We start from the raw sequence: 88,364 nt of genomic DNA, 5'->3' as shown, positions 1-88,364 counted from the left end.
ACCGGTTATCCGGTGCACACACACGAGAGCGGAACGATCGGTCGGAATAGGACCGGTCGTTCACAGCGTCCTCGCTGTGTTGTTGCCTACCCGCCGCATGGGCCGGTAGGGCTTTCAAAGGAACCTCGCCATCCGAAGATGGACGGGGTATCAACTAATCTGGCGTTGATTTTTGGCACGCTGTTGAGTTCTCAAGGAACGGACGCTTCCTTCGTACTCACCCTCTCGGGCTTTCCTCCGGGCTTTTCCCTTCGGTCTTTCGTGTTTCCAGCTTAGCAGATCCGTTTTCCGTTTCCGCCACCCGCTGGAGCGGGCTGCCGGTCCGTTCTTCGCTTTCGCGTTTCCCTTTCCGGCGGTTCCGACTCTATCAGATCCTTTCGGGCCTGATTCCCAGTCAGCGGGGTTTGTCTTCCCGGCTGTTGGGCCGTTCCGACGCTCAAACTCTAGCGGATTTCCCGAGCGACTCATAATCGAGTCTTTCGAAATGAATTTCGGCATGCCGAAATTCGTCCCGGTCGGGAGGTCGTGCTGGTTTGAGATGCCGCATCAGCGGCGGGAGTGGCTGTCGCAGAACCGTTCCGGCCCCGTGACAACTCGGAGAACACTACGGATACGGCCAGGGCGTGTCAACCCCGCCCCGCCAGGCCCCGGACGGCTTCCTCAGTCGAGGTCGGTCAGTCGGCCGCCCGCGTCCGGCTGGGTGTGCTCCACCCGCCTGAGCAGGCGGATCAGCATCTCGCCCAGGAGGCCGCGCTCCTCGCTCGACAGGTCCTGGAGGAGCTCCTCCTCGAAGTCCGTCGCCATGCGCATCGCCTCGAGCCACTTCGAACGGCCCTCGTCCGTGAGCTCCACGATCACCCGTACGCGGTTGTTCTCATCGCGGTCGCGCGTGACCAGGCCCTCGCCCGCCATGCGGTCGATGCGGTGGGTCATCGCGGCCGGCGTGAGGCCGAGGCGCTTGGCCAGCTCTCCGGGGCCCAGGCGGTACGGGGCGCCGGCGAGGACGAGGGTCTTGAGGACCTCCCACTCGGCGTTGCTGATGCCGAGGTCGGCGACCTGGCGGCCGTACGCGACGTTCATCCGGCGGTTCAGCCGGCCCAGGGCGGAGACGACCTTCTCGACCTGGGGGTCGAGGTCGCGGTACTCGCGCTGGTAGGCGGCGATCTGCTCGTCGAGGCTCGGCTCCTGCAGGGGCTGCGGGCCGGACTGCTCGGGGGTGTCGGACATGCGGGGAGTATCCCACGGTCGACGTTGGCGTTGAAGTCCTTCGATGTGTACAGTTAAGCATCGAACTTTAGGATTGAAGTCTTCAGGGTTCAGGCGTATAGAGCTGAACCCGCGACCGAAGTGGGTGAGTGTGACCAAGGCGATGGGTGCAGCGATGCGCCGAATCCAGGCGGGCAGCGCGCTGAGCGCGTTCGGACTCGGCTTCACCGTTCCGTACCTCTATGTGTATGTCGCTCAGGTGCGGGATCTGGGCGCGACCACGGCGGGCATCGTGCTCGCCGTCTTCGCCATGGCCGCACTTGTCGTTCTTCCCTTCAGCGGGCGCGCCATCGACCGGCGCGGCCCCGTCCCCGTTCTGCTGGTCGCGGCCGTGCTGGCCTCCCTCGGTTCCCTGGGCATGGGGCTGTCGGGGAGCGTGGCCGCGGTGGTGGGGTCGGCGGCGCTGCTGGGTGCCGGTACGGCCGTGATGCAGCCCGCGCTGGCGACGATGATCGTCTGGTGTTCGGACCCGGCCGGCCGGACCCGGTCCTTCGCCACGCAGTTCTTCCTGCAGAACCTGGGACTCGGCGTCGGTGGTCTGATCGGCGGCCAGCTCGTCGACGAGAGCCGGCCCGGCAGCTTCCTTCTTCTCTTCTCGATCGAAGCGGCGATGTTCCTCGTCCTGGCGGGGATCGTGCTGACCGTGCGGATGCCGGGCTCCCCCGCCCTCCAGGCCGACCGGCCCTCCGCCTCCAAGGGCGGCGGTGTGCAGGCGCTGCTGGGGCACAAGGCCATGGTGCAGCTGTGCGTCCTGGGCTTCGTGCTGTTCTTCGCCTGCTACGGGCAGTTCGAGTCGGGTCTCGCGGCGTACGGGACCGAGGCGGCCGGGATCGAGCCGTCGACGCTGGGGATGGCGCTCGCCGCCAACACGGCGGTCATCGTCGTCGCCCAGTTCGTGGTGCTGAGGTTCGTCGAGCGCCGCAGGCGGACGCGGGTGATCGCGGCCGTCGGTCTGATCTGGGCCGTGGCATGGGTCATCGCCGGGTACGCCGGCCTCGGGCACGGCAGCCAGACCATGGCGACCGCCGCGTTCATCTCCACGTACGCCCTCTTCGGGCTCGGCGAGGCGATGCTGTCGCCGACCGTGGCGCCGCTGGTGGCCGACCTGGCGCCGGAGTCGATGGTCGGGCAGTACAACTCGGCGTTCGCTCTGGTCAAGCAGCTGGCGCTGGCGGTCGGTCCGGCCGTGGGCGGGCCGATGGGGGCCGCGCTGCACGGGCCTTACATCGTGACCTTCGTGCTCTTCTCGCTCGGGATCACGTTCCTGGCGGTCCGTCTCGGCAAGCAGCTCACTCCGGTGCAGAACCAGCCGTCGCTCGCGGCGAAGACGTCACGGATCGTCGCGCGGCACCGGCCGGAGAAGGAGACCGCCGCCGCCTAGGACACCCCCTGCCGGACTGTCTCAGTCCGGCAGGGCGAACTCGCACCAGACCGCCTTGCCACCCCCTGGCGTGCGGCGGCTTCCCCAGGACGAGGCGATCGTCGCGATGATCGAGATTCCGCGGCCCGCCTCGTCCTCCGATTCCGCTCTGCGGCGGCGCGGCAGATGGTCGTCGCCGTCGGTGACCTCGATGATCAGCCGGCGGTCGGTGCGGCGGAGCCTGAGGCGCATGGGCGGGGTGCCGTGCTTGAGGGAGTTCGCGACCAGCTCGCTGGTGGCGAGCACGCCGAGATCGCGTAGTTCGACCGGGAAGCGCCAGCTGGCGAGAACGCCCGACGCGAAGGCACGCGCGCGTGGCGCCGCCTCCACACCGCCGAGGAGCTCCAGGGCGGCGTTGTGGAACAGCTCCGCGTCGGCTCCCTTGCGGGCGGGATGCTGGACGACCAGCACCGCCACGTCGTCGTCGTGGTCGGCGGTGACGCCGAGCGAGCGCAGCAGCCGGTCGCAGACCACCTGCGGGGTGCCGGTGGCGCCGGACAGGGCGCGCTCCAGGGCGGCGACGCCCTCGTCGATGTCCTCGCGGCGGCGTTCGACCAGCCCGTCGGTGTAGAGGACGGCGGTCGAGCCCGGGGGCAGGGCGATCGTGCCGGAGGTGTGCAGCCAGCCTCCGGTGCCGAGCGGGGGCCCCGTGGGGTCCTCGGCGCGGCGGACCGAACCGTCCTCGTCCCTGACGAGGATCGGGAGGTGGCCTGCGGAGGCGTAGACGAGCCGGCCCTCGTTGGGGTCGTGGACGGCGTAGGCGCAGGTGGCGATCTGGCTGGCGTCGATCTCGGCGGCGAGACCGTCGAGGAGCTGGAGCACTTCGTGCGGGGGCAGGTCGAGGCGGGCGTAGGCGCGTACAGCCGTGCGGAGCTGGCCCATGACGGCGGCGGCGCGCACCCCGCGTCCCATCACGTCGCCGATGACGAGGGCCGTCCGGCCGGCGCCGAGGGTGATGACGTCGTACCAGTCGCCGCCGACGGCCGCGTCGGTGCCGCCGGGCTGGTACGTGGCGGCGATCCGCAGGTCGTCGGGCTGCTCCAGCTCCTGCGGGAGCAGCGAGCGCTGGAGGGTGACGGCGGTTTCGCGGTGCCGGCGCTCGCTGGCGCGCAGCCGCTCGGCGGCCTCGGCGTGGTCGGTGACGTCGGCCGCGTGCACGAGGACGCCGCCACCGTCGGAGCCCGAGGACTCCACGGGAAGGCAGGTGACCGTGTACGAGCCGCCGTCCTTGGTCTTGCGGGACTTGACCGTACGGGGCTTGCCGCTGCGCAGGACCTGGTCCATCAGCGGCAGCAGGCCCAGTTCGTGCGCCTCGGGGCAGGCGTCGGCGACGGTGGCCCCGGCGGGACGGGGGCCGAAGGCGGCGGCGTAGGCGTCGTTGACGTACGCGATGCGGTGCTCGGGGCCGTGCGCGAGCGCGACCAGGCCGGGGAGCCGTCCGATGACCTCCCGTACGGAGAAGTCCTCCAGGGCGGGGACGTCGGCGGTCTCGTCGGCGAGGTGCTCCAGCTGCGGCCCGTACTCACCGCGGGCCGCGGGCACGGAGCCTTCGGTCCCCCGCGCGGCCATGCGGCGCTGCGTGCCGGGGAGCCGGGCGCTCCAACGGGTGAAGTTCACGGATCTGTATGCCTCGTGGTGTCGTCGGCCGTGCTGAGTCACTCTGTGCAGATGTGAGCCCACCTATGGTCACACGTCCAGTGTGACCGAGCGCACTGACATCGGTGTCAGCCGGGCTCGGGGCCTTCCTTGGGGGGCGGGGGTGCGGCGGCGAGTTCGAACTCGGCGCGGGGGTGTTCCAGCGAGCCGAGCGAGACGATCTCGCGTTTGAACAGGCCGGAGAGGGTCCACTCGGCCAGGACGCGGGCCTTGCGGTTGAAGGTGGGGACGCGGCTGAGGTGGTAGGCCCGGTGCATGAACCAGGCCGGGTATCCCTTGAGTTTGCGGCCGTAGACGTGGGCGACGCCCTTGTGGAGGCCGAGGGAGGCGACGGAGCCCGCGTACTTGTGGGCGTACTCCTTGAGCGGCTGTCCGCGCAGGGAGGCGGCGATGTTCTCGGCGAGGACCTTGGTCTGACGCACCGCGTGCTGGGCGTTGGGGGCGCATTCCCGGCCGGGCTCGTCCGCGGTGATGTCGGGGACGGCGGCGGCGTCGCCGGCCGCCCAGGCGTGCTCGGCGCCGTCGACGGTCAGTTTCGCCGTGCACTTGAGCCGGCCGCGTTCGTTGAGGGGCAGGTCGGTGGCGGCGAGGACGGGTGCGGGTTTGACGCCGGCCGTCCACACGACGGTACGGGTGGGGATCCGGCTGCCGTCGCTGAGGACGGCCACACGGTCCTCGCAGGACTCCAGCCGGGTGTCCAGACGTACGTCGATGTTGCGGGCGCGCAGCTCGCGGATCGCGTACTTCCCCATCTCCTCGCCGACTTCGGGCAGGATCCGGTGGGTCGCCTCGACGAGGACCCATTTCAGGTCCCCGGGCTTGATGTTGTGGTAGTACCGCGCGGTGTAGCGGGCCATGTCCTCCAGCTCGGCGAGGGCCTCCACGCCCGCGTAGCCGCCGCCGACGAAGACGAAGGTGAGGGCGGCGTCGCGCAGGCCGGGGTCGCGGGTGGAGGAGGCGATGTCCATCTGCTCGATGACGTGGTTGCGCAGCCCGATGGCCTCCTCGACGGTCTTGAAGCCGATGGCGTAGTCGGCGAGGCCGGGGACGGGCAGGGTGCGGGAGATCGAACCGGGCGCGATGACGAGTTCGTCGTACGTGAGCTGGATGTTGCCGGTGCCCTCCTCCTCGGTGGCGAGGGTCGAGAGCGTCGCCGTCCGCTTGGCGTGGTCGACGGCGTGGACCTCGCCGATGACGATCCGGCATCTGTCGAGGACGCGGCGCAGCGGGACGACCACGTGGCGGGGGGAGATGGAGCCGGCCGCCGCCTCGGGGAGGAACGGCTGGTACGTCATGTACGGGTCGGGTGTGACCACGACGATCTCGACGGCACCGCTTCTGAGCTCGGTCTTGAGCTGCCGCTGCAGGCGCAGCGCGGTGTACATCCCGACGTAGCCACCGCCGACAACGAGAATGCGCGCAGGTTCGGTCACTGTCCCATGACGCAACGCCGTCCGGGGTTTGTCCACAGGCCCGGCAAATTGTGTGACCGCGGAAGTGCGGGAGCGCGGGGTGGCGCACAGGGTGGGTACAACGGAAAGCGCCCAGGTCAGGGTGGGCGCGGGGGGTGAGGAGCGGGGTCGGAATCGGGAGAGTTCCGGTCCTTGCTCCGATCGGGGGGCGCACCGTGCGGAACTCCCCCTTCTGAATTGACCCCGACTCAACTATGTTCGTATGTCGTCGGGGCATCGGGCCGCCGCGCGTAGACCAGAGCGCGGAAGCGTCCGGAGTCCCGTGTCAGGGCGGGGAGTCTCCGGGGGGAGACATCATGAGCGGGGGAACGCTTATGCACATGCAGGATTCGTACGGCCACGCCGTCGTCACGGCGACGGACGGCCAGACCGACGGGCGTACGAGCACGTCGACGGGATCGTCGTTGATCGGCCGGGCCGCTCCGCTGCGCGTGGACGCGCAGCGCAATCTGGAACACGTCCTGCGCGCGGCGCGCGAGGTGTTCGGCGAGCTCGGCTACGGAGCGCCGATGGAGGACGTGGCGCGTCGCGCCCGGGTCGGGGTGGGCACGGTCTACCGCCGCTTCCCGAGCAAGGACGTGCTGGTGCGCCGCATAGCCGAGGAGGAGACCGCCCGGCTGACCGAGCAGGCGCGGACGGCGCTGGGGCAGGAGGACGAGCCGTGGTCTGCGCTCTCCCGGTTCCTGCGGACGTCGGTGGCCTCGGGAGCGGGGCGGCTGCTGCCTCCGCAGGTGCTGCGGGTGGGCGTGGACGAGGGGGCGGTCGTCGACGCGCTGCCGTCGGCGTCGGGCGACCAGTCGTCGGACGGCGAGGCGCGGGTGCCGCACCAGCGGGGCTTCGTGGAGCGGGCGGCGGCCCGGGTGGTCGCGCCGCGCGCGGTGCCGGTGGCCGAGCAGGACGACCCCGGTGCGGCGGAGCTCCTGGAGGTCGTCGGGCTCCTGGTGGACCGGGCGCGGAAGGCCGGTGAGCTGCGGGCGGACGTGACCGTGGCGGACGTCCTTCTCGTCATAGCCACGGCGGCGCCCGCTCTGCCGGACGCGGCGCAGCAGGCGGCGGCCTCGACGCGGCTCCTGGACATCCTGTTGGAGGGCCTGCGGTCGCGGTAGGAAGTGTCTCGGCGGGTCAGGGCCGGACAGGCCCTGGGCCGTCCGGGGCGACCCTGCGGTGACGGCCGCTCACGCCCGCCTGTTCGACGTTCCCGGAACTGTCGAGCACGGCACGAACGCGTGAGCGGTTACGCCCGGATACAGGAAGTCGCCCCGGACGAGTGGTAAGTGGACGCGACGGTTCGGGGCGCCTCCGCTCTGTGTCACGCTTGCCCGGTGTTCGGGTCTGAGCGTGCGTACGGGGGCTTCCGCGATGAGCGGTGACGGACGGGACGAGCCGCTGGATGAAGGCGGCGCCACGGATACCGGCGACGCCCCGGGGAGCGGAGGCCCACCCTCCTGGCAGGTGCCGAGCCAGGGCGGCCCGGGAGGCTCGTGGAGTACGTCCACGGGCGCGGCGGGTGTCACGGGCGCGGCGGGTCCCACGCCCGTGGGCGCCGAGCCGGGTGTGCCGCAGCAGCGCGAGGGCGGTGCCCTCGGGGCCGAGGCGGACACGGACGACACGGCAGACGCGGACGACGGCGTACTGCCGCCGCCGGTCGAACTCCCCCCGTCCGACGCCGAGCTGATCCAGCTGATGCGGGACGGCGAGGACAGCGCGTACGAAGAGCTGTTCCGCCGGCACTCCGAGGCCGTACGGCGCTACGCCAGGACGTGCTGCCGCGACGCGCACACCGCCGACGACCTGACGGCGGAGGTGTTCGCCCGCACGCTCCAGGCGGTACGGCGCGGGGCCGGGCCGGAGCAGGCCGTACGCGCCTATCTGCTGACCACCGTCCGCCGGGTGGCCGCGAGCTGGTCGAAGACGCGGAAGCGGGAGCATCTGGTCGAGGACTTCGCCGTGTTCGCCGCGCAGGCCGCACGCGGCTCCGAGTTCTCTGACCAGGACACGCTGGACCTCGGCGCCGATGTCCGGGCCATGCACGAGGCCGAGCGGTCCCTGGCCATGCAGGCGTTCCGTTCGCTGCCCGAGCGCTGGCAGGCCGTGCTGTGGCACACCACCGTCGAGGAGGAGTCGCCGAGCGAGGTCGCGCCGCTGTTCGGGCTGACCGCCAACGCCACCGCCGTCCTCGCCAGCCGGGCCCGCGAGGGTCTGAAGCAGGCCTACCTCCAGGCCCACGTCAGCCAGTCCCTCACCTCCGGCGGGGACTGCGCCCGCTACGCCGACCGGCTCGGCGCCTATGCGCGCGGCGGGCTGCGGATGCGGGCCCAGCGGGGGCTGCGCCAGCACCTGGAGGAGTGCGTCAAGTGCCGGCTCGCGGCCGGCGAGCTGGAGCACGTCAACGCCGGCATCCCGGCGCTGCTTCCGATCGCCGTCATCGGCTGGTTCGCCGCCGGGTACTCGCTCAAGGCCGCGGGCGTGGTGGCCGGCGGTGTGGCCGGGGCCGCCGGGGCCGGGGCGGCAGCCGCCGCCACCGGAGCCGGTTCGACGGGCACGGCCGGGGCGTCGTCCGCCGCCGTCGCCGAGGGGCTCGGCGCGCCCGCGAAGGCCGGGCTCGCGGCCGCGGTGGCCGCCGCGGCGGCCGCCGGTCTGGTGTGGGCGCTGTCCGGCGACCCACAGCCGGTCGCGAAGCCCGAACCGTCCCCGCCGGCCGTCGCCCCCGTCGTACCGTCGGAGCCGACCGCTCCGCCGAAGCCGAGGCCCACGCCGCCGCCCGTGCCCACGGCCGAGCCGGCCCCGCCTCCGAAGCCGACGCCGAGCCGGACGGTGAAGCCCCGCCCCAAGCCGACTCCGAAGCCGACGCCCGCACCGAAGCCCAGCCCGTCGAGGACCGCGCCCAAGCCGCCCGCGCCCCCGTCCCTCTATCGGGTGAGCCGGCTCGACTACGGCATCGCCGGCGACGGCACCAAGCCCGAGGTACGGCTCGAGGAGAGCAGCCCGATGTGGCAGCGCGACGGCCTGTCGATGGGCGGCAAGCGGTACGCGCACGGGGTGACGGTGCAGGCGCCGTCCTCGCTCACCATCGACCTCAACCGGCGGTGCACCAGTTACGACGCGCTCGTGGGCATCGACGACATGAGTGCCCCCCTCGGGGTCGGCGGCGTCCGCTTCTCCGTCTACGGGGACGGCGAACGGCTGTGGCGGTCCCCCGTGGTCGAGCCGGGCGATCCGCCGGTGCCGGTGCACGTCGGCATCGCCGGACGCGAGACGCTCCGCCTGGTGGTCGAGCCGCACACACCGTTCGGCCGGGTCGCGGTCGCGGACTGGGCACAGTCCCAGATCACCTGCGCGTGAGGCCCAACCGCCGCGCCGGTCAGATGGACGGCGGGTGGGCGGCGAGCGCGGCGGGACACCCCGTCACATAGCTGTGCGAGGAGGGAGCGACCCCGTCACGTACGCGTGCGAGGAGGGGACACCCCCGTCACGTACGCGTGCGCGGACAGGCCGACCCCGTCACGTACGCGTGCGCCTGCGTCATGACGGCCTCGACGTCGAGCGGGGCGCCGGAGGCGTACGCCTCGGCGTAACCGTCTTCGCCCAGGGCCTCGCGCGCGCGAGTGGTGAGCGCCTCCGTCTCCCTCGCCTCCGGGGCGGAGCGGACCAGCGCGCCGCGCCAGGTGTCGACCGCCGCCAGGGTCCGGACGGCGAGGGTCAGCGCGCCGCAGCGGGAGAGCGTGATCGCCACGCCCTCCGCCAGGGCGGCGATGACGAAGTCGGCGCACTGCGCCTCCCGTGCCGACCGCAGCGCCGCCACCGCGCCCGCGACGGCTTCGGTGCCGCCGCCCTCGTCCGCCCGGATCCGGGCGTCGAGACCGCTCAGTACCGCCGCGAAATGGGGTGGCGGGGCGCCCGTCGTCACCACTCGGCGCGCCTCGTCGAGCTGGGCGCGGGCGGCCTGGACATCGCCTCGGTGCAGGGCGATCAAGGCGCGCATGGACCCGATGTACGTCCGGGCGTCGTTGACGTGGGAGCGCTCCGCCTCACGGGACGCCTCGTCCAGGCCCTTCTCGGCGGCATCCATGTCGCCCGCGCGGAACGCGATTTCGGCGAGGCGCGCGATCAGGAAGGGCGCCTCGGCGTGTGCGCCGACCTCACGGGCGAGCTGCAGCGCCTCCTCGTACGCCTCGCCGGCCTCCGCGTGCCGGCCGCGCAGCATGTTCGCCTCCGCCGCGGCGCTCGCGACCTGTGCCCGCATCCAGCGGTCGCCGACCCGGCGGGAGAGGGCACGCAGCTCGACCAGGTCCTCGTCGATGCCGGTCATGCCGCCGGGCATGTCGACGACCATGTGCGTACGGAACATCAGGCTGACACCGATCTCCCACTCGCCGCCATGGCGACGGCAGTGGGCGACGGAGGCGTCCAGCATCGCGCGGACGACGTCCGGTTTCTCGGTGAGATAGGCCGTGAACGGCCACAGCAGACCGGGGAATCGGGCCGACTCGGGGCCGGGGTGTTCGGCGAAGGCCGCGCGTACCCGCCGGACCAGAGCGGCGAGTTCGGGGTCGTCGCGGAATTCGCCGACCGTATGGCTCTCCACGGCGAGGAAGAAGTGCAGCATGTGCAGCCGCATGCGGGGCCAGTGGCGCGGGTCGGCGGGATCATCCGGGTCGGTGCCGAGCCGGAGCGCGCGTTCGACCCAGGCCAGCCCCTCGGGGCGGTAGTTGCGCAGCCACCAGAACCAGCCCATGGCGAGGACCAGCCGGTGGGCGGACGGCTCGTCCGCGGCGGTGAGGACCGTGCGGTGGAGGGCGGCGCGGATGTTGTCGAGGTCGGTCTCGATCCGCCGGATCCAGGGGAGCTGCTCGCCGGAGCGCAGCCGGGGTTCGGCCTCCTCGACGAGGACGGTGTAGTGGGCGGTGTGGGCGGTCTCGGCGGCGGCGAGCAGGTCCGGGGTCTCGGCGGCGCGCTCGCTCGCGTACTCGTGGATGGTCTCCAGGAGGCGGTAGCGCATCTCGCCGTCGTCGGTGGGGGCGGCGACGACCAGGGACTTGTCGACCAGTGCGCCGAGGGTGTCGGCCGCGTGGGCGGCTGTGAGGGACTCGGCGGCGGGGAGGTCCCAGCCGCCGGCGAAGACGGACACCTGGCGGAGCAGCGTGCGCTCGTCGGGTTCGAGGAGGTCCCAGGACCAGTCGACGACGGCGCGGAGGGTCTGCTGGCGGGGCAGGACGGTGCGGCTGCCGGAGGTGAGGAGGGCGAATCGGTCGTCGAGCCGGTCGGCGATCTGGCGCGGGGTGAGAAGCCGCAGGCGGGCGGCGGCCAGTTCGATGGCGAGGGGGAGGCCGTCGAGGCGGCGGCAGATCTCGTCGACGGCGTCGAGGTCGGCGTCGGGCCGGAAGTCCGGACGTACGGCGCGGGCGCGTTCGGCGAAGAGGAGGTGGGCCGGGTGCGGTGGCAGGGGTTCGACGGGCCGGACGGTCTCGCCGGGAACGCCGAGGGGCTCGCGGCTGGTGGCGAGGACGCGCAGGCCGGGGCAGTGGGTGAGCAGGGTCTCGGCGAGTGCGGCGGCCGCGTCGACGACGTGCTCGCAGTTGTCGAGGACGAGGAGGAGGGGGCGGCGGGCGAGGTGTTCGACGAGACGGGCGGTGGGGTCGTCCTGGAGGGGCTGGCCGTCGCGCGTGATCAGGTTGATCTCGCGGAGGCCGAGGGCGGAGAGGACCGCACCGGGTACGGCGTCGGGGTCGTCGAGCGGGGCGAGTTCCGCGAGCCAGGCGCCGGGGCCGTCGGTGCGGGTGGTCGCGAGGGCGGCCTCTTCCGCCAGGCGGGTCTTGCCGGAGCCGCCTGGGCCGGTGAGGGTGACGAGCCGGGAGCGGGCGAGGTCGGCGCGGATGGCGGCGAGTTCGGGTTCGCGGCCGACGAAGGAGGTGAGGCGGGGCCGGATGTTGCCGGACTCCCGTGGCTCGGGCGGCGCCTGGAGCAGTTCCCTGTGGAGGGCGAGCAGTTCGGGACCCGGGTCGGCGCCGAGACCGTCGGCGAGGGCGCGGCGGGCGTCCTCGAAGGCGGCGAGGGCGTCGGCCTGCCGGCCCTCGGCGCGCAGGGCGCGGACGAGTTGGGCGCGGAAGCCCTCGTCGTACGGGTGGGCGGTGGTGAGTGCGGACAGCTCCGGTACGAGTCCGTCCACGGCACCGCGCCTGAGGTCGGCCTCCACGCGCCGGCGCAGGGCGGCGAGCCGCTGGGCCTCGGGGCGCACGCGCGCGTGCTCGGGAAGATCGGTGAGGGCGGGGCCGCGGAAGAGGGCGAGGGCGCCGCGCAGAAGGGTGGCGGCGGCTTCGGGATCGCCGGCGTCGAGGCGAGCGGCGGCCTCCTGAGCCCGCCGTTCGAAGACGTACAGGTCGATGTCGTCGGGGTCGGCGACGAGCCGGTAGCCGAGGCCGGGCGCCGACGCGACGGCGTCGCGCCCGATCACGCGGCGGAGGCGCCCGACGAGGGCCTGGAGGGCGGCGGGGGCGTCGTGCGGGGGCTCGTCGTCGTAGACGTCGTCGACGAGTTCGGTGACGGAGGCGGCCCGTCCGGCGCGCAGAGCGAGCGCGGCGAGGAGCGCGCGCAGCCGGGCGCCGCCGAGGGGGAGGGGGGTGCCGTGGGGGTCGAGGGCCTGGGTGGAACCGAGGATGAGGTACCGCACAGGATCATTGTCCCTGGCGGGGGCGGTGAGCACCCGTGGGTTTCCCGGCCCTGCCGGGCCGCGCGCGGAGCGGGGGAGGCTTTCGCTCGTTCGGATGGCGCCTCACGTCAGGAGGGAGCGGCGCACCGGGATCAGGGGCCCAGGGACCGCGCGCTGCCGTGGGGCCGCCGTGCCCGTCCAGCAGGTGCCGCGGCGGGACAGGAGGCGGCGGAGCCAGAGTTCGGTGGAGACGAGGTCGGCGAGGCCGTCCAGCGGGACCGGTTCGCCGTCGGCGGCCGCGCGCAGGGCCTTGCGGACCACGCGTGCCTCGATCAGGCCCGCGTCCGCCAGGAGCGGAGCGTCGAAGAGGGCCAGCAGGTCCGGGAGCGCCGCGCGCAGGCCCGTACGGGTGGCGGCGGCCGGGACCGCCGGGTTCGGGGCGCCCCAGCCTGGCGGCAGGTCGTGGATGCCCGCGCCGGCCAGGACCGTGCGCAGGACGGTGGCCCGTGCGCCCGGCTGGACCCGCAGCGACTCGGGGAGGTCGCGGCAGGCCCGTACCACCTGGTTGTCGAGGAAGGGGGCGTGGAGCCGCTGGCTGCGGATCTCGGCGGCCTGCTCCAGGACCCGGTGGTCGGCCGCGGCCCGCGCGAGCGCCGCACGCGCGCGTGCCTCCCCCGGCCGCTGCACCGACGTCGGCAGCGTCGCCGCCCGGTTCAGGCGAACCGATACTTCAGCGAGCGCCTCGCCCGTCAGCCAGCGCGCCGCCGGCCCGGGCCGCGACCAGGTCAGGGCGGACAGGGACGCCTCCAGCGGGCCGAACGCGCCCGCCGCCGTCCGGTTCGCCTCCAGGAGCCCCGTCGCCGCCGCCTCGATGCCGGTGCGGTACGGGGTGCGGGCCAGCCGGCGCGCGGCGCGGTAGACCGTCAGCGGTACGAGGAGCGAGCCCGCCGGCGTGCCCGTCGCCTTCGCGAGCGCCGCCACCGGCCGCACCAGCGATCGGCGCCGCCGGTCCATCAACAGGTCGGCCAGCCGCGCCGGATGGGCGTCCAGGACCTGCCGGGCGCCCAGGCCCGTGAAGTGGTCCGCGCTGCCGCCCGCGAGGCGCCGCCGGTGCCGGCCGGCGACGACGAGGGACGGGCCTGGCTCGTCCGTCAGGGGACCGTCCAGCTCCGCGTACGGCAGTGCCTCCTCGCCCGCCGCGACGACCACGTGGTGCAGCCGCGGGTTCGCCGCGATCACCCGGGCCCGCTCCAGCTCCTCCTCGCGGTGGGCACCTGCCCGGGTCGCCAGGTCGTTGAAGGTGACGGCGAGCAACCGCTCCCCCGCGCCCGTGCCGTGGCCCAGGATCGTCCCGGGCACGCCCGGGAGACCGGCCGCCAGCAGGGCGAGCGTCCCGGAAGCGCTGCCTCCGGACAGATCCGCGCCGATCCCCGGCGCCGGTCCGCCGCCCCGGGCGGCCCGCCGCTCCGCGGGCCCCATGCCGGGGACGGGCCCGGGGTCCGGCAGCGGCGTCTCCGGCGCGTGCCGGGGCGCGGTGAGCCGGGCCCGTACGGCGTCGACCAGCGCGTCCCGTACCCCTTCCACCGCCCGCCGTGGCTCGACCTGCGGCGCCGCGACGGCGAGCGAGGCCACCGGTTCGTACCCGGTGATCTCGCGCGACCCCTCGCGCAGGATCAGCGCGTGCCCGGGGGGCACCCGCTTCACGCCCTCGTACGGCGTGGAGTCGCGCAGCGCCTCCGGGGTCTCGGGGCAGGCGAGCAGCGCGGCGAGATGGCCGATGTCGAGCTGGGCCTCGATGAGGTCGGCCAGCGGCAGCGCGGCGGTCGCGTACGCGGTGCCGTTGGCCCACGGCGTGTGGAACACGGGCCGGGCTCCCGCCAGATCGCCGGTGACGGTGACACGGCGGCCGACCTGGACGACGACGGTGTAGCTGCCCGCCCACGCCGTGAGGTGGCGCAGGGCGCCACCTCGCGCGGCGAAGAGCCCGCTCCTCAGTTCCTCGTCGCTCGCGGCGCAACACCCCAGGACGGCGAGGCGGCTGTGCGTGTCGACGCCGACGACGCGGATCTCGTCGGGACGCCAGTCACCGACCGCCCACAGCGGATCCGGGTCACCCCACAGGAGTTGTGCGCCCACGGGGTGCACCGTGCGCCCCTCGGACGCGCTGCCCCCCACCGCTCCCGCCGTACCGAAGCTCGCGGCGACACTGCTCCAGCCCACCAGCCATCGCATCGGCGCCTCCACGTCGGTTCAGTGGAGGAACATGCTGCCACGACAAGGGCGCACAGGACGGGCTCAGGAGCAGGGCGCGCGAAAGGCGAATGCGCCCCTGGCATTGGCCAGTTGCGCACCGTCGCCATTCGGCCATTCTGGACGGCGCCTCGAGCCGTCGGCAGTCCGGGAGGCGCACTACGCCTCCCGGAGCCGTCCGCCGCCCGCGGGGAGGGGGCGACGGTATCCCCCAGCCCACCGGTCCACAGCCGGGTGGGCCGACCCACGCAGCACTCATGGAAGCGCTCCCGCTCCGGACGGGCGAGAGCGCACGGGCGGGCGCACGGCCACACCACCGGAGCACGCTCCCCGGCGCCGCCCCCGGCAGCGCCGGCGCCGACCGCTCTCCGCAGCCCGCCCCTCCTCCGTCGATTCACACAACAATCCCGCCATAGGGAACACCGCCCCTTAACGGTAGGGATGCGGCGAACTACGCTGTGTTTACGAATGCCGCACGCCTATGCCCGGCGTCGTGGCGGCCGTCTGGGTGGTCGAGGGGTGGCGTCATGTCCAGGGAGCAACGCGGGCCGAACGAAAAGCTCGGCACGGTTCTCGCCCTCGCGGGAATCAGCAACGCCGGCCTCGCCCGGCGCGTCAACGACCTCGGGGCGCAGCGGGGGCTGACGCTTCGTTACGACAAGACGTCGGTGGCGCGGTGGGTGTCGAAGGGCATGGTGCCGCAGGGCGCCGCCCCGCATCTGATCGCGGCGGCGATCGGCCAGAAGCTCGGCCGGCCGGTACCGCTGCACGAGATCGGCCTCGCGGACGCCGACCCGGCGCCCGAGGTGGGCCTCGCCTTCCCCCGCGACGTGGGAGAGGCGGTCCGCTCGGCCACCGAGCTGTACCGGCTGGATCTCGCCGGTCGACGGGCCGGCGGTGGCGGGATCTGGCAGTCGCTGGCCGGATCCTTCGCGGTCAGCGCGTACGCGACCCCCGCCTCCCGGTGGCTGATAACACCCGCCGACTCCTCCGTGGAGCGGCTGCCGCACCGTCCCGGCGCGGGCGGCCCCGACGAGACGGTCGACGGGCCGGAGACCGGCCTCCACGCGCGCGTGGGCCACAGCGACGTCGCCAAGCTCCGCGAGGCCGCCGAGGACGCGCGCCGCTGGGACTCCAAGTACGGGGGCGGCGACTGGCGTTCCTCCATGGTCCCGGAGTGCTTACGCGTCGACGCCGCACCGCTGCTGCTCGGCTCGTACTCCGACGAGGTCGGCCGGGCCCTGTTCGGCGCCACGGCGGAGCTGACCCGGCTGGCCGGCTGGATGGCCTTCGACACCGGTCAGCAGGAGGCCGCCCAGCGCTACTACATCCAGGCGCTGCGCCTCGCGCGCGCCGCCGCCGACGTGCCGCTCGGCGGCTACGTCCTCGCCTCCATGTCGCTGCAGGCCACCTACCGGGGCTTCGCCGACGAGGGCGTGGACCTCGCCCAGGCCGCCCTGGAACGCAACCGCGGGCTCGCCACCGCCCGCACCATGTCCTTCTTCCGGCTCGTCGAGGCGCGGGCGCACGCGAAGGCGAACGACGGCGCGGCGGCCGCGGCCGCGCTCAAGGCGGCCGAGGGCTGGCTGGAGCGCTCGCGGGAGGGCGACGCCGACCCGTCCTGGCTGGGCTTCTACTCGTACGACCGGTTCTGCGCCGACGCCGCCGAGTGCTACCGGGACCTGAAGGCGCCGCGCCAGGTGCGCCGCTTCACCGAGCAGGCGCTGTCCCGGCCGACGGAGGAGTACGTCCGCTCGCACGGGCTGCGGCTCGTCGTGTCGGCGGTGGCCGAGCTGGAGTCGGGCAACCTGGACGCGGCCTGCGCGGCGGGCACGCGCGCGGTGGAGGTGGCGGGCCGGATCTCGTCCGCCCGGACCACCGAGTACGTACGCGATCTGCTGCACCGGCTCGAACCGTACGGGGACGAGCCCCGGGTCATGGAGCTGCGGGAGCGGGCCCGGCCGCTCCTGATGGCTCCCGCGTGAGTCCCTGAGGCTCCGGCGTGGGACCGCGTGAGTCCCTGGGACTCCGGCGTGGGTCCGTGTGAGTCCCTGGGACTCCAGCGTGGGTCCGTGTGAGTCCCTGAGGCTCCGGCGTGGGACCGCGTGAGTCCCTGAGCTCCGGCGTGGGACCGCGTGAGTCCCTGAGCTCCGGCGTGGGACCGCGTGAGTCCCTGAGCTCCGGCGTGGGACCGCGTGGGCCGGCGTGACGCGTGTCCCACCGGGTTTAGCGGCTGTGTCAGTGGGCCAGTGCACTATCGGGGTGGGAGGTGGTGCGGGTGTCCGTGCGGGACGTGGACTGCGACGTGCTCGTGGTCGGCGGCGGGATCGTCGGTCTGTCGACGGCGTACGCCCTGACCCGTGCCGCGCCCGGCACCCGGGTCACCGTCCTGGAGAAGGAGCACGGCCCGGCCCGCCACCAGACGGGACGCAACAGCGGGGTGATCCACAGCGGGATCTACTACCGCCCGGGGTCCCTGAAGGCACGGTTCGCGGTCGCGGGCGCGGCCGAGATGGTCAAGTTCTGCGCGGAGTACGGCCTTCCGTACGAGGTCACGGGCAAGCTCATCGTCGCCACCGGGCGCGAGGAGCTGCCGCGGCTGCACGCGCTCGTGCAGCGCGGCCGGGAGAACGGCATTCCGGTGCGGGAGCTCGGGCCGGCGCAGATCACCGAGTACGAGCCGAGAGTGCGGGGGCTCGCGGCGATCCACGTCGGCACGACGGGGATCTGCGACTACGGCGCGGTGGCGGCGCAGCTCGCCGAGGCGTCCGGGGCGCGGATCCTGTACGGCGCGAAGGTCACGGCGGTCGACCGGCGGCCGTGGGGCGTGGCCGTCCGCACGGCGGCCGGCGCCGTGGTGCGGGGGCGGGTCCTGGTGAACTGCGCGGGGCTGCACTGCGACCGGGTGGCCCGGCTCGCCGGCGACGACCCGGGCATGCGGATCGTCCCCTTCCGTGGCGAGTACTACGAACTGGCGAACGCGTCGCTGGTCCGCGGCCTGGTCTATCCGGTTCCGGACCCGGCGTTCCCGTTCCTCGGGGTGCACCTGACGCGGGGTATCGACGGTGGCGTGCATGTCGGGCCGAACGCGGTGCCCGCCCTGGCCCGGGAGGGATACGGCTGGTCGGTCGTCCGGCCGGGGGACCTCGCGGGGACGCTGGCGTGGCCGGGATCATGGGCGATCGCGCGAGAGCACTGGCGGTACGGAGCGGGTGAGCTGCGGCGTTCGCTGTCGAAGCGGGCCTTCACGGAGGCGGTGCGCAGACTGCTGCCGGTCGTGGAGGAGCGTGATCTGCGGCGCGCCGCGGCGGGCGTGCGCGCACAGGCGGTCCTGCGGGACGGCACCTTGGTCGACGACTTCCTGATCCAAGAGGCCTCGCGGACGGTGCACGTCCTGAACGCCCCCTCGCCGGCCGCGACGGCGTCCCTCCCGATCGGCCGCGAGGTGGCGGCGAGGGCCTTGGCGATGTTGTAGCCGCCCCCGGTTGCGGCGATCGTTTCGCAGGGCTGCGGGCTTCCCAGCCCTGCGGAACGATCGCCACACGGGGGGACGAGGCCCCGACCCCGTAGAATTGCCGCATTGTGTCTGAGTCTCGTGAAACCCTTCCGCAGTCCCTCGCCGAGCCCGTCGTCGCGCGGCGGGGCAGTCGGATGTTCGCCGCCGGTGAGGGGCCCCTGCCCGATCCCGCCGGGTCGCACCACGAGCGGCGTATCCGCAGCTTCCAGCCCCGGCGCAGCCGCGTCACCGCGGGGCAGGCCGAGGCGATGCTCAAGCGCTGGCCCGACTGGGGTCTGGACATCGACGGCAAGCGGGTCCTGGACCTGAAGGAGATGTTCGGCGGCCTCCCCGTCGTCCTGGAGATCGGCTTCGGGATGGGCGAGGCCACCGCGCAGATGGCCGCCGCCGACCCCGGCACCGGCATCCTCGCCGTGGACGTCCACACCCCCGGACAGGGCAACCTCCTCGGTCTCGCCGACCGCAACGGGCTCGAGAACGTCCGGGTCGCCAACGGCGACGCGATCATCCTGCTGCGCGAGATGCTCGCCCCCGACGCCCTCGACGGCTGCCGCGTCTACTTCCCGGACCCCTGGCCCAAGAAGCGCCACCACAAGCGGCGCCTCATCCAGCCGGAGTTCCTCTCTCTCCTCGCGACGCGGATGAAGCCCGGCGCCGTCCTGCACTGCGCGACGGACTGGGAGGAGTACGCCGAGCAGATGCTGGAGGTGCTCTCCGCGCATCCCGACTTCGCGAACACGCAGCCCGACGGCGGCTACGCCCCCCGCCCCGCGTTCCGCCCCCTCACCCGCTTCGAGGGACAGGGTCTGGACAAGGGACACGTCGTGCACGACCTGCTTTTCCACAGGATGTAGAACTCCCGCGCACGCTGTCGGTGGGGCTGGTTAGGGTCGCATACGTGTCGAACCCCGTACCCGCCCCCGTACCCGCCCGGGACACCGAGGAGCCGGCCTTCCCCGCCGTCCCCGGCCGTGCCCAGTGGCGCTACCGGCCCCGGCGCGCCTTCTGGCGCAGCAAGGTGGTCCGGGCCGTCGCCGTGATCACGGTGCTCGCGCTCTGCGCCCTGGTGATCCTGGCGCTGGTGCGGGATCAGACAGGCACCGAGGGGTTCCTGGTCGGCCTCGGCCTGGCCGTCCTGCCCGTGCCGCTCCTCATGGCCGTGTTCCGCTGGCTCGACCGCGTGGAGCCCGGCCCCTGGAAGATCCTTCTCTTCGCCTTCGCCTGGGGCGCCTTCGCCGCCGCGCTCGTCGCGATCCTCGCCAACTCCTTCGCGGTCCGCTGGATCGCCACCGCGACCGCCGACCCGGCGTCCGCGGACACCCTCGGCGCCACCGCCGTCGCGCCCGTGGTCGAGGAGAGCGCGAAGGCAGCCGCCATCCTGCTGATCTTCCTCTTCCGCAGACGGGACTTCACCGGCCTCCTCGACGGAGTCGTCGTCGCGGGCTTCACCGCCACCGGCTTCGCCTTCACGGAGAACATCCTCTATCTCGGCAACGCCTTCGGCGAGGACCAGGAGTTCGGCAGCTCGGGCCTCGGCTCCGTGACCGCCGGAACGTTCTTCGTACGGATCGTGATGTCGCCGTTCGCGCATCCGCTCTTCACCGTGCTCACCGGACTCGGCTTCGGCTTCGCCGCCCTCGCCGCCCGCCGCCGGCGCGTCCGCCGGATCCTGCTGCCGCTGACCGGTCTGGTCCTCGCCATGGGCATGCACGCCCTGTGGAACGGCTCGGCCGTCTTCGGACCATGGGGCTTCTTCGCGGTGTACGGCATGTTCATGGTGCCGGTCTTCGGGCTGCTGACCTGGCTGGCGATATGGAGCCGGCAGAAGGAGCTGCGCACCATATCCGGGCAGCTCCCGGCGTACGCGGCGGCCGGCTGGCTGTCCCCCGCCGAACCCCTCGCGCTCTCCTCGATGCGGGCCCGCTCGGTGGCCCGCGACTTCGCCGCCCGAACGTACGGCAAGCCGGCGGCGCAGGCCGTCGGGGAGTACGAGGCGTTCGCGACGACCCTCGCCTTTCTGCGCCACCGGGCCGAGCGGGGAACGGCGGAGGAGGACTTCACCGCCCGCGAGCAGGAGCTGCTGCACCACCTCTGGCAGCGCAAGGCGGTCGCCTCTCCCGCGCTGACGTACGCGGCGCGGGCCACCGGCCGGGTGTGGGCGCCGCCGCAGTACCTCGACTACGGCGGCTACAACCCGTACCGGAGCTGACCGGGCCCCGACCCACGTCGGAACCGGCTCAGAGCGCGGAGCCCTCGACCAGCGGGTTCAGACCGCGGAGGCCTCGGTCAACAGGCTCAGACCGCGGAGGCCTCGGTGAGCAAGGTCAGCTCGGCTTCGGTGAGCGTGAGGTCGGCGACCGCGACCAGGGCCGGGAGCTGCTCGACCGTACGGGCCGAGGCGATCGGTGCCGCGACGGTCGGCCGGGAGGCCAGCCAGGCGAGCGCGACGGTGGCGGGCTCGGCGCCGTGGGCGTCCGCGACCGTGTCGAGCGCGGAGAGCACCGCCCTGCCCCGCTCGGTGTCCAGGTGCGCGCCGGCCCTTTGGGCGCGGGCGCTGTCGACGGTCGTTCCGGGGCGGTACTTGCCGGTCAGGAAGCCGGAGGCCAGGGCGAAGTACGGCACGGACGCGAGACCGGCGCGCTCGGCGGTCTCCAGGAGCTCACCCTCGTACGTCTCGCGCGAGACGAGGTTGTAGTGCGGCTGGAGGGCGACGTAGCGGGCGAGCCCCTCGGCCTCGGCGAAGTCGAGGGAGGCGCGCAGCCGCTCAGGGGAGATGTTGGAGGCGGCGACGGCCCGCACCTTGCCGTCCTTCACCAGCTGGTCGAGTGCGGTGACGATCTCCTCGACGGGGACGGACTCGTCGTCGAAGTGGGTGTAGTAGAGGTCGATGTAGTCGGTGCCGAGGCGGCGGAGCGACTCCTCGGCGGCGGCCTTGACGGTGGCGGCGGAGAGGCCCTTGTACCGGGGGTGGGCCCCGACCTTGGTGGCGATCACGACGTCGGCGCGGTTGCCGCGCGCGGCGAGCCACTTGCCGATGATGGTCTCGGACTCGCCCCCCTCGTTGCCTTCGGCCCAGGCCGAGTAGGAGTCGGCGGTGTCGACGAAGTTGCCGCCCGCGGCGGTGTAGGCGTCGAGGACGGCGAAGGACCGCGTCTCGTCGGCGGTCCAGCCGAAGACGTTGCCTCCGAGCGCGAGCGGGAAGACGTGCAGGTCCGAGGAGCCCAGTCGGCGAAGAGAAGTCATAGGCTCCACAACCACCCCCGCCACGCGGGCTATTCCGGCACGCCTCGCCGCTGCGGCCTCCCCTCGGTTCGCGCCGCCCGCTGTTCCCTCGGTTCGCGCCGCCCGTCGTCCCCTCGGTTCGCGCCGCCCGCTCGCGCCCTTTCCGCGATGGGTCAGAGGTTCAGGCCCTTGCCGCGCAGCCAGGCCGACGGGTCCACGCCGGAGCCGCCCGGGGTGTGGACCTCCAGGTGGAGGTGGGGGCCGGTGACGTTGCCGGTCGCGCCCACGCGGCCGATGGTCTCGCCGGTGCCCACGGACTGACCCGCCCCGACCGTCATGGACGACAGGTGGCAGTACCAGACCTCCGTACCGTCCTCCAGCTCCAGGACGATCCGGTAGCCGTACGAGCCCGACCAGCCCGCGGACTTGATGGTGCCGCCGTGGACGGCCTTGACCGGGGTGCCCGTGGGGGCCGCGAGGTCGAGGCCGGTGTGGTAGCCGGAGGACCACATCGAGCCGGACTCACCGAACGTGGAGGTGATGGTGTACGAGGAGGTGGGCAGGGCGTAACTGGCGGCGAGCTTGGCCAGGCGCTCCGCCTCAGCCTTGGCCGCGGCCTCCTCCTCGGCCTTCTTCTTCGCCTCGGCGGCCGCCTTCTCCGCGGCGGTCGCCTTGGCGGCGGCCTCCTCGGCGGCCTTCTCGGCCGCCGCCTTCTCCACCGCGGCCTTCTCGGCGGCGTCGGCGGACGCCTGCTGCTGCTCGGCCTGCTGGAGGATGCGGGCGCGCAGCGCCTCGCCGGCGTCGGCGGTGGTCGCGGTGGCCGATCCGGCCGAGGCGTCCGTGTCGCCGGTGCCCTCGGCCTCCAGGGTGAGGGAGGCGGTGAGCGGCAGGGGGTTGTTCGTACCGGAGCCCGAGCCGTCCCCGCCACCGTTCCCGTCGGTCCCGCCGTTCCCGTCGGAGATCAGTTCGCCGACGCCGGGCAGCTCCGAGGCGTCCGGGAGGCCGAGGTCGGGAAGCGATATCGAGACGGCCGGCTTCTCCTGCGCGGTGGCCAGGCCGCCCGCGCCGACGGCGGCGATGACACCGACGCCCAGGACGGTGGAGGAGCGGGCGAAGTTGGAGCGCTGCTTGACGACGCGATGACGGCCGCCGGCGCCGGAGCGCGCCTGCTGGCGAAGGGAGTCCTCGGTGGGATTCCACTCCTCCCACGCGCCTGTGCCGGGGTCCGCCCCGGGGGCACCCGAGGCACCGAACGCGTCGAAGGGAGCTTCGGGGGCAGGGGTGTTGGACGCCACGGAGGCGTGCTCCTTTCCTTCCTTCTCGCCTACCGGGTTAGCTGACGGGTTCGGAGCAGGAAGGTCTCCTACGGGCGTTGTCGCACGAGTGCGAAGGTGCCCGATTCACCCCAATTGGTGGTTCCCCGGTTCCTTTTCAGGATTCGGCGCGTGCGCACGGTGCCGTCTCTTGCGACGGCTGGGACGACCGCGCTGCGTTATCGAACGTTAATAGACACGGGGTCCCGTTTCCAAGCCGTTCCGGTTGATCATTCGCGAGATTGCGGCAGAATGGCCCGACTTGACCCCCCTTCAGCAAACACCCGGCGAACAACGTGATTCTGACGGTGTGTCAATTGTTATCGGAGTGGTACCCGTCGACTACGGATGGTCACGGCACCACGGGCATCGTCCGCCGCCGCTCCGGCTGCCCCTGCGTCGGGCGGCTCACCGCCAGCAGCGCCATGTCGTCCGTCGTCCCGCCCCCGGTGTACCGGCGCACATCGTCGACGAGCGCGTCCAGGAGCGCCTCCGGCCCCGGGAAGATCCGCCCGGCGAGCCGCTCGGCGGGATCGTAGAAGGCTCCCGCGGCGTCGCGCGCCTCGGAGAGACCGTCCGTGTAGAGGAGCAGCGTGGCGCCCGGCGGGTACGGCGCCTCGTCGGCCCGGTCCGGCCACGCGGCCAGCTCGCCCAGACCGAGCGGCAGCGCCGGCTCGCTCGGCGCCAGCAGGGACAGCTCCCCGTCCGCGTACAGCAGCAGCGGCTCCGGGTGCCCGCGGTTCACCACCCGTACGAGACCGCTGCCGCGCGGGATCTCGGCCAGTACGGCGGTGGTGAACCCCTCGGCGGCGTCCAGACCGGTCTTTCGGGTGCCCTCACGGGCCAGCGCCCGCTCCAGACGCTGCGCCACGCCCTCCAGCGTCGACTCCTGCTCGGCCGCCTCGCGAAAGGCGCCGATGACGACGGCGACGGCCTCGACCGCGTCGAGCCCCTTGCCCCGTACGTCGCCGACCACGAGCCGTACCCCGTAGGGCGTGTCCTGGACCGCGAACAGATCGCCGCCGATGAACGCGTCCGCCTGCGCGGCCTCGTAACGGGCGGCGATCTGCAGCCCGCCGATCCGCTCGGCGGGCGTCGGCAACACCGCCTTCTGCGCCGTCTCCGCGATCACCCGGGCCGACGCCAGCCGCTCGCCGCTGCGCCGCACGACCCGGTTGATCAGCAGGGCGAGGGCGGAGACCGTGATGACGGTGAGGGTCTCGGTGAGTGCCGGGACGTCGGTGAGGGTGTCGTTGTAGATGTGCAGTCCGACGCTGGCGACGACGGCGGCGATCCCGGTGAGCAGGGTCGTCAGCATCGAGAAGAACGGGGCCGCGATGAGCGGTGCGGCCGAGAACATCGGGGCGGCGGTGTAGGCGGGCGGGGTGGACAGGTCGAAGACGACCCCTCCGGCGATGATCAGCGGGGGCAGGGCGCGGATGAACCGCCGCGCACGCTCACCGCGCGGGCGCGGCCCGGGGGAGGACCCGTTCCCCGCCGCTTGCTGCCCCACCTGTGCTCTCCTGCCCGGTCCGTACACGGCGACGGACGGTACCGCGCCCTTCCCAGCGTGGCGGTAGCCGCGCCGCGCGGCGACCCCCGCTCCGCCGACCGGGGTACCGGCACGGACACAGGGGCACGGGCCGCGCCCGAGACCCGGGACACGCGCCACGGAGGCACACGGGACCCAAGACACGTGGCCCCGAGGCCCGGGCACGCGCCCCCGGGGGCGCGGGTGGACCGGAGGTCAGAGCGTCCCCGCGAGCCGCCCGCCCCGGGCCAGCACCCCCACCGCCGCCGCGCAGACGAGACCCACCCCGCAGAGGACCAGCCACGGCGTGACCGACCGGCCCGTCAGGTCGAGCAGCGCGCCGGTCCCCAGGTTTCCGAGGGTGATGCCGACCCCGCAGACGGTGTTGTAGAGGCCGTAGTGCGTCGCCACCCACCGCCCGCCCGAAAGGGCGACGACCGTGTCCATCTCGTACGGGTAGAGGACCGCGTTCGCGAGCGCCAGGACCGCCGCGCACAGCAGCAGGCCCGCCACCCCGCGTGCCGCCACCGGCAGCAGGAAGGCCGCGCCCATCAGCCCCAGACCGAGGATGAGGCACCGCTCGCGCGTCAGCCGGCGCTTGCACCAGGCCGTGATCCGCAGCTGGCCCGCCAGGGCGACGAGCGCCGAGACGACGAACAGCGCGGTGGTCACCACCGTGCTGTCCGCGGCCAGCGGCAGCGCGAGGTAGACCTGGAAGGACAGGACGTACGAGCCGGTCATCGCGAGCGAGAAGAGCCAGAAGGTCCGGTTCGCGAGCACCGTACGGAACTGGCCGCCCTCCCCGGCCGGTTCGGCCGCCTCCTCCCGTACGCGTACCGGCAGATGGCGCAGCTGGACCACCGTCAGCGCGGCGAACAGCACCGCCGCCACCACGCACGTCAGCCGGAAGGAGACGCCCGTCAGCGCCACCCCCACCAGCGGCCCGAGCAGGATCCCCGCCTGGTAGTACGTGTTGAACAGGGCGAACGCCTCGACGCGCCGCTCCCCCGCCTCCGCCGCCAGATACGCCCGTACGGCCGGGTTGAACAACGCTCCCGCCAGGCCCGTCGCCACGGAGGCGGCGATCAGCACGGGCAGCGACTGGGCGAAGGCGAGCGCCCCGAAGCCGGCCGTCCGCAGCGCGCAGCCCGCGACGATCAGCGGCTTGAAACCCAACCGGTCGGCGAGAGCGCCGCCGATCAGGAACATGCCCTGCTGGGAGAGGTTGCGGACGCCGAGGACGAGACCGACCGACCAGGCCGCCATGCCGAGCCCGTCCGCGAGATGCGCGGCGAGGTACGGCATCAGCATGTAGAAGCCGAGGTTGATGGTGAGCTGGTTGAGGAAGAGCAGCCGCACGGCGGGCTCGAAGGTGCGGCTCTGCTTCCAGATCCCGCCCTTGGCGGCGGCGGTGGCCGTGGTGGGTGTCGTACTCATCGGACCCGCCCCGAGTGCGTCGGCCGCTCCAGCACCCGGCGGGTCCAGCCGGTGACGGGCGCGTCGCTCTCGTACGGCGCCGGCTCCTCCCGTACCGGGGCGTCGAGCAGTCCGTGGGCGGCGCAGAACTCGTCGCTGAACACCGAGTCGAAGTACCGCTGCGGCCCGTCCGGGAAGACGGCCGCGATCCGGGTGCCGCGCGGCCGCGTCCGGGCCAGCCACCCCGCCACGAGCGCCACGGCGCCCACGCTCCAGCCACCCGTGGCGAACTGACGGGCCGCGAGCCGGCGGGCCGCCCGGACCGCGTCCGCGGGGCCCACCCAGTGGACCTCGTCGAAGGCTTCGTGGTCGACGTTGCCCGGGTGGATGGAGGACCCGAGCCCACGCATCAGCCGCTCGCCCGCCGGAAGGCCGAAGACGGTGGAGTGGACGGAGTCCACGCCGACCAGTTCGAGGGCGGGGCTGCTGGTGGCGCGCAGCGCGCGGGAGATGCCGGCCGAGTGCCCGCCCGTACCCACCGCGCAGACGAGGACGTCGATCCGGTCGAGCTGCTGGGAGAGCTCGGCGGCGAGCCCGGCGTACGCCTCCGGGTTGTCGGGATTGCCGTACTGGTCGGGCCACCAGGCTCCGTCGAGAGTGGTCAGGAGCTCGGCGACGCGGTCCATCCGGGCCTGCTGCCAGCCGCCGTGCGCACTCGGCTCGGAGACGACATGGACTTGGGCGCCGTGCGCGACGAGCATCCGCTCGACGATCGGTTCGAGGCCGGGGTCGGTGACGACATGGACCGGGTGGCCGTGCAGCACGCCCGCGAGGGCGAGGCCGAGACCGAGGGTGCCGGAGGTGGACTCGACGATCGGCGCGCCGGGCCGCAACTCGCCCCGGCGGCGGGCCTGCTCGACCATGTGGAGGGCGGCGCGGTCCTTGATGCCGCCGAAGTTGAAGCCTTCGAGCTTGGCCCAGTAGCCGTCGTCCATCCACAGCACGGGGGTGTTGCCGACGGTCTGATCGGCGACGGACGGTGCGACGCCGGACATCGTCCTGCCGGACAGGGCGGTGCGAGAAGGGGCGTTGTCGGACAGGGCCGTGCCGGAAGGGGCGGTGCGGGAAGGGGCGGTGCGGGACAGGGAGGCGCCGGGCAGGCCGTCGCCGGGCAGCAGTTTGCTCATGATGGGGTACGTCCTTGACGTGGTACGCGGAGGAAACCTGGTCACGCGAGGGCGAGACCCGGCTCAGTTCCGGTCCACTCCGAGGGCGAGCAGCAGCCTTCCCGGCTCGGGGCCGGGCCCCGCCCTGCCCCGGACACAGCGCGCGTGCGGATCGGCGGGGAAGACCTCGTCGTACGAGAGGCGTACGGCTCCTCCGGCGTCCGGCGCCGCGAGCTGCGAGGCGGCGGTCTGCGCCGGCAGATGGACGTCGAAGGACCACGCCTCACCGTTCCCCTCGCAGCCGTGCGGCAGGGCGGGGGCGGGGGCGGAGACGACGGTGCCGGTCCGGTCGGCGAGGGGCAGCATGTGCCCGTGCGTCCCATGACAGACGCCGGCGATCAGTGCGACGAGGGCGAGCAGCAGCAGGACGGCGGGCGCCCGCCGTCCTGCTGCTGCTCGTACATCCGTCGCATCTCGATCACACATGGTGCGCGCGACACTACGGCGCGTGCTTGCGCCTGGGCAAAAGGACGGGCGCGGTTTTGGCCACCGTTTACTCCAGGAGCTTCCGTTACAGGTTGCGCTCGGCGTAGACCTTCATCGCGTCCCGGACGAGGATCGCCGTGCCCTCGCCGTGCTTGTCGTAATTGGCGGTGAAGCGCGGGTCGTCGACGTAGAGCCGGCCGAGGCCGATCACATACTCCTTCGACGGTGTCGTGGTGGTCGACAGCCACTCGACGTGGCGCCGCGTGATCGCCTGGACCTCGTCGCTGTCGGCGGCCAGACCGTCCCGCGCCGCCTGCCCGAAATCACGGGCGATGCCGGCCTGGCGGTCCATGAACGCCCGCTTCTCCTCGGCGCCGAGCGAGCGCCACCAGCGGTCGCCCTTCTCGTACGCCTCCCGGCCCCAGCGCTCGGTGACCTCCGCCTCGTACCGCGTGTGGTCGAACCCGTCGAACACTTCCTCAGCCATGAGCTCTTCTCCCTTCTCGGTCTTGTGGAGAGTGGTCCGTACCGACTCGATCTGCCGGCCGATGCGCTCCCGCTCCTGCTCCAGCAGGGCGAGATGTGTCCGCAGGGCGGCGGACGTGTCCCGCTGACCTTCGAGGACCTCGGCGATGGCGGACAGCGAGAGCCCCAGCTCGCGCAGCAGCAGGATGCGCTGCAGCCGCACGAGTGCCGCCTGGTCGTAGTACCGGTAACCGTTGGCGCCGATCCGGCTGGGCTCCAGCAGTCCGCGCTCGCCGTAGTGCCTGAGCGTGCGGCTGGTGGTGCCGGCCTTCCTGGCGATCTCTTGGATCGACCACTCCATGCCGAGAACGCTAAATCTTGACGTCGCGTCAAGGTCAAGCGGCGGAAAAGGCCGCGCCGGAACGCGACGGAAACGCGCCGGGACACGACGAAGGCCCGGATCCAGTGAATGGATCCGGGCCTTCGTTGCTACTGAGTAGCGGGGACAGGATTTGAACCTGCGACCTCTGGGTTATGAGCCCAGCGAGCTACCGAGCTGCTCCACCCCGCGTCGGTGAATATGACCTTACGGCATGGGCGGCCGATTCGGAAATCCGTTTCCTCAGCAGCCGCAGTCCTCCGCGTCGACGGGGGCCGTCAACGGGTCAGCGTCCTTCTTCCCGGCGCCCTCCCACGTCTCGTACGCGAAGCCCTCACGCACCCAGTACTCGAAGCCGCCGAGCATCTCCTTGACCTGGAAGCCGAGCTGCGCGAGGGCGAGCGCGGCGCGCGCGGCACCGTTGCAGCCGGGGCCCCAGCAGTACGTGACCACCGGCACGGACTTGTCGAGCAGCTGCTCGGCCTGCTCGGGGATGAGGGCGGTCGGCAGGTGGATGGCGCCGGGGATGTGGCCCTGGTCCCAGGAGGCGGTGGAGCGCGAGTCGAGGACCACGAAACCGGGGTCCCCGCCGGCCACGAGGGCGGCGGCGACGTCGGAGACGTCGGCGTGGAAGGCGAGCCCGGCGGCGAAATACGCGGCCGCGGCGGCGGGCGTGGCCGGCGGGGTGCGGAGTACCGAATTGACCTGCGTCGTTGTCGTCATGCGTGAAAATCTACGGTCGAAGATCGACTCGCTGAAGGGGAAATTCCCGGTACCGAAGCGGATCGGCGGGGGAAAACGGGGCGTTCGCCGGGGCGCGGCGGGGATCTTTCAGATCGGGCGACTCAGCGCACCGGGCGCGTCCGGCACGTCACTTTTCCGGGGGCGTCTTCCGTCCGGCAGGTGACGGAAGATGCATGACGACGAGGGAGAGGGACCGATGGGCGAGAAGGACCTCCTGGCCGAGCGTTTCGAGGCCGACCGGGCGCACCTGCGGGCGGTCGCGTACCGGATGCTGGGGTCGCTGAGCGAGGCCGAGGACGCCGTCCAGGAGACGTGGTTCAAGCTCTGCCGCTCCGACGTGTCGGGGGTGGAGAACCTCAGCGGATGGCTGACCACGGTCGTCGGCCGCGTCTGCCTCGACATGCTGCGTTCGCGCGCCGCGCGCCGCGAGGACCCGCTGGAGTACTACGTACCCGACCCGGTGGTGAGCGCGGCCGGGGAGAACGCCGGACCCGAACAGGAGGCGCTGCGCGCCGACTCGGTGGGGCTGGCCCTTCTGGTGGTCCTGGAGACGCTGGCACCGGCCGAGCGGCTGGCGTTCGTCCTGCACGACATGTTCGCGGTGTCCTTCGACGAGATCGCCCCGGTCGTGGGCCGTACCCCGGCCGCCGCCCGGCAGCTCGCCAGCCGGGCCCGCCGCCGCGTGCGAGGGGCGGGCCCGGCGCCGGAACCGGACGTGACGCGCCAGCGCAAGGCCGTCGACGCGTTCCTCGCGGCCTCCCGGGGCGGCGACTTCGAGGGCCTGCTCGCGGTCCTCGACCCGGACGTGGTCCTGCGCGCCGACGGCGGCACCCTGCGCGCGGCGGCCTCGAAATTCGTACGGGGCGCCGAGGCGGTCATCGGCCAGGCCCTCACCTTCGCCCGCTTCCGCCACACCGCACGGCCGGTCCTGGTCAATGGCGCGGCCGGCGTCGTCTCGATCGCGGAGGGTCACGCGATGGCGCTCATGGCCTTCACGATCGTCGACGACCGGATCGTCGAGATCGACATCCTGGCGGACCCAGAGCGGCTGGAACGGCTCGGCATCGGGCAGTGAGTCACCCGGACTTCTCCAGGAAGGCGAGCACCCGCTCGAGGAGCAGCCCGGCCGCCCTCTCGTCGTACGAGGGCAGGCTGCTGTCGGCGAACAGATGCCGTTCTCCCGGGTAGAGGAACAGCTCCGCGCCCTCGGTACCCGCCACGAGGGCGCGGGCGGCGTCGAGGTCTCCCTCGCCGGCGAAGAACCCGTCCGCGTCCATCCCATGGACCTGTACGGGAACATCGCCCGGCCAGGCCGTACCGAACTCCCCTGCGGGCACGCACGCGCTGAACAACAGGGCTCCGGCCGCACCGGGCCGCGTCTGCGCGAGCTTCTGGGCGGGCAGCACCCCGAGCGAGAACCCGGCGTACACCAGCCCCCCAGGCAGCCCCTCGGCGGCCCGTACGCCGCGCTCGACGATCGCCCCGAAGCCGACCTCCTGGGCGTACCCGCCGCCGGCCTCGAGACTGTCGAACGTCCGCCCCTCGTACAGATCGGGCACATGCACCACATGCCCACCCCGCCGCACCTCGTCGGCGAAGCCGCGCACGCCGTCCGTCAGCCCCTGCGCGTGGTGGAACAACAACACCTCGGCCATCGCCATCCCTCCTCCGGCCCGGCCACGACGGCGCGGACCCACTGCGATCCTCGCGCGGACCACTGACAACGGGGCGCCCGGGAACGAGTTCGGCCCCAGGCCAGAGAGTCTCTGACCTGGGGCCGATCGGTAGGCCGTGTGGGACTCGAACCCACAACCAACGGATTAAAAGTCCGCTGCTCTGCCAATTGAGCTAACGGCCCTCCGCACAAGGGCACCCCCGCAGCATAGCCGGATCAGGCCCCGCAGCCGATCGGGTATCGGCAGTGGCGGGTCATGGCGCAACGGAGGTGCGACCAGAACCCGGGGGTCAGCCGGTGCAGTAGCCCGCGATGTCCGCGATCAAGGGCCGGAAACGCCCGCCATTTTCTGACACGTTCAAACGGCGAAGGCCCGCACCACACCGGTGAGGTGCGATGCGGGCCTTCGGCCTCGGCTCAATCAGCCGTTGCGCTTCCAGCGCGGCTTGTCGTCACGGCGCCCGAAGGAGCCGGTGTTCGTGCCGGTGTTCGTGCCGGTGCCGCGGTGGTCGCCGCCACGGTGGTCGTCACGACGGCCGTACGGGCGGTCGCCGCCCGAGCGGAAGCCGCCGGCGGGGCGGTCGTCGCGACGGTCGCGGTTGAACGGACGGTCGCTGCCGCGGTGGCCGCCCGAGGGGCGGTCGTCACGACGGTCGAAGGAGCGGCCGCCGCGGTCGTCACGGTTGAAGCCACCACCGGACGGACGGTCGTCGCGGCGGAAGCCGCCGGACGGACGGTCGTTGTCCCGACGGAAACCACCCGACGGACGGTCGTTGTCCCGACGGTCGTCGCGGCGGAAGCCACCGGACGGACGGTCGTTGTCGCGGCGGAAGCCGCCACGCTCGCCGCCGCGGTCGTCACGGTTGAAGCCGCCCGACGGACGGTCGTCGCGGCGGAAGCCACCGGACGGACGGTCGTTGTCCCGACGGAAACCACCCGACGGACGGTCGTTGTCCCGACGGAAGCCACCACGGTCGTTGTCCCGACGGTCGTCGCGGCGGAAACCACCGGACGGACGGTCGTTGTCGCGGCGGAAGCCTCCACGGTCGCCGCCGCGGTCGCCACCACGGTCACGGCGCTCGTAGTTGCCCCGCTCGTCGCGGAACGCCGGGCGCTCCTCACGGCGCTCCTCGCGGCGCTCCTCGGCCACCTGAGCGGCCGTCACCGCAGCGACCTCGGCCTCGGCGGCCTCGGTCACCTCGGCGACCGCGGCCTCCGGGTCCTCACCCCGCTCGCGCGCGGAACGGGCGACCAGACGGTCGGCCTCCTCGCGGAGCTCGGCGGCCCGGCGCGTCAGGCGCTCCAGCTGCTTGGTGAGCTCGGCGACCTCACGCTCGGCCTGCTTGGCCGCGTTGTTCGCCGAGTCGGCCTGGACCTCGGTGAGCGAACGCGCACCGGTGATCTCGGCGACCTCCGGGTCGAACGCGCCGACGCCCTGCACGATGTGGCGCGTGGCGTCGACGCCCGCGTCCTCCATCAGGCGGAAGATCTGGCGGCGCTGGTGCGGCAGCGACAGGGAGACCACGACACCGGACTTGCCGGCCCGCGCGGTACGGCCCGAGCGGTGCAGGTAGTCCTTGTGGTCACCGGCCGGGTCCACGTTCAGGACCAGGTCGATGCCGTCGACGTGGATGCCACGGGCGGCGACGTCGGTCGCGACGAGCGCGTTGACGTAGCCCTTCTTGAAGTCCTCGAGGACCCGGGTACGGGCGCCCTGCGTCATGCCGCCGTGCAGCGCGTCCGCCTTCACGCCGGAGTCGATGAGCTGCTCGGCGATGCGGTCGGCACCCAGCTGGGTGCGGACGAAGATGATCGTGCGGCCCTTGCGGGCGGCGATCGCGGCCGTGACCGGCGCCTTGTCCTTCGGCTTCACGACGAGGACGTGGTGCGTCATGGTCGAGACGTTGCCCTGGGCGCTGTCGACCTCGTGGCTGACCGGGTTCTTCAGGTAGCGCTTGACCAGCGTGCCGATCTCGTTCTCCATGGTGGCGGAGAAGAGCATGCGCTGGCCGCCCTCGGGGATCTGGTCGAACAGCTCGGTGACCTCGGGCAGGAAGCCCAGGTCCGACATCTGGTCGGCCTCGTCGAGGACCGCGACCTGGACGTTCTCCAGGGAGCAGGCGCCACGGTTGATGATGTCGCGCAGACGGCCCGGGGTGGCGACGAGGATGTCGACGCCACGCTCGAGGGCGTAGATCTGGTTGCCCATCGACGTACCGCCGCAGACGACCTTGATCTTCAGGCCGAGCACGTCACCGTACGGCTGGAGGGCGTCCGCGACCTGCATCGCGAGCTCGCGGGTCGGGGTGAGGATGACCGCGCGGGGCTTCTTCTTCTCGGTGTGGCCGCCGGCCAGCTGCGCCAGCGTCGGCAGACCGAAGGAGAGGGTCTTGCCGGAGCCGGTACGGCCGCGGCCGAGGATGTCCTTGCCGGCCAGGGCGTCCGGGATGGTCGCGGCCTGGATCGGGAAGGGGCTGGTCACACCGTTCTGCGCGAGCTTGCGCACGACGCCCTCGGGCAGGCCCAGGTCGGCGAAGGTGATCGTCGGCTCGGAGGACTCGGCCGCCTCGGCGGTCTCCTCGACAGCGGCCTCGTCGACGGCGGCCTCTACGGCCTCGACGATCTCGTCGTTCTCGGGCAGGACGGCGTGGTCAGGACTGAAAATGGACATGCGAAATGCGAAACCTTCCGGAGTCTCGGCACGCGCCCGTCAACTCCGTGAATTCGCAAATCGACCGCCTCAATGCGGTCAGCCACGGCTAGGGAGAGTACGCGCCACACGGCGCTCTTCTGTTTCGGCGCCGGGCAATGGGATCAAACGATCTATAACCATACGCACCCTCCCCGCCTCATTGCAAACCGGCTCCGTCACACCGGCCCGACCTGCGGCGATGCCTCCGGTTCGGCGTGTCCACCGGGCCCGTCCGCCGCCCTCATGGCACCCATGTGGGTGTCCGCGCCGGGCGACGAGGTCGGCGGATCGGACGGCTCCGCGGTCGGCTCCGGAGTGGGGTCCGGGGTCGCGGACGGCTCCTGCGGCGGAGACGACGACGGCTCCGCCGGGGGCGTGGTCTCCTCGCTCGGCGCACTCGGCCCACCCGCCCCACCGGACCCGCCGGCCCCACCGGGCTCGGCCGACGGCTTCGGCTTGCCGCCCAGCCCCGCCGACGCGCCCGCCGGAGGCTTCCCGGAGGCCGAGGGCGATCCGCTCGGGACCGGCGACTCCTCGCCGGCGCCGTCCGCGTCCGGCCCGCCCTCGTCCGATCCCTCTCGCCCGGCCCCGCCGTGCCCGCCCGTGCCCCCGACACCGCCGTCGACCTCGGCCGCCACGCCCTGCTTCCCCGCGGACTTGCCGGGTGCGGGCTTCCCACCCTCGTCACTCACACTCATACAGCCGCTCAGACCGGCGCAGGCGGCGACCGCCAGCGCGGTGGCGGCCCATCGCACACGGGTGGGCAAATGGCGCACGGAGGGCACCTCCAGGAGACATCGGGCGGAAACGGGAACGCGCAGGGAACGCGTCTCGCTGCCCAACTCCCTTGACGCCGCAAGGGACACGCCTACGGCCGCCTCGGCCGTACGAAGCGAGAGGCTCAGCCGTCGGCCGTCAGCCGCACCCGGAGCCGCGCGGCTTCATCAGCCGCACCCCGAGCCGTGCGGCTTCGTCAGCCGTAGCCCAGCGCGTGCAGTCGCTCGTCGTCGATGCCGAAGTGGTGGGCGATCTCGTGCACGACCGTGATCTCGGTCTCCGCGACCACGTCCTCGCGCGACTCGCACATCCGCAGCGTGGGCCCCCGGTAGATCGTGATCCGGTCCGGCAGCACCCCGGCGTACCACTCCCCGCGATCCGTGAGCGGGGTCCCCTCGTACAGCCCGAGCAGCTCGGGGTCGTCCGGAGAGGGTTCGTCCTCCACGAACACCGCGACGTTGTCCATCAGCCGCGTCAGCTCCGGCGGGATCCGGTCCAGGGCCTCGGCGACAAGCTCCTCGAACTCCTCGCGCGTCATCTCCAGCACCCGCCCATTGTCGCCCCACGGGAAACCGTTTTGGCGATAGCCGCCGGCATCCCATATGCTTCTCACGTCCCCGACGCGCTGAGAAGCGCCCAGGTGGGCCCTTAGCCCTCATCGTCTAGTGGCCCAGGACGCCGCCCTTTCAAGGCGGTAGCACGGGTTCGAATCCCGTTGGGGGCACGCAACAACGTGTGCGAGACTAGTTCTCGCACATTGCAAGGTCCTGTGGAGCAGTTGGTTAGCTCGCCACCCTGTCAAGGTGGAGGTCGCGGGTTCAAGTCCCGTCAGGATCGCTGAGGTCAGAAATGATCTCGTGGCTGGGTAGCTCAGTTGGTACGAGCGATCGCCTGAAAAGCGATAGGTCGCCGGTTCGACCCCGGCCCCAGCCACAAGCGAAGGCCCCGTTCGAAAGAACGGGGCCTTTTTCGTACGCGTACACCCGTACGCCCGCCCCAGCGGTGCCCGTCCCACCCGCACACCCGTACGTGAGCCAGGCCCCGCCCGGCCCCGCAGAGCCGGGCGGCCCAGCCCCTCACCCCTCCTGGCGCCGCCTCACGCGCCGGCCGCGGACCGCGAGCACCAGCGCCACGACCGCGACCAGCGCCACCATCAGCGCCCAGTCCGGCACCGCGCGGCCCGCCGCCGCCACCCGTTCCTCCACCGCGAACGAGTCGTCCACCGACAGCAGCCCCGGCAGGGCGGTCGTGCCGTCGAAGACCAGGAAGAGCGTGCCGAGCACCACGAAGAAGAGGCCCGACAGCAGCGAGGTGGAATGCAGCTCGAAGCGGCCGACCCGGAGCGGCCGGCCGCGCAGCCAGCGCCGCCGGCCCAGCTCGTACCGCTCCCAGAGCAGCGCCAGCAGGAACAGCGGCACCGCCATGCCCAGCGCGTACACCGCGAGCAGCAGTCCGCCGTAGGCCGGGCTGCCGCTCAGCGCCGCCACCGTCAGCACACTGCCGAGGATGGGGCCCGCGCAGAACCCGGCGAGCCCGTAGACCAGGCCCAGGGCGTAGACGGAGACCGCCGTCGTGGGGCGGATCCGGCCGCTGACCTCGGCGATACGGCGGGAGGCGAAGCCCATGCCGAGGATCTGGAGGACACCGAGAGCGATGATCAGCCAGCCGCCGAGGGCCACCAGCAGATCCCGGTGGCCGTAGAACAGCCGTCCGGCGAAGGATCCGGCCGCGCCGAGCGGGACGAGGGTGGTGGCCAGACCGGCGTAGAAGATGCCCGTACGGGCCAGCAGCCGGCTCGTCGAGTCGATGGAGTACGCGAAGAACGCCGGGAGCAGCAGGGCGCTGCACGGGCTCAGCAGGGCGAGGAGGCCGCCGAGGAAGGCGGCCAGATAGCCGATGTCCGAACTCACCGGGGGCCGCCCGAAGCCGACGGACCCGTCTTCTTCGGCTGCGCCGTCTTCGCCGCCTTCGCCGCCGCGTCGATCGCCTGCGTGAACGTCTCCATCGGCTGCGCGCCCGCGATCGGCCGCCCATTGATCAGGAAGGACGGCGTCGAGGTGGCTCCCAGGGAGTACCCCTGCTCCTGGTCCCTGCTCACCGCCGCGCGCGCGGCCTCGCTGTCCGCGTCCCGGGTGAACCTCGCCAGGTCCGCGACTCCCGCCTCCTTCGCCAAGGCGGCGAGCCGGTCCTCGCCGAAGCCCTTCTCCTTGGCCCCCTCGGCGTAAGCGGCCTGGTGGAACTCCCAGAACCTGCCCTGCTGCCCCGCCGCCCACGAGGCGCGGGCCGCCGCCTCCGACTCCTCGCCGAAGATCGGGAAGTTCCGCCACTCGATGCGAAGGGTGCCGTTGTCGACGTACCTCTTCACCAGCTCGGGCTCGGTGTCGCGGGCGAACTTCCCGCAGTAGCCGCACTTGAAGTCGGCGTACTCGATCAGGACGACGGGCGCGTCGGCCCGCCCGAGGGCCAGCTTGTCGGAGGCGTCGCGGCGGGCGTACGCCTCCAGCTCCGGATAGACGCCGGCGGACGGGTCGGCGGAGACCTCGGCGGCGGAGGACGACGAACCGGCGGAACCCCCGGCCGAGGGCTTGGTCGCGGTGTACGAGACGAGGCCGAGCAGCGCGGCGGCGACCGCCACGCCGGCGACGATCACGAGCGGCCTGGACGTGGACGTGGATCCGGAGGCGGACGTGGTCTGAGCCTTGGACTTGGCTTGGGCCTTGGACTTGGGCATGGAGAAACGCTCCTGAACATGGAGAAAGAGGACGGACGGCGACAGCGGCCCGCCCTCTACACGCGCAGGATCGACAAATCCATCGGTGACGGCGGTACGAGCTCCGGCGGCTCCGGACCCGGCAGCAGGTCCCGTATGTCCTGGCCCCCGGCCCAGGCCCCGTCGGCCGGGCGCTCGGCCGCGAGCACGGGCAGCAGCTCCCCGAACCCGTTCGGGCGCGGCGGGGTCGCGGGCCGGGCGGCTCCGTCGGCGTGTCCCTGGCCACACCCCGGTGACGGGGCTCCGGCGTCCACGACCACCGTGGTGCTCGCCGGCGCCGCGGCCGTGCCGCACACCAGCAGCCCGAGCAGCACACCCACGACGGCGGCGAACGCAGCCGACGCGCGAAGGGTGCGGGACATCGGGAAGCCTCTCGGGTGGACTGCCCGAAATGGTACGGGCCGCGGGCGCGGACCCCGGTAAATCGGTTCGCCGGTTATCGGCCACAGGTGCGATCCTGGGTTCCGTATGTCTACTTCCTTCGCCGCCCTCCAGTCCGTCCTGGCCGAGGTCTCGCTGCGGGACGCCCACCGGCTCGGCCGCCGTCTCGAGGGCGCCCGCCGCATCCGCAAGCCCGAGGCCCGTGAGGCCGTCCTGGACGAGATCGCCGCCGAGGCCGGCAAGGCCAAGGAGCGCGTCGACGGGCGTGCCGCCCGCGTGCCCGCGGTCACGTACCCCGAGCAGCTGCCCGTCTCGCAGAAGAAGGACGCGATCCTGGAGGCGATACGTGACCACCAGGTCGTGATCGTCGCCGGTGAGACGGGTTCCGGAAAGACCACGCAGATTCCCAAGATCTGTCTGGAACTGGGCCGGGGCGTGCGGGGCATGATCGGCCACACCCAGCCCCGCCGGATCGCCGCGCGCACGGTCGCCGAGCGAGTCGCGGAGGAACTGAAGACCCCGCTCGGCGAGGCGGTCGGCTGGAAGGTCCGCTTCACCGATCAGGTGAACCCCGACGCGACCTTCGTGAAGCTGATGACGGACGGCATCCTGCTCGCCGAGATCCAGACGGACCGCGAGCTGCGCGCCTACGACACGATCATCATCGACGAGGCCCACGAGCGGTCCCTCAACATCGACTTCCTGCTCGGCTATCTGGCCCAGCTGCTGCCCAAGCGCCCCGACCTCAAGGTCGTGATCACCTCCGCGACCATCGACCCCGAGCGCTTCTCCCGCCACTTCGGCGACGCGCCGATCGTCGAGGTCAGCGGACGGACGTACCCCGTCGAGGTCCGCTACCGCCCCCTCCTCGAAGAGGACGGCGAGGAGTCCGACCGCGACCAGATCACCGCGATCTGCGACGCCGTCGACGAGCTCCAGGCCGAGGGTCCGGGCGACATCCTCGTCTTCCTCTCCGGTGAGCGCGAGATCCGCGACACCGCGGACGCCCTGCTCAAGAAGAAGCTGCGCAACACCGAGGTCCTCCCCCTCTACGCCCGCCTCTCCCACGCCGAGCAGCACCGCGTCTTCCAGGCCCACACGGGCCGCCGGATCGTGCTCGCCACCAACGTCGCCGAGACGTCCCTGACCGTCCCCGGCATCAAGTACGTGATCGATCCGGGCACCGCCCGTATCTCCCGGTACAGCCACCGCACCAAGGTCCAGCGCCTTCCCATCGAGCCCGTCTCGCAGGCCAGCGCCAATCAGCGCAAGGGCCGCTGCGGCCGTACGTCCGACGGCATCTGCGTCCGGCTCTACTCCGAGGACGACTTCCTCTCCCGCCCGGAGTTCACGGACGCCGAGATCCTCCGTACGAACCTGGCCTCCGTCATCCTCCAGATGACCGCGGCCGGCCTCGGCGAGATCGAGAAGTTCCCGTTCATCGACCCGCCGGACCACCGCAACATCCGCGACGGCGTCCAGCTCCTCCAGGAGCTCGGGGCGATCGACCCCGCCGAGAAGGACCCGAAGAAGCGGCTGACCCAGCAGGGCCGGAAGCTCTCCCAGCTGCCCGTCGACCCCCGGCTCGCCCGGATGGTCCTGGAGGCGGACAAGAACGGCTGCGTACGCGAGGTCATGGTGATCGCGGCCGCGCTCTCCATCCAGGACCCGCGCGAGCGCCCGGCCGAGAAGCAGGCCCAGGCCGACCAGCAGCACGCCCGCTTCAAGGACGAGACGAGCGACTTCCTCGCCTTCCTCAACCTCTGGCGCTACATCCGCGAGCAGCAGAAGGAGCGCGGCTCGTCGTCCTTCCGCCGGATGTGCAAGCAGGAGTACCTCAACTTCCTGCGCATCCGCGAGTGGCAGGACATCTACGCGCAGCTGCGGACGGTCGCCAAGCAGATGGGCATCCACGTCAACGAGGAGGACGCGCCCGAGCAGTCGGTGCACACCTCCCTCCTCGCCGGTCTGCTCTCCCACATCGGGATGAAGGACGTGAAGGAAGGCGCGAAGAACGAGTATCTGGGCGCGCGCAGCGCCAAGTTCGCGGTCTTCCCCGGCTCCGCGCTCTTCAAGAAGCCCCCGCGGTTCATCATGTCCGCCGAGCTGGTGGAGACCTCACGGCTGTGGGCCCGGGTCAACGCCAAGATCGAGCCGGAGTGGATCGAGCCGCTCGCCCAGCACCTGATCAAGAAGACGTACAGCGAGCCGCACTGGGAGAAGGACCAGGCAGCGGTCATGGCGATCGAGAAGGTCACGCTCTACGGCGTGCCGATCGTCACCGACCGCAAGGTGAACTACGGGAGGATCGACCCGGAGGCCTCCCGCGACCTGTTCATCCGCAACGCGCTCGTCGAGGGCGACTGGCGCACGCACCACAAGTTCTTCGCCGACAACCGCAGGCTTCTCACCGAGGTCGAGGAGCTGGAGCATCGCGCCCGGCGCCGGGACATCCTGGTCGACGACGAGACGCTGTTCGACTTCTACGACCAGCGGGTCCCCGAACACGTCGTCTCCGGGGCGCACTTCGACTCCTGGTGGAAGCACAAGCGCCGTGAGGAACCGGAGTTCCTCGACTTCGAGCGCGAGATGCTCATCAACGAGAAGGCCGCCGGTGTCACCAAGGACGACTATCCGGACTCCTGGCGGCAGGGCCCGCTGAAGTTCCGGGTGACGTACCAGTTCGAGCCGGGCGCGGACGCGGACGGTGTCACCGTGCACATCCCGCTCCACGTCCTCAACCAGGTCACGGACGAGGGCTTCGACTGGCAGATCCCGGGTCTGCGGGAAGAGGTCGTCACGGAGCTGATCCGGTCCCTCCCCAAACCGATCCGCCGCAACTACGTCCCCGCGCCCAACTTCGCGACCCGCTTCCTGGACAGTGCCGTCCCCCTCCAGGAGCCGCTGCCGGTCACCCTCGCGCGCGAGCTGCAGCGGATGGTGGGCGTCCCGGTCACGGCGGAGGACTTCGACCTCACCCGCGTTCCCGACCACCTGAAGATCACCTTCCGGATCGTCGACGAGCGGCGCCGCAAGCTCGCCGAGAGCAAGGACCTGGAGGCGCTCAAGCTCCAGCTGCGCCCGAAGGCCCGCCAGGCCCTCTCCCAGGCCGCCGCGGCGGCCACGAGCGGCCCCGGCGGCTCGGGGCAGTCCCTGGAGCGCACAGGGCTCACGGACTGGACGATCGGCACACTCACCAAGGTCTTCGAGACCCGGCGGGCCGGGCAGCCGGTCAAGGCGTACCCGGCGCTCGTGGACGCGGGCGAGACCGTGTCCGTACGCCTCTTCGACACGGAGGCGGAGCAGGCCCTGGCGATGTGGCAGGGGACGCGGAAGCTGATCCTGCTGAACATTCCGGTGAACCCGGCGAAGTTCGCCTCGGAGCGGCTGACCAACCAGCAGAAGCTGGCGCTGTCCCGGAACCCGCACGGCTCGATCCAGGCGCTCTTCGACGACTGCGCGACCGCGGCGGCGGACAAGCTGATCGCGGACCACGGCGGTCCGGTCTGGGACGAGGAGTCCTTCCGGAAGCTGTACGACAAGGTCCGCGCGGATCTCGTCGACACGACGGTACGGACGGTGGACCAGGTCCAGCAGATCCTGGCCGCCTGGCAGGCGTGCGAGCGGCGGCTGAAGGCCACGAACAGCCTGGCGCTGATCAACAACCTGGCGGACGTGCGCGAGCAGCTGGCGTGGCTGGTGCCGGCGGGGTTCGTCACGAAGACCGGTCTGCGGCGGCTGCCGGACCTGATGCGCTATCTGGTGGCGGTGGACCGGCGGCTGCAGCAGATGCCGACGGGGGTCCAGCGGGACACCACGCGCATGGAGAAGGTCCAGGAGATGCTGGACGAGTACGCGTGGCTGCTCGAACAGCTCCCGAAGGGGCGTCCGGTGCCCAAGGAGGTCACCGACATCCGCTGGATGATCGAGGAGCTCCGGGTCAGCTACTTCGCGCACGCGCTGGGCACGGCGTACCCGGTCTCGGACAAGCGGATCGTGAAGGCGATCGACGCCGCGGCGCCGTAGCGGGACGCTCGCCAGGCGCGAGTTCGACCTGACCCTCTGACCTGCTGTACAGTCTCTCTCGCAGCCCACGCAGTACGGAGCTGCGAGCAAGGTCCTGTGGAGCAGTTTGGAGTGCTCGCCACCCTGTCAAGGTGGAGGCCGCGGGTTCAAATCCCGTCAGGACCGCGTGAACGAAGGCCCGCACCGCAAGGTGCGGGCCTTCGTCGTGTGCCCGACTCGAACCTCGGACATGTGTCCCGCGTATTGACGGAGTCACGTGCCCGCCGGTACCCCAGACATCAGGGAATCGGGGGCCCACACCGGAGGTGGCGCGCATGGCCGCGGCGTCCGCAGCACGTGAGTCGAGACACGAGACACGCGCGCTTCTGCGCGCCCATCTGGCGGCCGCGTCCCGCTACGGACACGTCACGCGCCACTGCCCCGTCTGCCATCGCCTCCTGCGGCTCGCCATGGACGCCCAGGACGTCCTGGACGACCAGGAGCCCGAGTCGAACACCGAGGACGAAAGTCCTACCGGCCCCGGACCAAGGGCGAGTTGAGCGCCCATCAGGGAGTGGCAGGCTGTTCCTTGGCAAGACTTCGAGCATGTGACGGGTGTCACCGAACGAGTTTCAGAAACCCCTTCGCTTACACCCTCCCTACACCCACCCGATTTAATATGTGCAATTGCACCACCCCCGAAGCTCCAGTCCCGGGCATAAAAAAGATCGCGCTGGACCCGGCGGAGTCCAGCGCGATCAGTGACCAAGAGCCTGTTGGGGCAGGCATCGGTCGGCAGAGCTAGGGGTGGGCGATCCAGGTTGGGGGACCCGGAAGTGCCCGGTAAAGCGGGGTGTTGCGCGTACCTCAGGCCTCGCTGCGCTGCTGCGGAATACCCGCCAGCAGAGCGCGGACCTCAGCCTCGCGGTACCGGCGGTGTCCACCCAGCGTGCGGATGGACGTGAGCTTGCCGGCCTTCGCCCAACGGGTCACCGTCTTCGGGTCGACACGGAACATCGTGGCAACCTCGGCGGGGGTCAGCAGCGGCTCGGCATCAGGGGTGCGAGCGGTCATGAGCGGCCTCCTCGGGAGAACCGAACCTTCTCGGTTCTTTCCTCTAAATTCTGCACCTTGACCCGCGTTGCCCGAAATGGCAGACGCGGGCCGAGTCGGTTATAGGACGAACGGCTTGTCCTCGGCACTACAACTACACCATCCGTCCAGCCACGTCGGCCAAACCGATGGAATTGCCCTCGCAGGTGTTCATCAGCGGCGGAAGTCGATGGACCATGCCATAACGGACAGTCACGCCACTGTGACGATCAGTCACAGAGCGATCAGGAGTCCTCAGACCCCCCATAGAGTGCAATGCTGAGCGTTCCGCCCATACTTGGACGGAAGGAACCCTCCCCGGACTCCTTGTCCTATTTTGGCACGAGGGTGGGCGATGGGCGCAAGGGCGCGGTAAGTGCTGTCCGTCACGCTTGAGCCAAAGGCCCGGATCGGGACCTACGTCCCGGCACTCGCCGTGCTTAAAGATCATTTACATCAGGCGGACGTGTCTTGTCGATGATCAATTGGCGAACCGCAGGTTCCGGATCTCCCGCCACCGCTCCGCCAGCCGCTCGTACGCCTCGCGCACACCCTCGTCGTCGCCGTCCCGCAGGGCCGCGATCCCCTCGGCGACATCCGCCGCCGACCGGTCGTCCGCGAGCCGCTCCGCCGGCACCAGGTGCACCAGGCCGCCGTAGTCCAGCTCCACCAGCGAGCGCGGATGGAACTCCTCCAGCCACCGGCCCACGTCGACCAGGCCCTCGGTCAGCGGCCCCTCGTCGGCCGACTCGCGCAGCGTCCGCAGCGCCCGCGCCAGCCGGCGCCGCGCCTGCACCATCGGCGTCCGGTACCGGAGGACCGGCGGCTTGCCCGCCCCGCTCTCCGGCCCCGGCTCCCCCGGCACGTACTCCCGCTCCTCGCCCCCGAAGAGCGTGAACCAGCGCACCGGCACCTGCCAGACCGCCGTACGGATCCACGGCCGCGCGTCCGGGTTCCGCTCCAGCCAGCGCTCGTGGTCCGCCGTCACCTGCCCGCGCACCACCGGTGGCACCATCGCGTCGAGCACCGTCCCCGGCAGCTCCCGCCCCTCCGCCAGCTCCTGGAGCGCCAGCCAGCCCCTCAGCCGGGTCAGCCACGGACAGACCACGACCACCCCGTCCACGTGCGCGACGAAGGCGTCCCGGCTCTCGTGGACCGGCACCGGGACCGGCGGGGTCGGCACCAAGTCCGCGAGGGAACGGCGCAGTTCGTCCTGGGCCGTGGGCGTGTCCACCCGGCGCGCGTACCCCGCCCAGTGACTCCGCTCCGGCTCGGGAAACGCCGCCAGCGGCTCGTACACCCGCAGATAGGACGCGTACGGAACGAGGACCGAGGAGGCGACCGACATGTCGCAAATCCTTCCACGGAGGTACTCCGCGAGGGGGTGATCCTCAGCACTGGGGCCGATCTACGCACGCGTAGGACTTACTCTCTTGCCGAACCGGTCCTCCCCACCCGTAGGAGGACCCACCCATCGCCGCTTCTTACTTGGGAGTCACCACCGTGACCGATGTGACCGGCGTTCCTGTCGTCCCCGCTGACGTGCTGCACACTCTGTTCCACTCGGAGCAGGGTGGCCACGAGCAAGTCGTGCTCTGCCAGGACCGCGCCTCCGGCCTCAAGGCCGTCATCGCCATCCACTCCACCGCCCTGGGCCCCGCCCTCGGCGGCACCCGGTTCTACCCGTACGCCACCGAGGCGGAGGCCGTCGCCGACGCGCTGAACCTCTCCCGGGGGATGTCGTACAAGAACGCCATGGCCGGTCTCGACCACGGCGGCGGCAAGGCCGTGATCATCGGTGACCCCGAGAAGATCAAGACGGAGGAGCTGCTGCTCGCCTACGGGCGCATGGTGGCCTCCCTCGGCGGCCGGTACGTCACGGCCTGCGACGTCGGCACCTACGTCGCCGACATGGACGTCGTGGCCCGCACCAACCGGTGGACCACCGGCCGCTCCCCCGAGAACGGCGGCGCCGGCGACTCCTCGGTCCTCACCGCCTTCGGTGTCTTCCAGGGCATGCGCGCCTCCGCGCAGAGCCTGTGGGGCGACCCGACCCTGCGCGGCCGCAAGGTCGGCGTCGCGGGCGTCGGCAAGGTCGGCCACTACCTCGTCGAGCACCTCCTGGAGGACGGCGCCGAGGTCGTGATCACGGATGTCCGCGAGGAGTCGATCCGCCGGATCACCGACAAGTACCCGCAGGTCACCGTCGTCGCCGACACCGACGCGCTGATCCGCGTCGAGGGCCTGGACGTCTACGCCCCCTGCGCGCTCGGCGGCGCCCTGAACGACGACACCGTGCCCGTCCTCACCGCGAAGATCGTCTGCGGCGCGGCCAACAACCAGCTCGCGCACCCCGGTGTCGAGAAGGACCTCTCGGACCGCGGGATCCTCTACGCGCCCGACTACGTCGTCAACGCGGGTGGCGTGATCCAGGTCGCGGACGAGCTGCACGGCTTCGACTTCGACCGCTGCAAGGCCAAAGCGTCGAAGATCTTCGACACCACGCTCGCTATATTCGCACGTGCGAAGGAGGACGGCATTCCGCCGGCCGCCGCCGCCGACCGGATCGCCGAGCAGCGCATGGCGGAGGCGCGCCGCGGCTGACGCGTGAGAGGGCCGGCCCGCCGAGCGCTCTTTGGACGTTCATCCAGAGCGAGACATGACTCACGCCGGTCGGCGGGTCGGCCCTCGATGAAGAGGTTAAAATCGCGATTGACCAGCGAGGACAGGGCACCTCTATGGTTCTGTACCGGGGCATGTGATGCGGGCGGCGTACCGTATGGCCACGGAAGCAGGTACCGTTGAAGCCCTACGGACCGGTCTCTCCCTGGAGAGTCCGTTCCGAACCATGAACGCGTGTCAAGACTCTGGGGCCGTCGAGCCCCGTCACCGAGGGGGTCGAGCCATGGGGCGCGGCCGGGCAAAGGCCAAGCAGACGAAGGTCGCCCGCCAGCTGAAGTACAGCAGCGGCGGGACTGACCTGTCGCGTCTGGCCAGCGAGCTGGGCGCTTCGACTTCGAGTCAGCCGCCGAATGGCGAGCCGTTCGAGGACGACGACGAGGAAGACGACCCGTACGCGCAGTACGCGGATCTCTACAACACGGACGACGAGGACGAGGACGACGAGTCCGGTCCCGACGCGTCCCGGCGTCGCGCTTGACCTCTTAACAAGAGCGCTGCTCACACGGAAACCCGGTCCAGGGGAACCTGGACCGGGTTTCTGTGCTGTCCGGCTCCGGGGAGCCGCCGTACTCCGGCGAACGGCCCCGGGGAAGCGGTACGGGCGGCCCGGAGTCGCCTCCGGGCCGCCCGTGTCCGTACTGATCCGTACGGCCGGTCCTACTTCGCGTAGTCGCCGACCAGCTCCGCGCCCGTCGTGTGGTCACCGCGCTCGGTGATCTCGCCCGCGACCCACGCCTCGACCCCGCGGTCCTCGAGGGTGGCCAGCGCCACCTCCACGGACTCGGCCGGGACGACGGCCATCATGCCGACGCCCATGTTCAGGGTCTTCTCCAGCTCCAGGCGCTCCACCCGACCGGCCTTGCCGACCAGGTCGAAGATCGCGGCCGGGGCCCAGGTCGAACGGTCGACCGTGGCGTGCAGCCCGTCCGGGATGACCCGGGCCAGGTTCGCGGCGAGGCCACCACCGGTGATGTGGCTGAAGGCGTGCACCTCGGCCGTCCGGGTGAGGGCCAGACAGTCCAGCGAGTAGATCTTGGTCGGCTCCAGAAGCTCCTCGCCCAGGGTCCGGCCCAGCTCGTCGACCCGCTGGTCCAGGCTCATGCCGGCGCGGTCGAAGACCACGTGGCGGACGAGCGAGTACCCGTTGGAGTGAAGGCCGGACGATGCCATCGCGATCACGGCGTCACCCGTACGGATGCGATCCGGGCCGAGCAGCCGGTCCGCCTCGACCACGCCCGTACCGGCGCCGGCGACGTCGAAGTCGTCCGGGCCGAGCAGGCCGGGGTGCTCGGCGGTCTCGCCGCCGACCAGGGCGCAGCCCGCCAGGACGCAGCCCTCGGCGATGCCCTTCACGATGGCGGCGACCCGCTCGGGGTGGACCTTGCCGACGCAGATGTAGTCGGTCATGAAGAGCGGCTCGGCGCCGCAGACGACGATGTCGTCCATGACCATCGCGACCAGGTCGTGGCCGATCGTGTCGTACACGCCGAGCTGGCGGGCGATGTCCACCTTCGTGCCGACACCGTCGGTGGCGGAGGCGAGCAGCGGACGCTCGTAGCGCTTGAGGGCGGAGGCGTCGAAGAGGCCGGCGAATCCGCCGAGGCCGCCGAGGCCCGCGACTTCGGCGCGCTGCGTCTTCTTCACCCACTCCTTCATCAGCTCGACGGCGCGGTCGCCCGCTTCGATGTCGACGCCCGCGCTCGCGTAGCTGGCACCAGTGGTCTCAGTCATGTGGCTGAAGAACTTTCGTGTCGTACTGCGGGGTGTGCAGCGGGGTGTTACGGGCGGCGCAGGGCGTCGGCGGCCGCGGTGGCGGCGGGGCCGGCGGCCAGCTCGGTCTCCAGAAGCTGCTTGCCGAGCAGCTCGGGGTCCGGGAGCTCCATCGGGTACTCGCCGTCGAAGCAGGCCCGGCAGAGGTTCGGCTTCTGGATGGTGGTCGCCTCGATCATCCCGTCGAGGGAGATGTACGAGAGGGAGTCCGCGCCGAGCGACGTGCCGATCTCCTCGACCGACATGCCGTTGGCGATCAGCTCCGCGCGGGTCGCGAAGTCGATGCCGAAGAAGCACGGCCACTTCACCGGCGGGGAGGAGATCCGGATGTGGACCTCGGCGGCGCCCGCCTCGCGGAGCATGCGGACGAGGGCGCGCTGGGTGTTGCCGCGGACGATCGAGTCGTCGACGACGACGAGCTTCTTCCCCTTGATGACTTCCTTCAGGGGGTTCAGCTTCAGCCGGATGCCCAGCTGGCGGATGGTCTGGGAGGGCTGGATGAAGGTGCGGCCCACATAGGCGTTCTTCACCAGGCCCGCGCCGAAGGGGATACCGCTGGCCTCCGCGTAACCGATGGCGGCCGGGGTGCCGGATTCCGGCGTCGCTATGACGAGATCCGCCTCGACCGGCGCCTCCTTGGCGAGGCGGCGGCCCATCTCCACGCGGGAGAGGTAGACGTTCCGTCCGGCGATGTCGGTGTCGGGCCGGGCCAGGTACACGTACTCGAAGACACAGCCCTTGGGCTTCGCTTCCGCGAATCGAGAGGTGCGGATGCCGTTCTCGTCGATCGCGATCAGCTCGCCCGGCTCGACCTCGCGGACGAAGCTGGCGCCGCAGATGTCGAGGGCCGCGGACTCGGAGGCGACGACCCAGCCGCGCTCGAGGCGGCCGAGGACCAGCGGACGGATGCCCTGCGGGTCACGGGCGGCGTAGAGCGTGTGCTCGTCCATGAAGACGAGGGAGAAGGCGCCCCGGACCTCGGGGAGGACCTTGGCGGCGCCCTGCTCGATGGTGAGCGGCTTGCCGTCCTCGTCGACCTGGGCGGCGAGGAGCGCCGTGAGCAGGTCGGTGTCGTTGGTGGCCGCCACGCGGGTGGTGCGGCCTTCCTGCTTCGGCAGGTCGGCGACCATCTCGGCGAGCTGCGCCGTGTTCACCAGGTTGCCGTTGTGGCCGAGCGCGATGGAGCCGTGGGCGGTCGCCCGGAACGTCGGCTGCGCGTTCTCCCACACGGAGGCACCGGTGGTCGAGTAGCGGGCGTGACCGACCGCGATATGACCCTGGAGGGAACCGAGAGAGGTCTCGTCGAAGACCTGGGACACGAGGCCCATGTCCTTGAAGACGAGGATCTGGGAGCCGTTGCTGACCGCGATTCCCGCGGATTCCTGGCCCCGATGCTGGAGGGCGTACAGCCCGAAGTACGTGAGCTTTGCGACCTCTTCACCCGGAGCCCAGACACCGAAGACGCCGCAAGCGTCCTGGGGGCCCTTCTCGCCGGGAAGCAGATCGTGATTGAGTCGACCGTCACCACGTGGCACGTCTCCGAGTGTAGGCGAGGTCGACCGCTGGTCCGAAGTGGGGAAATCCGTAGGCCCTCCGAGTGGTGTGATCCTACGAGCTGATCCACGGGCGGCCGTCAGACGCCCCGGACCCGTGCGGGAACAGGGCAGCGGGTCACCGCAGGGGAGGCGAGCGGACGCTCGTACGCCACCCCGGTGGCACCTCCAGTGTGACGGACCTCGCATCCGGAGGTCGCCGAACCGCGGTCCGAGGCGCCTCCGGACGCCGTGCGAGCGAGCTCCCGGCCGGCCGTCGTCAGCCCTTGGCGACCGGCTTCGCGGTCGCCCCGAACCCTTCGCCGTCCGCGGTGGAGAGGGTGAGGGCGCGGTGGCGCAGCTCGTACGTCGCCGTGCCGCCGAAGACCTTGTACAGCTCGGTCTCCAGGTCCATCTGCGGGCCGGTGCACCTCATGCGGGTGGTGGTGATCTCGCCGAAGTCGATCGTCCTGCCGGAGATCCTCGCGGTGGTGGAGAAGTTGTTGCAGCCCAGGTTTCCGCTGACCTTGCCGTTCTTGTCGATGACGAAGTGCGCCTTGCCCTCGCTGCCCTGGGGCAGGGAGGCGGCGGTGTCACCGGACAGCAGGGAGGTGACGTTCCAGGTGGTGCCGTTCAGCGGGGCGGCCGGCTCGGAGGTCAGCGCGAGGACGGTCTTGCCGTCGGGCGCCGTGAGGGTGAGCCGGTCCCCGTCCAGCTTCGCCTTGAGGGTGCCGGAGAACGCCTTGTGGAGGGTGGACTCGAAGCTCTGCAGCTCGGCGGGGCAGCCCATCTCGGTGGTCTCGCCCGTCGACACGGTGAGCGTGTCCCCGTTGACGGCGACGGCGGCCCCGAAGTGGTTGCAGCCGCTGTTGCCCTTGGCGCGGCCGTTCTTCTCGATCTCGACGTCGGCTCCGGCGGGGGCCCGCGTCTCCTTCCCGGCGACGGTCACGCTCTCGAAGGCCCAGTGGACGCCGGTGACGGGCACGTCCGGGGCGACCGTGTCGGCTCCCGGGTCCGTCCCGGCCTGCTCGGTGCCGCACGCGGCGAGGGCGAGGAGCGAGGCCAGGGCGGCGACGGTGGCTGCGGTGGTGCGCGGCTTCTGCATGGAGATGGGACGGGCGGACGGGAGGTCCGGTTCCGTCAGCCCAGGACCGGCAGGAGGCCCGACAGGTCGGCCCGCTCTCCGCTCGCGCTGACCTGTGCCGCTTCCAGGGCCTCGGCCCAGTCGACGCGACCGGTGGCCAGGCGGACCCAGGTGAGGGGGTCCGTCTCCACGACGTTGGGCGGGGTGCCACGGGTGTGCCGCGGGCCCTCCACGCACTGGACCACGGCGAAGGGCGGCACACGCACCTCGACCGCGCCGCCCGGGGCCTTCACGGCGAGCGCGTCGGCGAGCAGGCGCGTACAGGCGGCCAGGGCCTGCCGGTCGTACGGGATGTCCAGGCCTGTCGCCGCGTTCAGGTCGTCGGTGTGGACGATCAGCTCGACGGTGCGTGTGACGAGGAAGTCGGCGAGCGTCATGGCCCCGAACCGGGTCGGGACGAGCCGGTCGTCAGAGGCGCCCGCGACCCGCTCCTCGTAGAGCGCCGCCGTCCGCGCGTACAGCCCGGGCAGGTCGCCCGTGTCGATCGCCCGGGTGTCCTCGTCGATGGTCGCGGCCTGCGTGGCGGTCACGAAAGGCCAGTCCAGCAGCACGAGGTTCTGCTTCGCCGGCTCGGGCTCGCCCAGCTTCCGGGCGAGCGAGCCGACGGCCATGGTCAGGTGCGCCACCAGCTCCCGTACGGTCCACTCCCCCAGCCGGGTCGGCCCGTCCAGCTGCTGGGGCGTGAGCCCCGCCACCGCCTCCCGTACGTTCCGGATCTGCGCGAGGACGGCGGCCCGGGTCTTGGCGGAGTCGTAGCTGCGGGTGCGCTTCTTGGCCGGTGGCATGGGGGCGAGAGTAGTCGGAGACTTGGGAGAGAGGAGTGAGGGAGGGATTCCAGCACACCTACGCCTACGAGAGGGTCGAAGAAGCATGAGTATGCACCCCGACGCCGTCCTGGTCCGCAAGGGTTACGAGGCGTTCAGCAAGGGCGACATGGAGACCCTCGGCTCCCTCATGACCGGGGACTGCACCCAGTTCTCGCCCGGCCAGAGCCAGGTGTCCGGGCACCACAAGGGTCGGGACAACATCATCGACCACGAGCGCGAGCTGTTCGAGCTCAGCAACGGCACCATGCGGGTCGAACTCGAGGGCGTCTACCCGGACGGCCGCGGTCACGTCATGTCGGCGCACAAGTGGTTCGCCGAGCGCGGCGACCGCGGCATCGAGATGAAAGGCGGGATCTTCTTCACGATCGTCGGCGGGAAGATCACCGACATCGACGAGTGTGTCGAGGACATCGATCAGGCCGACGCCTTCTGGGGTCGGGCGGAGGAGTGAACGCGGACGGCCCCCGCCCGAGGGCGGGGGCCGTCCCACGTACCGAACCGGTCAGGCCAGCAGACCCGGGATCGTCGCCTCGTGCGCCGTACGCAGCTCGCTCAGCGCGATGCTGAACTCGCCCTGTACGTCGATCTCGTCGCCGTCCACGACACCGATCCGGGTCGCGGGCAGGCCCCGCGCGCCGCACATGTCGGTGAAGCGGAGTTCCTCGCTGCGCGGGACGGCGACGACCGCACGGCCGGCCGACTCGCTGAAGAGGAAGGTGAAGGCGTCGAGGCCGTCCGGGACAACCAGGCGCGCGCCCGTCCCGCCGCGCAGGCAGGACTCGACGACCGCCTGGACCAGACCGCCGTCGGACAGGTCGTGCGCCGCGTCGATCATGCCGTCGCGGGAGGCCGAGATCAGGATCTCGCCCAGCAGCTTCTCCCGGTCGAGATCCACGGCCGGCGGCAGACCGCCGAGGTGCTGGTGGATCACCTCGGACCAGGCCGAGCCGCCGAACTCCTCACGCGTGTCGCCGAGCAGGTAGAGGAGCTGGCCCTCTTCCGCGAAGGCGATCGGCGTGCGGCGGTTGACGTCGTCGATCACACCGAGCACGGCCACGACCGGCGTCGGGTGGATGGCGACCTCACCGGTCTGGTTGTACAGCGACACATTGCCGCCGGTGACCGGGGTGCCGAGCTGGAGGCAGCCGTCCGCGAGACCGCGGGTGGCCTCGGCGAACTGCCACATCACGGCCGGGTCCTCGGGCGAACCGAAGTTCAGGCAGTCCGAGATGGCGAGCGGCTTGGCGCCGGAGGCGGCGACATTGCGGTACGCCTCCGCCAGCGCGAGCTGCGCGCCCGTGTACGGGTCGAGCTTGGCGTAGCGGCCGTTGCCGTCGGTCGCCATGGCCACACCGAGGTTGGTCTCGGCGTCGATCCGGACCATGCCCGCGTCCTCGGGCTGCGCGAGGACGGTGTTGCCCTGCACGAACCGGTCGTACTGGTCCGTGATCCAGGACTTCGACGCCTGGTTCGGCGAGGAGACCAGCTTGAGGACCTGGTCCTTCAGCTCCGCACCGCTCTGCGGCCGGGGCAGCTTGTTCGCGTCGTCGGCCTGGAGCGCGTCCTGCCACTCCGGACGGGCGTACGGCCGGTGGTAGGTCGGACCCTCGTGGGCCACCGAACGCGGCGGTACGTCGACGATCTGCTCGCCGTGCCAGAAGATCTCCAGGCGCTCGCCCTCGGTCACCTCACCGATGACGACGGCGATGACGTCCCACTTCTCGCAGATCTCCAGGAAGCGGTCGACGTGCTCGGGCTCGACGATCGCGCACATGCGCTCCTGCGACTCGCTCATGAGGATCTCCTCGGGCGAGAGGGTCGCGTCGCGCAGGTGGACCCGGTCGAGCTCGACGCGCATGCCGCCGGAACCGGCGCTCGCGAGCTCGCTCGTCGCGCAGGAGAGTCCGGCGCCACCCAGGTCCTGGATGCCCGCGACCAGCTTCTCCTTGAAGATCTCCAGGGTGCACTCGATGAGGAGCTTCTCCTGGAAGGGGTCGCCGACCTGGACGGCGGGGCGCTTCGTCGGCTTGGTGTCGTCGAAGGTCTCCGAGGCGAGGACCGAGACGCCGCCGATGCCGTCGCCGCCGGTGCGGGCGCCGTAGAGGATCACCTTGTTGCCGGGGCCGGAGGCCTTGGCCAGGTGGATGTCCTCGTGCTTCATCACACCGATGCAGCCGGCGTTGACCAGCGGGTTGCCCTGGTAGCAGGAGTCGAAGACGACCTCGCCGCCGATGTTCGGCAGGCCCAGGCAGTTGCCGTAGCCGCCGATGCCGGCGACGACGCCGGGCAGGACGCGCTTGGTGTCGGGGTGGTCGGCCGCGCCGAAGCGCAGCGGGTCGACGACCGCGACCGGGCGGGCTCCCATGGCGAGGATGTCGCGGACGATGCCGCCGACGCCGGTGGCCGCGCCCTGGTAGGGCTCGATGTACGACGGGTGGTTGTGCGACTCGACCTTGAAGGTGACCGCGTACCCCTGGCCGACGTCGACGACGCCCGCGTTCTCGCCGATGCCGACGAGCATGGCGTCGTTGTCCGGGGTCTTCTCGCCGAACTGCTTCAGGTGGACCTTGCTGCTCTTGTACGAGCAGTGCTCGGACCACATGACGGAGTACATGGCGAGTTCGGCGCCGGTGGGACGGCGGCCGAGGATTTCACGGATGCGCGCGTACTCGTCCTCCTTGAGGCCGAGCTCCTTCCAGGGCTGCTCGACGTCAGGGGTCTCGGTGGCGTGCTTGACGGTGTCGAGGCTCATCAGACGTTGACCAGCTTCTTGAGGATCGAGGTGAAGAATCCGAGGCCGTCGGTACGGCCCGTACCCACCAGCGGCTCGACGGCGTGCTCCGGGTGCGGCATGAGGCCGACCACGTTGCCCGCGGCGTTGGTGATGCCCGCGATGTCACGGAGCGAGCCGTTGGGGTTCATGTCCAGGTAGCGGAAGGCGACCCGCCCCTCGGCCTCCAGCTCGTCGAGCACACGCTCGTCGGCGACGTACCGGCCGTCCATGTTCTTGAGCGGGACCTGGATCTCCTGGCCCTGCTCGTAGTCGGACGTCCAGGCGGTGTCCGCGTTCTCCACCCGCAGCTTCTGATCGCGGCAGATGAAGTGCAGGTGGTTGTTGCGCAGCATCGCGCCCGGCAGCAGATGGGCCTCGGTGAGGATCTGGAAGCCGTTGCAGATACCGAGGACGGGCATGCCCGCCTTCGCCTGTTCGATGATCGTCCCCATGACCGGCGAGAAGCGGGAGATGGCTCCGGCCCGCAGATAGTCGCCGTAGGAGAAGCCGCCGGCCAGGACCACGGCGTCGACCTGCTTGAGGTCCTTGTCGCGGTGCCAGAGCGAGACGGGCTCGGCGCCCGCCAGACGGACGGCGCGCAGCGCGTCCTGGTCGTCGAGCGTTCCGGGGAACGTGACGACGCCGATGCGTGTGGTCACGACTGGACCTCTGCGGGAACCTCGGACTCGGCCGTCTCGACCTTGACGACGAAGTCCTCGATCACGGTGTTGGCAAGGAAGGTTTCGGCCATCTCATGGATGCGGGCGAGGGCGGCGTCGTCGACCGGCCCCTCCACCTCCAGCTCGAAGCGCTTCCCCTGGCGGACGTCGGCGATCCCGGCGAAACCGAGGCGGGGCAGTGCACGCTGCACCGCCTGTCCCTGCGGGTCGAGGATCTCCGGCTTGAGCATGACGTCGACTACGACGCGTGCCACTGGCACTCCCGGTGGTGTGTTGCGTGGGCGGTTCCCTCAGCGTACCTGCCTCCAAATTCTACGCGGGTAGAAGTCTGGAGGACCCTACAAACGCCCCCAAAGATCCGCACGAAAAATTCAGGTGAAATATCGCGTCGCCCATTGCGGCGGGACACGCGGATGCAATGGGCTGGGCTTCACAATGCGACACCCACCGCTGTACAAAGGAATACAGAAGAAAGCAGCATTGCCCCGGGATAGCCGTAAAGACGGTATCGCCGCACGTCAGAGGCGCCATGCGCACCGACACGACACGGCGGACCGCACGAAAGGACCGATATCCGTGGCTCAGCGTGTAGTGGTCACTCTCTTCGACGACATCGACGGCGGAGAAGCGGCGGAAACGGTTGCGTTCGGCCTGGACGGGAAGATGTACGAGATCGACCTGAATCCCGCCAATGCAGAGAAACTGCGCAAGGCTCTGGCTCCGTACCTCGCCGCGGGCCGGAAGCAGACCGGCAGGGCCGCGGCCGGCCGGGCCGGCGGACCGGGCACGCCGACCGGCGGTTCGTACAAGCACACCACCCTCGCCCCCGACCCGGCGGCGGTCCGCGCCTGGGCGCAGTCCAACAAGATGGACGTGCCCGCCCGCGGCCGGATTCCGAAGCGGGTCTACGAGGCGTTCCGCGAGGCCAGTTGACCCCCCACCCTGACGGGGCACCAGGAAACCGAGTTGCACGACACCCCTGGTGATCGGCTAGAGTCTGGAGCACGCCGAGGGGCGAGGCCGCAGGGCCGGACTCACGCAGCGTGCGGGTGTAGTTCAGTAGTAGAACATCCCCCTTCCAGGGGGAAGGCGCAGTGTGCAATTCCTGTCACCCGCTCTGCATCGCATTACCGGTCGCTTTGGGGTATCCCCCAGCTCGAAGACGGAGTCGAGAGCTAGGGGAAGGATCAGGTAGAGTGGTGCTCGCACCGCCCGGTGAAAGCCGGTCGGGGGCAATGCGGACGTGGCTCAGTTGGTAGAGCATCACCTTGCCAAGGTGAGGGTCGCGAGTTCGAATCTCGTCGTCCGCTCAGAGATCGAAGGCCCCGGTTCTTGGAACCGGGGCCTTCGTCGTGTCCGCCTCCGCCCGCCTCTCCCTCCGGCTCTCCGTCCGTCCTGACATTTGTCATGAGCAGCGATGACAGCGCGCACTGCCGACCGCCCCCGTCCGGCGGAAAGCTGAAGTCATGACCAACGTGATCGAGGCCGAGGACCTCCGCCGGACCTACTCCGGCGGCTTCGAAGCCGTCCACGGGATCTCCCTCGCCGTCCCCCCGGGTGAGATCTTCGCCCTCCTCGGGACCAACGGGGCGGGCAAGACCTCCACCGTCGAGCTCCTGGAGGGCCTCGCCGCCCCCAGCGGCGGAACCGTCCGCGTCCTCGGCCACGACCCGTACCGGCAGCGGACCGCTGTCCGCCCCCGGATCGGGGTCATGCTCCAGGAGGGCGGCTTCCCCTCCGATCTCACGGTGACCGAAACCGTACGGATGTGGGCCGGCTGCACCAGCGGCGCACGGCCCACCGCCGAAGCCCTGGACATGGTCGGCCTCGGCGCCCGCGGCAAGGTGCGGATCAAGCAGCTCTCCGGCGGCGAGCGACGGCGCCTCGACCTCGCGCTCGCGCTCCTCGGCCGCCCCGAGGTCCTCTTCCTCGACGAACCGACCACGGGCCTGGACGCCGAGGGCCGGCGCGACACCTGGCAGCTGGTGCGGGCGCTGCGGGACAGCGGTACGACCGTGCTCCTGACCACGCACTACCTGGAGGAGGCCGAGTCCCTGGCCGACCGGCTCGCGATCATGCACCAGGGGCGGATCGTCCTCTCCGGCACCCCGGCGGAGGTCACCGCCGCCCGGCCCGCCCGCATCCGCTTCGTCCTCCCCGAGGACGTCCCGGCCGGGCACCTGCCGCTCGGGCTGCGCGCCGCCGCCGAGGGGCGCCGGGTGGAGATCCGTACGCGGGAACTGCAGGAGGCGCTCGGCGAACTGCTGGTGTGGGCGCGCGAGGCCGGCGTACGGCTGGAAGGGCTCGACGCCCGCTCTGCCTCGCTCGAGGAGGCGTTCCTGGAGATCGCCTCCCACGCCGACGCCGGTACCGCAGACTCCCGTACCGCCGACTCCCGTGACGCCGATCGGGTCACGACCGGCCTGGAAGGTGCCCGATGAACGCCACCGTCACCCGGCTCACCGCCCTCGGGCGGGCCGAGCTCACCCTCCTCGGGCGGAACAAGAACAACCTCTTCATCGCCCTGCTGATGCCCCTGCTGATGATCTTCGTGCTGCGCTCCTCGATCGCGCAGATGGGGACCGACGAACTGCCCAGGGGAGCCGCCGGAGCCACCCTCGTCGGCGGCACCGGGATGATCCTGACCCTCGTCGTCTACATGGGCCTGGTCTCCGCATACGTCGCCCGTCGCGAGGAACTGGTCCTCAAGCGACTGCGCACCGGCGAGGCGAGCGACCCGGAGATCCTCGCCGGCGCCGCGCTCCCCTCCGCCGCCATCGCGCTCGCCCAGTGCGCCGTCCTGGCCGTCGGCGGTGTCGCCGTCCTCGACGTACCCGCCCCCGAGCGGCCGGAGCTGCTGGCGCTCGGCCTCCTCGCCGGCATACCGCTGCTCGCCGGCCTGGCCGCCGTGACCACGGTCATCACCCGCAACGTCGAGAGCGCGGGCCTGACCACCCTGCCGTTCTTCCTCGTCTCCGCCATGGGCTCCGGGATGATGGTGCCCCGCGAGGTGCTGCCGGACGCCGTCGCCGACGTCTGCGAACTGCTGCCGCTCAGCGGGGTGATGGAGTTCGTCCGGGCCGGCTGGTTCGGCGCCGGCGCCGGTGACCTGCTCACCGCCGCCGTCACCACGCTGGCCTGGGGCGCGGTCACCGTGTTTGCTGTCCAGCGGTGGTTCCGCTGGGAACCGCGACGCTAGAAGGACGCTGGAAGAACGGGGGGCCGGGCGGGTGTCCAGACTGACCGGATGGTGGGTCGGCCGCAGCAACGCGGCCAAGGTCGAGCTGTACACACGGTGGACCTTCCACTTCTTCGCCCTGATCGAGATCGCCTCGATCGGCGGCGTACCGATCGCCCAGAGCGACCGCACCCCCCTCGGTCTGCCGCTGGGGCTCGCCCTCGCGCTGCTGGTCTGCGCCCACGCCGTCCTGACCGCCGTCCTCTCCTCCCGCGCCCTCGACTGGGCCCTCGACCGCCGCGAGCGGCCGGTCCGGCTCGCGGCGGCCCTGGTGGCCCTGACCGCGGTCGGCGCCCTGACCCTCATAGCGCTGCGCGCCACGGGGGTCCTCGCGGACGGGGCGATCGCCGCGAGCGTCGTCACCGGCACGGTCACCTTCAGCCTCGGCAGCCTGGTCCTGTGCATGAACCGGGTCCGGCACATGCTGTACGTGGCGCCGCTCGCCGCCTTCGCGACGGGTGGCGCCGTCGGGGCGATGGGCGTCGGGCTGGGCGAGGCCATCGGTTACACCGTGGGCATCCTGCTCGGCGGCGGCGGGCTCGTCGCCGCCTGCGGGTTCTCCGGCTGGCTGATGAAGATGGTCTGGGAGCTGGAACGGTCGAAGGAGCTGAAGGCACGCCTCGCCGTCGCCGAGGAGCGGCTGCGCTTCGGGCGCGACCTCCACGACGTCATGGGCCGCAACCTCTCGGTGATCGCGCTCAAGAGCGAACTCGCCGTCCAGCTCGCCCGGCGCGGACGCCCGGAGGCCGTGGACCAGATGATCGAGGTGCAGCGGATCGCCCAGGAGTCGCAGCGGGAGGTGCGGGACGTGGTGCGCGGCTACCGGGAGGCGGACCTGCGGGTCGAACTGGAGGGAGCGCGCGGTGTCCTGACCGCCGCCGGGATCACCTGCGCGATGGACTCGGCGGACGTGGAGCTGCCCTCCGAGGTGCGGTCCGCGCTGGGCTGGGTGGTCCGTGAGGCCACGACGAACGTACTGCGGCACGGCGACCCGTCGCGCTGCGTGATCTCCCTGCGGGGGAAGGACGGCGCGGTGCTGCTGACCGTGGAGAACGACGGCGTACGGGAGGTGCCGGGGCCCCGGGCCGGCGGCTCGGGCCTGGCCGGGCTGCGCGAACGGCTCTCGGCGGTGGCCGGGACCCTGGAGGCGGGACCGGCCGGCGGGGGCACGTTCCGGGTGACGGCCCGGGTGCCCCTCCCCGTACGGGGACGCGGTCGCGGGCTCATGGGCGCCGACGGACGCGGGCGCGACACCGGGGACGTACCCGTACCGGTCGAAGGGGAGGCGCTGTGACCGTACGCGTCCTGCTCGCCGACGACGAGCATCTGATCCGGGGCGCGCTCGCCGCCCTGCTCGGTCTGGAGGACGACCTCGTGGTCGTCGCCCAGGCCGCCACCGGCCCCGAGGCCCTCGCCATGGCCCGCGCCCACCGGCCCGATGTCGCGGTCCTCGATCTGGAGATGCCCGGCGCCGACGGTGTGAAGGTCGCCACATCCCTGCGCGAGGAGCTGCCGGACTGCCAAACCATGATCGTGACCGGTCACGGCCGCCCCGGACACCTCAAGCGGGCGCTCGCCGCCGGGGTGCGGGGCTTCGTTCCGAAGACCGTCAGCGCCCAGCGGCTGGCCGAGATCATCCGTACCGTCCACGCCGGAAACCGTTACGTGGACCCGGAGTTGGCGGCCGACGCGATCTCCGCCGGGGACTCTCCGCTGACCGCGCGGGAGGCCGAGGTCCTGGAGTTCGCGGCGGACGGGGCCCCGGTCGCGGAGATCGCCGAGCGCGCCTCGCTCTCGCCCGGGACCGTCCGGAACTACCTCTCCTCGGCCGCCACGAAGCTCGGCGCCGAGAACCGGCACACGGCGGTGCGTCTCGCGCGGGAGAAAGGTTGGGTATAGTGGGCTCCGCGCTACGGCGCATGCGGACGTGGCTCAGTTGGTAGAGCATCACCTTGCCAAGGTGAGGGTCGCGAGTTCGAATCTCGTCGTCCGCTCCACAGGAAGAAGCCCCCGGTCGATCCGACCGGGGGCTTCTTCGTGTTCCGGGCCTCAGTGCCAGGTGTGGCCGGTCAGCAGTTCGTACGCCTCCACGTACTTGGCGCGCGTCGCGTCCACGATCTCCTGGGGGAGCGCGGGCGGCGGCTGCTCGCTCTTGCGGTCCCAGCCGGAGGCCGGGGAGGTGAGCCAGTCGCGGACGAACTGCTTGTCGTACGAGGGCTGGGCGTGGCCCGGCTCCCAGCCGGCGGCCGGCCAGAAGCGCGAGGAGTCCGGGGTCAGCACCTCGTCGGCGATGACCAGCTTGTCGCCGTGCGGGGTGGACGCGAAGCCGAACTCGAACTTGGTGTCGGCCAGGATGATCCCGCGTTCGCGGGCGATGTCCCGGGCCCGGCTGTACACGGCGAGGGTCGCCTGGCGCAGCATGGCGGCGGTCTCCGCGCCGACCTGGTGCGCCACCTCCTCGTAGCTCACGTTCTCGTCGTGCTCGCCGACGGCGGCCTTGGTGGCGGGAGTGAAGATCGGGGCGGGCAGCTCGGAGCCGTCGCTCAGGCCCTCGGGGAGGGCGAGGCCGCAGACCGTACGGGACTCGTTGTACTCGACGAGGCCGGAACCGGTCAGATAGCCGCGGGCCACGCACTCGACGGGGACCATCCGGAGGGACTGGCAGACCAGGGTGCGGCCCGCCCAGTCGGCGGGGGCGCCGGCCGGCAGGTCGGTGGAGAGGACGTGGTTGGGGACCAGGTCGGTCAGCTGATCGAACCACCAGAGCGAGAGCTGGGTGAGGACCCGGCCCTTGTCGGGGATCTCGGTCGGCAGGACCCAGTCGTACGCGGACATGCGGTCGCTGGCCACCATGACGAGGTCGCCGGCCTCGTTCTGGTAGAGGTCACGCACCTTGCCCGTGTGGAGGTGGTTCAGGCCCGGGACCTGGACAGGCTCGGGCTTTTCTACGAATCCGGACACGGTTCCTCCGCGTAGGTTGATCCAGGAGCGATTCGATTCTCTCGCACCGGGACACGGGATCGGCGGCCGGGCCCGCCCCCTGCCTCTGATCCCTCCCTCATTCGGTCCCGCTTTCGCTCCGCGTCGAGTCCTGCTCTGGGTCCCGCGTTCAGCCCCGCGCGTTCAGTCCCGCGCGTTCGGTCCCGCGTTCAGTCCCGCGTTCAGTCCCGCTTGCAGATGCGGTCGAGGAGATTCGCCGTGGCGCGCTGGATACGCGGGTCGACATGGCCCGGCCGGTCCAGGGCCGGCGACCAGGCGAACGTGCCGGAGGCGAAGACCCAGGCACCGGACGGGGCCCGGTAGAGGGAGGTCTCCTGGTGGCGCAGGGCGCCCTCGCTGTCCTGATAGGGCGAGTGCGCCAGAAGGATCCGGCCCTCGTGCTCGGGCAGGGCGGTGCGCGGGAAGTAGCGGTCGGCCTCTCCGGCGACCAGGCCCGGGATCTCGTCGCCGTCGCCGGCGCCGGTCGCCTCCCAGAGCCAGTGGTCCGCGTTCCGTACGACCAGGGGGTGCGGCTCGGGCACCCTCCCCGCGTACTGGATGCCGAGCAACTGCTGCTCCGGGCGGTCGATCTCGCGCCACAGCGCGGGGCGGCCGGGGCCGCGTCGCTTGCGGCAGGTCAGGAGCCGGTCGGGGACGCCGGACGGGGAGGGGCCCAGCTCCACCTGCCAGTACATGGTGTTGGCGGAGAGGAAGACGAGCGACGTGCCCTGCTCGCGGGCCAGCTCCACCGTCCTGCGCATGGGGACGGACCAGTACTCGTCATGGCCGGGGAAGACCAGGCCGCGGTAGCGGGTGGGGTCGACGCGGCCCGCGTGCAGATCGCGGGTCTCGGCGTACGCGAGGTCGTAGCCGTACCGCTCGGCCCAGCGGATGAAGTCGTAGGCGTGGCCGACGTGCAGGGGCAGTCCGGCGCCGGCGTACGGGCGGTCGAAGGAGACGGTGATCGCCGCGTCCTCCTCGCCGAGGAGCCGGCCCTGCTCGTCCCAGGCGTGGTAGAGGCTGGCCCCGGTGCGGCCGTCCTCCGGGTAGAGGTTGTACGCCTGCCAGGTCACGTCCGGGAGGACGAGGAGGAGGTCGGCGGGGTGGTTGTCGCGGACGGTGAAGGGGATGTGGGAACGGTATCCGTCGGCCGTGGTCAGCACGGCGACGTACGCGCCGATCGCCCAGAGGGACGGGATCTGCAGCCGCCAGGACTGCCACCAGTGGTGACAGGAGACGGTCCGGTCGGCGGTGAGCGGGGCCGGCTGGACGATCCCGGAGAGACGCGGGCTCGTGGTGACCTTGGTGGCGCCCTCGCCGGCGTAATGACCGATCCGGTAGATGTCGACCGAGAACTGTTGCGGCGGGTCCACCGTGATGTGGAAATCGATCGCCTCGCCGGGAGCGACCGCCCCGCTGGACGTGAAGCCCTTGATCTGGCTGCTGACGTCGTCGGCCGTCCGAGGGCCGCCGCTGCCGCCGCGCGCCAGGGTGGCGTCGGCGTACCAGGGGACGACCTGACCGGTGTCGTCGAAATACTTCTCCGACCCGCGCAGCCAGGGCAGGGGGCCCTGTCCGAACGGGTCCGTGACGGCGTGGGCGAGCGCGCCCGATTCCCATCGCCTGATCTGCTCCGCCCCCATATCGCGCCCCTCCCTCGACTCCCCCGCGTCATGTCTGTCATGTGCTGCTGTCAGTGCCGGTCCCCAGCACATCACATAACGCACGCACTCCGTCACCGTTCGTCGCGAATTGACGTGAACGGAAGGCGGACTTCCGGTCGACGGCCGGTTGGGGCACGGCTCAGACGAGACGGACGGGCTTCTCCGGGCGGACGCCGGTCTCGGTGAGCCAGGCACGCAGGGGCTCGGGGTCGCCGTCCTCGACGAGGGCCATGACGCGGGCCGGAAGGTCGGTGCTGCGCGCGCCGTCGACGAGGAGCGCGGGTCCGTCGAGCCAGTCGAGGCCGGGGGCGGCCCCTGCCGTGTCGACGGCGGCGCAGCAGACCATCGCGGTCACGTGGTCCGCCAGCAGGTCGCGCCCGGTCCGGGGCGGCTGCAGCGGGAAGAGCGGCAGCTGGTCGGCTCCGGCCGTGCCCAGGGCCGCGGCGGCGTGCGGCCCAGGCGGGGTGGCGGGGGCGGGCCTGGCGGCCTCCTCGCGGGCGACGTGGGCGGTGAGTGCGGCGGCGAGGGAGTCGGCGGCGGGCGTGGTGAGGACGGGCGGGGCGGGGTCGGCGGCGTCGGGGAGCGTGGTGTCGGCGTCGGCGGCGACGGGGGCCGTGGTGTCGGCGTGGGCAGCGACGGGGAGGGGGGTGCCGGGGTCGGGGGCGCCGGGGTCGGGGGCGCCGGGGGACGGGGCCGGATCGGCCTGGGCCGGGGCGGGGTCCGGGAGGCGGTCACCGGCTGCCGGGTCCGCCGCGTCCGCCGCAGTGGACGGGCCGGGCGTCGCGAGGTGGGCCATCACGCGGGTGAGGGTGGGGCCGTCGGCGGTCGTGCGGCCGGCCGGCCCCGGGGGCAGCACGCCCATTTCGTCGAGAACCTCGTGCAGGCGGGCGGCGTCCATGCGCCATTTACGGTCCACCACCTCCTCCGGGTACTGGTTCCAGTCCACCGGGGACCACTCCGGGCCGGCCTCCGCCGGGCCGCCGTGGAAGAGCCGGGCGGCGAGCAGCGAGGCCGCCTCGTCGACCGCGCCGGGCTGCTCGAGCAGGTCGCAGGCCGGGCGCTCGCCGAGCCGGGTGGCGAAGCCCTCGGCGAGCCGGTCGCGGCGGGAGAGCTCGGTGAGGGCGGCGACCACACCCACGTCGAGGCTCGACGGCCAGCGGCCCATCCGCCAGGCGGGCAGCGCGACGCGGGTGAGCAACCGGTCCCAGCCCGCGTAGGCGAGGCCGACCTGCTCCTGGGCGACGATCCGGATGCCGTAGTCCACCGCCTGGGCGCGTTCGGAGCCCGCCGCGGCGACCCCGCGCTCCATCTCGGCGGCATGGCCCCGGCAGCTGCGCAGCAGGAGCCGGGCGACCCGCCCGACCCCGTGCGCGCCGAGCCGGCGGACCGGATCGAGCCGGGGGCTGCGGGGCGAGGCGACAGCGGCGTCCAGGCCCTGCACGAAGCGGCGGGCGGCGGCTATGTCGGGGTGCGCGGCCGGGGCCGTACCGGCGACGACCGGGGCGAGGACCGCCCGCAGTTCGCCGACGCGCATCCACCACAGGAAGGGCGAGCCGATGACCAGGACCGGCGCGTCGGAGGAGCGCCGCAGCCCGGGCGTACGGCCGTGCGCCGGGTGCGTGCGGTCCTCGAGCCAGCTGTCGCAGTCCGGGGTCAGGGCTATCGCGGAGGGTGCGGGGACGTCGAGCCGGTCGGCCAGTTCCCGGACCATCCGGTAGAGATCGGGGGCGGCGGACTCCGCGAGCTCCACGGTCGGCGTGACGGCGGGCCGGGCCCGCGCGACGACCAGCGCGACGGCCGCGGCGGCGAGGAGGACGACCAGGGCGACGACGGTCACGACCCAGCGGGCCGCGTCCCAGCCGCCGCCCGTGAGATGGCCGGTGACACCCCCCGCGTACAGGATCACGGCCGCGGCGGCGGGGAGCAGCGCTACGGCCAGTGCCCTGCCGCGGACACGGAGCACGGCGAGCGCCCGGGTGCGCGCGGCGCGCGCGCCCATCTCCTCGCCGACAACGGAACCGGTACCGGACACGCCGTACATCACCCCCTCCTGCCCACGTCGGGACTGCCTGTGGCGGTGTTGCTCACTCCCCCACTGTGGCACCCGCCACTGACATCGCAATGCCGGTGGGCCAAGTGCCGGAACGCCTTCGCCGCACCCTAGTTGGGGCTTCGGCGGGCGTCATCCGGATGGCTCAGCCGTCACTCGATGGAATGGCTTTGGGTAAAGGTGGTGACGCGCAGGCGTGCTTAGGGGTTCACTCCCCGGCCGCCTTGCGCGCGATGTCCGTACGGTGCTGGGAGCCGTCCAGACGGATGCGGCCGACCGCCGCGTACGCCCGTCGGCGGGCCTCCACCAGGTCCTTGCCGGTCGCCGTGACCGAGAGGACACGGCCACCGGCGCTCACGATCGCGTCGCCGTCCCGCTTCGTCCCGGCGTGCAGGACGTACGCGTGCGGAGCGTCCTGTGCCGCGACCTCGTCGAGGCCCTCGATCGGGTCGCCCGTACGCGGGGTGCCGGGGTAGTTGTGCGAGGCGACGACCACGGTCACGGCGGCCTCGTCGCGCCAGGTGAGCGGGGGCTCGTTGTCGAGGGTGCCGTTGGCGGCGTTCAGCAGGACGCCCGCCAGCGGGGTCTTCAGACGGGCGAGGACCACCTGGGTCTCCGGGTCGCCGAAGCGGGCGTTGAACTCGATGACCCGGACGCCCCGGCCGGTGATGGCCAGACCCGCGTACAGCAGGCCCTGGAACGGCGTTCCGCGGCGGCGCAGCTCGTCCACCGTGGGCTGCAGGACGGTGGCCATGACCTCGTCGACCAGCTTGGGGTCCGCCCACGGCAGCGGGGAGTACGCGCCCATGCCGCCGGTGTTCGGGCCCTCGTCACCGTCGAGCGCGCGCTTGAAGTCCTGCGCGGGGGTGAGGGGGAGGACGGTGACCCCGTCGGTGATCGCGAAGAGGGAGACCTCCGGGCCGTCGAGGTACTCCTCGATGACGACGCGGCCGCAGGAGAGCGCGTGCGCGCGGGCCTGCTCGACGTCCTCGGTGACGACGACGCCCTTGCCGGCGGCCAGGCCGTCGTCCTTGACGACGTACGGAGCGCCGAACGCGTCCAGCGCCGCGTCGATCTCCTCCGGGGTGGTGCAGACGTAGCTGCGGGCGGTGGGCACGTTGGCACCCGCCATGACGTCCTTGGCGAACGCCTTGGAGCCCTCCAGCCGCGCCGCCTCCTCGGACGGGCCGAAGCAGGGGACGCCGGCCGCGCGGACGGCGTCGGCGACACCGGCGACGAGCGGCGCCTCCGGGCCGACGACCACGAGATCGGCTCCGAGGCCGGTCGCGAGTCGGGCGACGGCTTCGCCGTCCAGCTGGTCGACGGGGTGCAGCTCGGCGACCTCCGCGATTCCGGCGTTGCCGGGCGCGCAGTGCAGAGCGGTGACGTCGGGATCGAGGGAGAGAGAGCGGCACAGGGCATGTTCGCGGGCGCCGCCGCCGATGACGAGGACCTTCACGCCAGCCAGGGTAGCCCGCGGGGCGGGATGCCCCTTGTGCGGGCCACCGAGCGAGACGGTCCTACTCGTTCGTGTATTCCTCCACAACCGTGGCCCCGAGCTCGCGCACGATCAGCTCGTGGCCGGAGAGCGCGGAGTCGACGAGGTCCGGATCGTCCTCCTCCGGCACGTCGTCCTCGGGCGCGACGGACCGCGGCACGGAGGGCGCCTGTGGCGCCTGCGCCCCCTGCCGCGTTTGCGGCGCTTGCGGCGCTTGTACGGGGGCGGGCGCGGCGGGCTGGGAGGCGGAGCGGGCCTGGGGCGCGGACCCGGGACCGGGTCCCGCGGGCTGCTGGGCGGGCGCGGGGGCCGGGGCGTACTGCTGCTGCGACGGGGCGGGGGCCTGCGGCGGTCGTCCGCCGCCGAAGTTGGGCGCGGCCGGCGGGGGCGAGACGCCGCCCGACGGGTCGATGATCGCCTCGATCTTCCACTGGACGTTGAACTGCTCGGCCAGCGCCTGCTTGAGCACGTCCTCGCTGCCGCTGCTCGCGAAGTTGTCCCGGGCGCCGGCGTTGAGGAAGCCGAGCTGGAGGGTGGTGCCGTCGAATCCGGCGACCTGGGCGTTCTGACTGAGCAGGATCCAGGTGAACCGGCGCCGGTTCTTGACCGCTTCGAGGATCGACGGCCACATGTTCCGCACCTGGGCGGCGCCCTGCGCCATGTCCCCGGCGGGGGCGGCCGGAGCGGCCGCCTGCGGGGTGGGCGCCGGGGCCTGGGGTGCGGGGGCGGCGGCAGGGCTGGAGGCTCCCGGCCAGGCCCCGGGCGCGGCGGCTCCGGGCTTGGCTGCGCCGGGCCACGCGCCGGGGCGGGGCGCGTCGGCGGCGGCCTGCGCGGGGGCGGGAGCGGGGGCCGGGGCGGGTTGGGCGGGAGCCGGGGCGGGCGTGGACTGTGCCGGGGCGGGCGTGGACTGTGCCGGGGCGGGCGTGGGCTGTGCCGGGGCCGGGGGCGCGGGTGTCATGGCATGGGCCTCGGGGGCGGGGACGTACCCCATGGCGGGCGCCGGCGAGCTGGTCGTGAAGACGGGCGCCGGCATGGCCGCACCGCGCTCGAGCCGGTCGAGCCGGGCCTGGACCGACCGCTCGTCGTCGAAAGCGGCGGGCAGCAGCACGCGCGCGCAGATCAGCTCCAGCTGCAGCCGCGGCGACGTGGCGCCGCGCATCTCCGTGAGCCCGGTGTTGACCAGGTCGGCCGCCCTGCTGAGCTCGGCGGCGCCGAAGACGGACGCCTGGGCCTGCATCCGCTCGACGACGTCCACGGGAGCGTCGATGAGCCCCTTCTCGGCGGCGTCGGGGACGGCGGCGAGGATCACCAGATCACGCAGCCGCTCCAGCAGATCGGCGACGAAGCGCCGGGGGTCGTTGCCACCCTCGACGACCCGGTCGACGACCTCGAACGCGGCGGCCCCGTCACCGGCCGCGAAGGCGTCGACGACGGAGTCGAGCAGCGAGCCGTCCGTATAGCCGAGAAGAGACGTGGCCATGGCGTATGTCACACCGTCGTCGGCGGCGGCGGCCAGCAGCTGGTCCATGACGGACATCGAGTCACGCACGGACCCGGCGCCGGCCCGCACGACGAGGGGCAGGACCCCGTCCTCGACGGGAATGCCCTCACGGCCGCAGACCTCGCCCAGATAGTCCCGCAGGGTGCCGGGCGGCACGAGCCGGAAGGGGTAGTGGTGCGTCCGCGACCGGATGGTCCCGATGACCTTCTCGGGCTCGGTCGTCGCGAAGATGAACTTGAGGTGCTCCGGCGGCTCCTCGACCACCTTCAGCAGGGCGTTGAAGCCCGCCGAGGTGACCATGTGCGCCTCGTCGATGATGTAGATCTTGTACCGGCTCGACGCCGGTCCGAAGAACGCCTTTTCGCGCAGGTCACGGGCGTCGTCGACGCCACCGTGGGAAGCCGCGTCGATCTCGATGACATCGATCGACCCCGGGCCGTTGCGCGCCAGGTCCCGGCACGACTGGCACTCGCCGCAGGGGGTGGGCGTCGGCCCCTGCTCGCAGTTCAGACACCGCGCGAGGATCCGTGCGCTGGTCGTCTTGCCGCAGCCACGGGGTCCGCTGAACAGGTACGCGTGATTGACCCGGTTGTTCCGCAGGGCCTGCTGCAACGGGTCGGTGACATGCTCCTGCCCGATGACCTCGGCGAAGGACTCGGGGCGGTAGCGGCGGTACAGCGCGAGAGACGACACGTATACGAGGTTATAGGCGCCCACCGACAACCCGTCCCGTGAAGCCCGGCCCCGGCCCTCCGGCCCCTGAGAACGCAAGCGCCCCTCACGCACCCGCCAGAGCCGACCTACCCTTGCTGCCTTCCGGCCCTGGGGGAGTTCAGTCAGATAGCGCCACGTGAGGGGCTCCGCCAAGGGTACCCGATTCCGAGGGCCCCGTGGTCCCCCCGATCCCCTCCGACGGACCTCGGGGACCGGTCCCGCGGATCAGGTTCGCGAGCACTCCTCAACGTCTTGTATTGTTTGCGGCGGAGGATTCGCCTAGAGGCCTAGGGCGCACGCTTGGAAAGCGTGTTGGGGGCAACCCCTCACGAGTTCGAATCTCGTATCCTCCGCCAGTGCCTCACCGGGCACTTGAAGGCCCCGACCGGGAAACCGGCCGGGGCCTTCTGCATGCCCTGGTCTCACTCCCGGAACGTCGAAGGGCCCCGCTGCTTGCAGCGGGGCCCTTCGACGTTCCCCGTCTCGGCCCTACGGCCTGCCTGACCGTGGCCGGCCTCAGGGGCGAGGGACGGGGGCGGGTACGGAGTGGAGGACCTGTGCCAGGGAAGCGGGCCGAGGGCCCCGGAGTCGGGGCCCCGTACAGCCGTGGCCTCACGGGGGGCATCGGTCGGCTGCTCTGCCTGGGCAGTTGTGCCACGAGTCGCCCACGCGGCGTGCGGGGGCGATTTCGGAACGTCCCCGGCCGCAGGTTCCGGCTGCATTCCGAGAATCCCCCGAAGCCGGTTTCATATCCGCCGCCGAATCATCGCTCATTCTTCACAGGATCACCGTCCGACGGATTCGGTCAGAGGCGACGTATCCGCGTCGCTATTCCGTGGCCGACCAGCAGATAGATCACGGCGGGCAGACCGTAGTTGAGGAGAACGCGAAGGCCGTCCGAGTCCATCGTGAAGATGTCCCGCGACCACCACCCCAGCCAGTCGGCAACGTCCTTCACGAACCCGACGAAGACGTTCGACTGGTTCGCTTCGAGCAGGTACAGCAGGATCCACAGGCCCAGGAACACGGCGGCGATATCGGCGAGAGTGTGGATGACCAGGGCGGCTCGCCGGGGAGCGGAGCCGTCCCCGGCGCCTCCGGACCGGCGGCTCCGCCCCTGGTCGCGGTCGACGTGCTGAGGGTCGTACAGGGGCTCGCTGTGACTCACGGAATTCCAATCTGACACGGACGCGGGCACCGCCTCGACGGTGTGAAAGCGCGGCCACGACAGCGGTTTCCCCTGTGCGCTGGGATTTCCTGATCATGGCCGCGTGCGGGGCATTTTTCGTACCCCTGTCCAAAACTGCGCCACATCCGGGTGCCGCGTTACATGTCACCGCGATTCATCCCCGTACAGGAGGCTACGAGAATTCGGCGGCAACGGGGCGCGAGAACCGCTTGTCAGGCCGCCCGGCGCGGATCGTCCTTCCTCTCGGGGGAGCCGCGCCCGCGACAGCCGTGGCGCTCGTCCGTCACTCCTCGCTCTTCCTCCTGCTGTCCGCCTCGCGGGCGCGGGCCTCGTCCTTCTCCTTGTCGGCCTCGACCCCGGTCAGGGGCTCACCGCTGCCGGTGCCCGCACGGTGGTATCCCTCCCGGGCGCCGGCGGTGCCGGGTACGACGCGTTCCTGTGCCTGGCGCTCCGAGCCCGAGGAGGCGCCCGGTTGCTCCTCGTCGCGCGCCCGCGCGAACCGGTCCTTGCGCGGGGCGGCGTCGGGCGTGTTCTCGCTCATGTCGTGTCCTTCCGCCTGACGAGTGCGTCCGGAGCGCGGCTGCCCGTGAAAGGGGACCGGAAACGGCAGGGCGGGCCGCGGGGCGCATGGGCGGGGCGAGGGAGGGAAGGCGCCGCGTGGAATGGGATGACCGGAGGTGACCATGCCAGGACGAGAGGAGCTTCCCTCGACGCTGGAGCGCTCGCCCGAGGAGGCGCAGCGCACCTGGATCAAGGCCCATGACTCGGCCGTGGAGCAGTACGGGGAGGGCGAACGGGCCCACCGGGTCGCCTTCAGCGCGCTCAAGCACACGTACGAGAAGGTCGGCGACCACTGGGAGCGCAAGGAGCACGGGCGCAAGGGCCCGTCCGACCCGCGGGCCGCGACGCCCCGGGAGCGGCCGGCCCGCAGCGGTGAAGGCGTCGACGAGGGCGCCACCAAGCAGCACCTGTACGACCTGGCCCAGCGTCTGGACATCAGCGGCCGTTCCCGGATGAGCAGGTCCGAACTGCTGGAAGCGATCCGTAAGGAGAACCGGTCGCGGACGCGCGAGGCGCGTTCCCGGTAGACCGGGGGCCCGCCCTACCCGTCCTGGGACGGGTACAGGGCGGGCCCCACCCCCTTCACCCCGTCACGCCGTCACGCGTCCGGGTCTCGTCACCGCCTCCCGTCCCGCCCGGCGGTCACTCCTGCGAGTCGTCCGCCAGAACGACCAGCGTCTGGTCCGCCGCCACCAGGTCGTCGAGTGCGCACCTGACCTCGGCCACCACTCCCGAGAACGGGGCCAGGATGCGGTTCTCCATCTTCATCGCCTCGACGATCGCCAGAACCGCCCCCTCCTCGACCCTGTCCCCCACCGCGCAGGTCACGCCGACGACCGAGCCCGGCATGGTCGTCTTCACCTCGTTGCCGACGCTCTCCGCGTCGGCCTGCGCGAACGTCGGAAGGGACAGGACCGTGCGGTAACCGTCGACGTTGACCTCGAAACCGTCGGCCGTCCGCGTGCCCGACCAGGCGCTGTCGCCCACCCTGCCGCGGAAGAGGCCGTTCCGGCTGGTGACGTCGACGCTGAACGGCTGCCCCTCCACTCGGCACCGCACCCCGGACGGGCGCAGACCGAGCAGCGTGGCCCGCAGATCCCGCCGACCGTCGCGCACCACCACCGCGCCCAGGGGCGCGGCCGGGTCCAGGGCGCCCCGGTCGAGCGCACCGGCGGAGCCGTGCCAGGGAGAGGCCGGTCCCCGGGCCGGCAACGGCACCTCCATCGCCGCGGCGCACGCCGCGGCCCGGCAGCTGCGGTCGACCTGGCCCCGCTCGGCCACCATCCCGTTGACCAGGTGGGTGTCGAGGCGTCCGGCGACGACCCGCGGTTCGCTCAGCAGGTCGCCGAGGAACCCCAGATTGGTCGTCAGCCCCATCACGGCCGTGGCGCGCACCGCGTCGGTGAGGGTGCGCAGCGCGGCCGCGCGGTCCGGCCCGTGGGACACCAGCTTGGCGATCATCGGGTCGTAGAAGGAGGAGACCTCACCGGCCCGGTCGAAGGCGGCCTCGACTCGTACCCCGTCGGGCCACTCCACCCGGTCCGCACGGCCCGGCGCCGGCCGGAAGGACTCGTCCGGGTCCTCCGCGTACACACGGCATTCGATCGCGTGCCCCGTCGCGGTGATCTCGTGCTGGGCCAGCGGCAACCGCTCTCCCGCGGCGACGCGCAACTGCCACTCCACCAGGTCGACACCGGTGATCTCCTCCGTGACGGGGTGCTCCACCTGGAGGCGCGTGTTGGCTTCGAGGAAGTAGAACGTGTCGTCGGAGTCGAGGATGAACTCGAAGGTCCCGGCGTTGACGTAGCCGAGCGCCTTCGCGCCGCGCAGGGCGGAGTCCAGCAGCGCGGCGCGCACGTCGGCCGGGAGCCCGGCCGCCGGGGCCTCCTCGACGACCTTCTGGTGCCTGCGCTGGAGCGAGCACTCCCGCTCGAAGAGGTGCACGACCTGGCCGTGGGTGTCTCCGAAGACCTGCACCTCGATGTGGCGCGGCCGGGGGACGTAGCGCTCGGCGAGCAGGCGCCCGTCGCCGAAGCTGCTGCGGCCGAGCCTGACGGCCGCGGCCACGGCCTGGGCCAGGTCGTCCGGGTGGTGGACGACCTGCATGCCCTTGCCGCCGCCTCCGGCGACCGGCTTGAGGATCACCGGGTAACCGATGCGTTCCGCGTCGGCGGCCAGCTCGTCCAGTTCTTCGCCGGCATGCTCCGAGCCGGGCAGGACCGGGACGCCGGCGGCGGCCATCAGGGTCCGCGCGGTCGCCTTGTCCCCCATGGCCGCGATCGTCTCCGCGTCCGGACCGATCAGGACGAGGCCCGCCTCCGCGACGGCGGCCGCGAACGCGGGGCTCTCGGAGAGGAATCCGTAACCGGGGTGCACGGCGTCGCATCCCGTGCGCAGCGCCGCCTCGATGAGACCTTCGATCCGGAGGTAGCTGTCGGTGGCGGGGCCGGGGCCCAGCCGGACCTGTTCGAACGCACCCTCCAGGTGGGCGGCGGAACGGTCGGCGTCGGAGTGTACGGCCACGTACTCCACGTCGAGGCGACGGCACGTACGGGCGATCCTGCGCGCGATTTCGCCACGGTTGGCGATCAGGACTCGTTTCAGCATCTCCATCACATCCTGAACACGCCGAAGCGCGTCTCCTGCTGAGGGCCGTCGGCTGCCATGGCCAGACAGAGGGTGAGCCACTCACGGGTGTCGGTCGGGTCCACCACGGCGTCCACCCACATGCGCGCCGCGTAGTACAGCGGGTGGGACTGGCGCTCGTAGGTGTCGATGATCGGCTGCTTGATGGCCGCCTCCTCCTCGGCGGAGAGGGTCCGGCCCTCCTTGGCGAGCTGGTCGCCGCGGATCAGCGCCATCACGGTCGCGGTCTGCTCCCCGCCCACGGCGGTCGACTTGGCGCTCGGCCACATCGCCATCATCCGCGGCCCCATCGAGCGGCCGCACATGGCGAAGTTCCCGGCTCCGAAGCTGCCGCCGATCACCAGGCTGAACTTGGGCACCTTGGCGCAGGAGACGGCGTTGACCAGCTTGGCGCCGTGCTTGGCGATACCGGCCGCCTCGTACTCGGCGCCGACCATGAAGCCGTTGATGTTGTGCAGGAACAGCAGCGGGATGTCGCGCTGGACGCAGAGCTCGATGAAGTTGGCGGCCTTCTGGGCGCTTTCGGGGAACAGGACGCCGTCGTTGATCACCACGCCGACCGGGTAGCCGCCGATGTGCCCGGTGCCGCACACGATGGTCGGCCCGTACCGGCTGCGGTACTCCACGAACTCGCTGCCGTCCAGGAGCCGTGCCAGCACTTCGCGTGCCGGGATGTGCTCACGGAGACTGGCGCTGATGATGCCGGGCAGCTCCGCCGGGTCGTACAGCGGCGGGCGCGGTTCGCGCGGCGGCGCCGACACCGCCGTCCTGCTGTTGCGGACGGCGATCTCGCGCACCAGCTCGATCGCGTGCTCGTCGTTCTCGGCGAGGTGATCGGCTACACCGGTGGTACGGGTGTGCAGGTCCGCGCCGCCCAGCGTCTCGGCGTCCACGATCTCGCCCGTCGCCGCACGCACCAGCTGCGGTCCGCCGAGGAAGATGGTGCCGTTGCCGCGGACGATCACCGCCTCGTCGCACATGGCCGGGATGTAGGCGCCGCCGGCCGTGCACGAGCCCATCACCGCGGCGATCTGCGGCAGCCCGAGGGCGGACATCTCGGCGATGTTCCGGAACATCCGTCCCAGGTGGTACTCGTCGGGGAAGAGGTCCTCCTGCAAGGGCAGGTAGATGCCGCCGGAGTCGACCAGGTAGACGCACGGGAGCCCGTTCTGCCTGGCCACCTTCTGGGCCCGCAGCTGTTTCTGCACGGTGAGCGGGAAGTACGTGCCTCCCTTCACGGTCGCGTCGTTGGCGAAGACCATGGTCGGCCGCCCGCCGACCGTACCCACACCGGTGACCAGCGCGGCGGAGGGAACGGGTTCGTCGTACACGTCGTGCGCGGCGAGCTGTCCGATCTCCAGGAACGGCGTCCCCGGGTCGAGCAGCCGCATCACCCGCTGGCGGGCGGTGAGTTTGCCGCGCTCGGCGTGTCTGCGATGGGCCTTGTCGTTGCCGCCGGCGAGAGCGGCGGCGCGCGCCTCCGCGATGACGGCGCGCTTGTCGTCGAATGCGTCGACATTGCGGCGGAACGTTTCGGACGAGGTGTCGATGTGGGAGCGAAGGATCGTCATCGGCAGGTGCTGACCGCTCTCGGTTCGGGAAGGAGGTGCCACTGAGTCGGGTGGAAGGTGCCGCCGGGCCAGGCGGAAGACGTCACCGATCACAGGGCAGGTGTCACTGGGTCAGGTGGAAGGGGAGGTGGCGCGACGGCTCACCAGGAGCAGGGCCAGCGCGCTGATACCGGTCGCCACGGCCGCCCACACGAGGTCGACGTGCAGCCACACGGCCGCCACGGAGATGACACCGGCGATCGACTGGGCGACGAAGCCGCACAGTGCCACCGCATAGGCGCCGTGTGCGGGGACGGCGGTCACCGCGACCGCCATGCTGCTGGGGAACAGGGCCGCCTGGCCGAAGGTCGTGGCGCAGTAGAGCGCGACGAACACCACCAGGGCGGCCGTCGTGGGCAGCCCGGGCACCAGCCAGAGCCCGAACATCAGCACCCCGGAGCCCGTCATCACCGCGGCGCCGAGGCGCATCAGCCAGGCCGAACCGACGGTGGAGACCAGCCGGTTCACCAGCATCGCTCCGGCGAAGTAGGCCAGTCCGAACAGCAGCCCGAGGTTGCCGTAGGCGGCCGCGCTGAGACCGAAGTGCTCCTGGGTCACGAACGGCGCCACCTCCTGCAGCAGGACGATGGTGGCGAACCCGAGCCCGCCCGCGACGGTCGGCAACAGGAACTTCCGTACGCCGAGGATGCCGAGGTAGATGCGCAGCATGCCGGTGGAGTCCCGCTTGTCCCGGCCTGGTTCCAGCGGCAGGGTCATCACACCGATCACCGCGACGGCGCCGACCGCGGCCAGGACCGCGAAACCGGCCCGCCAGTCCGCGTACCGGTCGATCAGACCGCCCAGGAACTGACCTCCGCCGAGCGCCGACACGAACGCGATCGACAACACCGACAGCCGGCGGGCGAGCGCGTCGCCGCCGCCGAGATCCCGTACGAAGATCCGGGCGATGATGGCCGCACCGCCGGCACCGATGCCCTGAACGGCACGGAGCGCCAGGAGCATGGTGACGGATTCGGTCACCACGAGCAGCACGCTGGAACCGACGAAGAGGACCAGCGAGGCGAGCACCGCCGCCCTTCGCCCGTACCGGTCGGCCGCCCGGCCCCAGAAGATCACGGGCGCGGCCGCGCCGATGACGAACAGCGACACCGACAGCGCGGCGAGACCGCGAGAGGCGTGCAGATCGTGGGCGACGGCCGGAAGGGCGGGCAGGTAGATGGTGGTGGCCATCTGCGCCATGAACACCAACAGACAGCCCACCAGAAGGGTGCGCCGTTCGGGCTTGGGCGGGGAGGGGGAGGGCGTGGCGGGCGGGGGCGTACCGGCCGGAGGGGCCGACTGGGGTGACTGGGGTGACTGGGGTGACTGCTGTTGCTCAGACATGGCGGTCCCTCAGCTCCTTGAGCTGACGGCAGAAGTCCTCGATCTCCGCCGTCGTCATGTTGGCGCGCAGCATCAGCCGCAGGCCCGCCTTGCCGCGCGCGATGACCGGGAAGAAGATCGGCGAGGCGTAGTACCCGCGTTCCAGCAGGGACTGCCCCAGCCGCACCGTGGCGTCCTCGGAACCGATGTCCACGAAACGGATCGGCAGCCCGTCGCCGCTCAGCGCGGTCGGCACAAGGCTGTCGAACAGGTCGACGTTGCTCTGCAACCGCTTCTGCAGCATGCCGAGTTCGTCGGAGCGGTGCAGCTCCGCCGAGGCCAGTACGGCCCCGAGGCCGGCGGTGTTGATCCGCTGGGACCACATCAGGGGGCCGCCGTTGCGCAGTGCCACGTCGCGCCGCTCTTGCGAGCCCCGGGGCCCGAGGAAGATGGCGCCGCCGGAAGCGCCGAAGCCCTTGTTCAGTGACGTGATGATCAGCGTACGGTCGTTGATCGCGCCCATGGTCTCGAGGACCACGCCACGGCCGTTGGTCCCGACGGTGGAGATGCCGTGGGCCTCGTCGAAGAAGAGGAACAGCCCGTACTTCTCCTGCAGCCGCAGCAGTTCCGCGACGGGGGCCTGGCCGCCCGTGCTGTAGACGCCGTCCGCGACGTAGGCGACCTGAGGGTGCTTCCGGCAGAGGTCTTCGAGGGCGTCGAGGTCGTTGTGGGGGATCGTGACGACTTCGGTCTCGTCGGCGACGTTCGCCTTCATGGCGTTGAGGCAGAAGTGGGCGTGCTTGTCGAACACCATCAGCGGGGGCGTCCCGCCGGTCAGCAGGCCGGAGGCGAGCAGGGGCAGGGCGGCCCAGGCCGCGGCGGCACAGGAGGCGACCGTGACGGCCTCGACGTCGAACAGCTCGGAGAGCGCGTCCTCGGCGTCCTTGAGGGCGGCGAAGCGGATCCGCATCCGGGAGGTCGAGGTGTTGAGCGCTCCCTCGGCGAGCACGGCGTCCGCGGCGGCACGGACGATCTTCGGGTGGGTGTCGAGCCCGAGATACGAGTACGACGACATGTTGACGAACTCGTGGCCGTCGGCGAGCGAGCGGTGCCGCCCGTCCCCCAGACCGGCCGCGACGATGTCGAACATGCCGGCCTCGGTGGTGACTTCCCAGAAGTCGTGGCTGATCTTCGCCGACTTCTTGATGTTCATGAATGTGTGCACAGCACGCTCCAGTGGGGATGTGGCGGGGGGGCCGGAGGCTTCGGGGCAGCGGGGATTTCAGAGAGCCGGCGGCTTCGGACGCCAGGCGCTCCAGAGCGCCGGGCTCCAGGACGCCGGGGCTCCGGGGATCCAAGAGGCCGGAGGCTGCGAGACGCGGGGGCGGGAGACGCGGGGGGGCGGGGGGAGACGCGGGGGGCGGGAGACGCCGGGCGCTCCGAGCGCGGCGCGCTAGAGGTCTCGCTAGGGGTACTCGTAGAAGCCGCGGCCCGTCTTGCGGCCGAGCAGTCCGGACTCGACCATGCGCGACAGCAGCGGCGGCGGCGCGTACAGCGGCTCGCGGAACTCGCCGTAGAGGGCCTCGGCGGCCGCGGCGACGACGTCGAGGCCGACCATGTCGCACAGGCGCAGCGGGCCCATCGGGTGACCACAGCCCAGTTGCATGCCCTGATCGACGACCTCGGCGGACGCGAAGCCCGACTCGACCATGCGCACCGCCGCGACCAGGTACGGCACGAGCAGGGCGTTCACCACGAACCCGCTGCGGTCACCGGACGGGATGGGCTGCTTCCCCAACTGCTCGGCGAGGAAGACCTCGACGCGATCGCGTACCGACTCGTCCGTGAGCAGCGTCGGCACCACCTCGACCAGCGGCATCGAACTCACCGGGTTGAAGAAGTGGATGCCGACGACGCGCTGCGGGTACGTGGCGACGCGGGCGAGGCGAGTGATGCTGATCGCCGAGGTGGTGGAGGCCAGCACGGCGTCCTCGTCGACCACCTTGTCGAGGGTGGCGAAGAGTTCGGTCTTGAGCGCCTCGTCCTCGGGGATGGCTTCGACCACCAACTGCCGGTCGGCGAGGTCCCCGAGGTCGGTGGTCACGGAGATCCGGGCGACCGCCGCGTCGCGCTCGGCCTCGGTCAGCTTCCCCTTGGCGACACGTCGGTCCAGCGAGGCCGCGATCCGTCGCGGCGCCGAGGTCAGCGAGGACTCACGGGACACGGCGACGCGGACGTCCAGCCCGCTGAGGGCGCAGAGTTCCGCGATACCGGCGCCCATCGTGCCCGATCCGACGACGGCCACGCGCTCGACTCGACGGGCGACGTCCTGGCCGCCGGTCGGGGTCTGGGCGGCGACGGTCCCTGTCGCGGTCGTCGCGGTCCCGTTCACGGCCGTACCGCCTGCTGCACGGCGGCGGCGCGGGAAGCCGAGACGGCGGTTCGGTGTCCGCCGTCGAAGCGGTTTCTTTTCGTGGCCTTGCTGAATGCGCGCACCGTCGTACTCCAGAGATTCTGCGAATGAGCTCCGCCGGGCAGCTCGTGACTGCCCCGGCGGATTTCGAAGAATTCCCAAGCGTTGTGCGCACTGTCAATCGGCAATTAACTGCCGGTTCCGCAATTCGGGCGAAGCCACCCAGAGCGGCGGTCCGGGAAAATTTGCCGGTCCATTCCCATTGAATCCTGCGAGGACCCCTGTGTATTCAGTTCCTGAGCACGACCACGAAGCGCAGCTGCTGGTGTCCCGCCGGGATCAGCACCTGGGTCACCACGTCGATCACTTCAGGAGACACATGCGGTAGCCGTAGCCGGAAGGTGTGCCCGTCCCGGTTGGCGACGACGCAGTTCCGACCGCGCCAGAACTCGGCGCAGTCCGGGTCGTGGAGGACGTCCCGGAGCAGGGCCATCAGATCGGGGTCGTCGGGGTGCTGCGCCATGGCGAACCGGACCATCGCCAGGTAGATCCGGGCATGGTGTTCCCAGTCGAGCAGCTGCTCACGCGCCTCCTCGGAGAGCAACACCCACCGGATGAGGTTGGCCGCCGGAGCGAGGACCCACGGAAACCACTCCGCCATCGTCCGGTTGTGACCGACGATGTTCCAGCAGCTGTCGACGAGGTAGGCGGGTCTGGGCAGCTGCCGGTCGAGCAGCGCTTGCAGGGGTGACAGATCCGGGGACTGCCGGGACACCGGCGGGGCGACGTACGGGGTGCCGCCGAGGGCGTAGAGGTAGAGCGTGGCCCGCTCGTCGGCGTCGAGCAGAAGCACGTCCGCCAACCCGGCCAGCACCCGCCGGTCCAGCCGGGGCAGGGCGCCCCGCTCCAGGTCGCGGTACCAGCGCTCGCTCATACCGACCCGTCCGGCGACTTCGATCTGTGGCAACGCTTTTCCGAGGCCGAGTCGCTCACCCGCCCGGGTGCGCCAACTGCGCAGCAATGCGCCGATTGCTGGGGGCTCCTCAACGCGCTCGGCAGTGTCCCCCGGGAGCACCATCGCCCTGTTCTCCGTTCTGTTTTGCTATTCGTTACGCCGACCCATCCCGATGGCGCCACGTGTGAATTGAATCACCACGGTGCAGTGCGTCGTCAGGCGAAGCTACTGGTCAGTAAAAAGATGCTATCCCGACCGCGGTCTCGCCCCGACGATCCACCGACGCCCGCGGAACGCCCGCCGACGCCGCACGACGGCGGAGCCGTCACCCCCCTACAACAGGGAAGGCCCACGATTGATTGCCAGTCGTGGACCTTCGTCGCCGGAAATGTGGCCGCGCCTCGCCCGACGCCCTCGACGCGGCGCGGCGCCATGTCGATCTGGAGCACATTCGGCGCGACTGCACCGATGAGTTCGGCGGGCGGGCTCGGTCTACCGTGCGCAAGATCACCGCCAGGAGAGACGAAAGGTGCCGAACATGTCCCAGGCCGTCAAGGGGCCCGCCAGCTACTTCCCCTCCATCGAGAAGAAGTACGGACGTCCGATCGAGGAGTGGAAGGACCTCATCCGTACGTCGCCGCTGACCAAACACATGGAGCTCGTCTCCTGGCTCAAGACCGAGCACGGGCTCGGCCACGGCCACGCCAACGCCCTCGTCGCCCACACCCTCGCCGAAGCCGAGTAGCGAGGCGGGCTCACGCCGCCAGCGCGTGGGCCGTGCGGTGGGTGACCCGGCCCGTGAGGGCGAGCATCGCCGCCGCCGAGAGGAGGCCGGTGGCGAGGGCCGTCCACCAGAGGGCGGCCGGGCCCAGGCCGGTGTAGACGGTGACCCCCAGGGTGAGCGCGGCGAAGCGGGCGACGCCCCAGGTCCAGCCGAAGGCGCCCTGGTAGCGGCCCCGGGCGTGGGCCGGGGCGAGGTTGGCGACGACCGCCGCCGCGATGCCCGCGACGCACACCTCGCCCAGGGACCAGACGACCACCGAGACCGTGTAGCCCACCACGCCGTCCGCGAGGCCGGTCAGCGCCACCCCGGCGGCGATCAGCACACTGCCCGCGCACTGCACCGGCAGCTGGGGCAGACCGGCCAGCCGCGCGGTGACGAAGGGCTGGAGCACGACCACCAGGACCGCGTTGACCGCCGCCATCACCCCGTACACCGCCGGGGAGAGACCGCTGTCCTGGATGGCGAGCGGCAGGGCGACCTCGGTGAGGGAGTAGACGAAGAGCTGGAGGCCGAAGAGCGGCAGCAGCGCGAGGGCCAGCCGGTCGCGGAACACGACTCCGTAGCCGATGCCGCCGTCCCGAGTGACCTCCCCGACGGCGGCGGGGGCGGCGTCCGAGGCGGTATCCGCAGCCGCCGCCGGCTTCCCGCGCGGCGGTTCGCTCAGGCGGGTGGCGACCACGGCCGCGTAGATCAGCATCGTGGCGACGTCGACCGCGAAGAGCAGCCAGTAGCCGTGCGCGGCCAGGAAGCCGCCGAGGACGCCCGCCACCGCCGTACCGATGTTGACGCCCCAGCCGAACAGGGCGTACGCGCGCTGGCGGCGCTCGGCGTCGACCGCGTCGGCCATGAACGCGTACGCGGCCGGCCCCACCAGCGCACCCGCCGCGCTGATCAGGAGCGCCGCGGCCGCCATCGTCCAGACCCCCGGCGCCACGAACAGCGCGCCCTGCGCGACCGACGCGCCGAGGAGTCCGATCAGCATGGTGGAACGGCGGCCGATCCGGTCGGCGAGGACACCGCCCAGCGCCGGGCCGAGCAGATTGCCCGCGCCGAGCGCGCCGAGGACGTACGAGGTCTCGGTGCCCGTGACGCCGCGCGAGGCGAGGAAGAAGACGAGGAAGGGGGTGACCAGATAGCCGAGACGGTTGACGATCGTGCCGGCGAAGACGGTCCAGACGGAGGACGGAAGGCCGCGGAAGGTGGAGAGCATGCGAGGAGGGTGCGGGCCGGCCGAACCGGCGAGCCAATGATTAAGCTCAGACCGAATCCATTCACGGTTCCGTACGCGGTTCCCCGCGCGGGTCCGTTCACGGTTCCGTTCAGGGTTCCATTCAAGGTTCCGTTCACGGTACGGCGAAGCGCGAGGCGGCAGGACATGGAATCAGGACTCAGCTTCTCCGCCGCGGACTTGGCGCAGACCCGGTTCGCCGTCTCCCCCATGTGGGAGGTCGTCACCGGTTTCCGGCTGCTCCGCGACGCGGCCGAGCCGCCGCTGCACCGGCGCTGGGCCGCGCAGGTACGGCCCCGGTTCGCGCAGGCCGGGCTCGACCGCGGCTGGCTGGCCGAGCTGATCCCCGCCCACGGTTATCTCGCCGACTTCCTCAACCCCACTCCCCCCAGCCCCTTCCCCACCCTCGACGGCGAACTGGACGCGATCCGCCGGACCCCGCCCGCCCAAGTCCGCGACGAAATCGACAAGCTGGCCGCCGACCGACCCGCCGACCACCGGCCCTCCCCCCGGCTCACCCTGTTCCACGAGGCCCCCGAGGCAGCCCTGGAGAAGGTCACCGCCGAGATCGAGACCTTCTGGGAACTCGCCCTCGCCCCGTACTGGGCCCGCATCCGCCAGCTCCTCGAAGCCGACGTCTTCCACCGCGCCCGGCAGGTCGCCGAGCACGGCTCGGCGCGCGTCCTGAGCGAACTCCACGAGACCGTACGGTGGGACGACGGCACCCTGCGCCTGGTCCGGCGCCACTGCGCGCTGACCCGCGACGAGGCCGGCTCGGGGTTGCTGCTCATCCCCTCCGTGTTCGCCTGGCCGCGTGTCATGACCCGTACGGTGTCCCCCGAGCCGCCCCAACTCGCCTATCCGGCACGCGGAGTCGGCAACCTGTGGGAGCCGCGCCCCGCCGCCGCCACCGACGCGGTCGCCGCCGTCCTCGGCCGCTCGCGCACGCTGCTCCTCACCGAACTCGACACGCCGGCCTCGACCACTCAACTCGCCGCGTTCTCCGGCCTTTCGGCCGCCGGGGTCTCCCAGCACCTCACCGCCCTGCGCAACGCCGGGCTCGTCACCGCCCACCGCAACGGCCGGTCCGTGCTCTACGCCCGTACGGCGGTGGCGGACGCGCTGCTCGCACCGACCGGAGAATCCGTGTGACCCGTGCCCATACCCGTACCTGTTCATGGACACGGCGCACGGTCATACGTGACGGTGTACGGCTCTCCTGCCGCGACTGGGCGGCCGACGGCCGGAACGGATGCGGCTCCCGTCCGCCGATCGTGCTGCTGCACGGGCTCGCCGGGCACGTCGGCGAGTGGGACACGATCGCCCGCCTCCTGTGCGCCGACGGGTACCGGGTCGTGGCCGTCGACCAGCGCGGGCACGGCGACAGCGAACGGTTTCCGCGGGACACCTCCCGGGCCGCGTACGTCGCCGACACCATCGCCGTACTCGATCACCTCGGCCTTCAACGGCCCGTGCTGATCGGCCAGTCACTCGGCGGCCACACCGCCATGCTCACCGCCGCCGCCCACCCCGGCAGGCTGAGCGGCCTCGTCCTCGTCGAGGCCGGCCCCGGCGGGCCGAACCCCGGCGTCACCGAGGAGATCGGCGGCTGGCTCGACTCGTGGCCGGTGCCGTTCCCCTCCCGGGAGGCGGCCGTACGCTTCCTCGGCGGCGGCCCCGTCGGAGAGGCGTGGGCGGACGGCCTGGAGGAGCGGGACGCTGGGGAGGAACCGGACGGCGGGTCGGACCGGGACGGTGGGATGAAACCGAACGGCGGGTCGGACCGGGACGGTCGGGAGGGCGGCGGCCGCGGGCTGTGGCCTCGGTTCGACCCCGGGGTGATGGTGCGCTCGCTGGCCGAGAACGCCGCACGCGCCTTCTGGGACGAGTGGGAGGCCGTCGACTGCCCGACCCTCGCCGTCGTGGCCCAGAACGGGATCGTCAAGGCCGCCGAGTTCGACGGCATGGTGCGCCGACAGCCCGCCATGTGGGCCGTGAGCGTCCCGGGCACCGGACACGACGTACACCTTGAGCGGCCGGACGCCCTTCACCACGTACTGCTGGACTTCCTCGTCTCCCACCGCTCTTGCCTTGGAGCGCACTCCAATTCGTAAGGTGCGCGCATGCGTTATCGCGTACTCGGCGGGACCGGGATCGAAGTCAGCACGTACTGCCTCGGCACCATGATGTTCGGTGCCGTGGGCAATCCGGAGCACGACGACTGTGTACGGATCATCCATGCCGCCCTCGACCAGGGCGTCAACTTCGTGGACACCGCCGACATGTACTCCGCCGGCGAGTCCGAGGAGATCGTCGGCAAGGCACTGCGCGACCCGCGGCGGCGGGACGATGTCGTCCTCGCCACCAAGGTGCACTTCCCGATGGGCGAGGGGCGGAACCGCAGCGGGAACTCACGGCACTGGATCATCCGGGCCGTCGAGGAGAGCCTGCGACGGCTCGGCACCGAGTGGATCGACCTCTACCAGGTCCACCGGCCCGACCACCGCACGGACATCGAGGAGACCCTCGGTGTCCTCGGCGACCTCGTCACGCAGGGCAAGATCCGGGCGTTCGGCTGCTCCACCTTCCCCGCCGAGGAGATCGCCGAGGCGCACCACGTCGCCGAGCGCCGCGGGCTGCGCCGCTTCCGCACCGAACAGCCGCCGTACTCCCTGCTCGCGCGGGGCGTCGAGGCGTCGGTGCTGCCGGTGGCCCAGCGGTACGGAATGGGGGTGATGACCTGGAGTCCGCTGGCGTCCGGGTTCCTCAGCGGCAAGTACCGCAAGGGCCGGCCGATCGATCTGACCAGCGGACGGGCCGCGCTCACCCCGCACCGCTTCGACCCGGCGATCCCCGGCAACGACGCGAAGCTGGAGGCGGTGGAGCGGTTGACGGCCCTGGCGGAGGAGATCGGCTGCTCGCTGCCCGAGCTGGCGATCGCCTTCGCGGCCGCGCACCCGGCCGTCACGTCGGTGATCATCGGCCCGAGGACGATGGAGCAGCTGGAGGGGCTGCTCAAGGGCGCCCCGCTCGTCCTCGACGACGACGTCCTCGACCGTGTCGACGAGATCGTGCCGCCGGGCACCAACCTCTACCAGCCGGACGGCGCCTGGCGCCCTCCCGTCCTGGCGGACGCCTCCCTGCGGCGCCGGCCGGTGGGGGACCGCGCGGCGGGATGAGTCCCGGGGCGGTGGCGGGCCCCGGGGCCGGTGCCTGAGCAAGGGCCGTTGTCAGGGCCCTTGTCGGAGCCGTTGACCAGAGACGTCGTCGGAGCCGTTGTCAGACCCGTGCCTCATGCTTGCGGCATGGGGTTCACCGAGAAGGGCACACGCCGGATCGAGGCGGACGAGCGCAGGGCACGCCTGGCGGTACGGCACCGGCTGGCGGGGGCGGCACGGGCCGCGACCGTCGAGGAGGTGGCCGGTTCCCTGGTGGCCCTGCACGCCACGGACCCGGCGAGCGTGTTCCTGGCGGTGGGCGCCCGGCTGAAGGGCGGCGCGGGGGGCGGGGGCGGCGAACGGCCCGCTGCCGAAGGGCCCGTCGCCGGGCTGGAGCGGGCCCTGTACGAGGACCGGTCGCTGACCCGGATGCACGGCATGCGGCACACGATCTTCGTCTTCCCCACCGCCCTCGTACCGGCCGTGCACGCCTCCACCACGCGCGATGTCGCCACCCGCGAACGCGCTGCGCTGCTCAAGGACCTGGCCGCGGGCAGCCCGTACGACGCGGACTGGCTCGCCGAGACCGAACGCCTGCTGCTCGCCGAGCTGGAGGCCCGGGGCGAAGCCACGGGCACTGACCTCGGCAGCGCCGTCCCGCGGTTGCGGGTGCGGTACACCTACGGCGTCGGCACCCGGCAGGAGGGCCCGCAGCCCCTCTCCAGCCGTCTGCTGCGCGTGCTCGGCATGGAGGGCAGGATCGCCCGCGGCCGCCCCCAGGGCGCGTGGACCTCCAGCCGCTTCCGCTGGGCCCTCGCCCCCGACCTGCCCGACCCGACGGACGCCGACGCCCACGCCGAGCTCGTACGGGAGTGGCTCGCCGCGTCCGGTCCGGCGACCGAGGCGGATCTGAAGTGGTGGACCGGCTGGAGGATCACCGACGTCCGCAAGGCCCTCGCGGCGATCGGCGCGCGGACCGTGGAGGTGGCGGAGGGCGCCGGCTACGTCCTGCCGGACGACATCGATCCCGTACCGGCGCCGGAGCCCTGGGCGGCCCTGCTTCCCGCGCTCGATCCGACGGCGATGGGCTGGCAGTCCCGCGACTGGTACCTGGACCCCGCGCACCGGCCGGCCCTGTACGACCGCAGCGGGAACGTCGGCCCGACGGTCTGGTGGAACGGCCGCGTCGTCGGCGGCTGGGCCCAGCGCCCGGACGGCGAGATCGTCTGGCGCCTGCTCGACGACACGGGGGACGTCGGCGAGGAGGCGCGGGCCGCGATCGAGGCGGAGGCGGCGCGTCTGGCGGCCTGGGTCGGTGACGTCCGGGTCACGCCCCGCTTCCGTACGCCGCTGGAGAGGGAGTTGGCGGCGGGAGCGTAGGCGACAGAGCACCCCGTCCGTGGTCCTCGCGCTCCGGGCCCCGACGCCCAGCTCGCCTTCGGCGGGCCGGCGCCCGCGAACCATGGTTCCCACGGGTGGTTTCCCCGGAGAATCGGTGGTGACTTCCGCGCGGTGTCGAGAATCGGCGCCCGGCTCCGACGTCCCCTGTGAAGGGAACGACCACCTAAGGAGCACGTCATGAAGTACCTCGTCATGGTGCAGGGCGCCCAGGCCGACTACAACGCCATGAAGGGCAAGGGCTCGGACCACAGCCCCGCCTGGAGCAAGCAGGATCTGCAGGCCATGTTCGCCTACATGAACGCGATCAACGACGACCTCGCCGAGTCCGGCGAGATGGTTGACGGTCAGGGCCTCGTCGAACCGGCGAAGACGCGCCACGTGAGCGTCGACAAGGACGGCCGGCCCGTGATCACGGACGGCCCCTACGGGGAGACGAAGGAGCTGCTCGCCGGGTACTGGGTGCTCGACTGCGAGAGCCTGGAGAGAGTCACCGAGATCGCGGTGCGCGTGGCGCAGTGCCCGGTTCCGGCCGGGTCGAAGGACTATCCGGTGGTGATCCGGCAGATCGACGAGAGCGGCGGAAGCGAACTCTGAGAGGAACGTGATCGGTCGATGAACGAGATCGGTCGATGAACGGGGTCGGTCGATGAACGGGGCCGGTCGATGAACGGGGCCGGTCGATGAACGAGATCGATCGTGAGCGAGAGCGGTCGACCGAGCGTGATCGGTCGACGAGCGACGAGCACACCGTCGAGGACCTGCTGCGCCGTCACGCGCCGCAGGTCCTCGGCGCGCTCGTCCGCCGGTACGGCCACTTCGACGCCGCCGAGGACGCCGTACAGGAGTCGCTGCTCGCCGCCGCCCGGCAGTGGCCGGAGACCGGGGTGCCCGCCAACCCGCGCGGCTGGCTGATCAGGGTGGCCTCGCGGCGGCTGACCGACCAGCTGCGGGCGGACGAGGCGCGGGCCCGGCGGGAGGAGACGGCGGTACGGCTGGAGCCCCGGGAGGTCCGGGCGGCGCCGTCCGAGGACGACACCCTGACGCTGCTGTTCCTCTGCTGCGACCCGGTGCTGGCGCCGGCGTCCCGGATCGCGCTGACGCTGCGCGCGGTCGGCGGCCTCACCACGGCCGAGATCGCCCGGGCCCATCTCGTACCGGAGGCGACCATCGCCCAGCGGATCAGCCGGGCGAAGAAGCGGCTGAAGGAGCACCCCTTCCGTCCGCCGGGGCCCGGCGACCGGGACGCGCGCCTCGCCGCCGTGCTCCAGGTCCTGTACCTGATCTTCAACGAGGGGTACACCGCCACCTCGGGCCCCGCGCTCCACCGTGCCGACCTGGCCCGGGAGGCGATCCGGCTGACCCGGGCGGTGCGCCGGCTGCTGCCCCGGGAAGGCGCGGTGACCGGTCTGCTGGCGCTGATGCTGCTGACGGAGGCCCGGAGTGCGGCCCGTACGGGACCGCACGGCGAGCTGATCCCCCTCGACGAGCAGGACCGCACGCGCTGGGACGCGGCGGCGATCGCCGAGGGCACGGCCGTGGTCGAGGAGGCCCTCACCGAGGGCCCGCCCGGCCCCTACCAGCTCCAGGCGGCCATCGCGGCCCTCCATGACGAGGCCCTGCGCCCCGAGGACACGGACTGGCCGCAGATCCTGGCCCTCTACGACCTTCTGGTGGCCGACGCAGCGGCTTCCGCGGCCTCGACGGACTCCGCCGACCCCATGGCGGAACTCGGCCGCGCGGTCGCCGTCGCCATGGTCCACGGCCCCGAAGCCGGTCTCGACGAACTCGACCGCTTGGAAGCCCGCCTGAGGGGCCATCACCGCCTGGAAGCGGTCCGCGCGCACCTGCTGGAACGCACCGGCGCCACCGAAGCCGCCCGCGCCGCCTACGAGTCGGCGGCCCGCCACACCCTCAGCATCCCGGAACGCCACTACCTCCGCGCGAAGGCCGAACGCCTGGGTCAGTGAACGTGCGGCCCGCCCGTCGTGTGGGGCCTGCCGCGGGGGACGAGGAGCGGGACCGCCAGGGCGGTCGCCGTCGCCGCCAGGGTGCACAGGGTGAAGGCGGCCGTGAAGCCGGCCGTTCCGCTGCCCTGGATGCTGGTCGCGGCGAGGGTGGAGACGAGGGCGACGCCGATCGAGCCGCCGACCTCGTGGAAGGTGTTGACGATGCCGGAGGCCAGGCCCGCCTCGTGGTGGTCGATCATGCCGAGGGCCGTCGTGGTGGCCGTGACGAAGACGGCGCCGAGCCCGAGGGAGGCGACGGAGAGCGCGGGCACGAGCGTGGTCCAGGCGTCGGCGCCGGGGGTGACGAGGACCAGCGGGAGGCAGCCGAGGGCGGCGAGTGCCATGCCGCCGGCCGCGCAGGCGCGGGGGCCGATCGAGCCGACCAGTCGGGAGCCGAGGTGGGCGCCGGCGGCGGTGGTGACGGCGACCGGGAGGAAGGCGAGGCCGGTCTCGAAGGCGCTGAAGCCGCTGAGGTGCTGGAGCTGGACCGAGCCGAGGAAGAAGAAGGAGATCAGCAGCGCGGTCGCGATCAGCATGAGGAACGAACCCGCGACGACCGGGCGAGCGAAGCGAGAGGGGGGTACCTCCCCGGCTGAGCTCTGGGGGAGGGTGAACATCCGCAGGTCCATCAGCGGGGCGCGGCTCGCCCGTTCGACGGCGGCGAACATCCCGTACAGGAGGACCGACCCGAGCAGGGGCAGCAGCGTGGACGCGGAGGTCCAGCCGGTGTCGCCCGCCTGGACCAGGCCGTAGACGAGCGAGCCGGTGCCGGTGGTGACCAGGAGCGCGCCGGGGAGGTCGAGACCGCGGGCCGGGGTGCCCGCGGAGGGCGGGACGACCCTCGGGAGGGCGGCCAGCAGGGCGAGGCCGACGGGGACGTTGACGTAGAAGATCCAGGGCCAGCCCGGGCCGTCGGTCAGCGCACCGCCGAGCAGGACACCGACGGCGGAGCCGGTGCCTCCGACGGCCGCCCAGGCGCCGAGCGCCTTGGCGCGTTCGGCGCCGTGGAAGGAGGTCGTGACGAGGGCGAGCGCGGCCGGGGAGAGCAGCGCGGCTCCCACGCCTTGGGCGACGCGGCCGCCGATCAGCGTCGGGCCGTCGGTGGCCAGGCCGGACAGCAGCGAGGCGGCGGTGAAGAGGGCGAGCCCGGCCAGCAGCGTGCGGCGGGCGCCGAGTGCGTCCGCGAGTCGGCCACCGAGCAGCATCAGGCCCCCGAAGCAGAGGGTGTACGCGGTGACCACCCAGGTCAGCGAGGTGCGGGTGAGGTCGAGGTCGGCGGCCATCCGCGGCAGCGCGACGTTCACGACGGTGACATCGAGGATCAGCATGAACTGGGCCACGCAGATCAGGGCGAGTGCCGTCCAGCGCCGGGGGTGGGCGGCGGGCGGATGGACGTGGCCTTGGGCGTGAGCGTGCGGGGAAGCCGTCATAACTGAACCGTACTGTTCAGTTCAGTTGAACTCAAGTGTTCAGTTGTTGGGTAGGCTCCGGCCATGAGCGCCGACACCCCCAAGCAGCCGCCCAGCGGACCGCGCGCCGCCCGTAAACGCCAGGCCATCGTGCGGGCCGCCCGCACCCTCTTCCTGCGTGAGGGCTTCGGGGTGGGCATGGACGCCATCGCCGCCGAGGCGGGCGTCTCGAAGGTGACCGTCTACAACCACTTCGGCAGCAAGGAAGCGCTCTTCACCGCCGTCGTC

Annotated in this window: 71 protein-coding genes, 10 tRNA genes, 1 other RNA gene and 1 riboswitch (1 of these 83 cut by a window edge); of the genes, 35 read left to right on the top strand and 47 right to left on the bottom strand. The window is 71.8% G+C overall.

Annotated features, from left to right (window positions below):
- Nucleotides 1-660: 660 nt before the first annotated feature.
- Nucleotides 661-1,227, bottom strand: coding sequence for a MarR family transcriptional regulator (locus ABZY12_RS06255; RefSeq protein WP_356887646.1), 567 nt, complete (start codon nt 1,225-1,227; stop codon nt 661-663).
- A gap of 142 nt (nt 1,228-1,369) precedes the next feature.
- On the opposite strand from ABZY12_RS06255, the gene ABZY12_RS06250 reads away from it, so the two are divergent.
- On the top strand, nt 1,370-2,647 hold the full coding sequence (locus tag ABZY12_RS06250; protein ID WP_356887688.1) for an MFS transporter: 1,278 nt from the start codon (nt 1,370-1,372) through the stop codon (nt 2,645-2,647).
- A gap of 21 nt (nt 2,648-2,668) precedes the next feature.
- On the opposite strand, the gene ABZY12_RS06245 is transcribed toward ABZY12_RS06250, so the two are convergent.
- Nucleotides 2,669-4,303 carry a SpoIIE family protein phosphatase gene (locus tag ABZY12_RS06245; protein ID WP_356887644.1) on the bottom strand — a complete coding sequence of 545 codons (1,635 nt, stop codon included), beginning with the start codon at nt 4,301-4,303 and terminating at the stop codon, nt 2,669-2,671.
- 107 nt (nt 4,304-4,410) lie between these two features.
- Entirely contained in the window at nt 4,411-5,775 is a 1,365-nt protein-coding gene (locus tag ABZY12_RS06240) for an NAD(P)/FAD-dependent oxidoreductase (RefSeq protein WP_356887642.1), read from the bottom strand.
- 353 nt (nt 5,776-6,128) lie between these two features.
- On the opposite strand from ABZY12_RS06240, the gene ABZY12_RS06235 reads away from it, so the two are divergent.
- Both ABZY12_RS06235 and ABZY12_RS06230 read left to right on the top strand, forming a co-directional pair.
- Nucleotides 6,129-6,920: a helix-turn-helix domain-containing protein gene (locus ABZY12_RS06235; RefSeq protein WP_356887686.1), complete on the top strand. Its 792-nt coding sequence runs from the start codon at nt 6,129-6,131 to the stop codon at nt 6,918-6,920.
- Between the two features lie 253 nt (nt 6,921-7,173).
- Nucleotides 7,174-9,156 carry a sigma-70 family RNA polymerase sigma factor gene (locus ABZY12_RS06230; RefSeq protein ID WP_356887640.1) on the top strand — a complete coding sequence of 661 codons (1,983 nt, stop codon included), beginning with the start codon at nt 7,174-7,176 and terminating at the stop codon, nt 9,154-9,156.
- Nucleotides 9,157-9,283: 127 nt separating this feature from the next.
- On the opposite strand, the gene ABZY12_RS06225 is transcribed toward ABZY12_RS06230, so the two are convergent.
- Nucleotides 9,284-12,481, bottom strand: a complete 3,198-nt coding sequence (locus ABZY12_RS06225) for a BTAD domain-containing putative transcriptional regulator (RefSeq protein ID WP_356887638.1) — start codon at nt 12,479-12,481, stop codon at nt 9,284-9,286.
- Nucleotides 12,482-12,583: 102 nt separating this feature from the next.
- Nucleotides 12,584-14,692, bottom strand: a complete 2,109-nt coding sequence (locus ABZY12_RS06220; RefSeq protein WP_356887636.1) for an asparagine synthase-related protein — start codon at nt 14,690-14,692, stop codon at nt 12,584-12,586.
- A gap of 545 nt (nt 14,693-15,237) precedes the next feature.
- On the opposite strand from ABZY12_RS06220, the gene ABZY12_RS06215 reads away from it, so the two are divergent.
- The 4 genes from ABZY12_RS06215 (at nt 15,238) to ABZY12_RS06200 (ending at nt 20,436) form a co-directional block, all read left to right on the top strand.
- Entirely contained in the window at nt 15,238-16,695 is a 1,458-nt protein-coding gene (locus tag ABZY12_RS06215; protein ID WP_356887634.1) for an MFS transporter, read from the top strand.
- Between the two features lie 293 nt (nt 16,696-16,988).
- A complete protein-coding gene (lhgO, locus tag ABZY12_RS06210; protein ID WP_356887632.1) occupies nt 16,989-18,185 on the top strand; it encodes an L-2-hydroxyglutarate oxidase in 1,197 nt (398 codons plus the stop codon).
- Nucleotides 18,186-18,361: 176 nt separating this feature from the next.
- Nucleotides 18,362-19,081: a tRNA (guanosine(46)-N7)-methyltransferase TrmB gene (gene trmB, locus ABZY12_RS06205; RefSeq protein ID WP_356887684.1), complete on the top strand. Its 720-nt coding sequence runs from the start codon at nt 18,362-18,364 to the stop codon at nt 19,079-19,081.
- A gap of 44 nt (nt 19,082-19,125) precedes the next feature.
- The gene (locus tag ABZY12_RS06200) at nt 19,126-20,436 is read left to right on the top strand and encodes a PrsW family intramembrane metalloprotease (protein WP_356887630.1); all 1,311 of its coding nucleotides are present in this window, start codon (nt 19,126-19,128) and stop codon (nt 20,434-20,436) included.
- Nucleotides 20,437-20,522: 86 nt separating this feature from the next.
- Here ABZY12_RS06200 and ABZY12_RS06195 read toward each other — a convergent pair whose 3' ends face one another.
- From ABZY12_RS06195 to ABZY12_RS06155, 9 genes are all read right to left on the bottom strand, one after another.
- On the bottom strand, nt 20,523-21,470 hold the full coding sequence (locus ABZY12_RS06195; protein ID WP_356887628.1) for an aldo/keto reductase: 948 nt from the start codon (nt 21,468-21,470) through the stop codon (nt 20,523-20,525).
- A 152-nt stretch (nt 21,471-21,622) separates the two neighbouring features.
- Entirely contained in the window at nt 21,623-22,744 is a 1,122-nt protein-coding gene (locus tag ABZY12_RS06190; protein ID WP_356887626.1) for a M23 family metallopeptidase, read from the bottom strand.
- An 11-nt stretch (nt 22,745-22,755) separates the two neighbouring features.
- Nucleotides 22,756-22,903, bottom strand: a riboswitch (cyclic di-AMP (ydaO/yuaA leader).
- A 211-nt stretch (nt 22,904-23,114) separates the two neighbouring features.
- Nucleotides 23,115-24,203 carry a PP2C family protein-serine/threonine phosphatase gene (locus ABZY12_RS06185; RefSeq protein WP_356887682.1) on the bottom strand — a complete coding sequence of 363 codons (1,089 nt, stop codon included), beginning with the start codon at nt 24,201-24,203 and terminating at the stop codon, nt 23,115-23,117.
- Nucleotides 24,204-24,509: 306 nt separating this feature from the next.
- Nucleotides 24,510-25,730 (bottom strand): MFS transporter, encoded by a 1,221-nt coding sequence (locus ABZY12_RS06180; protein WP_356887624.1) that lies wholly within the window; start codon nt 25,728-25,730, stop codon nt 24,510-24,512.
- On the bottom strand, nt 25,727-26,764 hold the full coding sequence (locus ABZY12_RS06175) for a PLP-dependent cysteine synthase family protein (protein WP_356887680.1): 1,038 nt from the start codon (nt 26,762-26,764) through the stop codon (nt 25,727-25,729). Before ABZY12_RS06175 ends, ABZY12_RS06180 begins: the two co-directional genes overlap by 4 nt.
- 195 nt (nt 26,765-26,959) lie before the next feature.
- Nucleotides 26,960-27,361: a hypothetical protein gene (locus ABZY12_RS06170; RefSeq protein WP_356887622.1), complete on the bottom strand. Its 402-nt coding sequence runs from the start codon at nt 27,359-27,361 to the stop codon at nt 26,960-26,962.
- An 85-nt stretch (nt 27,362-27,446) separates the two neighbouring features.
- Complete coding sequence (locus tag ABZY12_RS06165; protein WP_356887620.1) at nt 27,447-28,187, bottom strand: MerR family transcriptional regulator; 741 nt, start codon at nt 28,185-28,187, stop codon at nt 27,447-27,449.
- 136 nt (nt 28,188-28,323) lie between these two features.
- A tRNA-Met gene (locus tag ABZY12_RS06160) sits at nt 28,324-28,397 on the bottom strand.
- Between the two features lie 51 nt (nt 28,398-28,448).
- The gene (locus ABZY12_RS06155; RefSeq protein ID WP_356887618.1) at nt 28,449-28,928 is read right to left on the bottom strand and encodes a rhodanese-like domain-containing protein; all 480 of its coding nucleotides are present in this window, start codon (nt 28,926-28,928) and stop codon (nt 28,449-28,451) included.
- 217 nt (nt 28,929-29,145) lie between these two features.
- Between ABZY12_RS06155 and sigJ the strand changes: the two genes are divergently transcribed.
- A complete protein-coding gene (sigJ, locus tag ABZY12_RS06150) occupies nt 29,146-30,024 on the top strand; it encodes an RNA polymerase sigma factor SigJ (protein WP_356887678.1) in 879 nt (292 codons plus the stop codon).
- A 1-nt stretch (nt 30,025) separates the two neighbouring features.
- Here the strand turns inward: sigJ and ABZY12_RS06145 are convergent, their stop codons facing one another.
- The 5 genes from ABZY12_RS06145 to ABZY12_RS06125 all read right to left on the bottom strand — a co-directional run bounded on the left by ABZY12_RS06145 (nt 30,026) and on the right by ABZY12_RS06125 (nt 34,640).
- Nucleotides 30,026-30,604, bottom strand: coding sequence for a dienelactone hydrolase family protein (locus ABZY12_RS06145; RefSeq protein WP_356887616.1), 579 nt, complete (start codon nt 30,602-30,604; stop codon nt 30,026-30,028).
- A 130-nt stretch (nt 30,605-30,734) separates the two neighbouring features.
- A tRNA-Lys gene (locus ABZY12_RS06140) sits at nt 30,735-30,807 on the bottom strand.
- Nucleotides 30,808-31,045: 238 nt separating this feature from the next.
- Nucleotides 31,046-33,295 (bottom strand): DEAD/DEAH box helicase, encoded by a 2,250-nt coding sequence (locus ABZY12_RS06135; protein WP_356887614.1) that lies wholly within the window; start codon nt 33,293-33,295, stop codon nt 31,046-31,048.
- A gap of 197 nt (nt 33,296-33,492) precedes the next feature.
- Nucleotides 33,493-34,092 carry a hypothetical protein gene (locus ABZY12_RS06130; protein WP_356887612.1) on the bottom strand — a complete coding sequence of 200 codons (600 nt, stop codon included), beginning with the start codon at nt 34,090-34,092 and terminating at the stop codon, nt 33,493-33,495.
- A 197-nt stretch (nt 34,093-34,289) separates the two neighbouring features.
- Nucleotides 34,290-34,640: a metallopeptidase family protein gene (locus ABZY12_RS06125; protein WP_046909030.1), complete on the bottom strand. Its 351-nt coding sequence runs from the start codon at nt 34,638-34,640 to the stop codon at nt 34,290-34,292.
- A 104-nt stretch (nt 34,641-34,744) separates the two neighbouring features.
- Here ABZY12_RS06125 and ABZY12_RS06120 point away from each other — a divergent pair.
- The 3 genes from ABZY12_RS06120 to ABZY12_RS06110 all read left to right on the top strand — a co-directional run bounded on the left by ABZY12_RS06120 (nt 34,745) and on the right by ABZY12_RS06110 (nt 35,026).
- Nucleotides 34,745-34,817: transfer RNA gene (locus ABZY12_RS06120), tRNA-Glu, on the top strand.
- 39 nt (nt 34,818-34,856) lie between these two features.
- Nucleotides 34,857-34,930: transfer RNA gene (locus ABZY12_RS06115), tRNA-Asp, on the top strand.
- Nucleotides 34,931-34,952: 22 nt separating this feature from the next.
- Nucleotides 34,953-35,026: transfer RNA gene (locus tag ABZY12_RS06110), tRNA-Phe, on the top strand.
- Nucleotides 35,027-35,169: 143 nt separating this feature from the next.
- Here ABZY12_RS06110 and ABZY12_RS06105 read toward each other — a convergent pair.
- Genes ABZY12_RS06105 through ABZY12_RS06095 form a run of 3 tightly spaced genes read right to left on the bottom strand, consistent with a single transcriptional unit; the run spans nt 35,170 to nt 37,225 of the window.
- On the bottom strand, nt 35,170-36,003 hold the full coding sequence (locus ABZY12_RS06105) for a cytochrome c biogenesis CcdA family protein (protein ID WP_356887610.1): 834 nt from the start codon (nt 36,001-36,003) through the stop codon (nt 35,170-35,172).
- On the bottom strand, nt 36,000-36,824 hold the full coding sequence (locus ABZY12_RS06100) for a thioredoxin domain-containing protein (protein WP_356887608.1): 825 nt from the start codon (nt 36,822-36,824) through the stop codon (nt 36,000-36,002). The genes ABZY12_RS06105 and ABZY12_RS06100 overlap by 4 nt, the downstream gene beginning before the upstream one ends.
- Nucleotides 36,825-36,880: 56 nt before the next feature.
- Nucleotides 36,881-37,225 carry a hypothetical protein gene (locus ABZY12_RS06095; RefSeq protein WP_356887606.1) on the bottom strand — a complete coding sequence of 115 codons (345 nt, stop codon included), beginning with the start codon at nt 37,223-37,225 and terminating at the stop codon, nt 36,881-36,883.
- A gap of 106 nt (nt 37,226-37,331) precedes the next feature.
- On the opposite strand from ABZY12_RS06095, the gene hrpA reads away from it, so the two are divergent.
- The 3 genes from hrpA to ABZY12_RS06080 all read left to right on the top strand — a co-directional run bounded on the left by hrpA (nt 37,332) and on the right by ABZY12_RS06080 (nt 41,809).
- Nucleotides 37,332-41,270, top strand: coding sequence for an ATP-dependent RNA helicase HrpA (gene hrpA / locus ABZY12_RS06090; RefSeq protein WP_356887604.1), 3,939 nt, complete (start codon nt 37,332-37,334; stop codon nt 41,268-41,270).
- A gap of 90 nt (nt 41,271-41,360) precedes the next feature.
- Nucleotides 41,361-41,435: transfer RNA gene (locus ABZY12_RS06085), tRNA-Asp, on the top strand.
- A gap of 149 nt (nt 41,436-41,584) precedes the next feature.
- The gene (locus ABZY12_RS06080) at nt 41,585-41,809 is read left to right on the top strand and encodes a DUF6274 family protein (protein ID WP_356887602.1); all 225 of its coding nucleotides are present in this window, start codon (nt 41,585-41,587) and stop codon (nt 41,807-41,809) included.
- 307 nt (nt 41,810-42,116) lie between these two features.
- Here ABZY12_RS06080 and bldC read toward each other — a convergent pair whose 3' ends face one another.
- A complete protein-coding gene (bldC, locus tag ABZY12_RS06075; protein WP_003949541.1) occupies nt 42,117-42,323 on the bottom strand; it encodes a developmental transcriptional regulator BldC in 207 nt (68 codons plus the stop codon).
- A 499-nt stretch (nt 42,324-42,822) separates the two neighbouring features.
- Complete coding sequence (locus ABZY12_RS06070; protein WP_356887600.1) at nt 42,823-43,689, bottom strand: hypothetical protein; 867 nt, start codon at nt 43,687-43,689, stop codon at nt 42,823-42,825.
- A gap of 155 nt (nt 43,690-43,844) precedes the next feature.
- On the opposite strand from ABZY12_RS06070, the gene ABZY12_RS06065 reads away from it, so the two are divergent.
- Nucleotides 43,845-44,945, top strand: a complete 1,101-nt coding sequence (locus tag ABZY12_RS06065; RefSeq protein WP_356887598.1) for a Glu/Leu/Phe/Val dehydrogenase dimerization domain-containing protein — start codon at nt 43,845-43,847, stop codon at nt 44,943-44,945.
- Nucleotides 44,946-45,246: 301 nt separating this feature from the next.
- Nucleotides 45,247-45,501 (top strand): DUF3073 domain-containing protein, encoded by a 255-nt coding sequence (locus tag ABZY12_RS06060; protein WP_356887596.1) that lies wholly within the window; start codon nt 45,247-45,249, stop codon nt 45,499-45,501.
- Between the two features lie 179 nt (nt 45,502-45,680).
- On the opposite strand, the gene purM is transcribed toward ABZY12_RS06060, so the two are convergent.
- The 4 genes from purM to ABZY12_RS06040 form a co-directional block, all read right to left on the bottom strand.
- A complete protein-coding gene (gene purM, locus ABZY12_RS06055; protein ID WP_356887594.1) occupies nt 45,681-46,754 on the bottom strand; it encodes a phosphoribosylformylglycinamidine cyclo-ligase in 1,074 nt (357 codons plus the stop codon).
- 47 nt (nt 46,755-46,801) lie between these two features.
- On the bottom strand, nt 46,802-48,328 hold the full coding sequence (gene purF / locus ABZY12_RS06050) for an amidophosphoribosyltransferase (RefSeq protein WP_356887592.1): 1,527 nt from the start codon (nt 48,326-48,328) through the stop codon (nt 46,802-46,804).
- A 277-nt stretch (nt 48,329-48,605) separates the two neighbouring features.
- Nucleotides 48,606-49,430 (bottom strand): META domain-containing protein, encoded by an 825-nt coding sequence (locus ABZY12_RS06045; RefSeq protein WP_356887590.1) that lies wholly within the window; start codon nt 49,428-49,430, stop codon nt 48,606-48,608.
- 35 nt (nt 49,431-49,465) lie between these two features.
- Nucleotides 49,466-50,254: a sterol carrier family protein gene (locus ABZY12_RS06040; protein WP_356887588.1), complete on the bottom strand. Its 789-nt coding sequence runs from the start codon at nt 50,252-50,254 to the stop codon at nt 49,466-49,468.
- 85 nt (nt 50,255-50,339) lie between these two features.
- On the opposite strand from ABZY12_RS06040, the gene ABZY12_RS06035 reads away from it, so the two are divergent.
- Nucleotides 50,340-50,747 carry a nuclear transport factor 2 family protein gene (locus ABZY12_RS06035; RefSeq protein ID WP_356887586.1) on the top strand — a complete coding sequence of 136 codons (408 nt, stop codon included), beginning with the start codon at nt 50,340-50,342 and terminating at the stop codon, nt 50,745-50,747.
- Nucleotides 50,748-50,798: 51 nt separating this feature from the next.
- On the opposite strand, the gene purL is transcribed toward ABZY12_RS06035, so the two are convergent.
- Genes purL through purS form a run of 3 tightly spaced genes read right to left on the bottom strand, consistent with a single transcriptional unit; the run spans nt 50,799 to nt 54,003 of the window.
- The gene (gene purL / locus ABZY12_RS06030) at nt 50,799-53,048 is read right to left on the bottom strand and encodes a phosphoribosylformylglycinamidine synthase subunit PurL (protein ID WP_356887584.1); all 2,250 of its coding nucleotides are present in this window, start codon (nt 53,046-53,048) and stop codon (nt 50,799-50,801) included.
- Complete coding sequence (purQ, locus tag ABZY12_RS06025) at nt 53,048-53,728, bottom strand: phosphoribosylformylglycinamidine synthase subunit PurQ (protein WP_356887582.1); 681 nt, start codon at nt 53,726-53,728, stop codon at nt 53,048-53,050. The genes purL and purQ overlap by 1 nt, the downstream gene beginning before the upstream one ends.
- Nucleotides 53,725-54,003 carry a phosphoribosylformylglycinamidine synthase subunit PurS gene (purS, locus tag ABZY12_RS06020; RefSeq protein WP_356887580.1) on the bottom strand — a complete coding sequence of 93 codons (279 nt, stop codon included), beginning with the start codon at nt 54,001-54,003 and terminating at the stop codon, nt 53,725-53,727. The genes purQ and purS overlap by 4 nt, the downstream gene beginning before the upstream one ends.
- A gap of 322 nt (nt 54,004-54,325) precedes the next feature.
- Between purS and ABZY12_RS06015 the strand changes: the two genes are divergently transcribed.
- The 8 genes from ABZY12_RS06015 (at nt 54,326) to ABZY12_RS05980 (ending at nt 58,984) form a co-directional block, all read left to right on the top strand.
- Nucleotides 54,326-54,682, top strand: coding sequence for an Lsr2 family protein (locus ABZY12_RS06015; RefSeq protein ID WP_356887578.1), 357 nt, complete (start codon nt 54,326-54,328; stop codon nt 54,680-54,682).
- A 112-nt stretch (nt 54,683-54,794) separates the two neighbouring features.
- A tRNA-Gly gene (locus tag ABZY12_RS06010) sits at nt 54,795-54,866 on the top strand.
- Nucleotides 54,867-54,986: 120 nt separating this feature from the next.
- Nucleotides 54,987-55,059, top strand: a tRNA-Gly gene (locus ABZY12_RS06005).
- Between the two features lie 156 nt (nt 55,060-55,215).
- Nucleotides 55,216-56,190 (top strand): ABC transporter ATP-binding protein, encoded by a 975-nt coding sequence (locus ABZY12_RS06000; protein ID WP_356887576.1) that lies wholly within the window; start codon nt 55,216-55,218, stop codon nt 56,188-56,190.
- On the top strand, nt 56,187-56,948 hold the full coding sequence (locus ABZY12_RS05995; RefSeq protein ID WP_356887574.1) for an ABC transporter permease: 762 nt from the start codon (nt 56,187-56,189) through the stop codon (nt 56,946-56,948). Before ABZY12_RS06000 ends, ABZY12_RS05995 begins: the two co-directional genes overlap by 4 nt.
- Nucleotides 56,949-56,979: 31 nt before the next feature.
- Entirely contained in the window at nt 56,980-58,281 is a 1,302-nt protein-coding gene (locus ABZY12_RS05990) for a histidine kinase (protein WP_356887572.1), read from the top strand.
- Nucleotides 58,278-58,886: a response regulator transcription factor gene (locus ABZY12_RS05985; RefSeq protein ID WP_356887570.1), complete on the top strand. Its 609-nt coding sequence runs from the start codon at nt 58,278-58,280 to the stop codon at nt 58,884-58,886. The genes ABZY12_RS05990 and ABZY12_RS05985 overlap by 4 nt, the downstream gene beginning before the upstream one ends.
- Before the next feature lie 22 nt (nt 58,887-58,908).
- Nucleotides 58,909-58,984, top strand: a tRNA-Gly gene (locus tag ABZY12_RS05980).
- Between the two features lie 52 nt (nt 58,985-59,036).
- Here ABZY12_RS05980 and ABZY12_RS05975 read toward each other — a convergent pair.
- From ABZY12_RS05975 to ffs, 6 genes are all read right to left on the bottom strand, one after another.
- The gene (locus ABZY12_RS05975; protein WP_356887568.1) at nt 59,037-59,948 is read right to left on the bottom strand and encodes a phosphoribosylaminoimidazolesuccinocarboxamide synthase; all 912 of its coding nucleotides are present in this window, start codon (nt 59,946-59,948) and stop codon (nt 59,037-59,039) included.
- A gap of 200 nt (nt 59,949-60,148) precedes the next feature.
- Nucleotides 60,149-61,609: a N,N-dimethylformamidase beta subunit family domain-containing protein gene (locus tag ABZY12_RS05970; RefSeq protein ID WP_356887566.1), complete on the bottom strand. Its 1,461-nt coding sequence runs from the start codon at nt 61,607-61,609 to the stop codon at nt 60,149-60,151.
- A gap of 160 nt (nt 61,610-61,769) precedes the next feature.
- Nucleotides 61,770-63,671, bottom strand: coding sequence for a hypothetical protein (locus ABZY12_RS05965; RefSeq protein ID WP_356887564.1), 1,902 nt, complete (start codon nt 63,669-63,671; stop codon nt 61,770-61,772).
- 217 nt (nt 63,672-63,888) lie between these two features.
- Nucleotides 63,889-65,139, bottom strand: coding sequence for a phosphoribosylamine--glycine ligase (purD, locus tag ABZY12_RS05960; RefSeq protein WP_356887562.1), 1,251 nt, complete (start codon nt 65,137-65,139; stop codon nt 63,889-63,891).
- A gap of 61 nt (nt 65,140-65,200) precedes the next feature.
- Nucleotides 65,201-67,372, bottom strand: coding sequence for a DNA polymerase III subunit gamma and tau (locus ABZY12_RS05955; protein WP_356887560.1), 2,172 nt, complete (start codon nt 67,370-67,372; stop codon nt 65,201-65,203).
- Nucleotides 67,373-67,443: 71 nt separating this feature from the next.
- Nucleotides 67,444-67,542: signal recognition particle sRNA small type (gene ffs / locus ABZY12_RS05950), an RNA gene on the bottom strand.
- Between the two features lie 119 nt (nt 67,543-67,661).
- Here ffs and ABZY12_RS05945 point away from each other — a divergent pair.
- Nucleotides 67,662-67,749: transfer RNA gene (locus ABZY12_RS05945), tRNA-Ser, on the top strand.
- A gap of 449 nt (nt 67,750-68,198) precedes the next feature.
- On the opposite strand, the gene ABZY12_RS05940 is transcribed toward ABZY12_RS05945, so the two are convergent.
- Nucleotides 68,199-68,561, bottom strand: a complete 363-nt coding sequence (locus ABZY12_RS05940) for a hypothetical protein (protein ID WP_356887558.1) — start codon at nt 68,559-68,561, stop codon at nt 68,199-68,201.
- A 304-nt stretch (nt 68,562-68,865) separates the two neighbouring features.
- Nucleotides 68,866-69,123 (bottom strand): hypothetical protein, encoded by a 258-nt coding sequence (locus ABZY12_RS05935; RefSeq protein ID WP_356887556.1) that lies wholly within the window; start codon nt 69,121-69,123, stop codon nt 68,866-68,868.
- A gap of 142 nt (nt 69,124-69,265) precedes the next feature.
- On the opposite strand from ABZY12_RS05935, the gene ABZY12_RS05930 reads away from it, so the two are divergent.
- Nucleotides 69,266-69,670: a ChaB family protein gene (locus ABZY12_RS05930; RefSeq protein WP_356887554.1), complete on the top strand. Its 405-nt coding sequence runs from the start codon at nt 69,266-69,268 to the stop codon at nt 69,668-69,670.
- Between the two features lie 115 nt (nt 69,671-69,785).
- Here the strand turns inward: ABZY12_RS05930 and ABZY12_RS05925 are convergent, their stop codons facing one another.
- The 6 genes from ABZY12_RS05925 to ABZY12_RS05900 form a co-directional block, all read right to left on the bottom strand.
- Nucleotides 69,786-71,750, bottom strand: a complete 1,965-nt coding sequence (locus tag ABZY12_RS05925; RefSeq protein ID WP_356887552.1) for a biotin carboxylase N-terminal domain-containing protein — start codon at nt 71,748-71,750, stop codon at nt 69,786-69,788.
- A gap of 5 nt (nt 71,751-71,755) precedes the next feature.
- On the bottom strand, nt 71,756-73,360 hold the full coding sequence (locus tag ABZY12_RS05920; RefSeq protein ID WP_356887550.1) for a carboxyl transferase domain-containing protein: 1,605 nt from the start codon (nt 73,358-73,360) through the stop codon (nt 71,756-71,758).
- A 111-nt stretch (nt 73,361-73,471) separates the two neighbouring features.
- Nucleotides 73,472-74,743 carry an MFS transporter gene (locus ABZY12_RS05915; protein WP_356887548.1) on the bottom strand — a complete coding sequence of 424 codons (1,272 nt, stop codon included), beginning with the start codon at nt 74,741-74,743 and terminating at the stop codon, nt 73,472-73,474.
- Nucleotides 74,736-75,947, bottom strand: a complete 1,212-nt coding sequence (locus tag ABZY12_RS05910) for an aminotransferase class I/II-fold pyridoxal phosphate-dependent enzyme (protein WP_356887546.1) — start codon at nt 75,945-75,947, stop codon at nt 74,736-74,738. The genes ABZY12_RS05915 and ABZY12_RS05910 overlap by 8 nt, the downstream gene beginning before the upstream one ends.
- A 240-nt stretch (nt 75,948-76,187) precedes the next feature.
- Nucleotides 76,188-77,114 carry a 3-hydroxybutyryl-CoA dehydrogenase gene (locus tag ABZY12_RS05905; protein ID WP_356887544.1) on the bottom strand — a complete coding sequence of 309 codons (927 nt, stop codon included), beginning with the start codon at nt 77,112-77,114 and terminating at the stop codon, nt 76,188-76,190.
- Nucleotides 77,115-77,424: 310 nt separating this feature from the next.
- Nucleotides 77,425-78,213, bottom strand: a complete 789-nt coding sequence (locus tag ABZY12_RS05900) for a helix-turn-helix transcriptional regulator (RefSeq protein WP_356887542.1) — start codon at nt 78,211-78,213, stop codon at nt 77,425-77,427.
- Between the two features lie 415 nt (nt 78,214-78,628).
- On the opposite strand from ABZY12_RS05900, the gene ABZY12_RS05895 reads away from it, so the two are divergent.
- Nucleotides 78,629-78,835 (top strand): DUF4287 domain-containing protein, encoded by a 207-nt coding sequence (locus tag ABZY12_RS05895; protein WP_356887540.1) that lies wholly within the window; start codon nt 78,629-78,631, stop codon nt 78,833-78,835.
- Between the two features lie 10 nt (nt 78,836-78,845).
- On the opposite strand, the gene ABZY12_RS05890 is transcribed toward ABZY12_RS05895, so the two are convergent.
- The gene (locus ABZY12_RS05890) at nt 78,846-80,084 is read right to left on the bottom strand and encodes an MFS transporter (protein WP_356887538.1); all 1,239 of its coding nucleotides are present in this window, start codon (nt 80,082-80,084) and stop codon (nt 78,846-78,848) included.
- A gap of 165 nt (nt 80,085-80,249) precedes the next feature.
- Here ABZY12_RS05890 and ABZY12_RS05885 point away from each other — a divergent pair, with 165 nt between their 5' ends.
- From ABZY12_RS05885 to ABZY12_RS05860, 6 genes are all read left to right on the top strand, one after another.
- Nucleotides 80,250-81,254: a DUF5937 family protein gene (locus ABZY12_RS05885; RefSeq protein ID WP_356887536.1), complete on the top strand. Its 1,005-nt coding sequence runs from the start codon at nt 80,250-80,252 to the stop codon at nt 81,252-81,254.
- On the top strand, nt 81,251-82,216 hold the full coding sequence (locus ABZY12_RS05880) for an alpha/beta hydrolase (RefSeq protein ID WP_356887534.1): 966 nt from the start codon (nt 81,251-81,253) through the stop codon (nt 82,214-82,216). Before ABZY12_RS05885 ends, ABZY12_RS05880 begins: the two co-directional genes overlap by 4 nt.
- Nucleotides 82,217-82,225: 9 nt before the next feature.
- Complete coding sequence (locus ABZY12_RS05875; RefSeq protein WP_356887532.1) at nt 82,226-83,281, top strand: aldo/keto reductase; 1,056 nt, start codon at nt 82,226-82,228, stop codon at nt 83,279-83,281.
- A gap of 126 nt (nt 83,282-83,407) precedes the next feature.
- On the top strand, nt 83,408-84,640 hold the full coding sequence (locus ABZY12_RS05870) for a winged helix DNA-binding domain-containing protein (RefSeq protein WP_356887530.1): 1,233 nt from the start codon (nt 83,408-83,410) through the stop codon (nt 84,638-84,640).
- A 198-nt stretch (nt 84,641-84,838) separates the two neighbouring features.
- On the top strand, nt 84,839-85,255 hold the full coding sequence (locus tag ABZY12_RS05865) for a YciI family protein (RefSeq protein WP_356887528.1): 417 nt from the start codon (nt 84,839-84,841) through the stop codon (nt 85,253-85,255).
- 86 nt (nt 85,256-85,341) lie between these two features.
- Nucleotides 85,342-86,628, top strand: coding sequence for a sigma-70 family RNA polymerase sigma factor (locus ABZY12_RS05860; protein ID WP_356887526.1), 1,287 nt, complete (start codon nt 85,342-85,344; stop codon nt 86,626-86,628).
- Here the strand turns inward: ABZY12_RS05860 and ABZY12_RS05855 are convergent.
- Nucleotides 86,622-88,097, bottom strand: a complete 1,476-nt coding sequence (locus ABZY12_RS05855) for an MFS transporter (RefSeq protein ID WP_356887524.1) — start codon at nt 88,095-88,097, stop codon at nt 86,622-86,624. The two genes, ABZY12_RS05860 and ABZY12_RS05855, sit on opposite strands and share 7 nt — an antisense overlap.
- Before the next feature lie 63 nt (nt 88,098-88,160).
- Here ABZY12_RS05855 and ABZY12_RS05850 point away from each other — a divergent pair, with 63 nt between their 5' ends.
- Nucleotides 88,161-88,364: the beginning of a TetR/AcrR family transcriptional regulator gene (locus tag ABZY12_RS05850; RefSeq protein WP_356887522.1), read on the top strand. The gene runs 516 nt beyond the window's last position; 204 of the gene's 720 nt are visible here — the first part of the coding sequence; it begins with the start codon at nt 88,161-88,163; the stop codon falls past the right edge of the window.

Source organism: Streptomyces sp. NPDC006551, from assembly GCF_040611675.1.
Lineage (GTDB): Bacteria > Actinomycetota > Actinomycetes > Streptomycetales > Streptomycetaceae > Streptomyces.
This window is presented reverse-complemented; position numbering and strand designations above follow the sequence as displayed.

Excerpts from the sequence above, each read along its gene's own strand:
- ABZY12_RS06255 (WP_356887646.1), bottom strand. The coding sequence starts at position 1,227 with ATGTCCGACACCCCCGAGCAGTCCGGCCCGCAGCCCCTGCAGGAGCCG.
- ABZY12_RS06250 (WP_356887688.1), top strand. The coding sequence starts at position 1,370 with ATGGGTGCAGCGATGCGCCGAATCCAGGCGGGCAGCGCGCTGAGCGCG.
- ABZY12_RS06235 (WP_356887686.1), top strand. The coding sequence starts at position 6,129 with ATGCACATGCAGGATTCGTACGGCCACGCCGTCGTCACGGCGACGGAC.
- ABZY12_RS06230 (WP_356887640.1), top strand. The coding sequence starts at position 7,174 with ATGAGCGGTGACGGACGGGACGAGCCGCTGGATGAAGGCGGCGCCACG.
- ABZY12_RS06220 (WP_356887636.1), bottom strand. The coding sequence starts at position 14,692 with ATGCGATGGCTGGTGGGCTGGAGCAGTGTCGCCGCGAGCTTCGGTACG.
- ABZY12_RS06215 (WP_356887634.1), top strand. The coding sequence starts at position 15,238 with ATGTCCAGGGAGCAACGCGGGCCGAACGAAAAGCTCGGCACGGTTCTC.
- trmB (WP_356887684.1), top strand. The coding sequence starts at position 18,362 with ATGTTCGCCGCCGGTGAGGGGCCCCTGCCCGATCCCGCCGGGTCGCAC.
- ABZY12_RS06195 (WP_356887628.1), bottom strand. The coding sequence starts at position 21,470 with ATGACTTCTCTTCGCCGACTGGGCTCCTCGGACCTGCACGTCTTCCCG.
- ABZY12_RS06180 (WP_356887624.1), bottom strand. The coding sequence starts at position 25,730 with ATGAGTACGACACCCACCACGGCCACCGCCGCCGCCAAGGGCGGGATC.
- ABZY12_RS06175 (WP_356887680.1), bottom strand. The coding sequence starts at position 26,764 with ATGTCCGGCGTCGCACCGTCCGTCGCCGATCAGACCGTCGGCAACACC.
- ABZY12_RS06170 (WP_356887622.1), bottom strand. The coding sequence starts at position 27,361 with ATGTGTGATCGAGATGCGACGGATGTACGAGCAGCAGCAGGACGGCGG.
- ABZY12_RS06165 (WP_356887620.1), bottom strand. The coding sequence starts at position 28,187 with ATGGAGTGGTCGATCCAAGAGATCGCCAGGAAGGCCGGCACCACCAGC.
- ABZY12_RS06155 (WP_356887618.1), bottom strand. The coding sequence starts at position 28,928 with ATGACGACAACGACGCAGGTCAATTCGGTACTCCGCACCCCGCCGGCC.
- sigJ (WP_356887678.1), top strand. The coding sequence starts at position 29,146 with ATGGGCGAGAAGGACCTCCTGGCCGAGCGTTTCGAGGCCGACCGGGCG.
- ABZY12_RS06145 (WP_356887616.1), bottom strand. The coding sequence starts at position 30,604 with ATGGCCGAGGTGTTGTTGTTCCACCACGCGCAGGGGCTGACGGACGGC.
- ABZY12_RS06135 (WP_356887614.1), bottom strand. The coding sequence starts at position 33,295 with ATGTCCATTTTCAGTCCTGACCACGCCGTCCTGCCCGAGAACGACGAG.
- ABZY12_RS06100 (WP_356887608.1), bottom strand. The coding sequence starts at position 36,824 with ATGCCCAAGTCCAAGGCCCAAGCCAAGTCCAAGGCTCAGACCACGTCC.
- ABZY12_RS06095 (WP_356887606.1), bottom strand. The coding sequence starts at position 37,225 with ATGTCCCGCACCCTTCGCGCGTCGGCTGCGTTCGCCGCCGTCGTGGGT.
- hrpA (WP_356887604.1), top strand. The coding sequence starts at position 37,332 with ATGTCTACTTCCTTCGCCGCCCTCCAGTCCGTCCTGGCCGAGGTCTCG.
- ABZY12_RS06080 (WP_356887602.1), top strand. The coding sequence starts at position 41,585 with ATGGCCGCGGCGTCCGCAGCACGTGAGTCGAGACACGAGACACGCGCG.
- bldC (WP_003949541.1), bottom strand. The coding sequence starts at position 42,323 with ATGACCGCTCGCACCCCTGATGCCGAGCCGCTGCTGACCCCCGCCGAG.
- ABZY12_RS06070 (WP_356887600.1), bottom strand. The coding sequence starts at position 43,689 with ATGTCGGTCGCCTCCTCGGTCCTCGTTCCGTACGCGTCCTATCTGCGG.
- ABZY12_RS06060 (WP_356887596.1), top strand. The coding sequence starts at position 45,247 with ATGGGGCGCGGCCGGGCAAAGGCCAAGCAGACGAAGGTCGCCCGCCAG.
- purM (WP_356887594.1), bottom strand. The coding sequence starts at position 46,754 with ATGACTGAGACCACTGGTGCCAGCTACGCGAGCGCGGGCGTCGACATC.
- ABZY12_RS06045 (WP_356887590.1), bottom strand. The coding sequence starts at position 49,430 with ATGCAGAAGCCGCGCACCACCGCAGCCACCGTCGCCGCCCTGGCCTCG.
- ABZY12_RS06040 (WP_356887588.1), bottom strand. The coding sequence starts at position 50,254 with ATGCCACCGGCCAAGAAGCGCACCCGCAGCTACGACTCCGCCAAGACC.
- ABZY12_RS06035 (WP_356887586.1), top strand. The coding sequence starts at position 50,340 with ATGAGTATGCACCCCGACGCCGTCCTGGTCCGCAAGGGTTACGAGGCG.
- purL (WP_356887584.1), bottom strand. The coding sequence starts at position 53,048 with ATGAGCCTCGACACCGTCAAGCACGCCACCGAGACCCCTGACGTCGAG.
- ABZY12_RS06000 (WP_356887576.1), top strand. The coding sequence starts at position 55,216 with ATGACCAACGTGATCGAGGCCGAGGACCTCCGCCGGACCTACTCCGGC.
- ABZY12_RS05995 (WP_356887574.1), top strand. The coding sequence starts at position 56,187 with ATGAACGCCACCGTCACCCGGCTCACCGCCCTCGGGCGGGCCGAGCTC.
- ABZY12_RS05970 (WP_356887566.1), bottom strand. The coding sequence starts at position 61,609 with ATGGGGGCGGAGCAGATCAGGCGATGGGAATCGGGCGCGCTCGCCCAC.
- ABZY12_RS05965 (WP_356887564.1), bottom strand. The coding sequence starts at position 63,671 with ATGTACGGCGTGTCCGGTACCGGTTCCGTTGTCGGCGAGGAGATGGGC.
- ABZY12_RS05935 (WP_356887556.1), bottom strand. The coding sequence starts at position 69,123 with ATGAGCGAGAACACGCCCGACGCCGCCCCGCGCAAGGACCGGTTCGCG.
- ABZY12_RS05930 (WP_356887554.1), top strand. The coding sequence starts at position 69,266 with ATGCCAGGACGAGAGGAGCTTCCCTCGACGCTGGAGCGCTCGCCCGAG.
- ABZY12_RS05925 (WP_356887552.1), bottom strand. The coding sequence starts at position 71,750 with ATGCTGAAACGAGTCCTGATCGCCAACCGTGGCGAAATCGCGCGCAGG.
- ABZY12_RS05920 (WP_356887550.1), bottom strand. The coding sequence starts at position 73,360 with ATGACGATCCTTCGCTCCCACATCGACACCTCGTCCGAAACGTTCCGC.
- ABZY12_RS05915 (WP_356887548.1), bottom strand. The coding sequence starts at position 74,743 with ATGTCTGAGCAACAGCAGTCACCCCAGTCACCCCAGTCACCCCAGTCG.
- ABZY12_RS05900 (WP_356887542.1), bottom strand. The coding sequence starts at position 78,213 with ATGGTGCTCCCGGGGGACACTGCCGAGCGCGTTGAGGAGCCCCCAGCA.
- ABZY12_RS05895 (WP_356887540.1), top strand. The coding sequence starts at position 78,629 with ATGTCCCAGGCCGTCAAGGGGCCCGCCAGCTACTTCCCCTCCATCGAG.
- ABZY12_RS05890 (WP_356887538.1), bottom strand. The coding sequence starts at position 80,084 with ATGCTCTCCACCTTCCGCGGCCTTCCGTCCTCCGTCTGGACCGTCTTC.
- ABZY12_RS05885 (WP_356887536.1), top strand. The coding sequence starts at position 80,250 with ATGGAATCAGGACTCAGCTTCTCCGCCGCGGACTTGGCGCAGACCCGG.
- ABZY12_RS05875 (WP_356887532.1), top strand. The coding sequence starts at position 82,226 with ATGCGTTATCGCGTACTCGGCGGGACCGGGATCGAAGTCAGCACGTAC.
- ABZY12_RS05870 (WP_356887530.1), top strand. The coding sequence starts at position 83,408 with ATGGGGTTCACCGAGAAGGGCACACGCCGGATCGAGGCGGACGAGCGC.
- ABZY12_RS05865 (WP_356887528.1), top strand. The coding sequence starts at position 84,839 with ATGAAGTACCTCGTCATGGTGCAGGGCGCCCAGGCCGACTACAACGCC.
- ABZY12_RS05860 (WP_356887526.1), top strand. The coding sequence starts at position 85,342 with ATGAACGAGATCGATCGTGAGCGAGAGCGGTCGACCGAGCGTGATCGG.
- ABZY12_RS05855 (WP_356887524.1), bottom strand. The coding sequence starts at position 88,097 with ATGACGGCTTCCCCGCACGCTCACGCCCAAGGCCACGTCCATCCGCCC.